This is a genomic window from Siminovitchia sediminis, assembly GCF_042680885.1.
GTDB lineage: Bacteria > Bacillota > Bacilli > Bacillales > Bacillaceae_C > Siminovitchia > Siminovitchia sediminis.
Window position 1 is genome coordinate 1 of record NZ_JBHUEO010000113.1, and the last position, 84,169, is coordinate 84,169.

The window sequence follows — 84,169 nt, forward strand, 5'->3', positions numbered from 1 at the left end:
TAAGTTTCACTGGAGAAAGCTACCGAATGACTCACGCGTTATCAAGACAGAATCACTAACGGAATAGGCTGGCAAAGTTATGCACTTTTGATTGCACTATTGTGTATTTTTCTCTTGCAAAATACAGCATCCACTTGCCGCAACAGGGTCTCTATATCCTTTGAATGAACGGCATAATGGGTGAGGGGATAAAGGCGTTAATAAAAAATCAGAAAAAAGGAGAGTTACAAATGAAAGAATTAACTTTTCAAGAGCTTGAAGAACTTGTATTTCAAACGGAACAAGAGCTAGAGAAGGAGTCGGGAGAATTAACTGACAGTTTAAAATTATTTGCTGATCCTCCCAGATTCGCAGAACTTTAATATTCACCTTTATTTTTTGTAGATTTTAATTTTTGCCTTTATCCCCAAATAAATTTAGGAGGATAACTATTGTTGAAGTTTAGCTGGGTGGAGGATATCCCCAACAGAATAATTCCTTCTATAGAAAAAGGTATAGTCCCTGTTATCAAACCAAAAGATCCAATTAGAAGAAAAAGGTGGAAATCTGTTCTAACATGGTATGGCTTCAATGAAGTTAATAAGCAAATCCGTTCGGAAAATAGAAATACTAACACAACATATTACTATTTTACACTTAAGGATATTAATGAAGCCTTAAAAACTAAATTAACTGACTTAGTTGTAGTTATTGGTGAACTATTTTTATCTCCAGCAATTTATTATTCGAAAATTACAGAACGTCCACTCTTGTTAATTAATTCTTTTGAAAACTTTCTAACATTGATCCAATATAATAATCTGTCTACCTTGCTGTTGATAGCACCGCCTAAAATACTCTCAGTTAGAAATCTAATTGAAATTAATAACTACATATCACTAAAAGAAAGTAAAACGAGTCTGGGTATAATTACTTCTATTGATAAGGCAGGATTATCCTTTGTTTTAGCAAAAATGTTGGCCAAAGAGAGGAAATGTAATTATAACGGTGGTATAGATGCAATTCATAAGTTTCTTATAAGTAGTGAATTTGTTAAACGTGAATTCGATGTTAATAATATTAGATCCTTTATTTATAAAAAGGCATGGAGAAATTTAATTTTTCACGCTCATGGCGAAGGTGCGCATGTGAGTCTGGAGCATTTATATTTATGTGGACTTACTAGTAGAGAAGAACAAAATCCAGAAGGAATAAATGTTCATGGATGTAAGGAAGGGAAATGCAAGAAGGTTCAAAACATAAATATAGATACAATGCCGATTTATGATTTAAAGGCGGAAAATACCATTTTGTTATCATGTCATGGGTTTGTGGTGGCATCTGACCTATACCCTACAAATTTGAGCTATATACTTAGTATGGCGGAAGGCTATCCGAGGGCGTGTGTTAGCACATTGAAAGCGCTGTCTTATAATCAAGAAGCCATTCCATTCTTATTAAAATTATTAGAGGCCGATACCACATTAGTTCAAATTGTAAAGATTAAAAATGATATCCGTTTACTACAGGAATCTTTTTGTCCATATGTTTTTTTTGGTGACCCTTTTTTAGAAAAAACAACTAATGAAAATATAGACAACCAAATAGGGTTGGGAGAATTTAATAGTAAGAAACCTATTATCCAAATTGATTTAAAACAATTAACTAATCGAATAGTTGGAGTAAAGGTTAAGGATAAAGAGAATGGGACTTTTTGGGGGAAAAGAGGAAGAGACACTTTAATTCTAGTAGGGCTTCCAAATGGTGCAAATGGACAAATTATCGATTATACGGAGAGTTTTCAAAAAGAAAAAAAGCAGGTAAATAATTTATTAGCAAAATTATATTGGTTAAAAACGATACAATATGCAATCGACTCATACTTGAATGATGAAATAAAAAATAATAATACATTAACGAAAATATGGATTAAATTACAAAACATCCATGATAAGTTAACTAGGGTAGCTTATGAAACTAATGTTTTATTAGAAACATTTCGCCAAGAGTGTTATTGGCAGAATGAATATTTTACAAAATTTAAAAAGGAAATTAATGATTTGTTAGAACAAATGTGTCAAGCGTTTGCTCTGTTGGTTCATCACTCTCTATATCAAAGTTTGTTTCAGTCATTACACCATTATCACTATAAGCTCAACATACTGCAAGAGGGCAAGTGTATTCGCTGTCATTCTATTATGATTCAGACATGGTACCAGCCTTTTGGCCTTGGCGAAAAAAGAATTGCCCTAGAATGTCCTGTTTGCGGACCCGTGAAAGAATATAGCCCGGATTCTCCACATTTTAATTTGTGCTTTAAGAAAATTGCAAAACCTGGTGAACAATTTCATATTACTATTAAGCCAACCAATGTTAAGAAAAAAGAAGATGGCATTTTAGTCTTTAATTTAATTGATAAAACCAAAGGGAAAACAGTAGTAAGTATGGTGAAACAAGGAACTATGAATAGTGAGGATTTTATTTTCTCGTTCAAATTCCCAAAAGATATTGGTTATGATTTGCATACCTTTAGACTTATATGGATAGGGAAAGGTATGGAACTGGTTTATTTTAGGGGAAGAGTGGCTGTAGAATATGACCAATAAGAAGAAAGAAACTTCTATCATCCTTAATAAAAATTTTCTTTATTTCTGGTTAGGTCAATCTATTTCAAATCTCGGAAGCAGTATTACCTTACTAGTTTTACCTTTAATGATTCTGGATATGACGGGATCAGCCTTTCAAGTTTCAGTGGTTTCGGCATTAATGATAGCACCTTATGCCATAATTGGATTACCAGCTGGCGTATATTTAGATAAGTGGGACCGTAAAAAAGTTATGCTTATATGCGATTTACTTCGTTTTTTCTCTTTTAGTAGTTTAACAGTTGCGGGCTGGTTTGATGCAGTCCATATTTTCCATATATATATTGTAGGGTTAGTGTCAGGCATTGGAATGGTATTTCATAGTATTGCAGAGGTTTCTATTTTACCAAATCTAGTTGAAAAAAAATTACTGGGGAAAGCAAATAGTTATACTTATGGAGCTTCCAACTTAATGAATCTTATTGGACCTTCAGTAGGAGGAGTTTTGTACACCCTCATAGGCGGTTTAAATACAATAGGGTTAGATGCCTTAAGTTATCTTGTGTCTTTCATTTTACTATCCCTAATATCCTTAGAACATAAAACGAATTGTAAGACTAAACCAAAAGTTGAAAAAGAAGTCAAAAAGCTTATAACTCAAGGGTTTAAATATTTGTGGAAAGAGCGAACAATCCGTTCCATGTTGATAATTATAACTTTTATGAATTTAATAGTAGCTCCTTACTCATTATACACTTTAGTCTTTGCTAAAGAAGAACTTGGTGCAACACCAGAATTACTTGGTTTTCTATATGGGATTGCTTCGTTGGGAGGGCTAGCAGGTTCGCTTTTAGCAGGAAAATGGGTAGTTAAAATTCCCTTTGGTAAATTAATTGTGGCTACCATATTGGTAGAAGTTATATCTCGGTTTTTTGTCCCATTTGTCCCCACTATGGTTTATTTACTTGTTTGTTTAACTTTTGTATATGGTGCGACAGCCGTTGTTAACATTGCCATTATTACACTACGCCAAACAATGGTGCCAGAAGAATTACAGGGAAGGGTAAATGCTACATTTAGAACGATTGTTTTTAGTGTACAACCGTTAGGACAACTAATTGGTGGATATTTATTAATTAAGGTTGGAGCTCAGTGGTCTTTGCTGCTTGCAGCAATGGTATACTCTCCAGTATTGCTATTTGCTTTTCTTTCTGGACTTTACAAAGTCAATGAAGGGGTGATAGAACAATGAGAAATGCAAAATTAAAAAAGATCCCCAATGATTTTATTGTAACTGAATGTTCCACCTTACCTCATCAGAGCTGTATCGAAAATCATTATTATTATTATTACACTATGCAGAAATGTGGCTATTCCACATTTGATGCAATAAGGATCCTTTCAAATATTACAGGTATTAATAAAGAGAATATAGGTTACGCCGGTTTAAAAGATGAGGATGGAATTACTGAACAAATTATTTCATTAACCGAGGAGATACCATCTGAAATAGTCACAGAGCTTTATGAACTATGCGCAAAAGATAAACAAAAATACATTTATTTACAATATAAAGGGCGTGGAGAGCTACCAATCCAAATTGGAAATCTTCTTGGAAATACATTTCAGATAACGGTGCGAATGTTATCAAAAGAGATTGTCAATGAATTGCGAAATTTACAGAAAACACAACTTTTTTTTCTAAACTACTATGATACGCAGCGTTTTGGAATACCAAACTATCCCCAGGTGGCCCATAAAATCGGGGAAAAGCTATTATCAAAGGATTATGATAATGCACTAAAGCTATTTTTGGTTTCAGGGAATGAGGAAACTTCAGATTATGATGTTAACCAAAGTGCAAAATCATTCTTCGATACCTTAGATATCCGAAAACAAACATTCTTTATGAATGCTTTTTCTTCTTTTCAATGGAATCAACGCTTAGGTGAGATCCTCTTTGAGGTTTTTGAACATAGAGTTAAATCCTCCCTAGATGAGGGTATTCCGTTTTATTATTTGGAAGAACAAGAAAAATTAATTGAACTTTTGAAACATTATCCAAGCTTAGAGTTTATTAAGCATAAAAGTGAAGGAGGAAAGATTTTCGACAGAATCTCCTCTCGTCCTACAGTTATACAAACGTTTATTGAGAATATTAAAGTTGATAAAGATGAACTTTATTCAGACTCTTTAAAAATGACAGTGTCATTCTACTTACCATCAGGCTGCTATGCCACTATGGCTATAAAGCAATGGATTTTTTTCTTACAAAAGAATAAAAAAGAGAGGATGAGATAGAAATGAAAATTTTATCAGTATGGCCTCCCCATGTCCCTAGTTATTTTAATGCTGGTCATCATCTACCAATCTTTCAAGTGGGTGCTTATTTGCGGAACCTGCCTTTTGTGGAAGAGGTTAATTGCCTAGATGCCGGCGTTTTAAATTTAACTTGGAAAGACATTTCAGACTATTTAGTCCAAGGAGAATATGATTTAATTGCAATTATGAACGACTTTGATGCCATTGATGATTTGAAGCGCTTTATAAAATACATTCGAACCTTATCTCCAAAAACAAAAATTATCACATTTGGCCGTTTAAGTAAACAGGTGCCAAATTTCTTTAAAAAGTTTGACCTCGATGCGATTGTACATTCGGGAGATAATGAAGCCGGAGTAGCAGCTTATATCCAGTATTTAAACAGCAATTCAGAAAACAATCCACCTGGGGTGTACGTCCGCAATGAGGAACAATGGACAGAAGAATATATTCCCGGAACGTTCTTAGAAGCGGACGAATGGGCTTTGCCTAATATTCAAGAAATACCTTATGAACACTATGATTTTATGTATAGAAGAGATCAGAACAAGTTTTGCGGGATTCCAGAACGACGTGAATTAGTTGTACCTTTAGCAAGAGGGTGCCCTATAGGCTGTGAATTTTGTGATGTGTCAAAATTGCAAGGCTTGCGGGAACGAAGACTTCCAGTTCAGCAAGTTTTATCATATATAGAAGATTCTTTTGAAAAATTACCTTTTGATTATGTAACATTTTATGCACCGACTTTCACTTTAAAGCGAAGGTGGGTTCTAGAATTTTGTAGCGAACTAATAAAAAGAGAAAGGAATTACCCGTGGAAATGTGTTACTACTACCTACCATTTAGATGAACAATTGATAGAGTTAATGGCCCGGAGCGGGTGTTTTCGTATAAGTATTGGTATAGAAACTTTGGACCCTGCAGCCGGAGACAGTTTACCTAGAATCAAGCGAGAAGCTGAGGAAAAGTTTGAATCTGTGGCAAACTGGTGTTTGAAACATGGAATCGAATTAAATTGCTTCGTGATCCTAGGATTACCTGGCGAGTCAGTTGAAGGAGCACGGTATACAATTCAACGAATCATAGATAAAAAAGCAAGGGTTCGGCCAACTATTTATACCCCTTATAATTTAATGGATGAAGAAATGGACGAAGATATGATTAGTTCATTTAACCGACAATTGTTTGTGGACGGGATAGTAGATGAAAATGATGCGATAGAGTTTTATCAAATGTTCTTCGGTAAGGGATACTCACCAACGCAAATTATGAAAAAAATACCAAAAAATGAACAGATATCACTATGAATAAAAAAAATTGCTGTCAAAAAGCTATATTTTTTGACCTTTTCGAAACTTTGGTTAGCCCCCCTTCCAAAGAGGATATTGAAGAGTGGTTGAAAAACCGGGGGGCGAATATTCAAGGAGAGCCTTCTAAATGGCTTAAATCGGGATTTTCTTTTGCGTTAGTAGCGGATGAGTTAGACATAAATCTTACCATTTTAAGAGATGAATTACTTGTAAATGATTTTGATAATATAGAAGAAATGTTTAATTTCTCGGAAAGAATAGCCCAAACTTCAAAAAAACTAAGTAAATATACAAAAGATTTTACGAAAGACTTCATTAAATTTATTATTAAAAACACTAGATTATATGAAGGGGTACATGAACTGTTAAAAACGCTTTACAATAGGGGTTATGCAGTCTTTATTCTTTCCAATTTGATTAGCCCTTATAAGGAAATTTTATCCCTTCACAGCTGTTTATCACATTGGATTAAAGCAGAGTATTTTTCTTGTAGAATGGGGGTGAAGAAGCCCGATTTAAAGTTTTTTCAAACGGCAATCGTTAAAAGCGGTGTCAGTCCAGATCAAACATGGATGGTGGGAGACAATTGGAAAAGCGACATTATGGGTGGATTTCAAGCTAATCTTAACTTAATTTATGTTGACCGCCAAGTAGATCCCTTTATTTCTTATTTAGTTCGGTATGGGTTAACAGGGCTGTTACAAATTTATGACGGAAGAGTTGAAATAAAAAGAGAATACCGCCCCCTTTTAGAAGAAAGGCTCTGTGTCCCGCTTAAAGTAATTGAAGAGAATATGCTTAAGAGCATATATTTAGATAATAATAATTATATAAAACTACATTGTATGCAACGCATAAATTATGCATCTAATATAACAGAAACTTTAAATTTTTTTGATTACTAAAGAAGGGAGTTTATATGGTGTTCTCTATCTTGAACGAAAAACAATTTGAAAAAACCAAGTTTTATAATAAGCCATTCTCCTATGGAATAGTTTCCTCTCCTGTCCAATTGCAATATCGGAATGAGTTAATTAAAGAGTTTCCAGAGGATGGGTTTAAGACGGTAAAAAAAACATCTGAGGGAAAAAGTTACCAAATGAACCATCGAACCTTTATTAATGAGCAGGATGGTCAAGCAAACTTGGATGGATTAAGTCCAATCTGGGAAGATCTTTATAGTGATCTTACTTCCTCACTTTACCGTGATATGATCAGTGAAATTACCAAAAAAAAATTAAAAAATTGTAAAATCGGCGCCTCTTTTTGGCAATATGATGAACGATGTTTTTTGTCACCACATACAGATAAGCCAGAAAAAGTTGTTACTCATTTAATTTATATGGAAGATTCTTGGCAAGAACGAAGAGGGGGCTGTTTACATCTTCATCTTGAAGAAAAAAGTTATCCTATTTTCCGTACCATTATTCCTGTGATAGACAACTCTGTTTTGCTAGTGACAAGTGAGAATTCCTGGCATTCGGTTAGCCCTGTTTTAGGTGAAAAATGGCAAAGGAAAAGCTTACAAATAGTTTTTTGGAATGATTAAGGGAGGAGGATTTTTTGTTGGGTCCAACAATCTTAGTATCGGGAGGAGCCGGTTATACAGGATCAATGTTAGTTATGGCGCTCTTAAACAAAGGTTATAGAGTAAAAGTAGTTGATTTGATGATTTATGGACGAGAAATTCTCCCTAAACATCCTCTATTAGAGGTTTATAAAATGGACATACGAGATTCAAAGCTAGTTTCGCTGCTTTTTGATGTTGATGTGGTTTTTCATTTAGCCGGAGTATCTAATGATCCAGGTGAGGGCTTAGAGCCAGAAATTGGATACCAAATTAACGTAGAAGCTGTAGAGTCTTTAGTCAACATGTGTAATGATATGGGCGTAAAAAAGTTGTTCTACCCATCCTCATGTAGCGTTTATGGAAACGCTACAGAAAAAATCGTAACTGAAGAAAGCATTGTACACCCTTTAACAATCTATGCTGAATGTAAAGCAAGGTGTGAGGAAATTATTCTTAAAAACCGAAGTAATTCTCTATGCTGTACAATTCTTCGACCGGCTACAGTTTGTGGAGTCTCATTAAGACAGCGGTTTGATTTACTTGTAAATAGTATTGTAAAAGAAGCTTATTTTAAACATGAGATAAACGTTAGTGGACCATATCGGATTCGTCCAGGGGTGAACATCTTAGACTTAGTGGACTTATATTTAAAGTTAATTGAACTTCCTGCTCACCAGATAAATGGCCAGATCTTTAACGTTGCATTTGAAAACCAAAAAATAAGAGATATTGCATGTTCTATTGCAACTTTGGTAGGTGAAGATGTAGATATAAATATAATAAAAGGAGAAGATAAACGGTCCTATCAAGTTAGCTCCAAAAAATTACAAAAAATAATTGGCTTTCATCCAAAAAAAACTACCAAGGATGCTGTCACCGATTTATTATACGCAATGACTAAAGGAAAATTTGATGACGCTCTGACTTCTTCTCAATATTACAATAGAAAGCGACAACCCTTGTACCTTACTAAATATTAAAGGTGATTTTAGTGGACGATATTATTTTAAATATTTCTACATGTGCCTTAAACTTTCGGCTGCCTCACGGTATGGATTATTCACGTCATATTTATCGATCGGGGAATTTCAACCAGTTAAATAAAAGTTCTCTTTCTCTATTGAGAGAAAAGATTGGAATAACTCATTTATATGATTTACGTACCCATCAAGAATATAAAAATGATAATATTGAAGAATTATGTAGCTGGTACGATTTAAAACTAGTTTCTCTTCCGCTAGGAAACTTCCCATCAAGGTTCCGAACAAAAAAAATCCTTCTTCCTGAAGATTATGTACAATATTATGAACAAATACTGGCGTACAATCAGTCTGAACTTTATATCTTATTTACAGAACTTTTGTATCACTTAAATTTTCGGAATTTCGTATTCGGATGTCATGCTGGCAAAGATCGGACTGGTATTGTATCTTACTTGCTGTTGTCAATGGCAGGTAAATCAATCGATGATAAAGTAAAGGATTACGTCTTAAGCTCCTATTATATTAACCAAAAGCTAGACTTTTTTAAAAAAAGTTGGCAGAAACGTGGGCTGACACCTTTAGAATATGCCAAGAGGATTGAGGCTATACCAACAACCATAAAATTATTTGACCGAAGCATAAAGTCTATTTATGGAGGAGTGGAAAACTATTTTAATACAATAGGATTTAATTGGAGAGAGATCACGGGTATAAAAAAAAGTTTGGAGTAGATGCATATGCAAGTAGAAAATAAGAGAGTTTCAAATTTTGATATTAAACACCATTTTTTGGAACATATTGATAGTGTTTTACCTTACCGGAAGAGCGATTACCGTAAGGTTATTAATCTTTCAAGTAATGAACTTAGAAACGAAAAAGTAACAGATTTATTTAAAGAGTTTATCCTGAAAAAGTCGGTCAGCGACATTTTTGCTTACCCATACCCTCATGATGTTGAAAAAAAAGTGGCTCAACATTTTGGATTGCCAGCTGAATCGGTGCTATTATCTGCCGGATCCGATGATGCTATTAAAACAATAATCCAAGCCCTTGCTGGAAAGACAAAAAAAATGATTATACAAACTCCTAACTATGAAAACTATACGGTATACGGGCAATTAAATAATATTCAGATAACACCTATTGAATGGTATTTTGATTCCGATTCTTTTTTACAAGATTTATTAACGACCATCAAAGCCTCCTCTCAATCTCTCGTTGTGGTGACGACTCCTAATGGCTGGACTGGCCGTAGTCTACGTTTTGAGGAACTTGAAAAAATAGTTCATCTTTCAAAAATACATGGACATTTGGTTTGTGTTGATCTTGCATATATGTCCTTCAGCAAGTTAGATTATATTCCATTATTGCAAGAGTACTCAAACCTTGTATTCGTTTATAGTTTTTCAAAGTCTATGGGATTAGCCGGGTTTCGTATAGGTGCTGTTTTTTCAAATGAACGAATAATTAGTTACTTAAAAAAATGGCGTACTAATAATCCTATAAATCGGTTTGCATTAGAGTTTCTTGACTATTGTATAAATAGAATTGAAATCATAGAAAAAATGCAACACGAATTGATCGAAGCCCGGACTAAATGGGAGAAAAACATTGTTAGCTTGAATATGGGTGTAAAGCCCGCTAAGACAGAGACTAATTTTCTTTTATTACAAGCACAAAATACATTGATTTGTAATCAAATTATTGAATGGCTATACCAACACAAGATTGTGGTTCGAAGCTTTCCTGGTGATAGGCATTTGAAGACGGCATTTCGTATGACGGTACCTGGTGCACACGAGAGTGAAAAAGTATTAAATTGCTTTAGGGAATTTAAAATAGAAAGGAGCTAGAATATAGCATGTTTGTTCCGTACAAGGATATATTAATCAAAAAAAGCCAATTAAAAAGTGCAAGCATTAACATATCAGGATATAAGCATGCAGCTGTTCAACTTATTGCAGCTTCAGTAATCCACAAAAATCCAGTTATTATCAATAATGCACCGAAAATTTTAGATACCGTTGTTCTAGCGAAAATTGTTGAAGAATGTGGTGGAAAAGCAAATTTTGAAGGTCAGGTTTTGTCCCTCAATACCCAAAAACTTGTTAAAAGTAAAGTTCCACCCAATTTAAGTAAACAAATTCATGGCTCCTTATATTTTTTACCAGCCTTGTTAGCCCGTTTAGGAAAGGTAGAATTTTTTAAAGCAGGGGGATGTCAAATTGGCAATGAAAACGATAAAGGGGAGCGTCCAATAGAACATATGTTATCTGTTATGGAATCGTTTGGAGCAGAGTTTTTTAAAGATGGGGAATGGATCAAGGGCCAATGTGAACAATATCGTCCAACTACAATCGACATATTAAGTTATTCAGACAATCCTATTTCTCCAAATGGACCATATGTTTCGGGTGCTACTAAAACAGCTATTTTATGTGCAATGGGATGTAAAGAAGGAACAACAAGGATTCTAAATCCTTATATGAAACCTGATGTAGTAGAATTACTGCTTTTTTTAAAAAAATGTGGATACATAGTAGAATTCAACAAAAAAGAAATTAATATAACCATTCCAATATCAACCTTCCCTTGTACATATAATTTGATGTCAGACATTAGTGAAATGTTTACATTTATAGCGTTAAGTGTTCACACTAGGATTCCGCTCCAACTTAAAGGTGTAACTGTAGAGCGGGCTAAAAAAGGACTTTATGCTGAACTGGAATTACTTGAAGCGATGGGGATAAAGCTTAAGTGGGGGAACTCTTCTGTCTTTGTTGAACCGGTCGAAGAAATTATAGCTCAAAACATCCAAGTAACTTCAACAGGTATTTATAGCGACCATCACCCTTTTTTTACTTTAATGCTTTTAAAAGCAAATGGGACTTCTACAATAGAAGAGTATGTTTGGAGAGACCGTTTTAAATATATTGAAGGTTTAAAAGCTCTAGGTGCAAATATTAAACGTGATTGTAATTTAATAGAAATCAAACCTTCTATTCTTTTACAATCAGGTAAAACATTGACTGCGAATGAATTAAGGGGAGCAGCTGTATTGATTCTAGCGTCGTTAACTATTTCAGGAACAACAATTGTAAAAAGTGTTGATCATATTATACGAGGGTATGAAAACTTTTTTGAGAAACTTGAACTCATAGGGGTAAAGATTACGTTTTTGGAATCAGCATCAATAGATAGTGGAGAAATAATAAAGTGAGCTTTATATATGTTAGTCAAACTTCTTTAAAAAGGATTGCAATGGCTATACGGGAGGATTCAAAGATAATTATTTTAGGGTCACCCGGGACAGGAAAAACTACATTTGCCAAACAGCTTATACAGCTAGTAAAACTTTCTTATACTTCACTTGATGATCTTAACTGGGAAGAAAATTGGGAAAGGGTTTCTACAGACCTTTTTTACGAACGATTAAAGTATGTGTTAAATGACGACAGTGGGATTATCGATGGAAACTACTATGACAGATTTTTAATAGAAAGGATTCATTGGGCTGATATTATTATTTACTTAGACTATCCCACCTGGGTTGCTTTTTGGGGTCTAGTTAAGCGTTCTATTTGGAGATATATAAAAGGCTCCCGAACATGTTTACCGGCCAATGTAGTTTCATCAGCATATAAACGAAAGTGGGAGCTGTCATACCCTATGGTAAAAAAGGTACTCTGTTTTCGTAAGGATATTCGTCCGAGATTAATTGGTATTATGAGGTTTCAAAAAAATAAAATTATAATAGTAATTAATTCAAGAAAAAAAGCAAAATATTTGTTGGACGCAATAAAAGTTAAGAAAGATTAATAAAAAAAGAGTTTTAAGCGCTAAGATTTACTATATATATGATTATTGTGGATGAAATGAGCCACTTATGCGTAGTTTTGAGCCACCGATTGCGGAGAATAGAGTCATCATGGACTTCTGTCAATAAAATGGACAGAGATGGACCGTGAATTGAGCCACGTTTTGCTTCCGCGCGATTCTGTCGAAGTCGCTTGGAGGCCTCTGCTTAAGAAAACGAATCAAAAACCGCTTCGTTCCCTTAAGTAGAGGGTATTTGATCTTTCGCGGTCCTTGTTTGTCGGCTCCTTTCATAGGCCAATGCTTTCTCCATTGGGCTCAAATAGCCGTTTGATGAATGCATACGTTTCTCGTTATAAAATTTGATGTAAAACTGGATGGCTAAAATGGCCTCAGCTTTTCGTCGCGAATACGTGCTTATATAAATATTCCTTTTTTAAAGATGCAAAAAAGCTCTCCATGCAGGCATTGTCATAGGGGTTTGCTTTTTGACTCATGCTTATTTGGGCGTCAGCTTTCCTTAGTGTGTTTATATAAGCATTAGAACAATATTGTGATCCTCTGTCAGAGTGATGAATCCAGCCTTCTTCCGGCTGGCGCAGCGCAAGAGCTTCTTTTAAGGCGTTCAGACTGAGTTCGTGCCCCATATGGTCATCCACTCGGTAGCTGATGATCCTGCGTCCATATAGGTCCATGACCGGGTTTAAATATAAAAACCCTTCTCCTGTATGAATATAGGTGATATCTGTTGCCTACACCTGGTTTGGTGCCTCCGGCTCAAATTCCTGGTCCAATTGATTTGGGAAAGTCGGCCGAGTATAATCCGAATCGGTCGTACACCTGAACTTTTTTGGCGGACTTGCGTAAAGATCCAATTCTCTCATTCGGTCAGTCACCTTCTTCTCGGAAACTATTATATTATCCCTGTAACGGATTTTTCTGTAGATACGGGGACTGCCATAAAATCCATGGTTATCATGATAATGAAAAAGAATCCGCTCGTCCAAATGCCGGTTAAACGCCTCACGTTCCGTTTCTTCCCGGTCCATTCTCTTGACATAGCTATAATAACCGGATGTTGACACACTAAGGACCCGGCACATCTTCGATATGGTGTGTTCCATGCGGTGTTCATAGATAAACGCAAATTTTACTCTTTTGCTTGCGTGAAGATGTGCATAGCCTTTTTTTATATCTCGTTCTCCTCTTCCATTTCAAGCCTAGCTTGTCGCTCTTTCTCGTACAACTCTTTATATTCTGTGGCGGTCAATAGCTGGTTTTGGCTCTCCTTCTCCGCTTCCTTCTGTTTCTTCCGGTACTCCTGCACCCATCTCTTTAAAGTACCATAAGGAATGTTCAGCTACTTGCTCATTTCTGTTATTTTGTGTCCGTCAAGTACGACCATCTTAGTTACATATTCTCTAAACTCGACGCTATAACTCTTGTGTTTTTCCGCCATAGTGAACACGCCCTTTTCAGCTTTGTATTCGATTAAACATGGCTCAATTGGAGTGTCCACTTTTTATACTAGCTTCAATCATTTGCGGAGTTGAGAGCCATTAATGGTACAAACGCTCTTTAAAGAAGAGAGTCAGAGCCACAGCCAAGCTGCTTGCCATTTACTGTAACGCCCGATTCTTTGCATTTGCTGGAAGGGGTCGGGGCCCCGCCAACGAATGTTTAGAATCGGATTGTCCGTGTTATCATTCTTGAGCGGGTGTGCCTATTTGGCATTATTTATACCAGACCTGCGATTGTTCCTCAACACGGACAAAAGTTAAGTCAATGGTGGCGGGTAATAGTATTCGCGCTAATTATGGCAGAACAACGGTTGTGGATCTCTCCTTCGCAGTTACTGGCTCAAACGTCCGCATTAAGTGGCTCAAAACTCCGTTACTGCTGGCTCAATCTGTCCGCAATTCTCACTATATACCCTGCATCTTGTTAATTGCAAACAGAATACTTGATACTAACGTTTCACCAAAAGTTACTGAAGGAAGCAGTTATGATGATCACATTAAGGATATTGTCTAGAAAACTCAGGTAAAGAGTTGATTGTAAATAGGTTACGTCCTATAACTGTAATTAATTTTTCTGATTTTTCATGTGCAACTAAACGAACGTACCGGAACTCTTAAAGCTCTGGAAATGTGGCTTCGTGATTACTGTTTGCTAACAGTTCAGGAATTAACTTTGGCTGTCATAAATTTGTATCACAGTGATAAAGTAAGGGATATATGTTTTAAGAAATCGGGGCTTTGTATAATTAAGGCACGTCTGGATTACCGTCGTATTGAAGGGGGTAAATTTTGCTTCGGGATACGCAGGCAGGATGCCTTCCTGCTGGATAGCATATTGGAGACTGTATATGGCGATTTCGCAGATGGTTACAGAAAGGGGCTCGTAAAGAACCCCATTGATAAAATGGTACAATATTTGACCTGAAATTTATTTTACACATATTTTACACATAGATTCAAGGAAACGTTGATATATTAACGATTATTATATATTTTAAACGTCTGCCGAGGGCGCTTAAACCTTACAGCATCAACATTTGTTGGTGCTTTTTTAATGATTGACCGCCTGTTGGCTGCCTGATCTATACCCTCTATAATACGTTGCCATCACTGCATACATTCATTATTTTTTTGCTGTGGAGGGACTGATTAATACATGGTTTGTCGGTTATCCCTAAACTGCTGGGAATATAGATAAGGTCAGAACTTCCTGCTTCCCACATGATGGATTCATGAGTATGCCCTGAACATGTAAGGAGTTGTATCGGGAAGATTGTTCCTGTAATATCATGTTTTTAGCCCCTGCATCTTTACCCCTTCACCCATCGAATGTATACGCCCATTATTGATACCTCACCCATTTATTTCTAATATGAAGCTATTTTTTCCATTTTTCAACTGTAAAGTGTCATCTTTATTCACAGAGTGGGCCTGTCGTTGTTATTTTATTTGTCTTGTCTAAACCGCGAGCGTTTGATCTAAGACCTTACTATCATTGGGACAGACACCTGCGGAACAAAACTGTGGTTTTGATGATCTGTGACCATAAAATTCTGGACAGTCTATTTTCAGATACGTCATCTTGACAGAAAAAACGGAATCCAGATGCAGTTTTTGAATAAAAACAAAGGCAGTTCATATACCACTTACATTTGCTGTAAGAAATAAAAAAAGCCCCCTGGATACGATGGAGGTAGTATCCAGGGGTACTAGCAGCCTTTAGCCTTTAAAGGTTATATACAGTATATCTAAAAATTTCTTTATAATAAGTGCTTTTACACAAGTTTTACACTCCCTTAAATAAAATTAAACGATTAAAGATAATCTATTTTAATCAGCCTCCCCTGGCTTGGACAAAGCTCCCTCAAAAGGGGGAGGGCGTTCAATGGCAGGCAACAAGCACAGGGGGTATGTCAATATATTATTGATGTGAATAGAAAAAAAGAAGAGAACCATAGAGGTTTATACGCAGTCTGCATGTTTATCTATCCCACACCGTCCTTCTTTGAATGAAAATCCTCATTTCTACCAGACGTTCTATCCAATCAGATTTATTCCTCTTTAATATATTAGTAACAAGCCGGCCGGCAAAATAATGAATAGGAGAGATGAACATGTGTTATGGAGATGACTTTGTAGGAGGAGAAAGAGACAGACGGCGGAGACGTGAAAGGTTTATTTGCAGATGCGTGGAAGTATGGGATTGGGATGGTTGTGATCATCACTGCGAGCGTGATCGAGATCGTGATCGTGATCGATTCATTTGCCGCTGCAGAGAGCTTGGTGACTAATGATTTAGAAATGACCAGCCCGGGCGCAGTCCGGGCCTTATTATGATGGCCGCGCTCGAGACTCTTTTGCAGTGTCAAACCTCTACATATGTTTGAGTCCTGATATAGATATCCAGTAGTATTCAAACATGTATCTCAAGTAAATTCTTCTAAATGAATCATCGCAGTTTTTCTTATGCCTGCTAAAATCATTAAAAAAATTCACTTAAAATCAATGCACCTTTTTCAGCCATGTCAGTATGACATAAGAATGGTCTTTTACTTAGTAAGAAAACATTCCTGCCCAAGACTACTGTTTTCTATTTAGAAGAGAGGATTTTTTAATATATAACCGATGCCCCCTCTGTTGATTTTGTAAGCTAAACTCTATTCATCCTTTAAAGATTATAAACCATCAGGTATTTTCCGAAGACTGTATAGCAGACATGCCTGATGTTCTTTTCATTTATAAGAAGAAATGACTGGAAAAAGACGGAGGAAGGTATAATCAAAACTATTAATGTATGAACGTTTGTAAATATTTTTTCCAATGTGGTGTTTAGAGAAGCTGTGGTTGGTGAAATGATATAAAAAAGCGCTGAATACAACTGGATAAAAGTCTCCGCTGCTTTCTTTGGAATTTACGTTCCTGGTGAATTATCTTCCGGGGAAATCTCTCTAAACTTTGTGGTATATCCAAATGTGCAGGAAACAAAAAACTCTTTATTTATAGAATGTTTACGATAATTTCATACTCCATTCATATGTGACTGGTATATTGGGCATAGTACAAGAAGGAGCATAGTACAAGAAGGAGGTTGAAAAGTGTTTACACGTCTCTTTAGTATGTCCAACCGCTGCTCCAAGCTCGATAAAGAAGAATCCTGCGCCTTTGTTATCTATGAAGACCCGCTGTATGAATGGACCGGGGAAGAGTATGATTACGAGTATACGTACACTATGCATGACTCAAAAGAATGTGAGGGTGAGAAAAGTGTTTCGTAAATCAGGAATCCTCTTTTTTCTATTAATGATGCTTTTTTATATCCTCTAAATGAACATGCCTTCAGTACACCCTATAGGGGTGTTTTTATTTTTTTATTTAAAAGTTCCTTGACATGCCAAAAAAAAGAAAACCTTTGAAGAAAGGTTTTCACTATCAATAAAAAGGGGGTATAAGGTCAGCATTTGACCTTATACTAAGTGTATCGTATAGATTGGCGGCACTCAATGCATCTTAAGGTCCATTTTTTGGAAAATACCGAGTGCCCTAAAGGCTGACCTCTTCTTGTTTGTGCTACTGTCTACCAAGGTCTCGGTCTTTTTGGTTTACAGCCGCAGTGATGCTTCATTGGAGGACAAACGCAATAATGTTCTTCAGATACTGAATTGACAACAGATGTTGTGTGCGGATAGGAATGCATATATTTGTATGTTGTATGGTTCACCTGTGTAGTATGGGAGGGGTGTACAACCGGAATATAAACATCTTGGCCCGTATACTCTTGAAGCTGTTTCGTTGGGCTGATTTGAGCAGGCATTGTTTTGGCAGGCAGCTGTTGTGCAGGTTTAGCCTTCGGATATCCGCAGTGGCATTTTCCGTAACAACCGCATGGTTTGTAATGTCTCATGACAAAACCTCCTTCTTCTTTGCGTTATAGTAAATAGTATGCAGGACGAGCGTCTACGGGGTGGACAACAACCCAGAAACCGACAAAATAGGCGTATCATATTTTGGGAAACTTACCTAAGTACGTTGTCCTGGATATGGTAATTGTCGTAAATTATCAAATGTCCTATACGATTATGTGTTAATATAGTAAAATAGCAGGGGGGGGGAGAGGATCAATGAAACTGGAACCAGCTTTGTTGCAGAAGCAAACGTTAAACCTGACGATGACCCAGGAGTTGCAGCAGGCGATTACGATTTTGCAATACACCGCCCAGGAATTGACAGCGTTTCTTGAAATGAAAGAAATGGAAAATCCGCTTATCCAGCTTGAATCACCGATCATTCGATCTGTAGATCCCCGCTATGACAGAGTGAGGAAAAGAAAAGTAACCAATCCGGAAAATGATCAAAAAAAATGGCTGGAGCAGATGGCAGATACCAATGAAGGACTAGCAGACCACCTCTTTTCTCAGCTGATGATGAAAGCGCTGTCCGGTTTTCAAGAAAAGTTGGTGGAACAATATATATATAACTTAGATTCAAACGGTTATTTAACCATATCGGTAGAGGAAGCAGCCACTGTATGCGGTACGTCGACCGGAGAAGCAGAAGAGATCCTCAAGCTTATCCAGAGCCTGGAACCAGCTGGAGTAGCTGCACGATCCCTTCAGGAATGTCTTATTCTTCAAGTGGAAAGAAGAGGGGACGCTCCTCCTTTGGCCGTCAGGCTGCTGAAGGACTACTTCACTGAATTTGCAGAGAAAAAATGGAAATTCCTGTCTGAACAGCTTTCCGTAAGTCTGAAGGAAATTCAGCAGGCAGCGGATTACATTACATCATTAGATCCCCGCCCGGGTACGCCTTTTGATAATGAACGTCCGCAGTATGTCGTTCCGGATTTAATTTTAGAAATTGTTGATGGTAAATTGGAGCTTCAGCTGTTTGAAAGCCATTTGCCGGCGGTCCAATACCAATCCGATTATTATAATGAAATGTCCAGGGTAGGCGACCATCAAGTCAAACAATACTTAAATGATAAACGCCAGGACTACCGCTGGATTGTCCGCAGCATTGAGCAGAGGAAACAAACCCTGATGAAAGTAGGCATGGCTATTATTGAAGAACAGCAGGACTTCTTCTTAAAAGGCCCCCAATATCTCAAACCATTGACGTTAAGGGATGTAGCGGAAAAAATTGAAATGCACGAATCCACTGTCAGCCGTGCAATCAGGGGGAAATATATTCAAACGCCCAATGGAACACATGAGCTGAAAAAATTCTTTTCACAAGCCTTGCAGTCCAATGCTTCAAGCGATGGCGAGCAAGCGTCGGCAGCCCAGGCGAAAAGCTTGATTCAAAGCCTTATAGATCAGGAGGATAAAAGAAAGCCGCTATCTGATCAGGCTATTGCAAATAAATTAAAAGAAGAGGGTCTGACCTTGTCAAGAAGGACGGTTGCCAAATATCGGGAACAGCTTCGGATCCCTTCATCGACAAAACGCAAACGGTACGAATAGGAAACGGAGACAAGTATGAAAGTCTATTATTATACAAGAAATCAATGCGAGCTTTGCCGGGAAGGAAAGTTACTGGTCGAGCTGCTGCAAGAAGATTATCCTTTTGAGATCGTAGAAAGAGATATTGATACAAACGAGGAATGGACAGAAAGATTTGGATTGATGATTCCTGTTGTGGAAATAGATGGAGAAATTATTCAATACGGAAAGATTGATTTAATGGTACTGGAAGAATATATTAAGACATATCTGAATCAGGATGGAGCAGATGCCCGCTGTTGAAACAACAGCGGGTATTTTTTATGCCTGGTAAAAGGATCTTTCTGCATCAGTCCACCCTATAATTATTTCACAAACCTTACTGTCCTTATCCTTTTTGAGAAAGACTTCATCATCTAAGTATGGATTGACAATGGATGAATAAAATAATGGAAAGACAGGCTTTCAGGAATTGGAAAGAGTCAACCTGTAGATAGGGAGGGTTAGAAAATGCCTGTACGAGTAGGGATCAATGGTTTCGGCAGAATTGGAAGAAATGCTTTTCGTTCAGCGCTCCGAAATCCTGAAATAGACATTGTGGCTGTTAATGATTTAGCGGACGCTGACGTGCTGGCCCATTTGCTTCAATTTGATTCTATACACGGGACACTCCAGGAGAAAGTGACAGTAGAAGATGAGGTTATTTTTGCAGGCGGAAAAAAAGTAAGGGTATTCAAGGAAAAGGATCCTGCAGGAATTCCTTGGGATAAACTTGGTGTAGAAGTTGTGATCGAGTCAACCGGACGGTTTAAAAAGAAAAACGAAGCAGCGAAACATTTGAAAGCAGGAGCAAAGAAAGTGATCATTTCCGCCCCGGCTGTTGATGAAGATATCACGGTTGTGATCGGGGTCAATGAAGAGAAATATCAACCGGATACCGACCATATTGTTTCCAACGCCTCGTGTACGACTAATGGGCTTGCACCCATAGCGAAAGTTTTGAATGACAAGTTTGGCATCAGGCGCGGTATGCTCACGACGGTCCACTCGTATACAACCGATCAGCAGCTACTCGATTTTCCCCATAAGGATTACCGCCGTGCGCGAGCAGCTGCGGAATCTATTGTTCCGACAACGACAGGAGCAGCAAAAGCTGTATCTAAAGTACTTCCGGAACTAAGTGGAAAACTGAATGGCATGGCGATCCGTGTTCCTGTACCAAATGTATCCGTGATTGATCTTGTTGCTGAATTGGAAAAACATGTGACAGCTGATGAAGTAAATGAGGCACTCCGTGCGGCAGCTGAGGGAGAGTTAAAAGGAATATTGGGATATTGCGAAAAACCGCTCGTTTCCAGGGACTACATCGGAAACCCGCATTCATCAACAATTGATGCATTGTCGACCATGGTATTGGAAGATCAAATGATAAAGGTATTGGCTTGGTACGATAATGAAAGTGGATACGCACGCCGTTTAATGGATCTGGCTGTTTATATCAAAAAAAGAGGTTTATAGTCAAAAAATCAGATTTGGTATTGGATAATTCATACGTTGGCATCTATAATATAGAGGGGTGTAGAAAGGGAGCGGGATTAAAGCCCACTCTCTTATTTTCTGCGTGTAGGAGGAGGCTTACCCAGTGAAGAAGAAATCTATCAAGGATCTGGATGTAACAGGAAAGAAAGTTTTTTGCCGAGTGGACTTCAATGTTCCGATGTATGAAGGGACCATTGCTGATGATACAAGAATCCGGGCGGCTTTGCCCACCATCCGCTACTTGGCTGAACATGGGGCTAAGGTCATTTTAGCCAGCCATATGGGGAGGCCCAAAGGACAGGTTGTCGAAGAACTCAGACTTGGTCCGGTTGCAAAGAAACTGGAAGAGCTGTTAAATAAAGAAGTCCGTTACTCTGAAGAAGTGATTGGTGAGGACGTGAAAAAACAGGTGTCCGAGCTGCAAGAAGGAGATATTCTTCTTATGGAAAATGTCAGATTTCATCCAGGCGAGGAAAAGAATGATGCAAACTTGGCAAAGGAGTTTGCAGAGCTTGCGGATCTGTACGTCAATGATGCATTTGGAACAGCACACCGTGCCCACGTTTCAACAGAAGGAGTTGCAGGGCATCTTCCGTCTGCTGCAGGCTTTTTAATAGAGAAGGAACTGGAAGTGCTGGGCAGCGCTTTGTCACAGCCGCAAAGACCATTTACGGCCATTATCGGCGGTGCGAAAGTAAAAGATAAAATTGGCGTAATCGATAATCTGCTGGATAAGGTGGATAATCTGATTATTGGAGGCGGCCTTGCCTTTACTTTTGTCAAAGCTCAGGGCTATGAAATTGGAGATTCCTTATTGGAAGAAGATAAAATTGAGCTGGCAAAAAGTTTTATGAAAAAAGCAGAACAAAAAGGTGTAAAGTTTTACTTGCCTATCGATGCAGTTGTTGCAGATGCTTTTTCTGAGAGTGCAAATGTACAAAAAGTGGATATCGACAGCATTCCGGAAGGATGGCTTGCCTTGGATATCGGGCCGAAAACATCAGATTTATATGCCGGCGTCATTAAAGAATCAAAGCTTGTCATTTGGAACGGTCCGATGGGCGTGTTTGAAATGGAGCCATTTGCACAAGGTACAAAGGCTGTGGCACAAGCATTGGCAGATGCAGAAGATACATATTCAATTATCGGCGGAGGAGACTCAGCAAGAGCCGTTGAGCACTTTAAACTTTCCGGCCAAATGGACCATATTTCCACCGGGGGAGGCGCGTCCCTTGAGTTTATGGAAGGCAAGGACCTTCCGGGAATTGCCGCACTTGATGAAAGATGATATCGGCACCTGTACAGTTTGAAAGGATGAAACGGGATGAGAAAACCGATTATTGCAGGTAATTGGAAAATGCATAAAACAATGGAGGAAGCTTTGGATTTTTCTGATAAAGTGAAAGGTCTTGTGCCCTCAAATGGCCAGGTCGAAACAGTCATCTGTGCTCCCTTCCTGTTTTTGGATCGTCTGGTGAGAGGTGTGGACGGATATCATATAAAAATTGGTGCTCAAACCATGCATTATGAAGAAAAAGGCGCCTACACCGGTGAAATCAGCCCGGCTGCCCTAAAAGGGATTGGGGTTTCCTATGTAATTCTGGGTCATTCTGAACGGAGGGAATGGTATAACGAAACGGATGAAGCGGTAAATAAGAAAGTGTTGTCCGCTTTTCAGTTTGGCTTGACTCCCATTGTCTGTGTGGGGGAGTCGCTGGAACAGCGGAATAAGGGAGAAACCAATCGGCATGTTGAAAGTCAGGTATCCAAAGCCCTCCAAGGACTGACGGAAGAGCAGGCCAAACAAGTGGTCATTGCTTATGAACCGATTTGGGCAATTGGGACAGGAAAATCCTCAACGGCGGAAGGCGCAGAAGAAGTGTGCAGCCAGATCCGTCAAACCGTTAAAAATCAATTTTCTAAAGATGCAGCTGACTCCGTAAGAATTCAATACGGCGGCAGTGTCAAACCTGAGAATATCCGGGAATTCATGGACTGTCCGAATATCGATGGAGCGCTTGTCGGAGGGGCAAGTCTTAAGCCTGATTCATTCCTGTCACTTCTGGAGGCGACCGTCCATGAGTAAATCACCGACAGCCTTGATTATCCTTGACGGTTTTGCTTTAAGGGATGAACAAAAGGGAAATGCGGTAGCACAGGCTGTCAAACCAAATTTTGACCGGTTTTGGGATACGTATCCGCATACCCAATTAACAGCATGCGGTGAAGCGGTCGGCCTCCCTGAAGGACAAATGGGCAATTCCGAAGTAGGGCATTTAAATATTGGTGCCGGCAGAATTGTCTACCAAAGCTTAACGAGGGTGAACCTCGCCATACGCAATGGTGATTTCGAGAAAAATGAAACATTTTTGGATGCCATTCGCCATGTAAAAGAGAATAAAACAAAGCTGCATGTTATGGGACTGCTCTCTGACGGCGGTGTTCACAGCCATATTAATCATATGTTCGCTTTATTGAAACTGGCAGCTGAACAAGACGTAGAGGAAGTCTATATTCATGCCATTTTGGATGGCAGGGATGTAGGCCCGAAAACAGCCGGGAAATATATTAGAGAAGCTCAGCAAAAGATTCGAGAATATGGCATAGGAAAATTTGCTACCATATCCGGCAGGTTTTATTCCATGGACCGGGACAAACGCTGGGACCGTGTTGAAAAAGCGTATCGCGCGATGGCGTTTGGAGAAGGACCGCTTTATTCCGATCCCATGGAGATGGTAGAAGACTCCTATGCTCATGGCATTTTTGATGAATTCATGCTGCCTTCGGTAATCACGGATGAAGACGGAAAGCCCAATGCTGTAATTGAAAGCGGGGATGCTGTAATCTTTTATAATTTTCGTCCGGACCGCGCCATTCAGATCTCCAACGTCTTTACAAATGTTGAATTTCATGGCTTTGACAGAGGAGAGAACCGGCCCAAAAATTTGCACTTTGTCTGTATGACCCATTTTTCAGAAACTGTAGACGGCTATGTCGCTTTTAAGACGGTCAATCTGGACCAGACGCTTGGTGAAGTCATTTCTAAGGCGGGATTGACACAGTTAAGAATAGCTGAAACCGAAAAATACCCTCATGTGACATTTTTTATGAGCGGAGGAAAAGAGGACGAATTTCCCGGTGAAGAGCGGATTTTGATTGATTCACCAAAAGTGGCGACATATGATTTAAAACCGGAAATGAGTGCATATGAGGTAACCGATGCCCTATGTGAGCAAATTGAAAAGGACCGGTTCGATGCCATCATATTAAACTATGCCAACCCGGATATGGTCGGACATTCCGGGATGCTGGAGCCAACGATTCAAGCAATCGAAACTGTGGATGAATGCTTGGGAAGAGTGGTAGATTTAATTTTGGATAAAGGCGGAACAGCGATCATTACAGCCGATCATGGAAACTCTGATGAAGTGGTTACGCTTGATGGGGCTCCCATGACGGCACACACAACGAATCCTGTTCCGGTCATTGTTACAAAGCAGGGCATTCATTTGAGGGAAGGCGGCATCCTTGCGGATCTTGCGCCGACCATGCTTGATTTGCTTCAGGTGGAAAAGCCCGATGAAATGACTGGAAGCAGCTTAATTAAAAAGTAATCATGCTTTGCAGTACTCTGAACTGACATTAACTTAAGGAGAGAGATGACAATGCCTTTCATTGCAAATGTATATGCACGCGAAGTATTGGATTCACGAGGAAATCCGACAGTCGAAGTTGAAGTGATTACGGAATCAGGAGGATTTGGGCGTGCACTGGTTCCGAGCGGTGCATCAACCGGAGAATATGAAGCAGTAGAACTTCGAGATGGAGATCAAGGCCGGTATTTGGGCAAAGGGGTTCAGCAAGCCGTTGATCACGTGAACGAAGTGATTGCTGAAGAGATTATCGGCATGGACGTGACAGACCAGGTTGGAATCGACCGTGCAATGATTGAATTGGATGGAACAGATAATAAAGGGAAACTGGGTGCGAATGCCATTTTGGGTGTATCCATGGCAGTGGCTCATGCAGCAGCAGATTTGCTTGATCTTGAGCTTTATCAATATCTGGGCGGATTTAATTCCAAGCAGCTTCCTGTTCCTATGATGAATATTTTAAACGGCGGAGAGCATGCCGATAACAATGTAGATATTCAAGAATTCATGGTAATGCCTGTCGGGGCCAAAAGCTTTAAAGAAGCTCTTCGCGCAGGCGCAGAAATATTTCATAGTTTGAAAGCTGTATTGAAGGAACAAGGGTTGAATACAGCGGTGGGTGACGAAGGCGGGTTTGCCCCCAATTTAAAATCCAATGAAGAAGCCCTGGAAACTTTAATGGCTGCCATTACTAAAGCAGGATACAAGCCTGGCGAGGAAGTCAAGCTTGCGATGGATGTGGCTTCTTCCGAATTGTATAACAAGGAAGACGGCAAATACCATTTAAGCGGTGAAGGGGTTGTCAGAACTTCTGAAGAAATGGTCAACTGGTATGAAGAGCTTGTCAACAAATACCCGATTATTTCTATTGAAGACGGGTTGGATGAAAATGACTGGGAAGGCCATAAATTGCTGACGGAACGGATTGGCTCTAAAGTTCAGCTTGTGGGCGATGACCTGTTCGTTACAAATACGAAAAAGCTTGCCCAAGGAATCGAGCAGGGTGTAGGCAATTCAATTTTAATCAAAGTGAACCAAATAGGTACATTGACAGAAACCTTCGATGCCATTGAAATGGCTAAGCGTGCTGGCTATACAGCAGTTATTTCTCACCGTTCCGGCGAAACAGAAGACCATACGATTGCGGATATTGCAGTGGCTGCAAATGCAGGACAAATAAAAACAGGTGCTCCGTCCAGAACCGATCGGGTGGCCAAGTATAATCAATTGCTTCGCATTGAAGATACACTGGGAGACACAGCCATTTATCCTGGGCTGGCTGCTTTCTATAATATCAAATAAAAGACAATCGGAGACTGCCTGGTTTGTGCAGGCAGGTCTGCAGCCAAACATCTGAAGGTCATGCTTTGGTCATCCTTGATGCAGCTTTGTGACAAGCTGAGAGGCTTCTTAAAAAATTGTACTGCGGGATCAGACATTTTCTTTGCTGGCTCGATCATTGGGCCAGTGTGAAACAAATTTTACGGGCCCCTTGTCTTCAAGGGGCCTGTTATGCTACATTTAAATTATTGTTAAGGGCCTGGAGGTGTGTTTTTTCAGTGCATGCGTTAGCCATTACGTTATTGATTATTGATTCCATCGCTCTCATTATTGTGGTATTATTACAATCCGGTAAAAGTGCCGGCCTGTCCGGAGCCATTTCCGGCGGAGCCGAGCAATTGTTTGGCAAGCAAAAAGCGCGCGGTATGGATCTGATACTTCATCGGATTACGGTTGTGTTGGCAGTGCTCTTCTTCTTGCTTACGGTCGCTGTAGCTTTCTTTGAAGTATAAGCAGTAAACAAGACCTGAAATAAACAAGGTAAATAATTTAAGGACATGACATATTTTTTTATACTCATATGTTATGTCCTTTCGTCATTAAATAAGGAGTCAGACTATTAAAATATGGACTATTCGCGTTATTTGACTGCCTCCCGACAATTGCCGGTCAACAGACGATTGGGCGATGGTTTGAGGTTAAAGATTTAAGGCTGAGTTATACCTTAGTGAGTTGCCTGGCAAACAAATGATAAGTACTTATCCAGCTATAAGGGATAAAACACGATTAATTATTTCCTCACGTTTTTCTCCGGAAACTCTGCGTTCCCGCGTTTAACTATTCCTTAATTCAATACGTACTTAATGATGTCATTCAATATTATATTGATAACATCCAATGACATGGTGGTGTTTCACCTATATGAAGAGAATTATACTGTTTAAAAGTTCTTTTAGAGCTCTTTTATCGGTCCGAGTGTTGCAAATTACCTTTTCAATCTATCTAAAATATCCATGTAATAAACAGTTTCTCTATGCATATGGTCTGCCAGTAATGGCGGGAAATTTGTTTGCTTGGTCGGAATGGTACAGGTCGTTATTTCAGAAAGTAACCCTCTTAAATATTGATCAAACGAGGAGGATAGTTTGTAACTATTCCGAAGAAGATTCTCTATTCCTGTACCGGCCTGATTTACTTCTTCGGCTTGTGCCAATTGGCCGGCAAAATCCTCCTGAAACATTAACGCCGTTTGGCGATACTTCTCTTGGACCCCGGGCCGAAACGTCATGGATAGATGGTGAGCATGCTCTGAATTTACTTGGGAGAAAAACAAAATTTCCTCAATCGCTACCTTATACAGCTCTTCTTTGGATAATCGGTGGTATAGGAACCGTGGAACAGTCGAGGCCATTACTTCACCATTAGGAATCCCCAGCTGTTTACGGCTTTTGGTCATATGGCCCTTTGAGCGCTCCAGTGTACCCACGAAACGGTCTGCTTCTCTGCGGATATGATCTTCCAGGATATCAGGCAGAATAGCTAATGCCTGGCATTGTTGCGTTAACTCCAAAAGCTGTTTTTTAAACCGGATCAATTGATTTACTTTATGAATAGTCTGCTCCCTGAGCTGGATTAAGATTTGGCTTGATGAGTTATAAGAGGTTTGAAGAATGGTGTGGTGTAGTTGTTCCAATTGGACAGCAAATTGATCAGCCATGCGAAAGAATTCTTCTTGTAAAGGATTTGGGTCTAACCCCATTCGTATAAACTTAGCGTGCTCAGACATAAGAATGACCCAAACACGCATTTCCTCAATGGCTGCTATAATAAATTCTTTTGCAGGGTCAATCGTCCGATAACCGCAAGTACACTGGGTGCCACAGGAACACCTTGTTCCACATTGGCAATTGGGGTTGGGGCATGTACGGCTATCAAATGACGCTTCCTCCATATTCAATAACAGGACCTCCTCAATGGTCGATTTATTAATCAATCATATGTGAACGGTTGGACGATATTACTAAAATCACGTGAACTGAAACAACTGACATTTCCGCGATGTTGTACCAATAGGTACACTGTTCTGTTACTTAAGAAAAATCCTTAACAGTTTCATCTTTCCACAGGATTTATTGAGCCTTTCCGTACATTTATCTAAATAACCAGAATGAATATATATTTTCTTACTGTCTCATATAAGCCGGTTTACTAACTTCTGCTATATCCCTTAGGTTTTATGCAAGGTAAGGTTAGGAATTTTATTAAAAAAAGGATATCGTTGGATTGTCCGGCTATAGTTTGATTAAAATAGGGTAATACATAACTTGAAGGATTGTACATAAAGGGGATCGATCGAATGAAAATCAAAACACCAGAGCCTTTTACATTTAAAGCAGGAGAGCGTGCAGTGCTTCTTCTTCACGGTTTTACAGGAAATACAGCCGATGTACGAATGCTGGGAAGATTTCTTGAGAAAAATGGGTATACATGCCATGCCCCTCTTTATAAAGGTCACGGCGTCCCGCCGGAAGAGCTGGTGAAAACCGGTCCGGATGACTGGTGGAAGGATGTGATGGACGGTTACAATTGCTTAAAGGAAGAGGGCTATCAAGAGATCGCCGTAGCCGGCTTATCCCTTGGCGGAGTATTTTCCCTTAAATTGGGCTACACTGTACCTGTAAAAGGAATCGTGCCGATGTGTGCCCCCACCTATATAAAAGATGAAGAGGTTCTTTATCAGGAAGTTCTCCAATATGCAAAGGAGTACAAACAATTTGAGGGGAAATCCAAAGATCAAATTGAACAGGAAATGAGAGAATTTACCGATAAGCCGAGGCATATGTTGGATCTCCTGGGTGAATTGAACGCTGATGTGAAAAGTCAGGTGGATATGATCTATGCTCCTCTCTTCGTAGTGCAGGCCAGACATGATCAAATTGTTGGCCCGGGCAGTGCAGAATATATATATGAACAGGCAGCGTCCAACCAAAAAGATATCAAGTGGTATGAGAAATCTGGACATATCATCACGCTGGATGTTGAAAAAGAGCAGCTTTATGAAGATATTCTTCAGTTTTTAGAAGGGTTGGACTGGTTAGTATAAATAGAAAGGAGGCGTATGCGATGGAAGATCAACTGCAAATCTATACTGATCGGATTTTAGCATATATGAAAGACGAAGCATATAAGCCATTGACGGTCAAAGAACTGGAAGAAGAGTTCCGGATTGAGGGATCGGAAAACTTTAAGGACTTTGTGAAGGCGCTGGTTGTTTTGGAGGAAAAAGGGCAGATTGTCCGGACGAGAAGCAACCGGTACGGTGTCCCGGAAAAGATGAACCTTGTACGGGGATCATTGACGGGGAATGCGAAAGGTTTCGCATTCTTAATCCCTGATGAACCTGGAATGGATGATATATTTATCCCGCCGCATGAAATGAGTGGTGCCATGCATGGCGACAGGGTGCTTGTCAGGGTGTCTCTATCCAGCGGAGGTACCCGAAGAGAAGGCACAGTTGTACGCATTTTGGAACGCGGAACAGAACAGGTAGTAGGAACTTACAGCGAGAGCAAGCATTTTGGCTTTGTCATTCCGGATAACAAAAAAATTGCCGATGATATTTTTATACCGAAAAATGCCAGTATGGGAGCAGTAGAAGGTCATAAGGTCATCGTCAAGATTACTTCATACCCTGAAAACCGAAAAAATGCGGAGGGTGAAGTCATCCAAATACTTGGACATAAGAATGATCCGGGTGTTGATATTTTATCGATAATTCATAAACATGACCTGCCGCTTGCTTTTCTGGATGAGGTGATGGAACAAGCAAATGAGATTCCGGAAACGATTGACGAGAAGGATATCAGCAACCGACGGGATTTGCGTCACGAAACGATTGTGACAATTGATGGGGCAGATGCCAAAGACTTGGATGATGCTGTAACGATAAAGAGATTGGAAAATGGCCATTATCAGCTTGGCGTACACATTGCAGATGTGAGTCATTATGTGAAGGAAGGTTCGCCGATCGACCGCGAGGCATACGAGCGCGGAACAAGTGTTTATCTGGTCGACCGGGTGATCCCGATGATCCCGCATAAACTCTCCAACGGAATTTGTTCCCTGAATCCGAAAGTGGACCGCTTCACCATATCTTGTGTCATGGAATTAAACCAGCAGGGCGAAGTGGTCAGCCACGAAATTTTTCCGTCGGTGATCAAAACCACAGAACGGATGACATATTCTGATGTCAATAACATTTTAATTGACCGGGATCCTGTCTTGCGTGAAAAATATGAGGCACTTGTTCCCATGTTTGAGCTGATGGAAGAGCTTCAAGGCATTCTCCAGAAGAAGCGGATGAAGCGGGGCGCCATTGATTTTGATTTTAAAGAAGCGAAAGTTCTTGTGGATGATGACGGAAAACCAACAGATGTCGTGATACGAGAAAGGTCGATTGCCGAACGAATCATAGAAGAATTCATGCTGGCTGCCAATGAAACGGTAGCAGAACACTTTCATTGGATGGAGGTGCCGTTTCTATACCGGATTCATGAAGATCCAAAGGAGGAAAAGCTTCAGCGATTCTTTGAGTTTATTACCAATTTCAATTTGATTGTCCGGGGTACGGCGAATACTGTGCACCCGAGAGCCTTGCAGGAGATCATTGAAGCGGTTCAAGGGAAGTCAGAGGAACTGATTGTCTCAACCGTCATGCTTCGATCCATGCAGCAAGCCAAATATTTTCCGGAAAGTATCGGCCATTTTGGCCTCTCGACAAAGTTTTATACGCATTTCACCTCTCCGATCCGAAGATATCCGGATCTCATTGTTCACCGGTTAATCAGGACCTATTTATTTGAAGGAAAGCTAGACGCAGCCACACGTGAAAGGTGGAATGCCGAGCTTGATGAAATTGCTCAACATACGTCGCAGAGGGAACGTCGAGCGGTGGATGCGGAACGGGATACGGATGAACTGAAAAAAGCAGAATTTATGGAGGATAAAATTGGAGAAGAGTTTGAAGGGATCATCAGCTCTGCAACGAATTTTGGGCTGTTTGTCAAACTTCCCAATACCATTGAAGGTCTTGTCCATGTCAGTTATATGACAGACGACTACTATCATTATGACGAACGCCAGTATGCACTGATCGGTGAGAGAACAGGCAACGTCTACCGAATTGGTGACGAAGTGACGGTCCGCGTCATCAATGTAAATAAAGATGATCATTCCATCGATTTTGAAATCGCCGGTATGAAAAAGTCTAAAGGAAAAAGCAGCCAAGGTGAATCCAAAAAAATTGTCAAGTTGAAAAGCAACGGGGAAAAAAGCAAGGGTCCTCAAGGAAACAGCCACGAGGAAGAATGGACGACACGAAAGCCGAAGAAGAAAAAATCTTTATCCAATAAGCCTGCTTCTGTCAGAAAGAAAAAAGGGAAAAGGCGATAAGATGGATTACAAATGGTGATCGGTTACGTTGCTTCAGTGTGTAAGAAAGTGAATCAGTTCCGGTGAAAGTTCATGGTATCTGTCGTTCGGTACCGGCAGCCCGGATGACTGGATCCTGATTAACGTTGTTTGATGTTGAATGGTATCGCACATTTTGATCGTTCCTGAGTTAGGTTGATTATAGTTGTATCGGTAACACAAGGGCTGGAATCGTTCCCGATCGACATCTCTAATCTCGGGAACGGTACCGCAAGTCTTGTTGAATAAGATCCGAACACATCTGATAATTCTCTTTACGTAACGGATTTTGACGGTGTTACATTCAAACTGATAAAAAACATGATCAGGTGAAGGATTTGAAACCTTCACCTGAATGCTTTTCGAGATTTTTTTTCTTTTCACATGTTATAATGGGTATCATGAAAGGTTGCAGGGGTGTTAAACATGGCAAAGCATGAGGGGAAATTGGTTGCGCAAAACCGAAAAGCGAACCATGATTATTTTATTGAAGAAACATATGAAGCAGGAATTGTACTTCACGGAACGGAAATTAAGTCGATTCGTGCCGGGAGGGTCAATTTAAAAGATTCGTTTGCGCGTATTCAAGATGGAGAAGTATTTATCCATAATATGCATATTAGCCCGTATGAACACGGAAACCGATATAATCATGACCCGATTAGAACGAGGAAACTGCTGCTCCACCGCAAGCAGATCAACAAACTGATTGGTCAAACGAAAGAAATGGGATATACACTTGTACCGTTAAAACTATATTTAAAAAATGGATTTGCAAAATTGCTCATCGGACTTGGAAAAGGTAAAAAGCAATACGATAAACGTGAAACCTTGAAGAGAAAAGAAGCCAAACGTGATATTGAAAGAGCATTCCGTGAACGGCAAAAAATGTAAAAAGGGTATGAAACCCTTGAAATTTTATCGTTTTCTGCTATAATAATAACTGTACCCGATAGAAAGGGTACCCCGAAACGGACCTTTGACCAAAGGTTTCTCTTTAAAATGGGGACGTTTTGGATTCGACAGGGATAGGTCGAGCTCGAGCTGCGAGTCGAGGGGATCGTCCTCGTAAATAACGTCAAAGCCAATAATAACTGGCAAATCTAACGATAACCTCGCTTTAGCTGCCTAATAAGGCCTAATGCGGATCCTCCCTCCATCGCCCATGTGGTAGGGTAAGGGTCTCACTCTCAGTGGGCTACGCCGGACGTCCTCCGCCTGAGGACTATGGAAGAGACTAATCAGGCTAGCATTTCGGAAGCCTGTCGATAGGCTGAAGAGGATGCGAAATGCGAATATATCGACTACACTCGTAGATGCTTGAGTGGCGATATTCTTGGACGTGGGTTCGATTCCCACCGTCTCCACCAAATACATAGTTTGGTGGTTTTTATTTTTGTTAAAAATGAAAAGTAAATGTTCACATACTATTTGTCCCTTTAAGCCGGGAATTTTGTGAGAAGTCCTGTTTATGTCTATAGGGTCTGGATGAGTGGCAATGCGTCCATTTTGTCGATGGATTGGTTCGTTGGTCATTCAAGGCTCCAATTTATCGCCCGATCGTCACAGGGTCTCTTTGACCGCTTCAAGGTGCCCGGTTGGTTAACCAACTCGCTTGTAAGGTCATCATGACTGCTCTCAGCCGCCCATTTTACAGCATTATCGTGCTTTACGTGTTTTAAGAACAACAAACCTGCTATAATATATTTTTTAAGGAAGACAAGACGGCATCAAAAGGACCCGTCTTTTTCTTTTTGAAAAATGTATTAAACGGTCTCACAGCCCTTTTAAAAGAGAGGCAAGGTGAACCTTCTATGTGGGAGGTAACAATTGAAGTTGTTGACATGGATTAATTATGCCGTTACAACGTACTTACCGGCATGGATTGTGGTTTTTGCTTTTATAGCTTACTTAGTTCCTTGGTGGTTTGAGCCCTTAACGAACTGGACCGGCTTCATGCTCGGTCTTATTTTATTTTTAATGGGAATGACCATCCCGCCATCCAGTATTCGTTACGTCTTCAGACATCCAAAGCTTGTCTTCACAGGAGTTGTGTTTAAGTGGACTTTTACAGTGTTATTATCAGTCGGATTAGGTTTAGTTTTTCTCGATCAGCATCCTGATGTGATGGCAGGCTTTATTTTGGCAGGCAGTGTACCGAGCGCTACGGCCGCAAGCTTGTATACATTCATTTCGCATGGGACAGTGGTGCTTAGCATCACCATGTCTGTAGTTGACACGTTCATCAGTCCGATACTGACTCCGTTGATCATGGAGACAGCAGTGGGTCATTTAATTCCGATTGATTACATATCTTTGGTCATCCAAATGATGATGATTGTCTTGCTTCCGGTTTTGGCGGGAATGGCAGTCCAAAAGTATCTTCCGTCATGGGTAGAGGTGTTGCGCCCAGCCGTCAGGTTATGTTCGTCCACGACATTAATTGCCATTGTATTGGCTGTTGTAGCTGGATCTAAGATGCTTATACAAGAAAACTTGTCATTGCTCCCGCTGCTTATACTTGCGACATTGGTGCAAATCCTGCTTCCGATGTGCCTGGTATATGTTGTGATCAAAAATCTAGGTGCCTCTCCATCGGATGGGAGAGCAATACTGTTTGAAGCGGGCCTGTGCAATACCGCATTGGCCGCTATTTTGGCGATGGAGCATATTAGTTTACTTGCCGCAGTACCGGCCGTGATCAATACTGTCTTAAACTTGTCGCTGGGAGCTTGGATGGCTCATCAACTAGGAAAAAATTCCCCTAAAAAATAATGGTGAAATATATTGACTATGTCGATTGATGGTGATAAAATATATAAATTTGACCATTTTATTAATATGTGATATAATGAACATATCTGAAGACTAGGAGGTGGGCTGCATGATCGAAGTTGGGGATAAAGTATTTTATCCAATGCATGGAGCAGGGATTGTGAAAGCCATTGATAATAAAGATTTTCGCGGTAAAGTGGAATCGTACTGTCTGATCACAATTCCCAGTAAACATATGGATGTGATGCTGCCAGTAGAAAAAGCTTCAAAAGCGGGATTGCGTCCTCTCGTTGACCGTAACTCAGCCAAGAAGATGCTGCAGGATTATTATCAGGAAGAGAATGACTCCGACCTTCCCTGGAAAAAAAGGTATAATGCAAATTTGGAAAAAATTAAAACAGGGGATTTTCGTGCCTGCTTAGAGGTTGTAAATGACCTTTTGCATAGGGGTAAAGAAAAACCTCTCAATGGCAGCGAAAAACAAATGCTGCATCAAGCCAAACGTTTAGTTGGAAGTGAACTTGCTTTAATTAAAGATATTAGTGAAAAGCAGGCAGAAAAAATGCTTGAACTGCCTAATTAATGACGTTTCTCCATTTATTATGGAGAGGCGTCTTTTCATTTTAAAATCCTATAGGAAAGGGCAGGCGTATTCAGCCGCCTGCCATCTACGGCCGCCCGCAGCCGGCCTGTTTTTTAAGCAATGTCTTTGCTATCGGTTTCTTTGAAAAAAACTTTAAATACTGATAGACTTTTTATAATATAACAGTTAGATAGAAAGGGGAGAGTTTTTCATTGGCATCTGAATTTAAAGTAACAATTGATGGAGAACGGATACAGGTCCGAGGTTCGGGGACCATTATGGAAACCTTGAAAGCGCTTGAAGTTTCAGTCCCGGATGTTTGTTTCCACCCAAGCCTGGGAGCTATTGAAACTTGTGATACCTGTATAGTAAAAGTGAACGGTGAATTTGTCAGATCCTGCTCAACTGAAATTAAGAGCGGTGATGTGGTCGAGACTCGAAGCAGGGATGTAAAAGAAGCACAAGTTATGGCTATGGATGAAATTTTGCACAAACATGAGCTGTATTGTACAGTTTGTGATTATAACAACGGAACGTGCGAGGTACATAATACAGTTAAAGACATGCAGATTAATCATCAGAGCATTCCATTTGAACCGAAACCATACGAAGTGGATGATTCCCATCCCTTTTACCGATATGATCCTGATCAGTGCATCCTTTGCGGAAGATGTGTTGAAGCATGTCAAAACCTGCAGGTTAATGAGACCCTTACTATCGATTGGGAAAGAGAACATCCGCGTGTCATCTGGGATAATGATGTTCCAATCAATGAATCATCATGTGTATCCTGTGGACACTGTGCCACGGTCTGCCCTTGCAACGCCATGATGGAAAAAGGAATGGAAGGGGAAGCCGGATATCTGACCGGGCTGAAACGGGAAACTTTGCGTCCGATGATAGATCTGACAAAAGATATTGAAACAGGATACGGATCTATTTTAGCGATTTCCGATATGGAAGCCGCGATGCGGGAAGAACGGATTAAAAAGACGAAGACGGTCTGTACGTATTGCGGGGTAGGCTGCAGCTTTGACATCTGGACGAAGGGAAGAAAAATTTTAAAAGTAGAACCGAACGCAGAGGCTCCTGCCAATGGTATTTCCACATGTGTAAAAGGGAAATTCGGCTGGGACTTTGTAAACAGTGAGGACAGGCTGACAAAACCTTTAATCCGGGAAGGCGAAACATTCCGGGAAGCTGAGTGGGACGAAGCTCTTCATTTGATTGCTGAAAAAATGACAGCTATTAAAGAGGAATCCGGCCCGCATGCGCTGGGCTTTATCAGTTCATCCAAGTGTACAAACGAAGAGTCCTATTTAATGCAAAAGCTGGCCAGGGGTGTCATCGGAACAAATAATATTGACAACTGTTCCCGTTATTGCCAGTCTCCTGCTACGATGGGTTTATTCCGAACAGTGGGCTACGGCGGTGATTCCGGATCCATCACGGATATTGAAAAGGCCGGTATGGTTTTGATTATCGGTTCCAATACAGCTGAATCCCATCCTGTCCTTGCTACCCGAGTCAAGCGTTCACATAAGCTGAAAGGGCAGAAGCTGGTTGTTTCGGATTTAAGGAAGCATGAGATGGCGCAAAGAGCGGATGTGTACATTAAACCCAAACCTTCTACAGATCTGGTATGGCTGTCCGCTGTCACAAAATATATCATTGATCAGGGATGGGCTGATAAAACATTTATTGACGAAAAAGTAAATGGCTTTGACGCCTATTATAAAAGCCTGGAAGAATACACCCTGGAATATGCAGAAAAAATTTCGGGTATCTCCAAGGCAGAATTGATTCAGATTGCCAAAATGATACACGAGTCAGACAGCCTCGTTGTTCTATGGGCAATGGGTGTCACACAGCAGTTGGGGGGAAGCGATACAAGTACGGCCATTTCAAACCTGCTGCTAGTCACAGGAAACTATGGACGCCCGGGAACTGGATCCTATCCGCTTCGCGGCCATAATAATGTGCAGGGTGCCAGTGACTTCGGAAGTATGCCGGACAGGTTTCCCGGCTATGAAAAGGTGGCTGATGCCGAAGTACGTGCCAAATACAGTAAAGCATGGGGTACAGAAGTTCCTGAGCATCCGGGACTGAACAACCATGATATGGTGGATGCCATGCATAACGGAACACTCCGCGGGCTCTATATTAAAGGCGAAGAAATGGCTCTTGTCGATTCGAATGTCAATTATGTCCGTGCCGGATTTGAAAAGCTTGATTTCTTTGTGGTACAGGATGTTTTCTTCTCCAAAACGGCTGAATATGCGGATGTGGTTCTTCCTGCCTCTCCAAGCCTGGAGAAAGAAGGTACATTTACAAATACCGAGCGCCGTTTCCAAAGGCTTTATCAGGTATTCGAACCGCTTGGAGACTCCAAACCTGATTGGCAGATCATTATGGCCATTGCCAACAGGTTAGGTGCTGACTGGAAGTATGAACATCCTGGTGAAATTATGGAAGAGGCTGCAAAGCTTGCACCATTGTTTGCCGGTGTCAGATATGACAGGCTCGAAGGTTATCAATCTCTGCAATGGCCCGTCAAGGAAGATGGTACAGATTCACCATTACTGTTTACGGATGGTTTTCCGTTCCCTGACAAAAAAGCCCGTCTGTTCCCGGTGAGGTGGACCGAACCGCTTGAATACGAAGAGCAGTATGATATTCATGTCAATAACGGACGTTTACTTGAACACTTCCATGAAGGAAACCTGACCTACCGGTCTGAGGGGATCGCCTCAAAAACACCAAATGTTTTCTTGGAAGTATCGCCTGAGCTCGCAAAAGAAAGAAGGCTTGTCAACGGTACTCTTGTCAGGTTGACTTCTCCATATGGACAAGTGGTCGTACCCGTTCATATCACCGATCGGGTAAAAGGCAATGAAGTGTATTTGCCAATGAATGATGTAAACAGCGGAGCCATTAATCTGCTGACGAGCAGCTTTGCGGATAAGGATACTGATACACCGGCCTATAAAGATATTATGGCCAAGATGGAGATTGTGAAAGAGAAAGGGGAAGATCCTCTCCCAAGAACAAACCACCGTTTTGGAAATCCACAGCCTCAAAAAGGAGTGGAGGTAGAAAGGAAATGGGCGAGGGAGGACTATATCTTTCCTGGTGACCGTGTGAAAAGGGAGGGACTGAAGGCAAATGGCTGAACCGATTAAAAATATTCAATTCAAGCCGGTGAACGAGGAAGAACAAAGACAGAACGATTTAAAGGAAATTGAAGATGCCCTCATAGCCAACAAAGATGCCATCTTAGATTTAATGAAAGTCATTGGCCATTTGAAACAACGGGGCGTTCTCGATATCGCCAACGGCTTGCTTGGCCAGGGAGATAAAGTACTGGATATTGCGGTTAATTTGGCCAATATGCCGGAAAATAAAAACTCACTAAAAAACCTTATGCTTCTAGTTGGGACAATTGGCATGCTGAATGTCACTCAGTTGGAGCCGCTGTTATTAAAGTTGAATGCAGGTATCGCCAGAGCAGCCGAAACTGCGGAAAAGGAAGAAGGGAAAACAAGTTATATTGGTATGGCACGTGCCTTGAGGGATCCTGAAATCAACCGCTCCATCACCTTGCTCCTTGAATTTTTAAAAGGAATGGGTACAGATATCGGTGAGTTTGAAAAAAATGATCCTACACACATAACACCTGCTGTTTCATCAGGAAAGACACAAGAACAGAAAGACCAGTAACAATATGGATATTCTTTAAAGACACTGAGACCTGCCTGAGCTGCAGGTCTCTTTGATATAATCTGAGTAAATTTGTAGTGGATCATTTAAAGTAACGAAGGTATATATGATAAAGGTAGTAAAATAATTAGTGGCCTGAGAGGAAATGTTATACAACGTGTTGAAAACGATGATACATGATGGTAAACGTAATGTGCAAAATTGCAGTATCACATATTCCTTAACGAACTCACGAAGCGGTTTAACTGTACAAAAAAACAATGGGGTGACTTCATGGGATTTTACTATTTTATCCTTCTTTTTGTTGGGGTGCTTCTTATGTTAGGAGCTGGGTTACAGGCATTTAAATATCAATCATTGTTTACCTGGAGGGTGATATCCTTAGGCTTGATCGGTATTTTGTTCATTGGTTTATCGCTCTTTTTATTTACGCCGGGCAGTTCCGAAATAATTGCTGACCTTTTACAATTAAACTGATACAAATGGGTGTATTGGTTAATAAGGGATAGGTTAGCCGAGGAATTGGAAAAGCAGGGAGGAGGAAAGATCCCCCCTAATGGAGGGGGTCGCAACAGATTTCCTCAACAAAGGTTATGAGTAAATGGGTCTCCTGAAGGCCCTGCCGGGTTTCTATTTACGATTCTCTTCATAAAACTGAATCCTACATTAAAAGTATAAGCATAAGTACCTGAGGAGAGGAGGGCTGCCGGTTTTCGGCAGCCCTCCATTTTTGCAATTAAAGTTCTTTTGGATCCAGTGTGTCACGCAACCCATCTCCGACAAAGTTAAAACATAATACGGTTAATAAAATCATCATTCCCGGAAAAGCAGGGTACCATGGGGCCGTCATCAACACTGTAAAGTTTTGTGCATCCTGGAGCATATTCCCCCAGCTTGGTGTAGGAGGCTGTACTCCGAGGCCCAGGTAACTAAGCGCAGCTTCTGCTAAGATTACTGTTCCGATTAATAGTGTGGCTGTTACAATAAGAGGACCTATGGCGTTCGGCAGCATGTGACTGAAAATTATTTTGACTGGTTTTGTACCGATCGTTCTGGATGCCAGTACAAATTCTCTTGTCCGAAGTGTTAAAAATTCCCCCCGCACAATTCTGGCTGTACTTGTCCAAGAAGTAATCGCAAAAACCAGAATGAGCTTATCTACACTCGGCTGAAAAATCGTAACGATGGTAATGAGTAAGAAAATCGTTGGAATTGAAATGATCACATCAACAAACCTCATGAGCAGCGCATCGATTATTCCGCCGAAATAACCGGAAACCGCTCCAATGGTTGTTCCAATCAGAAGAGCACCGGTCACTGATCCAAAGCCCACCAATAGAGAGATTCTTCCGCCATAAAGCAGTCTTGAGAAGATGTCCCTGCCAAAGCGGTCTGTGCCAAACCAGTGTTCTGTACTGGGGGGAGCCAGCTTGTTTGCCAGATTTGTTGCGGCAGGATCATAAGGTGCGATGAGAGGTGCCAATAGGGCTGAAAGAATAATCATCAACAGCACAAAAGCTCCGAAAACCGCCAATTTATTTCTGGAAAATTTGCGGATAAACATGCAGGTTAATGTTTCAGGTTTATCCGGGATGTTGGAGTCTGTCTCTGCATGATTGATCGTTGGATCGTAGTTAGAACGTGCCATTCCTATCCCCCTTAATACTCAATCCTTGGATCAAAGATCGCATATAATATGTCTGCCACTAAGTTACCGATTACTACGAATACAGCAGTTATTACGGTTAATGCCATGAGCACAGGATAGTCACGACTAAAGGCCGATTCAATAAACAACCTCCCAATCCCAGGCCAGCTGAATATCATTTCAGTAATGGCAGCGCCTCCTATAAAATTTGGGAGCATAAGTCCAAACATTGTAATAATGGGGATGAGTCCGTTACGCAATCCATGTTTCCAAACGACAGTGTGTTCTTTAAACCCTTTGGCTCTGGCTGTGCGGATATAATCCTGCCTCAATACATCGATCATGCTGGATCGTGTATAGCGGGTTAATGCAGCCATATCAGCAGTTGCCAGGACGAAGGCGGGCATAATTAAATGATGAAGCCGATCCCAAATGCTAAAAGGAACATTTAATGTAGCAACTCCGCCCGTTGGAAACCAGCCGAGCTGTACCCCGAAAAAAATAATCATCATAAGCCCAAGCCAAAAATTGGGGGTAGCAACGCCAAGAAATGACCCGATGGTGACGGTATAGTCGAGCTTTGTGTAAGGTCTCATAGCGGAAAAAATACCGAGCGGTACGGCAATGAGGAATGCTAATATTGTAGAGGCAGCCATGAGAAGCAGAGTATTGGGAAGTCTGTTCCAAATCATTTCACTGACAGGCACACCCCGGCGAATGAGTGACGTTCCGAAGTCTCCTTTGACCATGTTGCCGATCCATTTTACATATTGGACATGGATGGGGTCATTCAAACCGTATTTTTCTTCAAACTTTGCCTGATCTTCCGGTTTCATGGTAGGGTCCATCAACAGGCCGGTGGGTCCCCCGGGAGCAGCTTTTATAATAGCGAATGAAATGATAGAAATCCCAATCAACAACGGGATGGCCATGAGAATTCTTCGTATAATATAAGGGATCATCCGTCTGACTCCTTCCGCTGCGTAAAATTACCATGATATGAACTACATTTTTATAGGTTAAGAAAGAGAGGGGGAAACGGATGCCCGTTTCCCAATCTTCTTCAGAAACGCCTGGAGTCCGAGCTTAGCCAGCGCAGCTTCCGTCTTTTGTATGAGTCTGTACTTCCATAAAAAGATGCTTGCGCTTTTTCATCATTACTGCTTATCCAGCCACCACTGATGCGGCTTATAGATTGCATGTTTCGGATGGAATTCATAACCTTGCATTTCTGCTGGGACAGCTCTGAATTTGATTGGATAGTATAGAAACGTATATGGTTGATCCTCAGCCAGACTTGCCTGTATCTCTCCGATCAATTCTTTTCTCTTCTCCGCATCCTTTTCTCGCAGCTGCTGGTCCATCAGCGTATCAAGATCGGGATTTGAATAACCGGAAAAGTTCAACCCTTTTTCTATCTCTTTCGTGTGAAAGATGCCGCTTGGATCCGGATCTGTACCTAACGCCCATCCCAAGACAATCGCATCAAAGTTCCATACTCCCGGAGCGAGATCCGCGATGAGGGAACTGTATTCGACAATTTTCGGCTTTGCCTCAATACCTACCTCTTTCAATTGCTCTTGCAACAGAATTGCAGTGTCTTCTCTGACTTTATTACCTTGGTTTGTTTTGATTTCAAATGAGAACTTCTTTCCGTCTTTTTCAAGGATGCCGTCTTCTCCGGGCTTCCAACCGGCATCGGCCAGCATTTTCTTGGCTTTTTCAGGACCGTATTCGAATTTTTTTACATCCTCGTTATATGCCCAGCTTAGTGGGCTTTCCGGCGTGTGTGCCACTTCCCCGTGACCTTCTAATATTTCTTTCACGATGGTTTCACGGTCAATGGCATGGGTAATAGCCTGACGTACTTCCTTCTCTTTGAACAAGTCGTTTCTTAAATTACCGGCGAAAAATTCATATTGAAGGGATAAACCTTCTTCGATTTTGATTCCAATTTGGTCTTGGAATGACTTCACCATTTCAATATCTGTTGGTGGTACGCCATCCCAGAAATCAATGTCGCCATTTTGGAGTTGAGTCAGCATCGCATTGGCATCGGGAACGATTTTTAGCGTGATAGAGTCCAAATGAGGTCTTCCTTGGTAGTAATCTTCGAAAGCCTCAACTTTTACATATTGGCCGTCTTTCCATTCAGAAAATGTAAATGGCCCGGTACCAATGGGGTTTTTCGTATTAAACTCATGCTCGCCCAGTTCGGCGACCGGCACATCTTTCAGAATGTGCTCGGGCAAGATGCCAAAAGTCAGTCCGACCGTATGGAATTGGGCGTCTACTTCTTTCATATGAAACTTGACTGTCCGCTCGTCTACTTTTTCCACGCTTTCCAATGCTTCGAAATAGGATTTTCGTGGTCCGTCATAGTCGTCGCTTAATGGAATGTTATATGTAAATACAATATCGTCGGCAGTCAGGTCTTCTCCATCATGGAACTTAATGCCTTCTTTTAATGTAACCGTATAGGTCAGCCCATCCTCAGACTCTTCCACACTCTCGGCCAGAGCATCGGTAGTTGGCGATAAGTCCTCTTTATTGGAACCAACCAAACCTTCAAAAATAAGTGTTTCGACATCCGAACTCACAGCATCATTTGAAAAAAGCGGATTAAACAAAGTCGGTGATCCCGTAGTTCCGATAATCAAGTCTCCGCCGTTAACAGGCTTTTTATCATCAATAGCCGCATCGTTTTCATTGGATTGTTTTTCTTCTGATGTTGAATTTTGGCCACTGCATGCGGCTAAAAACATCGATAGTATAAATGCCAAGCTCAGCAGTTTAAACCAAGCCATTTTTTGCATGGTCCAGCCCCCTATATTGAATTTTAACTTGCATGAACGGATCTTTTATCTGTCCATACATCACCCCTTTCAAGGTATGCCGATTACGGATATAAATGACAGGCGACAAAATGTTCCTCTTTCATCTCTTGACAGTCGGGAGACACTTTCCGGCATAGTTCCATTGCCGCCGGACAGCGGGTATGGAATACGCATCCGGCAGGCGGATTGGAAGGGCTCGGAAGTTCTCCTTTCAAAATAATTCTTTCACGCTGCTGCATTCCGTCCTTTCCAGGAACAGGAACTGCGGAAAGCAGGGCACGGGTATATGGATGAAGAGGTTCTTCGTACACATCTTTCTTTTTAGCAAACTCCATCATCTTTCCAAGATACATCACAGCGACCCGATCACTGATATGGCGAACCACACTTAAATCATGGGAAATAAAAATATACGTAAGGCCAAATTCCTTCTGTAATTCCTCCATTAAATTAATAATTTGTGCTTGAATGGAAACATCCAGTGCAGATACGGCTTCGTCCGCAATGATCAAATCCGGATGTGATGCAAGAGCTCGGGCAATGCCAATCCGCTGCCGCTGCCCGCCTGAAAATTCATGCGGATAACGGTTCATCAAAGAGGGATTCAAGCCAACTCGATCCAAAAGTTCCGATATTTTCTCTATACGGCCCCTTCGATTATACAATTGATGAGTCTCGAGGGGTTCATTGATAATCGATTTCACTGTTTTTCGGGGATTCAGGGAAGCGTACGGATCCTGGAAAATCATTTGGATATTTTTTCTTACTGTACGGGCAAGGATCCTTTCCGGAACATGGGAAATATCCTTGCCTTTAAATAGGACTTTTCCGCCAGTCGGTTCATACAGCCGGATAAAAGTTCGTCCGGCTGTTGATTTGCCGCATCCTGATTCACCTACGATTCCCAATGTCTCTCCTTTTTTGACAAAGAGAGAGATGCCGTCAACTGCCTTGATCTGTCCGGACGTTCTTTGAAAAATCCCTGACTTGACAGGGAAATACTTGGCTACATTGACAGCCTCGAGCAAGTAGTTGGTACCGCTTTGTTTCGTATGCTGTTGCTGTTCCGGGGCTGTGGTCATGTGTTATCCTCCTTCTGCTCAAATAGAAAACAGCGGACAGCCCGCGAGTCCCCCTTTGGTTTTAAACGTGGAACTTCTCGAAGGCAGCGGTCAAAAGCATGGGGGCACCGGGAAGCAAAGCGGCATCCTATTGGATAATTCTCCGGAGACGGTACATTTCCCTGGATGGGGATCAGCCGGTCAGTATCCTTATCAATGGAGGGGATCGAGTTAATCAGCCCCGCCGTATAAGGATGATACGGTTCATTAAAAAGGGCCTCTACAGATGCTTCTTCAACAACCTGTCCACAATACATGACAAAAACTCTATCAGCAATTTCTGATATAACTCCAAGGTCATGGGTGATCAGAAGGATAGAGGTCTGAAATTGTTTGCTTACATCTTTCATCAAGTCTAAAATTTGTGCTTGGATGGTTACATCCAATGCGGTGGTCGGTTCATCCGCAATTAACAGTTTGGGATTGCAGCTCATGGCAATGGCAATCATCACCCGCTGTCTCATTCCGCCGGACAGTCGGTGGGGATACTCCTTCAGCAACTCTTTGCCGCGTGAAAATCCGACCATTTCTAGAAGTTCAGCGGCTTTCCTCAGAGCTTCCTTTTTAGATATTTTTTTATGGTACATTAACACTTCTGTTATTTGCTCACCGATGGTCAATACAGGATTCAGTGAAGTCATCGGCTCTTGGAAAATCATTGATATTTCATTTCCCCGAATGGGGTACATTTCTTCCTCCGGGATCCTTGCCAAGTCTATACCATTAAAGTATATATGACCATCGACAATTTTGCCGGGCGGACTAGGGACCAGCCTCATAATGGAAAGGGAGGTAATACTCTTACCCGAACCCGATTCTCCTACCAGTGCAACGGTTTCTCCTTTTTGAATATGAAGATCGACTCCATCTACAGCCGGAATCATCTTTTGGTTCGAAATGAAGTGAGTTTTTAAATTCTGTACTTCCAGTAAGGCTGTCAAAAAGCATCACCGTCCCTTTTTAAAAGTTCGCACATATGAGATTCAGTTAATTGTAGTTTAGATGATTCTACTAAAAATTACTATATCAATATTTTTTTGTGTCCACATGAGCCTAACGATCTATTCCTGGGTCTATAGAAGGATATATGTGCATGTAAAATAGTTTGTCTTTAAAAAATCCATATGCTTTTGTAATAAAATTATGTCTAACCTTGAAAAACTCCTGCTCTATCTGTTTGACATTTAATATTTATGAACAGAAAAAAGGCCTCTTTATCAATGAGAGGCCATCTTAGACGCTATTTCTGTTCCAAATGGATTGAACCAAAAGTAAAATGCCTGCAGATAACAATAGAATATGTATGACAGCTCCTGCCATTTGAGTGATAACCCCAATGAGCCAAAGTACCAGCAATACGCCAATAATCATCCATACCATATAAACATACCCCCTTTTTTTCTTAGATTACCCTTTCTCTTTAGGGGGGAAACCTTCTGTTGAAAAGATTTTACAATATTGATCATTACTCTTGAGAAAAGTTACAAATGCATGTAAACAACATAAAGGTCTTCTGCAACAGACAGGAGGTTCCTTATCTCGGATCACAAAGAACGATTGGGCTGATCATCTCATGACTACGTGATGTGAAAAATTATTCAGGCTGCTGCAGGATTTCCATTTTTCATTTTTTCAATGCAGCAGCCACTCTCCTATTCTGATTTTTTTCTGCCTGTTATCAAACGAATCAAAAAAAGGATCACTGCTGCAACAAGCAAAAGATGAATCAAGGCACCGCCGATCTTGGCAACAAGGCCAAGTATCCATAACACGATGAATATTCCAATGATTGTCCAAAGCATATTTTTAACATCCCTCCCCTGAAGATCAGTGTCTTATATTTACCCGATGGGATAAATAAAAAACCAGATTGGAGCTGCATTAAAACAAGATTTGCCTAGTTTTGAAACAGTCCAAGCGGGAATTCAATGGGTATCCGGCTGTAATTGGAGGTGAAGGCGCGTGAGAGTGAAAAATAAAAGATATTGGCTGATGGGCTTATTGGCGCTGTTGCTATGTGTGTTTCTTGGCGTGGTATATGTCCAGTCCACCAAAGCCCTTCCAGAGGGGATACCATATGAAGGGGAGACTCACCAGCTTCCGGCAGAATCGATTTCTTTTCTATATGACCTGACCTATCAGGCTCACGGGGAAACGCAGTATGAACAACATATGTTTAAAGCCGTGTTTGAGGCCATTGATGAAGCGGAGGAGTTCATTGTCCTGGACTTTTTTTTATACAACGATTATTACGATGCAGATCAGCAGTATCCGCAGCTTAGCTCCAATTTAACCAAAAAATTAATTGACAAGAAGAAAAAGAATCCGTCCATTGACATAACACTCATTACTGATGAAATCAACACTTCCTACAATTCTCACAAAAACTGGCAATTTGAAGAGTTAAAAGAACACGGCATTGATGTGCTTTTGACCAATGTTGATCCTCTCAGAGATTCAAACCCGTTGTATTCCGCTATTTGGAGAATGTTTTTTCAATGGCTTGGACAAAAGGGAACCGGCATCTTTCCGAATGCCATGGCTGATGGAGCACCGAAGATGACCGCCAGGTCTTATTTAAAGATGCTAAATATTAAAGCTAACCATCGGAAGCGGTTGCCACAGACCACACAATACTTGTTTTATCCGGTAATCCACATGATGCCAGCGCGTACCATTCCAATATTGGATTTCAAATTGACGGTCCCATTGTTCAAGACTTACTGGAGTCGGAACAGGCAGCAGCGAACCTTGCAGGAGGCAAAAAACTGTCCGAATATAAAGGAAGAAAAACTTCAACAGGGGACCATTCCGTTCAGCTGGTAACAGAAGGAAAAGTCCTGGAAAAAACTCTTTCTTCCATCGAAACAGCTATGCAGGGGGATGAAATATGGCTGGCTATGTTTTATCTTGCGGATAGGGAAGTCATCGATGCTTTGCTTAATGCTGCCAGCCGTGGTGTCCAAGTGAACATCATTTTAGATCCGAACAAGAATGCCTTCGGCTCAAAGAAAACGGGCCTTCCGAATCAACCGGTTGCACTCGAACTTCATGAAAAAACAGGCGGCCGGATTAACATTCGCTGGTATCAAACCGGGCAGGAGCAATACCATACCAAACTTCTTTATATTAGGACTAAAGACAAAGCACTGATTACCGGCGGCTCTACCAACTTCACTTCAAGAAATCTGGATAATTATAATTTGGAAACAAACGTTTATATTGAAGCTCCGATCGAATCTCCTGCAGCGCGGGATGTGGACAGTTACTTTCAAAGAATTTGGTCGAACAAGGACGGCCAATATACAATAGATGGTGCAGAACTTTTGAATCCATTAACGTTTGGCCAGCAAGTGATATACATGGTGCAGCAGATTTTTAACTTTACTACTTTTTAAACAGGTTGTTTCCTGTACTCTCATGAATACTAACTAAGGTTAATTCCCACAATTAGGTGGATGTGAGAAAATACAACTTGCAGCACATGAATTTCGGGATCTTACTGAATGGATTGCCGGCTGGTATAATACAGTACCTGCGGGCACATTTAACAAATCAGGCTGATGAAGATCCTGAATTAAAGTCCATGCTTGAGAGGCATTATTCCAACATATCGCGACTACAACATGAAAGTAGAGTTTGTCCAAAGTGCGGCAATACCGGATATATCCAAGTTTCAGCCGGATGATTCCCGACCGAAGCTGGACCAGTATACACACCCTCCGGTTCAAATGGTCAGAGCTTGTGTACCAAGGACGGGTGCAACCACTCTTTCTGACCAGGAAATTGCTTTAGCCTATCAATTAAATCAAAAAGCAACCGCAAAAAACTTGCAAGAGCCACTCTGGAGTGCCCGCACCCTGAACTGAGGACATTTCTTGAAAAAGCGATTTTAAACAGCAGCAGGCATTCATGTGATGTTTGGCAATATATGACGGAACGTGGGTATTATCCGCTTTCTCCTGTGCCAAAGGAAGATATCGAATTAGTTTCAGCGATGCATCAAATGATTCCGCAGCCTCCTTGGTCAGGGGCGAACAAGCAGAACAGCCATCATTTGTACAGTAGAAAAAGGGCAGCCGCAGCGGCTGCCTCTTATACCTTTCGGGAAAAGACATAATTTGTTCCTTTTTTAATCATTCGTCATTCAGTATAATGTTAAGATGGTTACCAGTTTTATTTTTTAAAGAGGAGATAGCAAAATGGCCTCACCAAGAAGAAACATTCCCAAAATAGATTATGGGATTATTTTAACATTGATGCTGATGATGATCATCAGTCTAATTGTCATATATAGTGCCCAGACTACCGGGCAATACGGAACAAATTTTGTGCTGCAGCAAGTCGTATGGTATACACTTGGAGGAATTGCGGCCTGGGTGATCATGCAATTTGATTCCGATCAGTTAAGGAAGATGTCCTGGTACTTATATGGGATAGGATTGCTTTTACTATGTATTTTATTTTTGTCACCGGATGACCTGCCCTTAACCAAACGGACAAATGGCGCGCAAAGCTGGTTTTTCATCCCGGGAGCGGGAGCTGTACAGCCTTCAGAATTTATGAAGCTCTTTACCATTTTGGTGCTGGCAAGATTAACAACAGACCACCATGTGAAGTTTACTCATAAAACATTACAGACGGACTTTTGGCTGCTAATTAAGCTAGGCCTGGTTACAGCCGTTCCTATTGCGTTCATTATGATGCAGCCGGATTTAGGAACTTCATTGGTCTTTTTGGCTATATTCCTGGGAATGGTATTGGTTTCAGGCATTACATGGAAACTGCTTGTCCCTATATTTGGCGGTATTTCATTTATCGCTGCTGCTGTTCTATTGATTGCGATAAAGATGCCCGAGTATTTAAAGTTTCTGGGTGTTAAACAATACCAATTTAAACGGATTTATTCCTGGCTGGATCCTTTTACGTATCAATCCAATGAGGGATTTCAGCTTGTAAAATCGTTATTGGCCATCGGCTCCGGAATGACGGGCGGAAAAGGGTTCGGAAACAGAGAAGTGTACATGCCTGAAAGTCATTCGGACTTTATTTTCAGCACACTCGGCGAGGAGTTTGGATTTATTGGCGGCAGCATTGTCATCAGTTTGTTCTTCCTGTTAATTTATCAGATTACAAGAGTTGGGCTCGATACGAAAAATCCTTTTTATTCCTATATTTGTACCGGTGTGATTTCGATGATTGCTTTTCACGTATTCCAAAATATCGGCATGACGATCGGACTATTGCCCATAACAGGAATTCCTCTTCCCTTTATCAGTTACGGGGGAAGTTCGCTCCTGTCCAATATGATGGCGATCGGTGTCATTATGTCAATCCGATATCATTATAAAAAATATATGTTTTCATCCAGTGAATAACGATCGGTCTGCGGAAGCAGGCCGATTTACTTATTCATCGATGCAAAATTAAATTATAATTCATATTAGAATCAAAAATTCAGTAAAAAATTCAATAGTAAATCAAAAAAGGTGTAAGCGCTTTTGAAAAAAGACTCGATTACTTGGTACGATTTTTGCAATATACATTTTAGCAAGACAGAGAAAATAAAGAAAAATAAAAATCATACCAAGAAGGGGAATTTAAAAATGGCTAGCACAAAAGTCACGTTAGGAAACGATAATATTCGTCCGTTGTCTATGCAACAGCGCACTGTAGGATTTTTTGGAATTTTTTCAATTTGGGTAGCAGCCAACTTTGTTATCACCACGATTTTAACCGGAATGCTGTTTTTACCGGATATATCTTTTATCGATGCCTTAAAGGTCATTTTTTTGGGTTCAGCTTTAGGAGCGATTCCCATTGCCTTAATGGGGAGGATTGGAACGAATACAGGGCTGCCGACAATGGTTATAACCCGTGCAGCTTTTGGCCAAAAAGGATCTTTGTTGCCTGCAATAGCAAACACAGTGATTCTTGTCGGATGGAGCTGGATTCAAGCATATATGGCTGGATTGAGCTTTGATTATGCAGTCAACTATTTAACGGGATACAGCAATGTCAATTTGTTTACGATTCTGACGCAGGCAGTTGTTGTATTGATTACCATTTATGGGATCCGCGGTATCGATCATGCACAGCGGTATATTTCAACAGCTATGTTGATTTTATCATTTATGGTCTTTTATAAGTTGTTTACTGCCTATGATGTACACTCATTAATCCAGCTCAAATTGTCTGAAAATCCTGAAACGACCTTCATTATTGCTTTTGATATCGTTATTGCAACCGCTTTTTCTTGGATGTCTTCAGTTAGTGACTACAACAGAAGTGCAAAGTCAGAAAATAGTGGAATGGTTGCAACCTATATTGCCTATGTGCTTGCTTCGATGGTCGCATTTGGTCTTGGATCAGCTGTAGGCGGTTTCAGCCTGGCGCTTGGCATGGAGCAGACTTATGATCCGGTTGTACTCCTTGCACAGCATGGATTTGGTCTTGTTGCAGCAATTGTTGTATTTCTTTCCGTTGTATCTACAAATGCAATGGCTCTGTATAGTGCCAATATGTCACTCTTAAATGTATTTCCGAAAGGGTCTTTCTGGAAAAATGCCCTCATTCTGGGTGTCATTACAATAATGGGTGCATTGTTGAAAGAAAGATTAATGACTCACTTCTTTGATTTCGTACTCTTTATTGCCACATTGTATATCCCTATCTTTGCAATTGTGCTGGCAGATTATTATATTGTGAAGAAAAGACGTTATGATGCAGAGGATATTGCACTTGACCAAAAGGGGTTGTACCGTTATACGAAAGGTTTCCACCCTGCTGCCTATGCTGCCTATGTATTGGGGGCCGCTTTTGCCCTCTACTTTACGTATATCAGCCCATTGGCGATCGGATCGACAGTATTGACGTTCTTCGTTTCAGGAATTCTTTATATTGGATTGACAAAAGTAATGACTTCAAGTGGAATAAATCAATCAAAAGGTGAAAAAACAGCATGAAGAAATGGGAAATAGCCGTCGTACAAGACGATTTTAATATTAAAAATCCTTTACTTTTGATGGAATCCCATGTGAAGGACAGCATACAGAAGCATCCGGAGACAAGGCTTATTCTGTTTCCGGAATCTGCAGCTTCCGGCTATATATTTTCGCAAGAATTCGTTAAAGCCAAAGCAGAGCCTGCTGATGGGCCTGCCTTTAAATTCCTGTCCAATTTAGCAAGAGAATTTAAATTGTACGTAGGGTATGGCTTTATTGAAAAAAAGAATGATCAAATATTTAATTCAATGAATTTGATTAGTGCAAATGGAGAACTATTGGCAACTTATCAGAAAATGCATCTCACTCCACTAGAAAAACATCTGTATACAGCCGGCGATGGTCTTGTTTCCGTAAAAACGGAGCTGGGGACTTTAGGCTTGATGATTTGCTGGGATATGGCTTTTCCTGAGCTCGGTCGTTTGCTTGAACAGCAAGGTACGGATGTCATACTTGCTCCAAGTGCATGGGAAAGTCCGCATGAAGATTCATACAGCCGAATGGCTGCAGCTCGGGCTATGGATAATACAGTTTATTTGGCGACGTGCAATTATTCCGGTGGAGAAGAGGAAATACAGTTCTTTGGCAAGTCTGCTGTGTATGGACCGGATGGCGGCATGATAAGCCGCGAAACAACTGGAGGGAACTCTATCATTACAGCAGAAATTGACCTTGCAAAAAGGCGGTATTTGAAAGATCATTTTTATTCTATGAGATCAGATGAGCGTACAGATTTGTATAAGATTCAATGGAAGGGATATTTCAATGGATATTAAAAGAATGATAGACTTGTCTCTCCCGTTGCAAAATGATGTTCCGGTTTTTCCGGGGGACCCTGAACCAAATATCCGTCCTGCCACTACAATCGAAAAAAATGGGTATAATACTTCATTTTTAGATATAGGTTCACATACGGGAACTCATGTGGATGCTCCTTTTCATTTTAGAAAAGAAGGAAAGACGATGGATCAGCTACCTTTGAATTATTTTATGGGTGAAGGCGTGATTATCCCTGCTACACATAAAAAAGGCGGAGAGGCCATCACGCTGGAAGACGCCTCTCCCTATTTCGATAAGCTTGGTCCTGGAAAAGTGGCCTTAATTCATACCGGATGGACGAAATATTTGGGAGAAGATAATTATTTCAATCACCCTTACGTAGATATTCAAGTGGTAGTGAAAATGCTGAATTTGGGTGTCCGGACCTTTTTCATTGATGCTTTAAATATAGATCCGCCAAATGGAGAGGATTTCCCGGCACATGAAGCAATCACAGTAGTGAATGGAATTATCGGTGAAAATTTTACGAATTTCAATCAGATTAATTTTGATCATCCCTTCATTATTGCACTGCCATTAAATATTACAAAGGGTGACGGCTCTCCTGTACGGGCAGTTGCATTACAATTATAATTTGTTTTTATTATTGAAATAAGGAAGTCTATGAAATTGCCGGCATATTAACCAAAAGGTTCATCTATGTCTTCGCTTTTTGTGGGCACTATTTTGCGATTAAGCAGGTGAGAATCACTGACAAATAGGTTTTGCCGTTCTCGGTGTTCCATTTGATGAAGCCTCATACTGCAAACAATTGAGGAGGTTATCCAACTTGATAAAATTAAAGATGTACATTAATGGTGAATGGAAGAACTCCACCAATAATGCTGTCCGTGAGATCATAAATCCTGCTAATGGAGAGGTTATTGCTCAAGCTGCCGAAGGTACGTTGGAGGATGCAAAAGTCGCCATCAAAGCGGCGAGGGATGCTTTTGAGAGCGGAATTTGGTCAGACCTTACAGCAGCGGAGCGGGCAAATTACCTTTATAAAATTGCCGGTAAAATAGAAGAAAACTTTGAAGAGCTTGTGGACTTGGAAATCATGGATAATGGAAAGACAAGAGGAGAGGCCGAGTTTGATATGGAGGATGCTGTAGCCAGCTTCCGGTATTATGCGGGCTTAATCGTGAACTCCGGCGGGGAAACGTTGGAAGTTCCAGATCCCGATATGCACTCCATGGTCGTTCGTGAACCTGTTGGTGTCGCAGGACTTGTTGTTCCCTGGAATTTCCCCATGCTTATGAGTGTTTGGAAGGTTGCCCCCGCATTGGCAGCAGGCAATACGATCGTATTCAAACCGGCGGAAGTCACTCCTATAACGGCAGTGAAATTGTTTGAAATTATGGAAGAAGTCGGAATTCCAGCGGGTGTGGCAAATATGGTTTTAGGTGACGGCAGCATTGTCGGCCAGGAAATTGCAGAGAGCAATGATGTTGATGTCATTTCCTTCACTGGAAGCACACAGACTGGAAGACGAATTATGCAGGCGGCAACAGGGAATTTGAAGAGAATTTCCCTCGAATTAGGAGGGAAATCTCCCAATATTATTTTTGAAGATGTCGATTTGGAAGTTGCGGTGGACCAAGCGTTATTTGGAATCTTTTTCGGAGCCGGCCAAGTATGTTCGGCTGGTAGCCGCATCCTTGTCCAGGAAGAGATCTATGACGCATTCGTCGAGCGATTTGTGGAACGCACGAAGAAAATTAAAGTCGGCTCTGGAAATGAGGAAGGCGTGGAAATGGGCGCCATCGTCAGCGAAAAACAGATGAACAATATTTTGAACTACATTCAGATTGGCCAGGAAGAGGGAGCTACTCTTGCGGCCGGCGGAAACCGAATCATGGACAGGGGCTTGGAGAAAGGTTTCTTTATTGAACCGACTGTTTTTACGAATGTGAAACAGGACATGCGGATCGTCCAGGAAGAAATTTTCGGACCTGTCGTTACGATCCAAAAGTTCAAGGATGAGAAGGAAGCCATTCAACTGGCAAACGATGTGGATTTCGGTTTGGCCGGGGGAGTGTTTACAAATGACGGGGCGCGTGCTTTGCGTGTTATCAAAAAACTCCGTGCAGGTATCACATGGATCAATACGTATCACCCAACATTCGTTGAAGCCCCGTGGGGCGGCTATAAACAAAGCGGTATTGGCCGCAGCCTTGGAACTTATGGGCTGGAAGACTTCCAAGAGGTTAAACAAATTAATATCAATATGAACCCTGGAATGGCAGGATGGTTCGGAAAGTAGTGACTAAAAACTCTACAGTGTATGAACTGTCCAGGAAAGCTGTAGATGATGATTGGAGGGGACCATTCCACAGCTACTTAAATGAGGTACTTATAGAACACGATGTAGGCTGCTAAACCTCCGAACTCTTCGGGTTTTGGCAGCCTGATTTTTCTGTATTCTTTCCAAAAATTATAGTACTCCATATATTTTATGAAATTGTATTGTATTGGTTAGACGTCATGCTCCTTTTTGAGCAATGCCTTAACCTTACGATGACCTTTCTTGTAATCTTTTTGTCGGTTTTTCCTATCGCTCCCTGCCATTGTTCATGTCCATGTCCATAGGTGTGTTGCTTTCCAACAGGCTGTTCAAATCGATAGATTTTCTTAGTGCGATACCCGTACATCCATGTCTTAACCTGCGAACTATTTTTAATACCATACCTCTTCATGAACTGCTTTGTTGTACGTGTCCCTGTCACCTTTCATTAATAAACGCCCATCTAATGTCTGCCGGGTACTCTCTTCTCCCCATGCAAAAACACCTCCGACTTTGTGCTTGTTGGTTTCAGCATACCCGTTCGAAGGTGTTTATGTTTATCAAAATATGAGGTTAGTTCTTAGGTGTCCAGGTGTTAATGTATGGGAATTTATTTTCCGAAACTGATTCTGATCAGCTGCGCAACTTCCTTTCGGTTGTTTTATGATGAATTCCAGGATGATAGAATCACCAAGGACTTCCTAAAGTTCATCTGCTTTTGACCATAACGATTGAATGACATCACTGAAGGACTTTTGGATGTTTTTTTCTTCTTTTTTCTTTAAATAAATAAGTGAAGTTTTTAAGGCGATCGTTTGGTCCGTTAAAATAGGGACAAGGTCTCCGCTGGCAATTTCTTTGCTGATCAGATTTCCTGAAAGCAATCCGTAACCCGTTCCGTTTAAAACGGCGCGCTTGATAGCTTCTTCACTTCCAAATTGAATGGTTTTTCTTGGGTTAAGGTTGGCTTGTTGCAAAAATTGCTCGATGGTCCTCTGATAGCTCATACTAATCCGGAAATTGATAAAAGGGTACTGATTGAATATGACATCATCCTGATACTGTTCATATATATCTTTGGCAACGACCAACAATAGTTCCTCTTCATCCAAAATGATATTATTCATGCTGCTTTTTGATACTTCACCGGCAATGACGCCCAGATCATAACTGTTGGCTTCAATCCCCTTGATCACTTCATCACTGCCGCAGGAAACTAAATGGATATGAACGTCGGGAAATGTCCTTAAAAACTCTGAAACGATCGAAGGAAAATAATTGGTGCAATAATATTCGGGAGCAGCCACTGTAAGATAGCCGCTGGGCTTCCCAAGTTCCATCATGGCAGATTCCATTTCATCTACAATTAGAAACAGCTCATCCGTATATCTTTTTAAAAGCTGGCCTGCAGGTGTTAAGTGATTCTTTTTGCCGGCCCGGAAAAATAACAGCTGATTCAGCTCATTTTCCAGCGCCTGAATTTGCGCTGTTACTGTTGGTTGGGTGAAATTTAACTTTTCTGCAGCTTTGGTAAAGTTCAGGCATTCTGCTACAACTTGAAATGTTTTTAAATTTCTTAATTCCAATGCACCCACTCCTGCTTCATCTATCATTAGGTATATTCTAACACAGTTTAAAGGATTTAAAGGGAGAAGCATTGAAAGTACCTATCGTTTCAATAGAGATTGCCAATTTCACGGGACGTTTTTCTTATGCTACCTTTAATATATAGGGGGGGTGCCTATATGCTCGTTTGTACAACGCCTGATGTTTCCATTGATCTGCAGAAAAAACTTGCGGAAGAGACACAACAAACGGTTGTTCAGAACAAAGTTGCAGAACTGGATGAAAAAGATAGGTACCAGGCAGAAATTCTTATCACATACGGCAATTTCGAAGATGCCATAACAGTTCAAGAAATCGACCGGCTTCCCAACCTCAGATGGATCCATGTATTAAGCAGTGGAACGGAACAGTTGCCAAAGGACACGATTCGAGACAGAGCCCTATGTGTTACATCCTCTAAAGGAATTCATTCCATACCGATGAGTGAGTATGTCATATGTGCGATCCTGTATTTTGCAAAAAGAATAGGAGATTTTCGTAAGCTTCAGGATCAAATGCGTTGGTCTTATTCATTGGGGATGTCGGAAATCTACGGTAAAACTTTGTGTGTGTTGGGAACGGGTTTCATTGGTACTGAGATTGCAAAAAAAGCTAAAGCTCTTGGCATGGAAGTCATCGGTTTTAATCGAAGCGGACGTGCATCCGATGGTTTTGATCAAACTTATAAAATCCGGCATGTAAACGAATTCATTCCATCCTTCGATTATATATGCAACGCTCTCCCATCCACCAAAGAAACCAGGGGATTAATTGATAAGGAAATGATCCGAAGCATGAAAGACGGAGTCATCTTTATCAACGTTGGAAGGGGAGACCTGGCAGTAGAAGCAGATTTGGAAGAGGGATTACGTACAGGGAAAATTGGCGGAGCAGCTCTTGATGTGTTTAACAAAGAGCCCCTTGAACCCGGTCATCCTTTTTGGTCAATGGAAAATGTCATCATTACTCCTCATGCGTCTGCCAGAACGGAAAGGTATATGGAACGTGCACTGGATATCTTTATTAAAAATTATCACCTCTATAAGGAAAACGCTTTCGAAAACATGGTGAATAAGGTTTCTTTTTAATGAATAGGAGAAAAGGAGAGTTATTCAATGAAGAAATATCAACAAGATCCCACATTTAGAGAACCCCGTTTTAGCGGTATCAGCACATTTATGAGATTACCTCATGTAAGAACACTCGATGAAGTTGATGTGGCAGTGGTAGGTGTACCGTTTGATACGGGGCAAACTTTCCGGACAGGGGCAAGGCTTGGACCGCAGTCGATACGAAACTTTTCATCCCTTGTCCGCTGTTCGTCCACTTTCCACGGTATCAACATATTTGATTATGTATCTGCGATAGACTACGGAGATGTGCCGGTGGTTCCCGGATTTATCCAGGAAACGTATGAAAATATGGTCGAGGTGCTGGCGCCGATGTACCAAAGAGGTATTGTTCCTATTGTCATGGGTGGAGATCACTCCATTACTCTGGGAGAATTGCGGGCGGCTGCCAAAGCTTATGGCCCTGTATCCTTGCTCCATTTTGATGCCCACACAGATACAGTGGATAGCTACTTCGGACAAAAATATACGCACGGCACTCCATTTAGGCGGGCTGTAGAAGAAGGATTGATTGATCCAACTCGTTCCATTCAGGTAGGTATGCGCGGACCAGTCAACAGCCTGGATGAATATGACGAATCAAGAGAATTAGGGTTTGAAGTGATCACCTCCGATGAAATATATGAGATGGGGATCCCTTCACTGATCACTGCCATAAAAAATAGAGTCCAGGGCCAGCGGGTATTTCTTTCATTTGATGTGGACTTTATCGATCCTGCCTTTGCACCAGGGACAGGAACACCTGAAGTCAATGGTATTTATCCGCGGGAAGCCTTTCAAATCTTGCGGCAATTGAAGGATCTTTCGTTTATCGGATTTGACGTGGTTGAAGTCCTCCCTGCATATGATCATGGTGAAATTACATCTGCATTGGCAGCAAACATCATGTTTGAAATGATGTGTTTGGCCGCACTGAACAAAAAACATGCAGTATTAACGAAATAAGAGCCGAATATCCCGGCAATGAATAAAAGGGACTTCATTTGCCGGGTTTTTAAAAGAAAGAACTAACATTGAATAAAAGCATAAGGGACGCTTCACTTTGTAGAGTATTCAAATTGTAAGCGTTAACCAGGGGGTATCACAATATGGGAACAATTGACATTGTCATTATTATTCTTTATTTTGCCGTCATCGCAGGTGTCGGGGTATATGGAGCAAGGCGGGCTACGAACGCGGAAGAATATATGGTGGCCGGCCGGAATTTAAACTATTTCATGTATATCGGCTGTTTGGCCGCTGTCATACTTGGCGGAGCTTCTACAATAGGTACCAATAGGTACCGCGAGACTGGGATATGAATTTGGAATTTCAGGAATATGGATGGTAGTTGCAATCGGTACGGGTGTCATCTTACTGGGGATCTTTTTAACAAAGAAAATATCCCAGTTCAAAGTCCTGACAATCAGTGAATTGCTTGAAAAACGCTACAGCAAAGAGACAAGGCTGGTTAGTGCCATTGTTGCAACGATTTATACATTGATGCTGACAGTTGTTCAAATGATCGGTATCGGTTCATTGTTAAATGTATGGCTGGGTTGGAACATGGCCCTGTGCATTATCATAGGGGGAGGAATTGTCTTTTTATACACAACAATGGGTGGTATGTGGTCTGTTACCATGACGGATATTGTGCAATTCGTTATTATGACAATTGGCGTATTCTTCTTATTGCTGCCGATGAGCCTTTCCGACGCGGGCGGCTGGACCGCTTTAAATACAGAACTTCCTTCCGGATTTTTCGATATTGGCCATATTGGCGGAGAGCGAATCTTTCAATATTTCATCCTGTTTACACTTGGGCTGATGGTTGGACAGGACATTTGGCAGCGGCTATTTACTGCAAAAACTCCAAAAGTGTCGAAAATTGGTACTGTAGCAGCTGGAATCTATGCCTATGCTTACGCAATTGCTTTGGCGATCATTGGGATGAGTGCTTTCGTATTACTGCCAAATATCGAAGATACCCAAAATGTTTTTGCCGAGGTGGCTATGATCTCTCTTCCTCCAGGTGTGCTCGGTCTCGTCCTGGCAAGTGTTGCTGCAGCGATCATGTCGACAGCATCGGGGTCAATCATAGCCTGTTCAACACTTATATCTAATGATATTGTAAAGAGATTTTTTAAGCCGGATATAAGTGATAGAGGTTTTGTCCGGATTTCCCGCTTTACCACTGTAGGAATTGGCGTTTTTTCCATCATTTGTGCCATTTGGATCCAAGATATACTTGTTGCCCTGGACGTTGCTTATGCCGTGTTATCTGGAGCCTTATTCTTCCCGGTCATCTTTGGTTTGTTTTCAAAGAAGGTCCATGCGCGAGCGGCTTTTTACTCCATCATTTTAAGTGCAGCCGTTATTCTGGCAGGACTGGCTATATTGGGAATTACAGCAACAGAACCAATTATATACGGATCGGCAGTAAGCTTTGTCACATTATTGGTCCTATCGTTTTTTACTTCGAATAAGGAAAAAGACCAGAAGGAAATTAATGTGAGTTAGAAGAGCTGCAGATGGCCTAATGAAGTTCAGGCACCTGCGCTGACAGTTGAATGGTTAACAATATAAAGACGACTTATACTCAGTTTTTGAATATAGAGTCGTCTTTTCTATACGTTCAAAAATATATAAAAACAATAGGAGTCTTCAAAGAGACTCAAAGGAAGAAGCTTCAAACTATACCTCCCTTGATGTCTATCTTATTGAACTCCCCCATACGGAAATTGATTGGAATACCCCGCATGCTGCTGGTAGGACTGCTGAATCTTTTGCTCGCTCTCAGCGTCAAAAGCGTACCAGCCGTTCTTGAACATGTGTTCAAACAGGCTGCGCTGCGCATTCTGAGTTTCGTTGAAAATTGTCAGTAAGTCATCATAAAGGTGCTGGTGACTCGCTTCATGCAGAGCGACAGCATAGCTTCTTGTCATATATTTTTCTGTGGACAACATGTCATTCATAAAATCACGGTCATTCATCTGCGGTGTTTTTGGAACTTGAGCAGCCGGGTTTTGAATTTTTTGCCCAGATTGGTTTTGGTTGTTCATTGGAAAGATTTTCTCCTTTCTATCACATCATCTGGTTATTTTGCTGTTTTTCCTGTAAATGGGCAAGAAGCATTTCATAGTGGCGCTGATGCATTTGCCCGCACTTTTCAATTTCTAGCTTGACGGGCTGGTCCTGACACTGTTCGGCAAAAAAATGTGCTTTTTTCATGGCTAGCAGATTCCATGCCAACATATCATTAATATAAGAAAGGTCTTTAGTCGTAATGACATGCGGCGGCTGCTGCATGACCGGCTGTTGCTGCTGCGGCATTTGTTGTGAATTTTGCTGGTTCTGCATAGATTTCCCTCCTTAAACAGTACAAGGATAGCATTTGTGGAGAAAGGAATTTTATTCATGTGCCTCGTTTATTAGCAATTTTGATTTGCTGTTAAAAATCATTGATAAATTCTGATGATTCCGTTATATTAATACTAAATCAAACTTTTCGCAATGGATTTTTTTAACCATAAAATGAATGAGTGTTCATTCAAAGGGCGTAAAGGAGGAATTGCATTGTCATTTCGTATTCGGAAAGCTGCAGTCATCGGCTCTGGCGTCATGGGGTCCGGAATTGCAGCACACCTGGCGAACGTCGGTATTCCCTCTCTCCTATTGGACATTGTACCAAGTGAACTCACCGACAGAGAAAAGGCAAAAGGGCTGTCTCTGGAAGACAAGGAAGTGCGGAACCGCTACGCAGAGAAGGCGCTAAAAGGCCTTTTGAATCAAAAGCCTGCACCTCTGACGAGCAGAAAAAACGTTGGCCTGATTAAAGCCGGCAACCTGGAAGATGATATTGAAAAGCTGAGTGAGGCGGATTGGATTATCGAAGTGGTGGTCGAGAATCTCGATGCAAAAAAGCAAATATTTAAAAAGGTGGATCAATATAGAAAAAAAGGCTCAATAATCAGCTCCAACACATCAGGAATTTCTGTAGAGGCAATGTCTGAAGGCCTTTCCGAAGACTTTCAAAAGCATTTCCTCGGAACTCACTTTTTTAATCCGCCGCGTTATTTGAAACTATTGGAAATTATTCCGACCCAAAAGACAGATCCGGCGGTAGTTGCTTTTATGAAAACATTTGGAGAAGATGTGCTCGGCAAGGGAGTGGTCGTGGCCAAGGATACGCCTAATTTTATCGCCAACCGCATCGGAACATACGGATTGCTTGTTGCTGTCAATGAGATGCTCCAAGGAGGTTTCAGCATCGGGGAGATAGATTCCATTACCGGCCCGCTAATCGGCAGGCCTAAAAGTGCAACGTTTCGAACGCTCGATGTAGTAGGGCTGGATACGTTTATTCACGTTGCCAACAATGTTTATGAATCTGTTGAAGGTCATGAAAAAGACGTGTTCAAAGTACCGGATTTTATGAAGCAAATGCTTGAAAATGGCTGGCTTGGCAGTAAGGCCGGGCAAGGTTTTTATCTGAAAAAAGGTCAAGAGATCCTCCAATTAAACCCTCAGACCCTTGAATATGAGCCAAGAAAAAGACTGAAAACTCCCGGAGTGGAGATGGCGAAACGGGAAAAAGGCACGGCGCAAAAATTGAAAGCGCTTATTTATTCGAGTGATCCTGCAGGTGAGCTTCTTTGGAATATAACGGCTCCTGTCCTGATCATTTCTGCTGAATTGCTGGGAAACATTGCGGATGACCCTGTTTCAATTGACCAGGCAATGAAATGGGGATTTGGCTGGGAGCTGGGTCCGTTTGAAATGTGGGATGCGATTGGTGTGGATAAGGCAGTCGGAAAAATGGAGCAGCAGGGTTGGACAGTGCCTTCCTGGGTGAAAGAAATGCTGCATCAGGGTCACTCCACATTTTACAAAGAAGTGTCTGGTACTGAATATTATTGGGCAGGCCATGAATATAAAAATGTGGTCAAAAATCCAAAATTTATTGACTTGAAACTGCTGAAAAAACAGGGGAAGGTATTAAAAAAGAATTCCGGAGCCAGTTTGATTGATCTTGATGACGGGGTCGTCCTGCTTGAATTTCATTCCAAAAACAATGCTATCGGTTTTGATATTATTCAAATGCTCAATTATGCCATTGATGAGACAGAGCAGCACTATAAAGGGCTTGTTATCGGAAACCAGGGGAAGAACTTTTGTGTCGGTGCCAATATCGGTCTCATTTTAATGGCTGCTCAGGATGACGATTTATTTGAAGTGGATATGGTGATCCGTCAATTTCAAAAGGCAATGATGCGAATCAAGTACTGTGAAAAGCCTATTGTAACGGCACCATTCGGCATGACACTTGGCGGAGGTGCTGAGGTGTGTCTACCTTCCGCCCATATTCAGGCCTCCATGGAAACATATATGGGGCTGGTGGAAACCGGAGTAGGGCTCATTCCGGGCGGAGGAGGAAATAAAGAATTATATATTAAAACTTTAAAAAGCATGCCTCATGGCGTTGACTATGATTTGCAAAAAGTAGCGAATAAAGTATTTGAAACCATTGCTATGGCCAAAGTCTCTGCTTCCGGACAGGAAGCAAAGGAAAACAATTTTTTGAACAGGGCCGATGGAATTTCCGTAAATGGGGATCACCTGATTTATGACGCGAAGCATGCCGTTTTGGCTCTCCATGAACGAGGTTATCAACCTCCTGTACAGGAAAAAGTCCCGGTAACCGGTGAAACCGGATATGCAACGCTGCTTCTCGGTGCAGAATCTATGAGGCTTTCAGGTGCAATCTCTGAACACGATATGAAAATAGCAAAAAAATTAGCCTATGTTATTGCCGGAGGGAACCTTCCGTTTGGAACAAAGGTAGATGAACAATATTTACTGGATCTTGAAAGGGAAGCATTTTTGAGCCTTGTTGCTGAGTCAAAGTCGCAGCAACGGATGCAGCACATGCTGCTGAAAGGAAAACCGCTGAGAAATTGACCCATAGTTTAATAGAAATGAGGGAGGATCATATGCGTGAAGCGGTTATAGTCGCCGGAGCAAGAACTCCGGTCGGTAAAGCCAAAAAAGGCACACTTGCCGATACCCGGCCAGATGATCTCGGAGCTCTTGCTGTAAAAGAAACGTTGAAACGTGCAGGCAATTATAATGGGAATATAGATGATGTCATTATGGGCTGTGCGATCCCTGAGGCTGAACAGGGATTAAATATGGCGAGAAACATTGGTGCGCTTGCCGGCCTTCCTAAAGATGTTCCGGGAATGACAATCAATCGTTTTTGTTCGTCAGGACTGCAATCTATTGCATATGCTGCCGAAAGAATTATGGTCGGCTCTGCAGATACAATTATTGCGGGCGGGGCCGAATCGATGAGTATGCTGCCGATGTCCGGCCATATCGTCAGGCCCAATGCCAAACTCGTAGACTCGGCTCCTGAATATTATATGAGCATGGGTCATACAGCTGAAGAGGTAGCCAAAAGATTTGGGGTGTCCAGGGATGATCAGGATGCCTTTGCTGTAAAGAGCCATCAAAAGGCAGCAAAAGCGATAGCTGACAAAAAATTTGAAGATGAAATTGTCTCGGTAGATGTCATTTCAAGATCGGTTGGCCCAGATTATAAGGTGACTGAAGAACATATACAATTCTCGCAGGATGAAGGCGTCCGTCCGGATACCAATATAGAGGTATTATCAAAGCTTCGCCCCGTGTTTTCTATCACTGGCTCGGTGACGGCTGGTAATTCTTCGCAAACGAGTGACGGGGCTGCGGCAGTCATGGTAATGGATCGTGAAAAGGCCGATTCTTTGGGACTTCAGCCTATGATAAAATTCCGGTCATTTGCCGTCAGCGGAGTAGCCCCGGAAATCATGGGCGTAGGGCCTGTGGCAGCAGTTCCGAAAGCATTGAAAATTGCCGGGCTTGAACTTTCCGATATCGGCCTGTTTGAATTAAATGAAGCTTTTGCCTCGCAGGCTATTCAAGTCATACGGGAATTGGATCTGGATGAGGAGATTGTCAACGTAAATGGCGGTGCAATAGCGCTGGGACATCCGCTGGGCTGTACCGGGACAAAGCTGACGCTGACGCTTGCCCATGAAATGAAACGCAGGAATGTCCAGTTTGGTGTGGTAACGATGTGTATTGGCGGGGGAATGGGAGCTGCAGGTGTGTTTGAACTCCTATAATAATGAAACGGAGGAATGTCAGATGGCCAAAAAGACAGGGAGGCTCATCAAAGGCGGTGCTTTTTTAATAGAAGATATTGAAGCAGAGCAAGTGTTTACCCCTGAAGATTATACAGATGAACAAATCATGATAGCCAAAACCACAGATGACTTTGTAACAAATGAGGTCATGCCGCAGGTGGAGCAATTGGAGAACCATGAATTTGATCGCTCTGTGAAACTATTAAAAGAGGCCGGAGAGCTGGGACTTCTCGGTGCCGATGTTCCGGAAGAATATGGAGGCCTGGGCCTTGATAAAGTGAGCTCAGCACTCATTGCTGAAAAAATGGCAAAAGTAGGAGGCTTTTCAATTTCTCACGGTGCACATGTAGGGATAGGATCGCTGCCCATTGTACTGTTCGGAAATGAAGAACAAAAACAAAAGTATCTGCCTGCATTGGCAACTGGAGAAAAGCTGGCAGCCTATGCATTAACGGAACCAGGTTCCGGGTCGGATGCGCTCGGTGCAAAAACTGCAGCCACATTGAATGAGGACGGCACTCATTACATCTTAAACGGGGAAAAACAGTGGATTACCAACTCTGCTTTTGCGGATATCTTTATTGTGTATGCAAAGATAGACGGTGAGCACTTTTCAGCATTTATTGTGGAACGGGAGTTTCCGGGAGTTTCCACCGGGCCGGAGGAAAAGAAAATGGGAATCAAGAGTTCGTCCACCCGCACGCTTCTATTGGATCACGCTGAAGTGCCGGTTGAAAACTTGCTTGGTGAAAAAGGTAAAGGACACCGGATTGCCTTTAACATTTTAAATATCGGCCGGTATAAACTTGGAGTGGGAACGGTCGGTGCGTCTAAACGTGCTCTTGAAATTACACTGGAATATGCCAATCAAAGAAAGCAGTTCAACACCCCGATTTCTCACTTCAATCTGACAAAAGAAAAATTTGGTACTTTGGCTGCTGAAATTTATGCCGCGGAATCCTCCGTTTACCGGACAGTCGGCTTGTTTGAAGAGCGCATGAGCCGTTTGAGTGAAGAGCAAATTAAAAATGGGACGGAAGTGGCGAAGTCCATCGCCGAGTATGCCATAGAATGTTCATTAAATAAATTTTTCGGGACAGAAGTTCTTGACCATGTAGTGGATGAAGGCGTGCAGATTCACGGCGGGTACGGGTACATGGAAGAATATGAGATTGAAAGGGCTTATCGTGATTCCAGGATCAACCGCATCTTTGAAGGTACAAATGAAATCAACCGTCTACTCGTCCCGGGCACCTATTTAAAAAAGGCGTTCAAGGGAGAACTCCCTCTTCTTGAAAAAGCCCAGAAACTCCAGGAGGAGTTGATGATGTTAATGCCGGAAGAGCCGGATGATGAGCCGCTTGCCCAAGAGAGGCATTTAACAAATGGAACCAAAAAAGCCGCCTTGATGATTGCGGGACTGGCAGCGCAAAAATACGGAAAAGCGCTTGAAAATGAACAGGAGATCCTTTCACGAATGGCCGACCTTGTATCGCTTGCCTATGCCATGGAATCGGTTGTCCTGAGAACGGAGAAGGCGATAAAGCGGTACGGTTTGGAAAAGAGCAGACAAAAGCTGTTATATACTGAAATTTTCTGCCAGGATTCGATCACAAAGGTGGAACAGCTTTCAAGGGAATGCTTGGCGGCGATGGAAGAAGGCGATATGTACCGCATGATGAACTCAGCTCTCAGAAAGCTGACACGCCATACGCCGATCAATGCCATTGCCAAAAAGAGGGAGGCAGCGGACCGGCTGAGCGGAGCAGAAAAATATATTGTGTAACATACAAAACGAGCAAACAAACGGTTTGCTCGTTTCTTTATTCATAGTTCCCCGGTTTAAAAGGTCTATGATACCGTGCACTTTAAAGGAAAGGAGTCTTCACCCTGAAAGGAATTACACCTGTCTCTGTTAAAGGTCTATCGTATAAACCGATAGTAAAGTTAACAGAGCGGTTTCCTTCAGGAAATGCGGATCTGATTCAAGAAGCTCAATTGTTTTTAGATGATGCGGCTCCGTCGATTGCTGAGATCCCAAACGTAATAGAACTAGAGGGAACCGTCCAATTTCCACCCAACAGTTCCCTTCCACTTGGGATTTGTCTACAGCAAGGGCAAATGTGGTCATCCGGTACTTGACTGAAGAACACAAAATGGATGCAAATCTATTCAAAGCGGTCGGCTATGGCGAGTTTCGGCCTGTTTCAACAAATGACACTAAACAGGGCAGAAGCAATAATCGCCGTGTTGTTTTAATCATGACTAATGAGGAAATGCTGAAATAATAGTAGAAGAATAAAGAATAAAAAAGGTTTTTTCATGGAAGTGTCGAATATAGTGTAATATTGACACTCCAAGAACTTTAACGAAAGGAGGGTGATTGGATGCCGTTGACCGTTTATGCTTATCCGCGTTGCGGGACTTGCCGAAAAGCAAAGAAATGGCTCGATGATCACCAAGTGGCTTACAATGAAATACATATCGTTGAACATCCTCCTTCAAAAGAAGAGTTGAAGGAACTGTATGAAAAAAGTGGGCTGGAACTAAAGAAATTTTTTAATACCAGTGGAAAAAAATATCGGGAACTCGGCCTGAAAGATAAAGTGAAAGAGGCATCGGATGAGGAGCTGCTGGAGATTCTCGCATCGGACGGCATGCTGATCAAGCGCCCCATTGTCACGGATGGAGAAACTGTGACCGTCGGTTTCAAAGAAGAAACCTTTCAAGAAGTTTGGAACCGGGTATAGTAAGAACGTTTTCTTGCTTTCAATATGTACTTTATGTACATTTAAATAAGAATATAATGATGGAGGGATTTACATGAACACACCGGCAGAATTACGTTATTCAGAAGAGCATGAATGGGTAAAAGAAGAAGGAGAAAAGGTACGAATCGGTATTACTGATTTTGCCCAATCTGAATTAGGAGATATTGTATTTGTTGAGCTTCCGGATGTAGGAGATGAAGTAACAGCTGACGAACCTTTTGGCAGCGTTGAGTCTGTAAAAACTGTTTCTGAACTGTATGCTCCAGTCAGCGGAAAAGTGGTTGAAGTAAACGAAGATTTAGAAGACAACCCTGAATTTGTCAATGAATCTCCTTATGAAAAAGCCTGGATGATCGTTGTAGAACCTTCGGACCGCAGTGAGTTTGATAACTTGATGTCAGCTGAAGATTATGAGAAAATGACCAGTGAGGAATAAAATCGTATCGTAATTGGCATATGAACGTTACGATCCTGACAAAACAAAGGGATAAAATACGGAGGCTGCTTTCTTGCCGGCTCCATGAAATTTGTCCGGGCAACGTTCAGGCTGTCTTTGAAGGCAGCATCATTTTCTTGGTGGGCGATGGTCGTACATAAGCAGACAGCCTGGCTGCACCCAGTGGATCATGTTTCAATTTGCGGCTGGGGGTATAAGTTTAATCTTAAGCATGGTGGTTGAGACAAGTATAAAAGAAAAATGCGCCTTGGGACCAATATCCAGGGTGCGTTTTTTTTCAATTGGAGCGCATAGGATGAGTATACAGACAGACATTGTGATCATTGTAGAAGGTTTATCGGATAAAAAACGATTGACGCAGGTCATTAAAGACCCGGTTGACATTATTTGTACAAACGGTACAATCGGATTATCCAAGCTGGATGAGCTTATTGAGGAACTGGAAGGACGAGACATTTTTATTCTTGCAGATTCTGACCCCTCCGGTGATCGGCTAAGAAAGCAGTTAAAGCGAGAATTCCCCATGGCCAGGCACCTGTATATTGATCGTAAATTCAGGGAAGTGGCGACAGCTCCGCTGGAGCATTTAGCTCAGATATTATTAAGAGCAAGAATTGATGTTCATGCACAGTATCTTTATAAAGGATGAAACAACAATATGGAAGAGTGGACCAAAGAAGAGATTCGTCACACCATGGCCGAACAAGAGCACGCTTTTATTTATTTTTACACCCCCCTATGCGGAACATGCCAAGTGGCAGGAAGAATGCTGGAGATTGTTGAAAAAATTACGGATACATCCATCGGTAAGGCTGACTTGAATTATATGCCTGACCTGGCGATGGAGTTAAAGATTGAAAGTGTCCCTTGTCTATTCATTCTTCAAAAGGGTGTTCCGGCAGAAAAAGTATATGCTTTCCGCTCAGTACCCCATTTACTTGAAATCATCCGAGAATATATAGGAAACAACTGTTAATAGAAAGAATTCCGTTTAGATCACGCTTCATTCGGGAAGATAGAGAGTACCCGGGAAATCGGGTACCAAAAACGAAAGGAATGGTTTTTTATTCACCCCTTAAAGCTTCAATACACAACTGATATGGAAAAAGCACTTCATAAGGCACACGGTATCGGTTACGAAACGTACAGGCAGGACTGTGACAAAAGAATCGAAGTTGAAAAGCGCCGTGAAGAGGATTATGTGGAGTCGAGAATTGTGGCTGCGAATATAGGAGGGACCCTTTCGTCAAAAATGTAAATAAAATGAGGCTGATCTGTTAAAAATATACAGATCAGCCTATTTTTATTGAGAAGGTTCTCAAATAAACAAAGGTAATTTCATTTATTCCGGCTGCTTGTTGATAATTATTTTAAAATAAGCTAAGATGGAATAGTAATTAAAAGAAGATAGAGAGAAAATATTTCTAATTATGGAGGTAATGAGGATGGCTTCAACGTTAACAATCCAAGATCTTAATGTATCCATTGACGATAAAGAGATCTTAAAAGGAGTAAACATCAGTATAAATGGTGGAGAAGTCCACGCAGTCATGGGTCCAAATGGTACAGGGAAATCAACTTTAGCCTCTGCGATTATGGGCCATCCACGATATACGGTTACGAACGGAAGCATTACGCTTGATGGACAGGATGTGTTGGAAATGGAAGTGGACGAACGGGCACGTGCCGGTTTGTTTTCAGCCATGCAATATCCAAGTGAAATCAGCGGAGTAACAAATGCTGAGTTTTTGAGAACTGCTATGAATGCCCGCCGTGAAGAAGGGAAGGAAATATCTTTAATGAAGTTCATTAAACAAATGGACAAAGAAATGGAACTTCTCGAAATGGATCCTGACATGGCTCAGCGCTATTTAAACGAAGGGTTCTCAGGCGGAGAAAAGAAACGCAACGAAATCCTTCAACTATTAATGTTGAAACCAAAATTTGCCATACTTGATGAAATTGACTCAGGTCTTGATATAGATGCTTTAAAAGTTGTATCCAAAGGAATTAATAAGATGAGAGGCGATGATTTTGGGTGCCTCGTCATTACTCACTACCAACGGCTTCTCAACTATATTACACCAGACTATGTGCATGTCATGATGCAAGGCCGAATTGTGAAATCAGGCGGTCCTGAACTGGCTCACCGTCTGGAAGCAGAAGGTTATGACTGGGTAAAAGAAGAGCTTGGAATCGAAGACGAGACTGTTGGCCAAGAAGCATAAGTGGTAGGAGGATGGAAATGACAATTGATACGAAAATGACAATAGATCAAGATTATATTCGTTCTTTTTCCAGTAAACATGATGAACCTGCATTGTTTACCGAGTTGCGGCTAAAGGCTTGGGAACTGGCTCAAGACCTGCCAATGCCCAAACCGGACAAGACAAGAATTACAAATTGGAATTTTACAGAGTTTCCGAAACATGAAGCGGAAAGCACCACTTATCAATCGCTGGCGGATCTGCCGGAAGTGGCGAAATCAGTTGTACATGCAGATGACCGAAATCAGAACTTGTATATTCAACATAATCAGAAAGCTGCTTATCTGTCGCTTTCCGATGAATTGAAAAAGCAAGGAGTACTATTTACTGACCTTTTCACTGCGCTCCGTGAGCATGGAGATCTTGTAAAAAAATACTTCATGACGGATGCAGTAAAAGTGGATGAACATAAATTAACTGCTTTTCATGCAGCGCTGGTAAACGGCGGAGCGTTTTTGTATATTCCAAAAAATGTGGAAGTTAAGGAGCCTATTCAGGCTGTTTATATATTTGATGATAAGGAAGCGGCGATGGTCAATCATGTGATCATCGTAGCAGATGATCATAGTTCAGTGACCTATGTCGAGAACTATGTATCAACAAATGATGAAGTCAATAACATTGTCAACATTGTATCTGAAGTAATTGTCAATGCGAATGCACGTGTGGTTTATGGAGCGGTTGATACCATTGCCGAAGGGTCAACCGTTTATGTAAACCGCCGAGGGATCACAGGTCCGGATGCTGATTTGGATTGGGCGCTCGGGATGATGAACGATGGAAATACAATTGCCGAAAACAAAACCAATCTGATAGGCCAAGGATCCAAAGGAGATGCCAAAACGGTTGTTCTCGGCAGGGGAAATCAAACTCAAAACTTCACAACAAGTGTTATTCATTTTGGCAGAAATACGGAAGGGTTTATTTTGAACCATGGTGTCATGAAAGACGCTGCATCTTCGATTTTTAACGGTATTGGAAAAATTGAAAAAGGCGCATCAAAATCAAACGCTGAACAAGAATCACGCGTGCTGATGCTGAGCGAAAAAGCCAGAGGAGATGCAAACCCTATTCTGCTGATTGACGAAGATGATGTAATGGCAGGGCATGCGGCATCCGTAGGACGTGTCGATCCGGTACAGCTTTACTACATGATGAGCCGTGGTATTTCCAAAGCGGATGCTGAACGCCTGATCATTCACGGGTTCCTGGCCCCGGTTGTGGAAAAGCTGCCGATTGAAGCAGTAAAAAGCCAATTGACAGAACTCATCGAAAGGAAAATGCGATAATGATAGCGAGCGAAGTTAGGAAACAATTCCCGATTCTTGACCAAGAAGTCAATGGCCACCCGCTCGTTTATCTGGACAGTGCGGCTACTTCCCAAAAGCCTGTCCAGGTCATTGAAGCCATCGATGAATACTACAGGGGATATAACTCCAATGTTCACCGTGGAGTCCATACATTGGGTACAAGGGCAACTGATAAGTATGAAGGTGCCAGGGAAAAAGTAAGACGGTTTATCCATGCCTCTTCAACAGAAGAAATTATTTTCACCCGCGGAACGACAACAGCCATCAACACCATTGCGAAAAGCTACGGCCGGGCAAATGTTGAAAAAGGTGATGAAATTGTCATTACGTATTTGGAACACCACAGCAACATTATTCCATGGCAGCAACTGGCCAAGGAAAAAGGAGCAGAGCTTAAGTACATTCCTTTGCTGGATGATGGCTCTATCCACATGGAAGAAGCGAAAAACATCATCAATGAACGCACAAAAATCGTTTCAACTTCGCATGTGTCCAACGTTTTGGGAGTCATTAACCCTATCAAGGAATTGGCAGCCATTGCTCATAGTCACGGAGCTGTAATGGTAGTGGATGGTGCACAGGGTGCTCCGCATATGAAAGTGGATGTCCAGGACTTGGACTGTGATTTTTATGCTTTTTCAGGCCATAAAATGTGTGCACCGACTGGAATTGGTGTATTATATGGAAAGAAAGAGCATTTGGAGAAGATGGAGCCCGTAGAGTTCGGCGGTGAAATGATTGATTTTGTCGGATTATATGAATCCACATGGAAAGAGCTTCCCTGGAAATTTGAAGGGGGAACTCCAATTATTGCCGGAGCGATTGGTTTGGGAGCGGCCATTGACTTTCTTACTGACATTGGCTCTGAAGCGATTTTAGAGCATGAGCACAAGCTGGCCGCCTATGCTCTTGAAAAAATGTCCGAAATTGACAACCTGACAATCTATGGACCGCTGGAAGCTGAAAAACGCGCAGGAGTCATCACGTTTAATATCGAAGATGTTCATCCGCATGATGTGGCAACAGTGCTCGATTCTGAAGGTATTGCAGTGCGTGCCGGGCATCATTGCGCACAGCCCCTTATGAAGTGGCTGGATGTTTCAGCAACAGCAAGGGCAAGCTTTTATTTATATAACACTGAGCAAGACATTGACAGACTTGTTGAAGGCCTTGTTAAAACAAAGGAGTATTTCACGAATGTCTTTTAATAACCTTGATAGTCTATATCGTCAAGTGATTATGGATCATTATAAAAATCCCCGTAACAAAGGGTATGTAGAAGACGGAAGTTTGACGGTCGATATGAATAACCCGACTTGTGGGGACCGGATCCATCTCACAATGAAAGTCGAAGACGGAAAAGTAACTGATGCCAAGTTCGATGGAGAAGGCTGCTCCATTTCAATGGCTTCCGCTTCCATGATGACGCAGGCGGTGATCGGCCAGAATACGGAAGATGCCTTGAAATTATCGGAAATTTTTTCGGAAATGATCCAAGGAAAAGATATTGACGATGATGACCTGGATCTTGGTGATATAGAAGCTCTACAGGGGGTTTCGAAATTTCCGGCGCGGATCAAATGTGCAACATTGGCGTGGAAAGCGATGGAAAAAGGAATTAAGGAACAACAATAAAGAATGGAGGAATGGGATCAATGGCTAAAAATGCACCTCAAATAGGCGGCGAGTATAAGTATGGCTTCCGTGACCGTGACGTTTCCGTTTACCGCTCAGAGCGGGGTTTAACACGTGAAGTTGTCGAAGAGATCTCTAAAATGAAAGAAGAGCCTCAGTGGATGCTGGACTTTCGGCTTAAATCCCTGGAGCATTTTTACAAAATGCCTATGCCGCAGTGGGGCGGGGACTTAAATGCCCTCAATTTTGATGAAATCAGATACTATGTAAAGCCGTCTGAGCATACGGAGCGTTCTTGGGATGAAGTTCCTGATGAGATTAAGCAGACCTTTGATAAGCTGGGAATACCGGAGGCGGAGCAAAAGTGGCTTGCAGGGGTTTCCGCACAGTATGAATCGGAAGTGGTTTACCATAATATGAAAGAAGATCTCGAGAAAATGGGGATCGTCTTTAAAGATACGGATTCCGCTTTGAAGGAAAACGAGGATATTTTCAAGGAACACTGGGCAACTGTCATTCCTCCAACTGATAATAAATTTGCTGCGTTAAACTCAGCTGTCTGGTCAGGCGGATCGTTTATTTATGTACCGCCAGGTGTAAAAGTAGATACACCGCTCCAGGCCTATTTCCGAATTAACTCGGAAAATATGGGGCAGTTCGAGCGTACACTGATTATTGTGGATGAAGGAGCACATGTGCACTATGTAGAAGGGTGTACTGCACCGACTTATACTACAAACTCTCTTCACAGTGCGGTTGTTGAAATTATTGTGAAAAAAGACGGTTACTGCCGGTATACAACGATTCAAAACTGGGCCAATAACGTTTATAACCTTGTGACGAAGCGTGCTGTTTGCCATGAGCATGCAACCATGGAATGGATTGACGGCAACTTTGGTTCCAAGCTGACCATGAAATATCCTGCTGTTCTGTTGAAAGGTGAAGGAGCAAGAGGATTGACACTTTCCATTGCCATGGCAGGAAAAGGACAGCATCAGGATTCAGGTGCTAAAATGATGCACTTGGCGCCAAATACGACATCATCCATCGTTTCCAAATCCATGTCACAGCATGGAGGAAAAGTAACTTATCGTGGAATTGTCCACTTTGGCCGCAAAGCGGACGGTGCACGTTCAAATATTGAATGTGACACCATGATTCTGGATGACAAATCCACATCTGATACGATTCCTTATAACGAAATTCTTAATGACAATATTTCTTTGGAGCATGAAGCGAAAGTTTCCAAAGTTTCCGAAGAACAGCTCTTCTATTTGATGAGCCGCGGAATTAGTGAACAGGAAGCTGTAGAAATGATTGTCATGGGCTTCATCGAACCGTTTACCAAAGAGCTTCCAATGGAATATGCGGTTGAAATGAACCGACTGATCAAGTTCGAGATGGAAGGTTCTATTGGTTAATTCATACCAAACCCTTGTTGCATGAGGCAGCAAGGGTCTTTGTTTTATTTGCGGATGCTGTCTTCGTTAGCATCTGGGCAACTTGTTGAAAAAATAAAGCATCACGGATGTCTGGTTTATTAGTTATTTTGTTGTTCTTTTAACTCTTTCATTTCCTTTTCCAGGCGATCCAATCGTTCAAGAATCGGCTGGATGGCTTCATTTAATAACGTGCGTAATCTCTCCTGCTTTTCATGATCCATGATGCATACCTCCTAAGTAGGTTTGTTTACTGTTTTTATCATACCAAAAAGCCTCATGTAAATATGTGATATATGTCACAGTCTTGCTTGTGAGCAAGAAAAAAAGCCTGAAGGCTCGACTGCAGCGTATGGGTACACGGACAAATCGATTCTGGGCAGTCGCCGGCAAGGCCACGATCCTTCCGGCGCTGCAGTTACTAGCATGCAGCTAGGCTGTGGCTGTGCTTTTATAAAGAATACAGCATTTTCACTTAAATATTAAAATTATGGACTTGACCCGGGAGCCATTCTCGAGAGCTCGTTTTAATGAGTGTTTCATTAAAACGGTTACTTGAATTATCCACGAGTGCCCGTATAAGAAGAATTTTTTTAACAAGATCACTGGAGATCTGTACCGAGCCCCTAGTCATGCCCACCTTGCCGCTCGCAAGCCATAAGTGATTCGGTAAACAGTAAGTCTCTTGAATTACCAACCGGCTTCCGGCATAACTTAACAACTTACATATAACATGTATAAGCGTGGAGGATTCATGCCCCTGCAATGCAACCCGCCCCGGATTTTTATTTTGTTAAAGGGGAATACATGAAGGAGATAATAGAAGTGTTATGCTAAACTAAGAACAGGTGATTATATGATATATATAGGAGTAACCGGATGGGGAGACCATGATCTTTATCCCGCTGGAATGGCCTCCCGCGACAAGTTAAAGGAATATGCGGCTCATTTTCCAACTGTAGAGGTAGATGCTTCTTTTTATGCGGTGCAGCCCGCCCGCAATGTGGAAAAATGGGTGAAAGATACGCCCGCCGGTTTTCGGTTTGTGGTTAAAGCTTATCAGGGAATGACGGGGCACCAGCGGGGAGAGATTCCATTTTCCTCAAAAGAGGAGATGTTTCAGGCATTTAAGCAATCCCTCATCCCTTTTGTAGATAGCGGAAAGCTCGCGATGGTCTTGTTTCAGTTTCCTCCGTGGTTTGATTGCCGGAAAGAGCATGTAGCTTACCTGCGTTATTGCCGTGAGAAAATGGAAAATTATCCAATCGCATTAGAGTTTCGCAATCAGTCTTGGTTCTCAGCCGGATTCCGTGAACAAACTCTCCGGTTTATGGAAGTGGAAGGCTGGATTCACAGTATTTGTGATGAACCTCAAGCAGGTGAGGGATCCATCCCTGTTGTCCTTCAGGCGACCCATAAAGAAAAAACACTCGTTCGGATGCATGGCAGAAATACTGCCGCCTGGATGAAACCCAACGGAAAAAATTGGCGCGAAGTCCGGTATTTATATAAATATAGTCAGGAAGAGCTGGAGGAATGGAAAGCCCGTATCCAACAGCTTCAACAGGAATCCAAAGATATCTTTGTCCTGTTTAACAACAATTCAGGCGGAGATGCTGCCGGAAATGCAAAAGACCTTATTCAGTTGCTAAACATTAAATATGAAGGACTTGCTGCCAGACAGCTGGATTTGTTTTAAGGAAGTGTCATTGTGAGAGAAAAAATTCATATATACCATACGAATGATATTCACAGCCATTTTGATAAGTGGCCCAGGATCAGAAAGTTTTTAAAAGAAAGAAGAGCGATTCACGAAGCTGCCGGAGAAGATGTTTTTATCTTTGACATCGGAGATTTTGTCGACAGATGGCACCCATTCACGGAAGGAACCCTTGGAAAAGGGAACGTGGAGTTATTAAATGAAGTTGCCTACACAGCTGCCACTATTGGGAACAATGAAGGGCTGACATTGCCGAAAGAGGCCCTGGAACAATTGTATGATCGTGCACAATTTGACGTGCTTGCGGCGAATCTATACCTGCCGGACGGTTCCCGCCCATCATGGGCGATGCCCTATCGAATATACACGACCTCCAAAGGCACCACAATAGGCGTAACGGCAGCCACAGCTTTTTACCGCCCTTTGTATAAGCTTTTGGGCTGGGAGATGACGGAGCCGCTTGCAGAGCTCCGGCGGCAAATTACCGAACTGCAAAAAAAGGCGGATATAATTATTGTTTTATCCCATTTAGGCATGAACGATGACGAAGCCATTGCTAAAAGCAACCCGCGAGTCGATTTGATTTTAGGCGGGCATACCCATCACGTTTTTATGAATGGAAAAAAAGCAGGCCATACTTTGCTGGGGGCAGCAGGCAGGCATGGTGACTATGTTGGCTATATTGAGGGAGAGCTTAATACAGGGCCGTTTTTTTATAAGAAATTTACAGCATCCCTTTTCGAAACATCTATGTTGGAGAGTCCCCCAAATGCAGCAGGGTACATAAAGGAATTGGAGCAAACGGGAAAAGTCCTGCTTCAAACGGAAGTGGTCAGGCTGCCTGAACCGCTGAGTTATTCGTGGCTGGAGACATCGGAGCTTCCCTCTATTCTGTGTGAAGCTATATATAAGTGGTGTGAAGCAGATTGTGCATTGATAAATTCGGGACTGATTCTCTCTTCATTGGAAGGCAGCGTGACAAAATATGATTTGCACCGGATGCTGCCGCACCCGATCAATCCCTGTAAGGTTGAATTAACAGGAGCAGAACTGGCAGAAGTCATCGAAAGAGCAGAAGACAGTGATCTGAGTGAGTTAGAGTTTCAAGGGCTTGGTTTCAGAGGAGTCATGATGGGCAAATTCGTCTATCACGAAATCGTGTTTTGTGATGACGATACGATTTTAATAGCAGGGGAGCCGCTGAATCCGGAAAAAATGTATCATGTGGCTACCTTAGATATGTTTACGTTTGGGATATTTCTGCCACCCATCAAAAACGCCAGAAAAAAAATCTATTATCTCCCTGAATTTGTACGGGATGTCATGGAGTGGGAGCTGAAAAGCAGGTACGCCTCTCCATAACAGAAACCTCTCCTTGTGTAACTAATGATCCATCCTTTCATATCATGGATATTGGAAGGAGTGGTTGAAATGGTTCAAATTGAACCCGTTGTGATTGACGGCATGATGTTTGTTGCCTCGACTGTTCGTTTACCAAAAACCACGCTGCTTACTATATCTAATGAAAAAGGTTATATCATGTGTGGAGCTCTGGATGTTGGCCTGTTAAACGATAAGCTGAAAGATAGAGGTGTCATTGCCGGCAGAGCTGTCGGCGTCAGAACGATACAACAGCTGCTCGATGCTCCTTTGGAGTCAGTCACGTATAGGGCCGCGGAGCTTGGCATTACCCCCGGAACAACAGGACGCGAAGCCTTGTTGAAAATGTCTTGATAAATTCTGGTCTCCATTTCATAAACTAAGCACTATATTCCCCCCTCAGCCGCATATATTGTACGAGGGGGGATCCTATTGGCTCGATTTCGCGCACGGAAAACCAGGCGGGGGCCATTGCCTTTCCGCTATGTATTATTGCTGTCATTTGTTTTCTTCATTTTTTCCACAGCCGCAGGATTGTGGGTTGTTAATAAAGGAATTAAACCAACTTTAACAAGTTATGCAGAATCCCAGACGCGAAAAATTGCACCGATGGTTGTCAGTAAAGCAGTGAAGGATGTCATTCCCAACGTGAAAGATATAAGGGAAGTAACGGAAATTGTACCGGATGGAGTCGGAGGCAGAACAGTTCAATTTAAAACAGATATTATTAATGAAATACAGGCAGATATAACGAAAGCGATTCAAATGAATTTAAGACAGGCTGAAAAAGGAGATCTGGCTTCTCTCCAGGCAGAGACAGGTGTAGAATTTTCCTACGATCAATCTGCCGAAGGTGAAGGCATTGTATATTCCTTTCCATTGGGTCAGGCGACGAATAATGCCCTCCTTGGAAACTTGGGGCCGAGAATCCCGATTCGTTTTACCCCTGTAGGCAGTGTAGATACAGACGTTCAAACAAAGGTGGAGCAATATCCAATTAACAATATGTTCGTCACTGTCACCATTCAAGTGGATGTTACAGTACAAATTATTATTCCTTTTGGGACAGAGCAAACAAATGTACACCAGGAAGTACCCATTGCGATTGGTCTGTATCCAGGAGAAGTACCGCAATTTTATAATAATAGCGGTACAATGAATCCTTCCATACAATTTCCAGAAACTCCACAGTCGCCATAATATTGTCAACAGCCTTCAAGGATGATATGATACATCCGATAGCAAATATTTCGTTTTACGGGATAACAAAAGAGAAGCACGATTGCATGGTGAGCCACCCTTGGTGTGGTTTTTTCTTTTGTTTAAAATTATTCAATCATCTCGAATCCAGGTATACAGCAAGAACAGGGGGAACACGTATGGAGCAGTCGGCCCTTTCATTATTACCGCCCATTTTGGCCATCCTGATGGTCATCCTGACTAGAAAAGTCCTGTTGTCTCTGGGGGCAGGTATCGTCGTTTCGGCTCTATTGTTGGGAAAAGGGAACATAGCTGAGTCTTTTTCTGTTTTATGGAAATCTGTACAGGGTGTCTTTATGGAAGACGGCGGAATCAATACATGGAATATGTATTTATTGTCGTTTCTCTTTTTATTGGGTGCCCTTACTGCTCTGGTCAACATGGCCGGAGGAACAAAGGCGTTTGGAGAGTGGGCTGCCGCCAGAGTAAAAAGCCGTATCGGCGCACAATTATTGACCATCGGATTAGGTATCATTATTTTTATAGACGATTATTTTAACGCTTTGGCAGTGGGCCAGGTTGCCCGGCCCATCACGGACAGGCACCGTGTATCGAGAGCAAAGCTTGCATACTTGATCGACTCTACATCAGCACCTATTTGTGTCATTGCACCCATCTCAAGCTGGGGTGCTTATATTATCGGTATTATTGGAACAGTATTTGCGACACACCAAGTCACAAACCTTTCAGCGTTCACCGCTTTTATACAAATGATTCCGATGAACCTGTATGTCTGGGCAGCGCTGGGACTCGTCTTTGTTATCACTGTCTCCAATGCTGATTTTGGCTTAATGAAAAAACACGAAAGCCGTGCACTAAAAACTGGGGTCCTCTATGATCCCGATACTGTGATTCCGGGGCAGATGAAGGAGAGTCTGCCTACGAGTGATCATGGGACTATTGGTCATTTATTCTGGCCTATTGCTGCCCTTTTCGCGGGTACACTTGCTGTAATTGTGTGGACAGGGGTGAAAGCGAGTGAAAGAGGGGCTTCCCTCATGGAAATTTTCGGTAATGCAGATGTGTCCCTTGCTCTCGTTTTGGGGGGGATTTTTGCGTTATTGATTGCGGTGGCGCTCTTTTTCCGTCAAAAAGCAGTAAACAAGTCCATCAATGTTTCACACCTTTTGAAAGGGATTCGAGCGGGCATGGCCTCTATGCTCCCGGCAGTACTCATATTAATTTTTGCCTGGATTATGATCACATTGATTGAAGATTTGGGTACAGGAGAGTATCTCGGTAATGCCGCAGCACATTCGCAGCTGAATATCGCCTTTTTGCCGGTGATTTTATTTATTGTTGCCGGGCTTGTCGCTTTCTCTACAGGGACATCTTGGGGAGCTTTCGGCATATTGCTTCCGATAGCAGGACAGATTGCTGCAGCAACGAGTATGGAACTGCTGTTGCCAGCACTTGCAGCGGTTCTCGCAGGATCGGTGTTTGGTGATCATTGTTCACCTATTTCAGATACGACCATTCTCTCATCGACAGGAGCGGGCTGCAATCATATGGATCATGTGCTGACACAGCTGCCGTACGCCTTGCTGTCAGCACTGATTGCAGGAGCCGGTTTTATCGTCTTGGGCTTAACCAAAAGCACACTCTTGGGACTGGTAACAGTGGCAGTGCTGCTGGCCATCATGGCCTTCGTAAAAAAGGATAAATCACTGCATGAATAAGACAGGCAGCCAAGCTGCTCCGCGTTAAGGACAAATGGAGCATCTTTAAAAGGCTGTCTTTTTTATTTTAATATAATTTCAGGAAATCATTTTATAAATGAAAATGATTTTTTTATTTTGACAAAAAAAGGATGAATGGCTATACTATTTTTATAGTTTGAATATTTTCAGACTATTCCAAGAAAATTTAAAAAGGAGGTTTTTAAATGGAGAATCGTGCGCAATTTGGTTCAAGAGCCGGTTTTATTTTTGCTGCTGTCGGTTCTGCGATTGGACTTGGGAACATTTGGCGTTTCCCTGCTGTTGCGTATGATAACGGAGGAGGAGCATTTTTTCTGCCATATTTGTTTGCCTTGCTGACTGCCGGAATACCATTGTTAATTTTGGAATTTACTATTGGGCACAAATATCGCGGCTCCGCACCGCTTTCTCTGGCAAGGGTCAGCAAAGGTGCAGAATGGATTGGCTGGTGGCAAATCGGTATATCTTTTGTCATTGCTACGTATTATTCAGTTATTATCGCATGGGCATTTGCTTATACGTACTTTTCATTTAATTTGGAATGGGGAAGCGATACAACCAACTTCTTGATCGCTGATTATCTGCAGGTGGGCGAAACATCTTCAATGGGAAGCTTTGTTCCGGCTGTTTTGATTCCGCTTATTTTAGTGTGGGCTCTTGTATTGGGTATTTTATTTGCAGGTGTTAGAAAAGGAATTGAAACCGCTAACAAAATTATGATCCCCATGCTTGTCGTATTATTTATGATTATTGTTATTCGGGCGTTGACCTTGGATGGAGCAGTTGATGGGTTGAACCAATTTTTCAAACCCGATTGGAGTAGCATTTTTAATGGTAAGGTGTGGGTTGCAGCCTACGGACAGATTTTCTTCAGTTTATCCATTGGATTTGCCATTATGATTACTTATTCAAGTTATTTGCCGAAGAAGTCTGATATTACCAACAGTGCATTCATTACGGGTTTTGGCAACTCCGGTTTCGAACTTCTTGCAGGATTCGGTGTATTCGCAGCACTAGGTTTTATGGCTGCTCAACAAGGAGCAGGTATCAATGAAGTGGTTCAAAGCGGAGTGCTGTTGGCCTTTTCCGTCTTCCCGACGATTATTAATGAATTACCAGGATTCCAGCATATATTTGGGGTATTATTCTTTCTCTCCTTATCCTTGGCGGGACTGACCTCTCTCATCTCTATCGTGGAAACCTATATGGCCGGTATTCAAGAAAAATTTAATGTATCCAGGACAACGGCTGTCATATTTGGAGGCGGACTGACAACGCTGGTCTCGCTTGCTTTTGCTACCCAAAACGGTTTAAACCTGTTAGATGTGGCCGATTACTTTATCAACCAATTTGGAGTAGCGATGGCAGGGTTATTTGAAGTCATCTTCATTGCATGGTTTGCCAAACAGTTAAAACCGCTTCAATCCTATGCCGATTCAGTTTCAGACATACGTCTTGGAGCCTGGTGGAGAATTTCGTTATCCATCATTACCCCGGTTGTCCTCGGTTATATGATGTTTGATAACTTACGCCAGAATCTTGTAGGTGATTACGGCGGAGGGGATTATCCAAGGGAATTCCTTTTCCAATATGGGTGGACAGTAGCTTTGGGTGCCATGTTCTTTGGTATCCTCATGTCATTAAAACCATGGAAAGGCCAAGATTTGAACTATGCTTCTAAAGCAGACGAAAGGGAGGCGGGCTAATGAGCGGCAGTGCGTTGGCTATGATGATTATCGGAATCGTAATTATTTGGGGCGGCTTCGGAGCAAGTGTCGCTCTTGCGATTTCCAAGTCAAAGGAAGCAAAAAGAAAAGCATGAATGTAAATGAAGCTTTGGGGATATATTGCCCCAAGCTTCATTTTTTTCTTTCGAGCCGTTCCCAAGCTTTTAGATGGGGATAGGGATCGAATGACCATTCTTTTTTTCCATTATCTTTATACATGCCATAATGAAGGTGAGGAGGAAATTTTCCGGAAGTTCCAGGAGGACCGTATCCCGAGCTTCCAACACTTCCGATCACATCACCAGGTTTCACAACATCACCGATTTTCAAGTCATCAGCAAATCCGCTCAGATGTGCGTAATAGTGATAAGTATTGTTTAAATCTCTGATTCCCACGCGCCAACCGCCATATTTATTCCAGCCTTTTAATTCAACAACTCCGTAGGCAGCGGAGCGGACAGGTACGCCATAATCAGCAAAAATATCGGTTCCTTCATGAATTCTTCTTCCCCCCCAGCCTCTTCGGTCGCCCCATGTATTATGGTACGTATAATTCCATCCTTTAGGAATAGGGAAAGCTCTCTCATTCAGATCAATCCGATTCATTGTCCTGTATATTTTAGCATTGGTCATAATGGCGCCAACAGTTTTATCTCGTTTATAGTAGTTCCACAAGGCAAGGCGCACCCGGGCATCATCGACTCCGTACCTTGATATATAGTCCGCAGCTGCATAGAGGACATCTTCTTCATTTTCCCTATCAGCGATTCCGTCTCCATTTCCATCTTTCCCCATTCCATGAAAAAAACTGATGGATAATGGGGATTGATCCTCCTGGTCAGGGTTTAGAGGTCCCGACCATTGCTCAGGCTCGAAATACATGCCGTGGATACCGTCGGGCTTGGGCAAATCATCCCTTACATGGCGGATACTTCGCTCATATTGATCGATGGCTGCAATAAAAAACCATGGAACGCCTGTAGCTGCTTCATTCTTTTTGTATAATTCCATTCGTTTTTCATAAATTTCTGCATCCGTCATTTCTTTTGCATTTACAGTCACTCCTGTAAATAGTATAAAAAATATGGCAAAAACGATGGTTTTCATAGCAGGGGTCACCTCCATCCCTGAAAAATAAGCTGGCCCATGACGGTCACGGGCCAAAGCTTTCAGGGCTGTTTTATCTGGATTGCTTAATCCGGTCTTCTTTTGTTTCACCATTTTCATTTTCCAAATCGCTCATAGGCCGACCCTGTGGTGAACTTTCCTTCATCATCCGAACAGTGTCTTGGACAGCTGTATTTTTGTCGGCTGAGTACGGATCCATAGAGCCGATATTTTCAACATATTGCCTTAAAGCCGGATCATCAGAGACATACACATGATACCAGCGAGGAACAACGGACATCGCGGTTTTCTTTACTTGGTCTGCAGTCTCAAATCGGGATTTATTATCCGCTTGATCGATTTTATATGAAATCAGTACTTCTGCATCTGTAACCACAACACTGGTTTCATGGACATTTGGAAGTGCAACGACCATTTTACTGATCATGCCGGCTGTTTTTTCCCTATTGATTCCATCTTCTTTTCCGATTTCAGCAGTATCCCCAGGCACAGGACTTTTGACTTCTCTGACGAAACCGTAGTTAGTATCATTATTGGAGGGGTTGTAGAGATCGTTTCTGTCATCTCTGTTCAGCGTGTTGCCGCTCTCCTGGTAAACCCCGTCATTTCGCTCTGCCAGTTCATGGTCTTCATTGGCCGCACAGGCACCCAGGACCATCCCGCTTAAAAGAATCGCTGGAATGAATGTTTTTTTCATCATTACACCTCCTCTGGATTAGGATGCTTCAATCCTCAGTTTTTTTACTAGAAATTGTTGCCGTTTAAGTTATAATTTAAGAAGGAAATGGATCATAATAAGCGGGTGAGAAAAATGTTTGCTATACAAAATAAGCAATACGAACTTGTTGAAAATGTCAGGGACGGCTTTAATGAGGAGGCGCTGAGAGCCCGCTTCAGTGATATATTAGTGAAGTACGATTACATCGTTGGGGATTGGGGATACGGCCAGCTGCGCTTAAAAGGCTTTTTTGCGGACGACCATCAAAAAGCCACGTACGATACAAAAATCAGTACCCTTGACGACTATCTATACGAGTACTGTAACTTTGGCTGTGCCTACTTTGTACTGAAAAAGGTGGAGCGGTAAAAAGAAAAGCGCAGGGCGGCAGCCCAGGGGCGACAAGCGCTGGAGACAAAACCAGTGAAGGCGTAGTTTGCCTTCATGGTTTTGTTGAAGCGACCTCGAGCCCCTGCCGCCTGGAGCTGGACAAA

At 41.8% G+C, this 84,169-nt stretch carries 81 protein-coding genes, 1 other RNA gene and 1 pseudogene; 65 read left to right on the forward strand and 18 right to left on the reverse strand.

Translation table 11 applies throughout. The features are described 5' to 3' along the window. Positions 1 to 230 precede the first annotated feature (230 nt). The 12 genes from ACFSCZ_RS17970 to ACFSCZ_RS18025 all read left to right on the forward strand — a co-directional run bounded on the left by ACFSCZ_RS17970 (position 231) and on the right by ACFSCZ_RS18025 (position 12,568). Positions 231 to 362: a hypothetical protein gene (locus tag ACFSCZ_RS17970; protein WP_380775938.1), complete on the forward strand. Its 132-nt coding sequence runs from the start codon at positions 231 to 233 to the stop codon at positions 360 to 362. Positions 363 to 431: 69 nt separating this feature from the next. Then, positions 432 to 2,585: a hypothetical protein gene (locus tag ACFSCZ_RS17975; RefSeq protein ID WP_380775941.1), complete on the forward strand. Its 2,154-nt coding sequence runs from the start codon at positions 432 to 434 to the stop codon at positions 2,583 to 2,585. Further along, a complete protein-coding gene (locus ACFSCZ_RS17980; RefSeq protein WP_380775944.1) occupies positions 2,575 to 3,816 on the forward strand; it encodes an MFS transporter in 1,242 nt (413 codons plus the stop codon). Before ACFSCZ_RS17975 ends, ACFSCZ_RS17980 begins: the two co-directional genes overlap by 11 nt. Next, positions 3,813 to 4,865: a tRNA pseudouridine(13) synthase TruD gene (gene truD / locus ACFSCZ_RS17985; protein WP_380775947.1), complete on the forward strand. Its 1,053-nt coding sequence runs from the start codon at positions 3,813 to 3,815 to the stop codon at positions 4,863 to 4,865. Before ACFSCZ_RS17980 ends, truD begins: the two co-directional genes overlap by 4 nt. Positions 4,866 to 4,867: 2 nt before the next feature. After that, the gene (locus ACFSCZ_RS17990) at positions 4,868 to 6,193 is read left to right on the forward strand and encodes a B12-binding domain-containing radical SAM protein (RefSeq protein WP_380775950.1); all 1,326 of its coding nucleotides are present in this window, start codon (positions 4,868 to 4,870) and stop codon (positions 6,191 to 6,193) included. After that, on the forward strand, positions 6,190 to 7,101 hold the full coding sequence (locus tag ACFSCZ_RS17995; RefSeq protein WP_380775953.1) for an HAD family hydrolase: 912 nt from the start codon (positions 6,190 to 6,192) through the stop codon (positions 7,099 to 7,101). The genes ACFSCZ_RS17990 and ACFSCZ_RS17995 overlap by 4 nt, the downstream gene beginning before the upstream one ends. Positions 7,102 to 7,130: 29 nt before the next feature. Further along, on the forward strand, positions 7,131 to 7,745 hold the full coding sequence (locus tag ACFSCZ_RS18000; protein WP_380775956.1) for a 2OG-Fe(II) oxygenase family protein: 615 nt from the start codon (positions 7,131 to 7,133) through the stop codon (positions 7,743 to 7,745). Between the two features lie 17 nt (positions 7,746 to 7,762). Next, complete coding sequence (locus tag ACFSCZ_RS18005; RefSeq protein WP_380775959.1) at positions 7,763 to 8,746, forward strand: NAD-dependent epimerase/dehydratase family protein; 984 nt, start codon at positions 7,763 to 7,765, stop codon at positions 8,744 to 8,746. An 11-nt stretch (positions 8,747 to 8,757) separates the two neighbouring features. Beyond that, complete coding sequence (locus ACFSCZ_RS18010) at positions 8,758 to 9,480, forward strand: tyrosine-protein phosphatase (protein WP_380775961.1); 723 nt, start codon at positions 8,758 to 8,760, stop codon at positions 9,478 to 9,480. A gap of 6 nt (positions 9,481 to 9,486) precedes the next feature. Next, positions 9,487 to 10,602, forward strand: a complete 1,116-nt coding sequence (locus ACFSCZ_RS18015) for a pyridoxal phosphate-dependent aminotransferase (protein ID WP_380775964.1) — start codon at positions 9,487 to 9,489, stop codon at positions 10,600 to 10,602. An 8-nt stretch (positions 10,603 to 10,610) separates the two neighbouring features. Continuing rightward, positions 10,611 to 11,969 (forward strand): hypothetical protein, encoded by a 1,359-nt coding sequence (locus ACFSCZ_RS18020; protein ID WP_380775967.1) that lies wholly within the window; start codon positions 10,611 to 10,613, stop codon positions 11,967 to 11,969. Beyond that, positions 11,966 to 12,568: a P-loop NTPase family protein gene (locus ACFSCZ_RS18025; RefSeq protein WP_380775970.1), complete on the forward strand. Its 603-nt coding sequence runs from the start codon at positions 11,966 to 11,968 to the stop codon at positions 12,566 to 12,568. Before ACFSCZ_RS18020 ends, ACFSCZ_RS18025 begins: the two co-directional genes overlap by 4 nt. Positions 12,569 to 12,957: 389 nt before the next feature. Here ACFSCZ_RS18025 and ACFSCZ_RS18030 read toward each other — a convergent pair whose 3' ends face one another. Next, positions 12,958 to 13,308: a transposase gene (locus tag ACFSCZ_RS18030; RefSeq protein WP_380776258.1), complete on the reverse strand. Its 351-nt coding sequence runs from the start codon at positions 13,306 to 13,308 to the stop codon at positions 12,958 to 12,960. 9 nt (positions 13,309 to 13,317) lie between these two features. Continuing rightward, positions 13,318 to 13,650, reverse strand: coding sequence for an IS3 family transposase (locus ACFSCZ_RS18035; protein ID WP_380775973.1), 333 nt, complete (start codon positions 13,648 to 13,650; stop codon positions 13,318 to 13,320). A gap of 2,601 nt (positions 13,651 to 16,251) precedes the next feature. Between ACFSCZ_RS18035 and ACFSCZ_RS18040 the strand changes: the two genes are divergently transcribed. Together ACFSCZ_RS18040 and ACFSCZ_RS18045 are read left to right on the forward strand one after the other, a co-directional pair. Next, positions 16,252 to 16,422 (forward strand): hypothetical protein, encoded by a 171-nt coding sequence (locus ACFSCZ_RS18040; RefSeq protein ID WP_380775976.1) that lies wholly within the window; start codon positions 16,252 to 16,254, stop codon positions 16,420 to 16,422. A 758-nt stretch (positions 16,423 to 17,180) separates the two neighbouring features. Continuing rightward, a complete protein-coding gene (locus tag ACFSCZ_RS18045; protein WP_380775978.1) occupies positions 17,181 to 17,360 on the forward strand; it encodes a hypothetical protein in 180 nt (59 codons plus the stop codon). A 299-nt stretch (positions 17,361 to 17,659) separates the two neighbouring features. Here ACFSCZ_RS18045 and ACFSCZ_RS18050 read toward each other — a convergent pair whose 3' ends face one another. Further along, positions 17,660 to 17,986, reverse strand: coding sequence for a CotD family spore coat protein (locus ACFSCZ_RS18050; protein WP_380775981.1), 327 nt, complete (start codon positions 17,984 to 17,986; stop codon positions 17,660 to 17,662). Between the two features lie 217 nt (positions 17,987 to 18,203). Here ACFSCZ_RS18050 and rpoN point away from each other — a divergent pair, with 217 nt between their 5' ends. From rpoN to secG, 8 genes are all read left to right on the forward strand, one after another. After that, positions 18,204 to 19,544: an RNA polymerase factor sigma-54 gene (gene rpoN / locus ACFSCZ_RS18055; protein WP_380775984.1), complete on the forward strand. Its 1,341-nt coding sequence runs from the start codon at positions 18,204 to 18,206 to the stop codon at positions 19,542 to 19,544. A gap of 15 nt (positions 19,545 to 19,559) precedes the next feature. Further along, positions 19,560 to 19,826: a glutaredoxin family protein gene (locus ACFSCZ_RS18060; RefSeq protein WP_380775987.1), complete on the forward strand. Its 267-nt coding sequence runs from the start codon at positions 19,560 to 19,562 to the stop codon at positions 19,824 to 19,826. Between the two features lie 207 nt (positions 19,827 to 20,033). Beyond that, positions 20,034 to 21,041 carry a type I glyceraldehyde-3-phosphate dehydrogenase gene (gap, locus tag ACFSCZ_RS18065; RefSeq protein ID WP_380775990.1) on the forward strand — a complete coding sequence of 336 codons (1,008 nt, stop codon included), beginning with the start codon at positions 20,034 to 20,036 and terminating at the stop codon, positions 21,039 to 21,041. Positions 21,042 to 21,165: 124 nt separating this feature from the next. Continuing rightward, positions 21,166 to 22,350, forward strand: a complete 1,185-nt coding sequence (locus ACFSCZ_RS18070; RefSeq protein ID WP_380775993.1) for a phosphoglycerate kinase — start codon at positions 21,166 to 21,168, stop codon at positions 22,348 to 22,350. A gap of 36 nt (positions 22,351 to 22,386) precedes the next feature. Further along, positions 22,387 to 23,148 carry a triose-phosphate isomerase gene (gene tpiA / locus ACFSCZ_RS18075; RefSeq protein ID WP_380775996.1) on the forward strand — a complete coding sequence of 254 codons (762 nt, stop codon included), beginning with the start codon at positions 22,387 to 22,389 and terminating at the stop codon, positions 23,146 to 23,148. After that, positions 23,141 to 24,676, forward strand: coding sequence for a 2,3-bisphosphoglycerate-independent phosphoglycerate mutase (gene gpmI, locus ACFSCZ_RS18080; protein ID WP_380775999.1), 1,536 nt, complete (start codon positions 23,141 to 23,143; stop codon positions 24,674 to 24,676). Before tpiA ends, gpmI begins: the two co-directional genes overlap by 8 nt. Before the next feature lie 51 nt (positions 24,677 to 24,727). Next, positions 24,728 to 26,017 (forward strand): phosphopyruvate hydratase, encoded by a 1,290-nt coding sequence (gene eno, locus ACFSCZ_RS18085; protein ID WP_380776003.1) that lies wholly within the window; start codon positions 24,728 to 24,730, stop codon positions 26,015 to 26,017. Between the two features lie 257 nt (positions 26,018 to 26,274). After that, positions 26,275 to 26,508: a preprotein translocase subunit SecG gene (gene secG / locus ACFSCZ_RS18090; protein WP_380776006.1), complete on the forward strand. Its 234-nt coding sequence runs from the start codon at positions 26,275 to 26,277 to the stop codon at positions 26,506 to 26,508. 473 nt (positions 26,509 to 26,981) lie between these two features. Here the strand turns inward: secG and ACFSCZ_RS18095 are convergent, their stop codons facing one another. Continuing rightward, positions 26,982 to 27,947, reverse strand: coding sequence for a DUF2935 domain-containing protein (locus tag ACFSCZ_RS18095; protein ID WP_380776261.1), 966 nt, complete (start codon positions 27,945 to 27,947; stop codon positions 26,982 to 26,984). A 405-nt stretch (positions 27,948 to 28,352) separates the two neighbouring features. Between ACFSCZ_RS18095 and ACFSCZ_RS18100 the strand changes: the two genes are divergently transcribed. The 8 genes from ACFSCZ_RS18100 to ACFSCZ_RS18135 all read left to right on the forward strand — a co-directional run bounded on the left by ACFSCZ_RS18100 (position 28,353) and on the right by ACFSCZ_RS18135 (position 38,543). Continuing rightward, positions 28,353 to 29,099, forward strand: coding sequence for an alpha/beta hydrolase (locus tag ACFSCZ_RS18100; RefSeq protein ID WP_380776009.1), 747 nt, complete (start codon positions 28,353 to 28,355; stop codon positions 29,097 to 29,099). 20 nt (positions 29,100 to 29,119) lie between these two features. Beyond that, positions 29,120 to 31,447, forward strand: a complete 2,328-nt coding sequence (gene rnr, locus ACFSCZ_RS18105; RefSeq protein ID WP_380776012.1) for a ribonuclease R — start codon at positions 29,120 to 29,122, stop codon at positions 31,445 to 31,447. A gap of 444 nt (positions 31,448 to 31,891) precedes the next feature. Beyond that, complete coding sequence (smpB, locus tag ACFSCZ_RS18110) at positions 31,892 to 32,359, forward strand: SsrA-binding protein SmpB (RefSeq protein WP_380776015.1); 468 nt, start codon at positions 31,892 to 31,894, stop codon at positions 32,357 to 32,359. Between the two features lie 110 nt (positions 32,360 to 32,469). Then, positions 32,470 to 32,835: a transfer-messenger RNA gene (ssrA, locus tag ACFSCZ_RS18115) on the forward strand. Between the two features lie 460 nt (positions 32,836 to 33,295). Continuing rightward, the gene (locus ACFSCZ_RS18120) at positions 33,296 to 34,240 is read left to right on the forward strand and encodes a bile acid:sodium symporter family protein (protein ID WP_380776018.1); all 945 of its coding nucleotides are present in this window, start codon (positions 33,296 to 33,298) and stop codon (positions 34,238 to 34,240) included. Between the two features lie 109 nt (positions 34,241 to 34,349). Further along, on the forward strand, positions 34,350 to 34,823 hold the full coding sequence (locus ACFSCZ_RS18125; RefSeq protein WP_380776021.1) for a CarD family transcriptional regulator: 474 nt from the start codon (positions 34,350 to 34,352) through the stop codon (positions 34,821 to 34,823). 212 nt (positions 34,824 to 35,035) lie between these two features. Beyond that, positions 35,036 to 37,996, forward strand: a complete 2,961-nt coding sequence (gene fdhF / locus ACFSCZ_RS18130) for a formate dehydrogenase subunit alpha (protein WP_380776024.1) — start codon at positions 35,036 to 35,038, stop codon at positions 37,994 to 37,996. Next, a complete protein-coding gene (locus ACFSCZ_RS18135) occupies positions 37,989 to 38,543 on the forward strand; it encodes a helical membrane plugin domain-containing protein (RefSeq protein ID WP_380776027.1) in 555 nt (184 codons plus the stop codon). Before fdhF ends, ACFSCZ_RS18135 begins: the two co-directional genes overlap by 8 nt. A 736-nt stretch (positions 38,544 to 39,279) precedes the next feature. On the opposite strand, the gene opp4C is transcribed toward ACFSCZ_RS18135, so the two are convergent. The 7 genes from opp4C to ACFSCZ_RS18170 all read right to left on the reverse strand — a co-directional run bounded on the left by opp4C (position 39,280) and on the right by ACFSCZ_RS18170 (position 45,951). Then, positions 39,280 to 40,191 carry an oligopeptide ABC transporter permease gene (gene opp4C / locus ACFSCZ_RS18140; RefSeq protein WP_380776030.1) on the reverse strand — a complete coding sequence of 304 codons (912 nt, stop codon included), beginning with the start codon at positions 40,189 to 40,191 and terminating at the stop codon, positions 39,280 to 39,282. Between the two features lie 11 nt (positions 40,192 to 40,202). Then, complete coding sequence (locus ACFSCZ_RS18145) at positions 40,203 to 41,153, reverse strand: ABC transporter permease (RefSeq protein WP_380776033.1); 951 nt, start codon at positions 41,151 to 41,153, stop codon at positions 40,203 to 40,205. A 195-nt stretch (positions 41,154 to 41,348) separates the two neighbouring features. Beyond that, complete coding sequence (locus tag ACFSCZ_RS18150; protein WP_380776040.1) at positions 41,349 to 43,007, reverse strand: peptide-binding protein; 1,659 nt, start codon at positions 43,005 to 43,007, stop codon at positions 41,349 to 41,351. 83 nt (positions 43,008 to 43,090) lie between these two features. Further along, positions 43,091 to 44,110 carry an ABC transporter ATP-binding protein gene (locus ACFSCZ_RS18155; protein ID WP_380776044.1) on the reverse strand — a complete coding sequence of 340 codons (1,020 nt, stop codon included), beginning with the start codon at positions 44,108 to 44,110 and terminating at the stop codon, positions 43,091 to 43,093. Next, positions 44,107 to 45,090 (reverse strand): ABC transporter ATP-binding protein, encoded by a 984-nt coding sequence (locus tag ACFSCZ_RS18160; protein WP_380776047.1) that lies wholly within the window; start codon positions 45,088 to 45,090, stop codon positions 44,107 to 44,109. Before ACFSCZ_RS18160 ends, ACFSCZ_RS18155 begins: the two co-directional genes overlap by 4 nt. A 292-nt stretch (positions 45,091 to 45,382) precedes the next feature. Then, positions 45,383 to 45,529 carry a lmo0937 family membrane protein gene (locus ACFSCZ_RS18165; RefSeq protein WP_380776050.1) on the reverse strand — a complete coding sequence of 49 codons (147 nt, stop codon included), beginning with the start codon at positions 45,527 to 45,529 and terminating at the stop codon, positions 45,383 to 45,385. A gap of 272 nt (positions 45,530 to 45,801) precedes the next feature. Continuing rightward, complete coding sequence (locus ACFSCZ_RS18170) at positions 45,802 to 45,951, reverse strand: lmo0937 family membrane protein (RefSeq protein ID WP_380776053.1); 150 nt, start codon at positions 45,949 to 45,951, stop codon at positions 45,802 to 45,804. A 160-nt stretch (positions 45,952 to 46,111) separates the two neighbouring features. Between ACFSCZ_RS18170 and ACFSCZ_RS18175 the strand changes: the two genes are divergently transcribed. The 9 genes from ACFSCZ_RS18175 (at position 46,112) to ACFSCZ_RS18215 (ending at position 54,238) form a co-directional block, all read left to right on the forward strand. After that, on the forward strand, positions 46,112 to 46,975 hold the full coding sequence (locus ACFSCZ_RS18175; protein ID WP_380776056.1) for a phospholipase D-like domain-containing protein: 864 nt from the start codon (positions 46,112 to 46,114) through the stop codon (positions 46,973 to 46,975). Positions 46,976 to 47,049: 74 nt separating this feature from the next. Continuing rightward, on the forward strand, positions 47,050 to 47,547 hold the full coding sequence (locus ACFSCZ_RS18180; RefSeq protein WP_380776059.1) for a phospholipase D-like domain-containing protein: 498 nt from the start codon (positions 47,050 to 47,052) through the stop codon (positions 47,545 to 47,547). Positions 47,548 to 47,775: 228 nt separating this feature from the next. Continuing rightward, the gene (locus ACFSCZ_RS18185; protein ID WP_380776061.1) at positions 47,776 to 48,018 is read left to right on the forward strand and encodes a hypothetical protein; all 243 of its coding nucleotides are present in this window, start codon (positions 47,776 to 47,778) and stop codon (positions 48,016 to 48,018) included. Next, complete coding sequence (locus ACFSCZ_RS18190) at positions 48,015 to 48,269, forward strand: hypothetical protein (protein ID WP_380776263.1); 255 nt, start codon at positions 48,015 to 48,017, stop codon at positions 48,267 to 48,269. Before ACFSCZ_RS18185 ends, ACFSCZ_RS18190 begins: the two co-directional genes overlap by 4 nt. Positions 48,270 to 48,351: 82 nt before the next feature. Further along, complete coding sequence (locus tag ACFSCZ_RS18195; RefSeq protein WP_380776064.1) at positions 48,352 to 49,527, forward strand: FtsW/RodA/SpoVE family cell cycle protein; 1,176 nt, start codon at positions 48,352 to 48,354, stop codon at positions 49,525 to 49,527. Positions 49,528 to 49,755: 228 nt separating this feature from the next. Beyond that, positions 49,756 to 51,114, forward strand: a complete 1,359-nt coding sequence (locus ACFSCZ_RS18200; protein WP_380776067.1) for a purine-cytosine permease family protein — start codon at positions 49,756 to 49,758, stop codon at positions 51,112 to 51,114. Beyond that, complete coding sequence (locus ACFSCZ_RS18205; RefSeq protein ID WP_380776070.1) at positions 51,111 to 51,929, forward strand: carbon-nitrogen hydrolase family protein; 819 nt, start codon at positions 51,111 to 51,113, stop codon at positions 51,927 to 51,929. The genes ACFSCZ_RS18200 and ACFSCZ_RS18205 overlap by 4 nt, the downstream gene beginning before the upstream one ends. Further along, on the forward strand, positions 51,919 to 52,566 hold the full coding sequence (locus ACFSCZ_RS18210) for a cyclase family protein (RefSeq protein WP_380776073.1): 648 nt from the start codon (positions 51,919 to 51,921) through the stop codon (positions 52,564 to 52,566). The genes ACFSCZ_RS18205 and ACFSCZ_RS18210 overlap by 11 nt, the downstream gene beginning before the upstream one ends. 196 nt (positions 52,567 to 52,762) lie before the next feature. After that, complete coding sequence (locus ACFSCZ_RS18215; RefSeq protein WP_380776076.1) at positions 52,763 to 54,238, forward strand: aldehyde dehydrogenase family protein; 1,476 nt, start codon at positions 52,763 to 52,765, stop codon at positions 54,236 to 54,238. A 307-nt stretch (positions 54,239 to 54,545) separates the two neighbouring features. Here ACFSCZ_RS18215 and ACFSCZ_RS18220 read toward each other — a convergent pair. Continuing rightward, a pseudogene (locus ACFSCZ_RS18220) lies at positions 54,546 to 54,659 on the reverse strand (IS3 family transposase); the annotation flags it as partial. A 301-nt stretch (positions 54,660 to 54,960) separates the two neighbouring features. Continuing rightward, a complete protein-coding gene (locus ACFSCZ_RS18225; RefSeq protein ID WP_380776079.1) occupies positions 54,961 to 55,845 on the reverse strand; it encodes a LysR family transcriptional regulator in 885 nt (294 codons plus the stop codon). A 159-nt stretch (positions 55,846 to 56,004) separates the two neighbouring features. Between ACFSCZ_RS18225 and ACFSCZ_RS18230 the strand changes: the two genes are divergently transcribed. From ACFSCZ_RS18230 to ACFSCZ_RS18245, 4 genes are all read left to right on the forward strand, one after another. Further along, the gene (locus ACFSCZ_RS18230) at positions 56,005 to 56,952 is read left to right on the forward strand and encodes a D-2-hydroxyacid dehydrogenase (protein WP_380776082.1); all 948 of its coding nucleotides are present in this window, start codon (positions 56,005 to 56,007) and stop codon (positions 56,950 to 56,952) included. 27 nt (positions 56,953 to 56,979) lie between these two features. Continuing rightward, on the forward strand, positions 56,980 to 57,939 hold the full coding sequence (gene speB, locus ACFSCZ_RS18235) for an agmatinase (RefSeq protein WP_380776085.1): 960 nt from the start codon (positions 56,980 to 56,982) through the stop codon (positions 57,937 to 57,939). Positions 57,940 to 58,082: 143 nt separating this feature from the next. Continuing rightward, positions 58,083 to 58,295 (forward strand): hypothetical protein, encoded by a 213-nt coding sequence (locus tag ACFSCZ_RS18240; protein ID WP_380776088.1) that lies wholly within the window; start codon positions 58,083 to 58,085, stop codon positions 58,293 to 58,295. A gap of 22 nt (positions 58,296 to 58,317) precedes the next feature. Then, on the forward strand, positions 58,318 to 59,493 hold the full coding sequence (locus tag ACFSCZ_RS18245) for a sodium:solute symporter family transporter (protein WP_380776091.1): 1,176 nt from the start codon (positions 58,318 to 58,320) through the stop codon (positions 59,491 to 59,493). A 197-nt stretch (positions 59,494 to 59,690) separates the two neighbouring features. On the opposite strand, the gene ACFSCZ_RS18250 is transcribed toward ACFSCZ_RS18245, so the two are convergent. Next, the gene (locus tag ACFSCZ_RS18250; protein ID WP_380776094.1) at positions 59,691 to 60,035 is read right to left on the reverse strand and encodes a spore coat protein; all 345 of its coding nucleotides are present in this window, start codon (positions 60,033 to 60,035) and stop codon (positions 59,691 to 59,693) included. 22 nt (positions 60,036 to 60,057) lie between these two features. Continuing rightward, entirely contained in the window at positions 60,058 to 60,333 is a 276-nt protein-coding gene (locus tag ACFSCZ_RS18255) for a hypothetical protein (RefSeq protein WP_380776097.1), read from the reverse strand. Between the two features lie 174 nt (positions 60,334 to 60,507). On the opposite strand from ACFSCZ_RS18255, the gene ACFSCZ_RS18260 reads away from it, so the two are divergent. From ACFSCZ_RS18260 to sufB, 14 genes are all read left to right on the forward strand, one after another. After that, entirely contained in the window at positions 60,508 to 62,934 is a 2,427-nt protein-coding gene (locus ACFSCZ_RS18260; protein WP_380776100.1) for a 3-hydroxyacyl-CoA dehydrogenase/enoyl-CoA hydratase family protein, read from the forward strand. A 32-nt stretch (positions 62,935 to 62,966) separates the two neighbouring features. Then, a complete protein-coding gene (locus ACFSCZ_RS18265; RefSeq protein ID WP_380776103.1) occupies positions 62,967 to 64,142 on the forward strand; it encodes an acetyl-CoA C-acetyltransferase in 1,176 nt (391 codons plus the stop codon). 22 nt (positions 64,143 to 64,164) lie between these two features. Next, the gene (locus ACFSCZ_RS18270) at positions 64,165 to 65,949 is read left to right on the forward strand and encodes an acyl-CoA dehydrogenase family protein (RefSeq protein WP_380776106.1); all 1,785 of its coding nucleotides are present in this window, start codon (positions 64,165 to 64,167) and stop codon (positions 65,947 to 65,949) included. Between the two features lie 337 nt (positions 65,950 to 66,286). Next, positions 66,287 to 66,451 (forward strand): hypothetical protein, encoded by a 165-nt coding sequence (locus ACFSCZ_RS18275; protein ID WP_380776109.1) that lies wholly within the window; start codon positions 66,287 to 66,289, stop codon positions 66,449 to 66,451. Between the two features lie 99 nt (positions 66,452 to 66,550). Continuing rightward, on the forward strand, positions 66,551 to 66,913 hold the full coding sequence (locus ACFSCZ_RS18280) for an arsenate reductase family protein (RefSeq protein WP_380776112.1): 363 nt from the start codon (positions 66,551 to 66,553) through the stop codon (positions 66,911 to 66,913). Positions 66,914 to 66,986: 73 nt separating this feature from the next. Next, the gene (gene gcvH, locus ACFSCZ_RS18285; RefSeq protein ID WP_380776115.1) at positions 66,987 to 67,370 is read left to right on the forward strand and encodes a glycine cleavage system protein GcvH; all 384 of its coding nucleotides are present in this window, start codon (positions 66,987 to 66,989) and stop codon (positions 67,368 to 67,370) included. A gap of 316 nt (positions 67,371 to 67,686) precedes the next feature. Next, on the forward strand, positions 67,687 to 68,040 hold the full coding sequence (locus ACFSCZ_RS18290; protein ID WP_380776118.1) for a toprim domain-containing protein: 354 nt from the start codon (positions 67,687 to 67,689) through the stop codon (positions 68,038 to 68,040). A gap of 9 nt (positions 68,041 to 68,049) precedes the next feature. Then, positions 68,050 to 68,367, forward strand: a complete 318-nt coding sequence (locus tag ACFSCZ_RS18295) for a thioredoxin family protein (RefSeq protein WP_380776121.1) — start codon at positions 68,050 to 68,052, stop codon at positions 68,365 to 68,367. 123 nt (positions 68,368 to 68,490) lie between these two features. Further along, positions 68,491 to 68,649, forward strand: coding sequence for a YuzK family famiily protein (locus ACFSCZ_RS20180; protein WP_465270190.1), 159 nt, complete (start codon positions 68,491 to 68,493; stop codon positions 68,647 to 68,649). Positions 68,650 to 68,836: 187 nt separating this feature from the next. Continuing rightward, a complete protein-coding gene (gene sufC, locus ACFSCZ_RS18300; RefSeq protein ID WP_380776124.1) occupies positions 68,837 to 69,619 on the forward strand; it encodes a Fe-S cluster assembly ATPase SufC in 783 nt (260 codons plus the stop codon). A gap of 17 nt (positions 69,620 to 69,636) precedes the next feature. Continuing rightward, positions 69,637 to 70,947: a Fe-S cluster assembly protein SufD gene (gene sufD / locus ACFSCZ_RS18305; protein ID WP_380776127.1), complete on the forward strand. Its 1,311-nt coding sequence runs from the start codon at positions 69,637 to 69,639 to the stop codon at positions 70,945 to 70,947. Further along, positions 70,947 to 72,176: a cysteine desulfurase gene (locus ACFSCZ_RS18310; RefSeq protein WP_380776130.1), complete on the forward strand. Its 1,230-nt coding sequence runs from the start codon at positions 70,947 to 70,949 to the stop codon at positions 72,174 to 72,176. The genes sufD and ACFSCZ_RS18310 overlap by 1 nt, the downstream gene beginning before the upstream one ends. After that, positions 72,166 to 72,603, forward strand: coding sequence for a Fe-S cluster assembly sulfur transfer protein SufU (sufU, locus tag ACFSCZ_RS18315; protein ID WP_380776133.1), 438 nt, complete (start codon positions 72,166 to 72,168; stop codon positions 72,601 to 72,603). The genes ACFSCZ_RS18310 and sufU overlap by 11 nt, the downstream gene beginning before the upstream one ends. Positions 72,604 to 72,623: 20 nt before the next feature. Continuing rightward, on the forward strand, positions 72,624 to 74,024 hold the full coding sequence (sufB, locus tag ACFSCZ_RS18320) for a Fe-S cluster assembly protein SufB (RefSeq protein ID WP_380776136.1): 1,401 nt from the start codon (positions 72,624 to 72,626) through the stop codon (positions 74,022 to 74,024). A gap of 119 nt (positions 74,025 to 74,143) precedes the next feature. Here sufB and ACFSCZ_RS18325 read toward each other — a convergent pair whose 3' ends face one another. After that, the gene (locus ACFSCZ_RS18325) at positions 74,144 to 74,266 is read right to left on the reverse strand and encodes a hypothetical protein (RefSeq protein ID WP_380776139.1); all 123 of its coding nucleotides are present in this window, start codon (positions 74,264 to 74,266) and stop codon (positions 74,144 to 74,146) included. Between the two features lie 632 nt (positions 74,267 to 74,898). On the opposite strand from ACFSCZ_RS18325, the gene ACFSCZ_RS18330 reads away from it, so the two are divergent. From ACFSCZ_RS18330 to ACFSCZ_RS18360, 7 genes are all read left to right on the forward strand, one after another. Next, positions 74,899 to 75,741, forward strand: coding sequence for a DUF72 domain-containing protein (locus tag ACFSCZ_RS18330; protein ID WP_380776142.1), 843 nt, complete (start codon positions 74,899 to 74,901; stop codon positions 75,739 to 75,741). Positions 75,742 to 75,753: 12 nt separating this feature from the next. After that, the gene (locus tag ACFSCZ_RS18335; protein WP_380776145.1) at positions 75,754 to 77,124 is read left to right on the forward strand and encodes a bifunctional metallophosphatase/5'-nucleotidase; all 1,371 of its coding nucleotides are present in this window, start codon (positions 75,754 to 75,756) and stop codon (positions 77,122 to 77,124) included. A 69-nt stretch (positions 77,125 to 77,193) separates the two neighbouring features. Next, positions 77,194 to 77,496 carry a YunC family protein gene (locus tag ACFSCZ_RS18340; RefSeq protein WP_380776148.1) on the forward strand — a complete coding sequence of 101 codons (303 nt, stop codon included), beginning with the start codon at positions 77,194 to 77,196 and terminating at the stop codon, positions 77,494 to 77,496. A 78-nt stretch (positions 77,497 to 77,574) separates the two neighbouring features. Beyond that, positions 77,575 to 78,342: a sporulation protein YunB gene (yunB, locus tag ACFSCZ_RS18345; RefSeq protein ID WP_380776151.1), complete on the forward strand. Its 768-nt coding sequence runs from the start codon at positions 77,575 to 77,577 to the stop codon at positions 78,340 to 78,342. A gap of 179 nt (positions 78,343 to 78,521) precedes the next feature. Further along, a complete protein-coding gene (locus ACFSCZ_RS18350; protein WP_380776154.1) occupies positions 78,522 to 80,081 on the forward strand; it encodes a Na+/H+ antiporter NhaC family protein in 1,560 nt (519 codons plus the stop codon). A gap of 206 nt (positions 80,082 to 80,287) precedes the next feature. Further along, a complete protein-coding gene (locus ACFSCZ_RS18355) occupies positions 80,288 to 81,808 on the forward strand; it encodes a sodium-dependent transporter (RefSeq protein WP_380776157.1) in 1,521 nt (506 codons plus the stop codon). Then, a complete protein-coding gene (locus ACFSCZ_RS18360) occupies positions 81,808 to 81,924 on the forward strand; it encodes a methionine/alanine import family NSS transporter small subunit (protein ID WP_380776160.1) in 117 nt (38 codons plus the stop codon). The genes ACFSCZ_RS18355 and ACFSCZ_RS18360 overlap by 1 nt, the downstream gene beginning before the upstream one ends. Positions 81,925 to 81,961: 37 nt before the next feature. Here ACFSCZ_RS18360 and ACFSCZ_RS18365 read toward each other — a convergent pair whose 3' ends face one another. After that, on the reverse strand, positions 81,962 to 82,936 hold the full coding sequence (locus ACFSCZ_RS18365) for a M23 family metallopeptidase (protein WP_380776266.1): 975 nt from the start codon (positions 82,934 to 82,936) through the stop codon (positions 81,962 to 81,964). A gap of 73 nt (positions 82,937 to 83,009) precedes the next feature. Continuing rightward, a complete protein-coding gene (locus ACFSCZ_RS18370) occupies positions 83,010 to 83,654 on the reverse strand; it encodes a YhcN/YlaJ family sporulation lipoprotein (protein WP_380776163.1) in 645 nt (214 codons plus the stop codon). 114 nt (positions 83,655 to 83,768) lie between these two features. Between ACFSCZ_RS18370 and ACFSCZ_RS18375 the strand changes: the two genes are divergently transcribed. Then, a complete protein-coding gene (locus ACFSCZ_RS18375) occupies positions 83,769 to 84,044 on the forward strand; it encodes a YutD family protein (protein WP_380776166.1) in 276 nt (91 codons plus the stop codon). Positions 84,045 to 84,169 lie beyond the last annotated feature (125 nt).

Excerpts from the sequence above, each read along its gene's own strand:
- ACFSCZ_RS18245 (WP_380776091.1), top strand. The coding sequence starts at position 58,318 with ATGGTAGTTGCAATCGGTACGGGTGTCATCTTACTGGGGATCTTTTTA.
- ACFSCZ_RS18325 (WP_380776139.1), bottom strand. The coding sequence starts at position 74,266 with ATGGATCATGAAAAGCAGGAGAGATTACGCACGTTATTAAATGAAGCC.
- ACFSCZ_RS17990 (WP_380775950.1), top strand. The coding sequence starts at position 4,868 with ATGAAAATTTTATCAGTATGGCCTCCCCATGTCCCTAGTTATTTTAAT.
- gpmI (WP_380775999.1), top strand. The coding sequence starts at position 23,141 with ATGAGTAAATCACCGACAGCCTTGATTATCCTTGACGGTTTTGCTTTA.
- ACFSCZ_RS18290 (WP_380776118.1), top strand. The coding sequence starts at position 67,687 with ATGAGTATACAGACAGACATTGTGATCATTGTAGAAGGTTTATCGGAT.
- ACFSCZ_RS18155 (WP_380776044.1), bottom strand. The coding sequence starts at position 44,110 with ATGACCACAGCCCCGGAACAGCAACAGCATACGAAACAAAGCGGTACC.
- ACFSCZ_RS18310 (WP_380776130.1), top strand. The coding sequence starts at position 70,947 with ATGATAGCGAGCGAAGTTAGGAAACAATTCCCGATTCTTGACCAAGAA.
- gcvH (WP_380776115.1), top strand. The coding sequence starts at position 66,987 with ATGAACACACCGGCAGAATTACGTTATTCAGAAGAGCATGAATGGGTA.
- ACFSCZ_RS18375 (WP_380776166.1), top strand. The coding sequence starts at position 83,769 with ATGTTTGCTATACAAAATAAGCAATACGAACTTGTTGAAAATGTCAGG.
- sufU (WP_380776133.1), top strand. The coding sequence starts at position 72,166 with ATGTCTTTTAATAACCTTGATAGTCTATATCGTCAAGTGATTATGGAT.
- ACFSCZ_RS18280 (WP_380776112.1), top strand. The coding sequence starts at position 66,551 with ATGCCGTTGACCGTTTATGCTTATCCGCGTTGCGGGACTTGCCGAAAA.
- ACFSCZ_RS18330 (WP_380776142.1), top strand. The coding sequence starts at position 74,899 with ATGATATATATAGGAGTAACCGGATGGGGAGACCATGATCTTTATCCC.
- ACFSCZ_RS18265 (WP_380776103.1), top strand. The coding sequence starts at position 62,967 with ATGCGTGAAGCGGTTATAGTCGCCGGAGCAAGAACTCCGGTCGGTAAA.
- ACFSCZ_RS18165 (WP_380776050.1), bottom strand. The coding sequence starts at position 45,529 with ATGGTATGGATGATTATTGGCGTATTGCTGGTACTTTGGCTCATTGGG.
- ACFSCZ_RS18350 (WP_380776154.1), top strand. The coding sequence starts at position 78,522 with ATGGAGCAGTCGGCCCTTTCATTATTACCGCCCATTTTGGCCATCCTG.
- ACFSCZ_RS20180 (WP_465270190.1), top strand. The coding sequence starts at position 68,491 with ATGGAAAAAGCACTTCATAAGGCACACGGTATCGGTTACGAAACGTAC.
- ACFSCZ_RS18200 (WP_380776067.1), top strand. The coding sequence starts at position 49,756 with ATGGCTAGCACAAAAGTCACGTTAGGAAACGATAATATTCGTCCGTTG.
- ACFSCZ_RS18360 (WP_380776160.1), top strand. The coding sequence starts at position 81,808 with ATGAGCGGCAGTGCGTTGGCTATGATGATTATCGGAATCGTAATTATT.
- ACFSCZ_RS18020 (WP_380775967.1), top strand. The coding sequence starts at position 10,611 with ATGTTTGTTCCGTACAAGGATATATTAATCAAAAAAAGCCAATTAAAA.
- ACFSCZ_RS18015 (WP_380775964.1), top strand. The coding sequence starts at position 9,487 with ATGCAAGTAGAAAATAAGAGAGTTTCAAATTTTGATATTAAACACCAT.
- ACFSCZ_RS18365 (WP_380776266.1), bottom strand. The coding sequence starts at position 82,936 with ATGAAAACCATCGTTTTTGCCATATTTTTTATACTATTTACAGGAGTG.
- ACFSCZ_RS18125 (WP_380776021.1), top strand. The coding sequence starts at position 34,350 with ATGATCGAAGTTGGGGATAAAGTATTTTATCCAATGCATGGAGCAGGG.
- ACFSCZ_RS18295 (WP_380776121.1), top strand. The coding sequence starts at position 68,050 with ATGGAAGAGTGGACCAAAGAAGAGATTCGTCACACCATGGCCGAACAA.
- ACFSCZ_RS18255 (WP_380776097.1), bottom strand. The coding sequence starts at position 60,333 with ATGCAGAACCAGCAAAATTCACAACAAATGCCGCAGCAGCAACAGCCG.
- rnr (WP_380776012.1), top strand. The coding sequence starts at position 29,120 with ATGGAAGATCAACTGCAAATCTATACTGATCGGATTTTAGCATATATG.
- truD (WP_380775947.1), top strand. The coding sequence starts at position 3,813 with ATGAGAAATGCAAAATTAAAAAAGATCCCCAATGATTTTATTGTAACT.
- ACFSCZ_RS18050 (WP_380775981.1), bottom strand. The coding sequence starts at position 17,986 with ATGAGACATTACAAACCATGCGGTTGTTACGGAAAATGCCACTGCGGA.
- tpiA (WP_380775996.1), top strand. The coding sequence starts at position 22,387 with ATGAGAAAACCGATTATTGCAGGTAATTGGAAAATGCATAAAACAATG.
- ACFSCZ_RS18340 (WP_380776148.1), top strand. The coding sequence starts at position 77,194 with ATGGTTCAAATTGAACCCGTTGTGATTGACGGCATGATGTTTGTTGCC.
- ACFSCZ_RS18060 (WP_380775987.1), top strand. The coding sequence starts at position 19,560 with ATGAAAGTCTATTATTATACAAGAAATCAATGCGAGCTTTGCCGGGAA.
- smpB (WP_380776015.1), top strand. The coding sequence starts at position 31,892 with ATGGCAAAGCATGAGGGGAAATTGGTTGCGCAAAACCGAAAAGCGAAC.
- ACFSCZ_RS18270 (WP_380776106.1), top strand. The coding sequence starts at position 64,165 with ATGGCCAAAAAGACAGGGAGGCTCATCAAAGGCGGTGCTTTTTTAATA.
- sufC (WP_380776124.1), top strand. The coding sequence starts at position 68,837 with ATGGCTTCAACGTTAACAATCCAAGATCTTAATGTATCCATTGACGAT.
- ACFSCZ_RS17980 (WP_380775944.1), top strand. The coding sequence starts at position 2,575 with ATGACCAATAAGAAGAAAGAAACTTCTATCATCCTTAATAAAAATTTT.
- ACFSCZ_RS18205 (WP_380776070.1), top strand. The coding sequence starts at position 51,111 with ATGAAGAAATGGGAAATAGCCGTCGTACAAGACGATTTTAATATTAAA.
- ACFSCZ_RS18135 (WP_380776027.1), top strand. The coding sequence starts at position 37,989 with ATGGCTGAACCGATTAAAAATATTCAATTCAAGCCGGTGAACGAGGAA.
- ACFSCZ_RS18230 (WP_380776082.1), top strand. The coding sequence starts at position 56,005 with ATGCTCGTTTGTACAACGCCTGATGTTTCCATTGATCTGCAGAAAAAA.
- ACFSCZ_RS18240 (WP_380776088.1), top strand. The coding sequence starts at position 58,083 with ATGGGAACAATTGACATTGTCATTATTATTCTTTATTTTGCCGTCATC.
- ACFSCZ_RS18095 (WP_380776261.1), bottom strand. The coding sequence starts at position 27,947 with ATGGAGGAAGCGTCATTTGATAGCCGTACATGCCCCAACCCCAATTGC.
- ACFSCZ_RS18170 (WP_380776053.1), bottom strand. The coding sequence starts at position 45,951 with ATGCTTTGGACAATCATTGGAATATTCATCGTGTTATGGATACTTGGC.
- rpoN (WP_380775984.1), top strand. The coding sequence starts at position 18,204 with ATGAAACTGGAACCAGCTTTGTTGCAGAAGCAAACGTTAAACCTGACG.
- opp4C (WP_380776030.1), bottom strand. The coding sequence starts at position 40,191 with ATGGCACGTTCTAACTACGATCCAACGATCAATCATGCAGAGACAGAC.
- ACFSCZ_RS18210 (WP_380776073.1), top strand. The coding sequence starts at position 51,919 with ATGGATATTAAAAGAATGATAGACTTGTCTCTCCCGTTGCAAAATGAT.
- ACFSCZ_RS18355 (WP_380776157.1), top strand. The coding sequence starts at position 80,288 with ATGGAGAATCGTGCGCAATTTGGTTCAAGAGCCGGTTTTATTTTTGCT.
- ACFSCZ_RS18100 (WP_380776009.1), top strand. The coding sequence starts at position 28,353 with ATGAAAATCAAAACACCAGAGCCTTTTACATTTAAAGCAGGAGAGCGT.
- ACFSCZ_RS18145 (WP_380776033.1), bottom strand. The coding sequence starts at position 41,153 with ATGATCCCTTATATTATACGAAGAATTCTCATGGCCATCCCGTTGTTG.
- speB (WP_380776085.1), top strand. The coding sequence starts at position 56,980 with ATGAAGAAATATCAACAAGATCCCACATTTAGAGAACCCCGTTTTAGC.
- ACFSCZ_RS18260 (WP_380776100.1), top strand. The coding sequence starts at position 60,508 with ATGAATGAGTGTTCATTCAAAGGGCGTAAAGGAGGAATTGCATTGTCA.
- ACFSCZ_RS17995 (WP_380775953.1), top strand. The coding sequence starts at position 6,190 with ATGAATAAAAAAAATTGCTGTCAAAAAGCTATATTTTTTGACCTTTTC.
- ACFSCZ_RS17970 (WP_380775938.1), top strand. The coding sequence starts at position 231 with ATGAAAGAATTAACTTTTCAAGAGCTTGAAGAACTTGTATTTCAAACG.
- ACFSCZ_RS18180 (WP_380776059.1), top strand. The coding sequence starts at position 47,050 with ATGTTTTATCTTGCGGATAGGGAAGTCATCGATGCTTTGCTTAATGCT.
- gap (WP_380775990.1), top strand. The coding sequence starts at position 20,034 with ATGCCTGTACGAGTAGGGATCAATGGTTTCGGCAGAATTGGAAGAAAT.
- ACFSCZ_RS18185 (WP_380776061.1), top strand. The coding sequence starts at position 47,776 with ATGAAAGTAGAGTTTGTCCAAAGTGCGGCAATACCGGATATATCCAAG.
- sufB (WP_380776136.1), top strand. The coding sequence starts at position 72,624 with ATGGCTAAAAATGCACCTCAAATAGGCGGCGAGTATAAGTATGGCTTC.
- ACFSCZ_RS18370 (WP_380776163.1), bottom strand. The coding sequence starts at position 83,654 with ATGAAAAAAACATTCATTCCAGCGATTCTTTTAAGCGGGATGGTCCTG.
- eno (WP_380776003.1), top strand. The coding sequence starts at position 24,728 with ATGCCTTTCATTGCAAATGTATATGCACGCGAAGTATTGGATTCACGA.
- ACFSCZ_RS18195 (WP_380776064.1), top strand. The coding sequence starts at position 48,352 with ATGGCCTCACCAAGAAGAAACATTCCCAAAATAGATTATGGGATTATT.
- sufD (WP_380776127.1), top strand. The coding sequence starts at position 69,637 with ATGACAATTGATACGAAAATGACAATAGATCAAGATTATATTCGTTCT.
- ACFSCZ_RS18150 (WP_380776040.1), bottom strand. The coding sequence starts at position 43,007 with ATGCAAAAAATGGCTTGGTTTAAACTGCTGAGCTTGGCATTTATACTA.
- ACFSCZ_RS18250 (WP_380776094.1), bottom strand. The coding sequence starts at position 60,035 with ATGAACAACCAAAACCAATCTGGGCAAAAAATTCAAAACCCGGCTGCT.